103 protein-coding genes and 1 tRNA gene (2 of these 104 cut by a window edge) are annotated in these 111294 nt (G+C 66.4%); 54 read left to right on the forward strand and 50 right to left on the reverse strand.

Annotation, left to right across the window (positions count from 1 at the left end):
* The 3 genes in view from ABT392_RS03950 to fahA are tightly spaced (at most 3 nt apart) and all read left to right on the forward strand, a layout consistent with a single transcriptional unit that may run on beyond the window.
* Positions 1 to 672: the final stretch of an FAD-dependent oxidoreductase gene (locus ABT392_RS03950; protein ID WP_395386538.1), read on the forward strand. Its footprint begins 1005 nt before the window's first position; only the last 672 of its 1677 coding nucleotides appear in the window; its start codon lies beyond the left edge, outside the window; its stop codon occupies positions 670 to 672.
* Between the two features lie 3 nt (positions 673 to 675).
* Positions 676 to 894 (forward strand): DUF2783 domain-containing protein, encoded by a 219-nt coding sequence (locus ABT392_RS03955; protein ID WP_334278814.1) that lies wholly within the window; start codon positions 676 to 678, stop codon positions 892 to 894.
* Positions 891 to 2210 (forward strand): fumarylacetoacetase, encoded by a 1320-nt coding sequence (gene fahA / locus ABT392_RS03960; protein ID WP_395386537.1) that lies wholly within the window; start codon positions 891 to 893, stop codon positions 2208 to 2210. Before ABT392_RS03955 ends, fahA begins: the two co-directional genes overlap by 4 nt.
* A gap of 501 nt (positions 2211 to 2711) precedes the next feature.
* Here the strand turns inward: fahA and ABT392_RS03965 are convergent.
* Together ABT392_RS03965 and ABT392_RS03970 are read right to left on the reverse strand one after the other, a co-directional pair.
* The gene (locus ABT392_RS03965; RefSeq protein ID WP_395386536.1) at positions 2712 to 3596 is read right to left on the reverse strand and encodes a hypothetical protein; all 885 of its coding nucleotides are present in this window, start codon (positions 3594 to 3596) and stop codon (positions 2712 to 2714) included.
* 104 nt (positions 3597 to 3700) lie between these two features.
* Positions 3701 to 4594: a hypothetical protein gene (locus tag ABT392_RS03970; protein ID WP_395386535.1), complete on the reverse strand. Its 894-nt coding sequence runs from the start codon at positions 4592 to 4594 to the stop codon at positions 3701 to 3703.
* A gap of 206 nt (positions 4595 to 4800) precedes the next feature.
* On the opposite strand from ABT392_RS03970, the gene ABT392_RS03975 reads away from it, so the two are divergent.
* Genes ABT392_RS03975 through ABT392_RS03985 form a run of 3 tightly spaced genes read left to right on the forward strand, consistent with a single transcriptional unit; the run spans position 4801 to position 7616 of the window.
* Positions 4801 to 5829, forward strand: coding sequence for a TRAP transporter substrate-binding protein (locus tag ABT392_RS03975; RefSeq protein ID WP_395386534.1), 1029 nt, complete (start codon positions 4801 to 4803; stop codon positions 5827 to 5829).
* 6 nt (positions 5830 to 5835) lie between these two features.
* A complete protein-coding gene (locus ABT392_RS03980; RefSeq protein ID WP_334278819.1) occupies positions 5836 to 6300 on the forward strand; it encodes a TRAP transporter small permease in 465 nt (154 codons plus the stop codon).
* Entirely contained in the window at positions 6297 to 7616 is a 1320-nt protein-coding gene (locus ABT392_RS03985; RefSeq protein ID WP_395386533.1) for a TRAP transporter large permease, read from the forward strand. Before ABT392_RS03980 ends, ABT392_RS03985 begins: the two co-directional genes overlap by 4 nt.
* On the opposite strand, the gene ABT392_RS03990 is transcribed toward ABT392_RS03985, so the two are convergent.
* From ABT392_RS03990 to ABT392_RS04000, 3 genes are read right to left on the reverse strand one after another with little or no spacing between them, the layout of a single operon-like run.
* A complete protein-coding gene (locus tag ABT392_RS03990) occupies positions 7603 to 7950 on the reverse strand; it encodes a VanZ family protein (RefSeq protein ID WP_334278821.1) in 348 nt (115 codons plus the stop codon). The genes ABT392_RS03985 and ABT392_RS03990 overlap by 14 nt on opposite strands.
* Positions 7947 to 8609 (reverse strand): trimeric intracellular cation channel family protein, encoded by a 663-nt coding sequence (locus tag ABT392_RS03995; RefSeq protein WP_334278822.1) that lies wholly within the window; start codon positions 8607 to 8609, stop codon positions 7947 to 7949. Before ABT392_RS03995 ends, ABT392_RS03990 begins: the two co-directional genes overlap by 4 nt.
* Positions 8610 to 8631: 22 nt before the next feature.
* Entirely contained in the window at positions 8632 to 9795 is a 1164-nt protein-coding gene (locus ABT392_RS04000; protein WP_334278823.1) for a GGDEF domain-containing protein, read from the reverse strand.
* Between the two features lie 151 nt (positions 9796 to 9946).
* On the opposite strand from ABT392_RS04000, the gene ABT392_RS04005 reads away from it, so the two are divergent.
* Positions 9947 to 10882 carry a sugar kinase gene (locus ABT392_RS04005; RefSeq protein WP_395386532.1) on the forward strand — a complete coding sequence of 312 codons (936 nt, stop codon included), beginning with the start codon at positions 9947 to 9949 and terminating at the stop codon, positions 10880 to 10882.
* Positions 10883 to 11002: 120 nt separating this feature from the next.
* Here the strand turns inward: ABT392_RS04005 and ABT392_RS04010 are convergent, their stop codons facing one another.
* From ABT392_RS04010 to ABT392_RS04020, 3 genes are all read right to left on the reverse strand, one after another.
* Positions 11003 to 11881: an acyltransferase gene (locus tag ABT392_RS04010; RefSeq protein WP_395386531.1), complete on the reverse strand. Its 879-nt coding sequence runs from the start codon at positions 11879 to 11881 to the stop codon at positions 11003 to 11005.
* A 69-nt stretch (positions 11882 to 11950) separates the two neighbouring features.
* Positions 11951 to 13057 (reverse strand): serine hydrolase domain-containing protein, encoded by a 1107-nt coding sequence (locus tag ABT392_RS04015; RefSeq protein ID WP_395386530.1) that lies wholly within the window; start codon positions 13055 to 13057, stop codon positions 11951 to 11953.
* Positions 13014 to 15806, reverse strand: coding sequence for a TonB-dependent receptor (locus ABT392_RS04020; protein WP_334278828.1), 2793 nt, complete (start codon positions 15804 to 15806; stop codon positions 13014 to 13016). The genes ABT392_RS04015 and ABT392_RS04020 overlap by 44 nt, the downstream gene beginning before the upstream one ends.
* Positions 15807 to 16137: 331 nt before the next feature.
* On the opposite strand from ABT392_RS04020, the gene ABT392_RS04025 reads away from it, so the two are divergent.
* The 4 genes from ABT392_RS04025 to ABT392_RS04040 are packed head-to-tail and all read left to right on the forward strand — an operon-like array spanning position 16138 to position 20319.
* Positions 16138 to 17550, forward strand: a complete 1413-nt coding sequence (locus ABT392_RS04025; RefSeq protein WP_334278829.1) for a cyanophycinase — start codon at positions 16138 to 16140, stop codon at positions 17548 to 17550.
* Between the two features lie 18 nt (positions 17551 to 17568).
* A complete protein-coding gene (locus ABT392_RS04030) occupies positions 17569 to 18582 on the forward strand; it encodes a GlxA family transcriptional regulator (RefSeq protein ID WP_334278830.1) in 1014 nt (337 codons plus the stop codon).
* On the forward strand, positions 18575 to 19639 hold the full coding sequence (locus ABT392_RS04035) for an arginine N-succinyltransferase (RefSeq protein WP_395386529.1): 1065 nt from the start codon (positions 18575 to 18577) through the stop codon (positions 19637 to 19639). Before ABT392_RS04030 ends, ABT392_RS04035 begins: the two co-directional genes overlap by 8 nt.
* Positions 19636 to 20319 (forward strand): arginine N-succinyltransferase, encoded by a 684-nt coding sequence (locus ABT392_RS04040; RefSeq protein WP_334278832.1) that lies wholly within the window; start codon positions 19636 to 19638, stop codon positions 20317 to 20319. Before ABT392_RS04035 ends, ABT392_RS04040 begins: the two co-directional genes overlap by 4 nt.
* A gap of 42 nt (positions 20320 to 20361) precedes the next feature.
* On the opposite strand, the gene ABT392_RS04045 is transcribed toward ABT392_RS04040, so the two are convergent.
* The 3 genes from ABT392_RS04045 to ABT392_RS04055 all read right to left on the reverse strand — a co-directional run bounded on the left by ABT392_RS04045 (position 20362) and on the right by ABT392_RS04055 (position 24687).
* Positions 20362 to 21141: a rhamnogalacturonan acetylesterase gene (locus tag ABT392_RS04045; protein ID WP_464970910.1), complete on the reverse strand. Its 780-nt coding sequence runs from the start codon at positions 21139 to 21141 to the stop codon at positions 20362 to 20364.
* Positions 21142 to 21217: 76 nt separating this feature from the next.
* On the reverse strand, positions 21218 to 24178 hold the full coding sequence (locus tag ABT392_RS04050) for a TonB-dependent receptor (protein WP_395386528.1): 2961 nt from the start codon (positions 24176 to 24178) through the stop codon (positions 21218 to 21220).
* 176 nt (positions 24179 to 24354) lie between these two features.
* Positions 24355 to 24687 carry a cupin domain-containing protein gene (locus ABT392_RS04055; protein ID WP_334278835.1) on the reverse strand — a complete coding sequence of 111 codons (333 nt, stop codon included), beginning with the start codon at positions 24685 to 24687 and terminating at the stop codon, positions 24355 to 24357.
* A gap of 274 nt (positions 24688 to 24961) precedes the next feature.
* Here ABT392_RS04055 and kduD point away from each other — a divergent pair, with 274 nt between their 5' ends.
* The 9 genes from kduD to ABT392_RS04100 all read left to right on the forward strand — a co-directional run bounded on the left by kduD (position 24962) and on the right by ABT392_RS04100 (position 35201).
* Positions 24962 to 25723, forward strand: coding sequence for a 2-dehydro-3-deoxy-D-gluconate 5-dehydrogenase KduD (gene kduD, locus ABT392_RS04060; protein WP_334278836.1), 762 nt, complete (start codon positions 24962 to 24964; stop codon positions 25721 to 25723).
* Positions 25724 to 25792: 69 nt separating this feature from the next.
* Positions 25793 to 26677 carry a carbohydrate ABC transporter permease gene (locus ABT392_RS04065; protein ID WP_334278837.1) on the forward strand — a complete coding sequence of 295 codons (885 nt, stop codon included), beginning with the start codon at positions 25793 to 25795 and terminating at the stop codon, positions 26675 to 26677.
* Positions 26677 to 27534 carry a carbohydrate ABC transporter permease gene (locus ABT392_RS04070; RefSeq protein WP_334278838.1) on the forward strand — a complete coding sequence of 286 codons (858 nt, stop codon included), beginning with the start codon at positions 26677 to 26679 and terminating at the stop codon, positions 27532 to 27534. Before ABT392_RS04065 ends, ABT392_RS04070 begins: the two co-directional genes overlap by 1 nt.
* Before the next feature lie 100 nt (positions 27535 to 27634).
* Positions 27635 to 28774 (forward strand): ABC transporter ATP-binding protein, encoded by a 1140-nt coding sequence (locus ABT392_RS04075; RefSeq protein WP_334278839.1) that lies wholly within the window; start codon positions 27635 to 27637, stop codon positions 28772 to 28774.
* Between the two features lie 3 nt (positions 28775 to 28777).
* Positions 28778 to 30076, forward strand: a complete 1299-nt coding sequence (locus tag ABT392_RS04080; protein ID WP_334278840.1) for an ABC transporter substrate-binding protein — start codon at positions 28778 to 28780, stop codon at positions 30074 to 30076.
* Positions 30077 to 30084: 8 nt separating this feature from the next.
* Positions 30085 to 31260 carry an oligogalacturonate lyase family protein gene (locus ABT392_RS04085; protein WP_395386527.1) on the forward strand — a complete coding sequence of 392 codons (1176 nt, stop codon included), beginning with the start codon at positions 30085 to 30087 and terminating at the stop codon, positions 31258 to 31260.
* Entirely contained in the window at positions 31257 to 33593 is a 2337-nt protein-coding gene (locus ABT392_RS04090; protein ID WP_395386526.1) for a pectinesterase family protein, read from the forward strand. The genes ABT392_RS04085 and ABT392_RS04090 overlap by 4 nt, the downstream gene beginning before the upstream one ends.
* Positions 33594 to 33655: 62 nt before the next feature.
* Positions 33656 to 34468, forward strand: a complete 813-nt coding sequence (gene kdgR, locus ABT392_RS04095) for a DNA-binding transcriptional regulator KdgR (protein WP_395386525.1) — start codon at positions 33656 to 33658, stop codon at positions 34466 to 34468.
* Complete coding sequence (locus tag ABT392_RS04100) at positions 34455 to 35201, forward strand: sulfite exporter TauE/SafE family protein (RefSeq protein ID WP_395386524.1); 747 nt, start codon at positions 34455 to 34457, stop codon at positions 35199 to 35201. Before kdgR ends, ABT392_RS04100 begins: the two co-directional genes overlap by 14 nt.
* A gap of 4 nt (positions 35202 to 35205) precedes the next feature.
* On the opposite strand, the gene ABT392_RS04105 is transcribed toward ABT392_RS04100, so the two are convergent.
* Genes ABT392_RS04105 through ABT392_RS04115 form a run of 3 tightly spaced genes read right to left on the reverse strand, consistent with a single transcriptional unit; the run spans position 35206 to position 38617 of the window.
* Positions 35206 to 36465 (reverse strand): class I SAM-dependent methyltransferase, encoded by a 1260-nt coding sequence (locus ABT392_RS04105; protein ID WP_464970911.1) that lies wholly within the window; start codon positions 36463 to 36465, stop codon positions 35206 to 35208.
* A complete protein-coding gene (locus ABT392_RS04110; RefSeq protein WP_464970912.1) occupies positions 36462 to 37250 on the reverse strand; it encodes a DUF1365 domain-containing protein in 789 nt (262 codons plus the stop codon). The genes ABT392_RS04105 and ABT392_RS04110 overlap by 4 nt, the downstream gene beginning before the upstream one ends.
* A complete protein-coding gene (locus ABT392_RS04115) occupies positions 37247 to 38617 on the reverse strand; it encodes an NAD(P)/FAD-dependent oxidoreductase (protein WP_395386522.1) in 1371 nt (456 codons plus the stop codon). The genes ABT392_RS04110 and ABT392_RS04115 overlap by 4 nt, the downstream gene beginning before the upstream one ends.
* A gap of 162 nt (positions 38618 to 38779) precedes the next feature.
* Between ABT392_RS04115 and ABT392_RS04120 the strand changes: the two genes are divergently transcribed.
* Both ABT392_RS04120 and ABT392_RS04125 read left to right on the forward strand, forming a co-directional pair.
* Positions 38780 to 39364 (forward strand): sigma-70 family RNA polymerase sigma factor, encoded by a 585-nt coding sequence (locus tag ABT392_RS04120; RefSeq protein ID WP_334278937.1) that lies wholly within the window; start codon positions 38780 to 38782, stop codon positions 39362 to 39364.
* Positions 39361 to 40014 carry a ChrR family anti-sigma-E factor gene (locus ABT392_RS04125; RefSeq protein ID WP_334278848.1) on the forward strand — a complete coding sequence of 218 codons (654 nt, stop codon included), beginning with the start codon at positions 39361 to 39363 and terminating at the stop codon, positions 40012 to 40014. The genes ABT392_RS04120 and ABT392_RS04125 overlap by 4 nt, the downstream gene beginning before the upstream one ends.
* On the opposite strand, the gene ABT392_RS04130 is transcribed toward ABT392_RS04125, so the two are convergent.
* The 4 genes from ABT392_RS04130 to ABT392_RS04145 are packed head-to-tail and all read right to left on the reverse strand — an operon-like array spanning position 39997 to position 42875.
* Positions 39997 to 40419, reverse strand: a complete 423-nt coding sequence (locus ABT392_RS04130; RefSeq protein ID WP_334278849.1) for a DUF2177 family protein — start codon at positions 40417 to 40419, stop codon at positions 39997 to 39999. The genes ABT392_RS04125 and ABT392_RS04130 overlap by 18 nt on opposite strands.
* Before the next feature lie 4 nt (positions 40420 to 40423).
* A complete protein-coding gene (locus ABT392_RS04135; RefSeq protein WP_334278850.1) occupies positions 40424 to 41068 on the reverse strand; it encodes a DUF6134 family protein in 645 nt (214 codons plus the stop codon).
* Entirely contained in the window at positions 41065 to 41835 is a 771-nt protein-coding gene (locus ABT392_RS04140) for a DUF1295 domain-containing protein (RefSeq protein ID WP_395386520.1), read from the reverse strand. The genes ABT392_RS04135 and ABT392_RS04140 overlap by 4 nt, the downstream gene beginning before the upstream one ends.
* Positions 41832 to 42875 (reverse strand): SAM-dependent methyltransferase, encoded by a 1044-nt coding sequence (locus ABT392_RS04145; protein ID WP_334278852.1) that lies wholly within the window; start codon positions 42873 to 42875, stop codon positions 41832 to 41834. Before ABT392_RS04145 ends, ABT392_RS04140 begins: the two co-directional genes overlap by 4 nt.
* A gap of 217 nt (positions 42876 to 43092) precedes the next feature.
* Between ABT392_RS04145 and ABT392_RS04150 the strand changes: the two genes are divergently transcribed.
* The 6 genes from ABT392_RS04150 to ABT392_RS04175 all read left to right on the forward strand — a co-directional run bounded on the left by ABT392_RS04150 (position 43093) and on the right by ABT392_RS04175 (position 49310).
* Complete coding sequence (locus ABT392_RS04150) at positions 43093 to 43518, forward strand: c-type cytochrome (RefSeq protein ID WP_334278853.1); 426 nt, start codon at positions 43093 to 43095, stop codon at positions 43516 to 43518.
* A 5-nt stretch (positions 43519 to 43523) separates the two neighbouring features.
* On the forward strand, positions 43524 to 44945 hold the full coding sequence (locus ABT392_RS04155) for a cbb3-type cytochrome c oxidase subunit I (protein ID WP_334278854.1): 1422 nt from the start codon (positions 43524 to 43526) through the stop codon (positions 44943 to 44945).
* An 11-nt stretch (positions 44946 to 44956) separates the two neighbouring features.
* Positions 44957 to 45763 carry a CbbQ/NirQ/NorQ/GpvN family protein gene (locus ABT392_RS04160; protein ID WP_395386519.1) on the forward strand — a complete coding sequence of 269 codons (807 nt, stop codon included), beginning with the start codon at positions 44957 to 44959 and terminating at the stop codon, positions 45761 to 45763.
* Position 45764: 1 nt separating this feature from the next.
* Positions 45765 to 46706, forward strand: coding sequence for a 4Fe-4S binding protein (locus ABT392_RS04165; RefSeq protein WP_395386518.1), 942 nt, complete (start codon positions 45765 to 45767; stop codon positions 46704 to 46706).
* 3 nt (positions 46707 to 46709) lie between these two features.
* Positions 46710 to 48527, forward strand: a complete 1818-nt coding sequence (locus ABT392_RS04170) for a nitric oxide reductase activation protein NorD (RefSeq protein WP_395386517.1) — start codon at positions 46710 to 46712, stop codon at positions 48525 to 48527.
* A gap of 78 nt (positions 48528 to 48605) precedes the next feature.
* Complete coding sequence (locus ABT392_RS04175) at positions 48606 to 49310, forward strand: Crp/Fnr family transcriptional regulator (RefSeq protein ID WP_334278858.1); 705 nt, start codon at positions 48606 to 48608, stop codon at positions 49308 to 49310.
* Between the two features lie 4 nt (positions 49311 to 49314).
* Here the strand turns inward: ABT392_RS04175 and ABT392_RS04180 are convergent, their stop codons facing one another.
* The 3 genes from ABT392_RS04180 to ABT392_RS04190 are packed head-to-tail and all read right to left on the reverse strand — an operon-like array spanning position 49315 to position 51990.
* Positions 49315 to 49941 (reverse strand): hypothetical protein, encoded by a 627-nt coding sequence (locus tag ABT392_RS04180; RefSeq protein ID WP_395386516.1) that lies wholly within the window; start codon positions 49939 to 49941, stop codon positions 49315 to 49317.
* Positions 49938 to 50246, reverse strand: a complete 309-nt coding sequence (locus ABT392_RS04185; protein ID WP_334278860.1) for a c-type cytochrome — start codon at positions 50244 to 50246, stop codon at positions 49938 to 49940. Before ABT392_RS04185 ends, ABT392_RS04180 begins: the two co-directional genes overlap by 4 nt.
* A gap of 16 nt (positions 50247 to 50262) precedes the next feature.
* The gene (locus ABT392_RS04190; protein ID WP_334278861.1) at positions 50263 to 51990 is read right to left on the reverse strand and encodes a cytochrome D1 domain-containing protein; all 1728 of its coding nucleotides are present in this window, start codon (positions 51988 to 51990) and stop codon (positions 50263 to 50265) included.
* Between the two features lie 194 nt (positions 51991 to 52184).
* Here ABT392_RS04190 and ABT392_RS04195 point away from each other — a divergent pair, with 194 nt between their 5' ends.
* From ABT392_RS04195 to ABT392_RS04210, 4 genes are all read left to right on the forward strand, one after another.
* Positions 52185 to 54188 (forward strand): TonB-dependent receptor plug domain-containing protein, encoded by a 2004-nt coding sequence (locus ABT392_RS04195; RefSeq protein ID WP_464970913.1) that lies wholly within the window; start codon positions 52185 to 52187, stop codon positions 54186 to 54188.
* 301 nt (positions 54189 to 54489) lie between these two features.
* Positions 54490 to 54705 (forward strand): hypothetical protein, encoded by a 216-nt coding sequence (locus ABT392_RS04200; RefSeq protein ID WP_395386514.1) that lies wholly within the window; start codon positions 54490 to 54492, stop codon positions 54703 to 54705.
* A gap of 332 nt (positions 54706 to 55037) precedes the next feature.
* Positions 55038 to 56069 (forward strand): replication initiation factor domain-containing protein, encoded by a 1032-nt coding sequence (locus ABT392_RS04205; protein ID WP_395386513.1) that lies wholly within the window; start codon positions 55038 to 55040, stop codon positions 56067 to 56069.
* Positions 56066 to 57076, forward strand: a complete 1011-nt coding sequence (locus tag ABT392_RS04210) for a tyrosine-type recombinase/integrase (RefSeq protein ID WP_395386512.1) — start codon at positions 56066 to 56068, stop codon at positions 57074 to 57076. Before ABT392_RS04205 ends, ABT392_RS04210 begins: the two co-directional genes overlap by 4 nt.
* A gap of 46 nt (positions 57077 to 57122) precedes the next feature.
* On the opposite strand, the gene ABT392_RS04215 is transcribed toward ABT392_RS04210, so the two are convergent.
* The 4 genes from ABT392_RS04215 to prfB all read right to left on the reverse strand — a co-directional run bounded on the left by ABT392_RS04215 (position 57123) and on the right by prfB (position 62210).
* Positions 57123 to 57198, reverse strand: a tRNA-Thr gene (locus ABT392_RS04215).
* A gap of 54 nt (positions 57199 to 57252) precedes the next feature.
* Positions 57253 to 58272 (reverse strand): class 1 fructose-bisphosphatase, encoded by a 1020-nt coding sequence (locus tag ABT392_RS04220; RefSeq protein ID WP_395386511.1) that lies wholly within the window; start codon positions 58270 to 58272, stop codon positions 57253 to 57255.
* The gene (gene pepN, locus ABT392_RS04225; protein ID WP_395386860.1) at positions 58269 to 60968 is read right to left on the reverse strand and encodes an aminopeptidase N; all 2700 of its coding nucleotides are present in this window, start codon (positions 60966 to 60968) and stop codon (positions 58269 to 58271) included. The genes ABT392_RS04220 and pepN overlap by 4 nt, the downstream gene beginning before the upstream one ends.
* Positions 60969 to 61105: 137 nt before the next feature.
* Positions 61106 to 62210 (reverse strand): peptide chain release factor 2 gene (gene prfB, locus ABT392_RS04230; RefSeq protein ID WP_334278864.1). Its coding sequence is split into 2 segments (ribosomal slippage): positions 61106 to 62128 and positions 62130 to 62210, totalling 1104 coding nucleotides; the frame shifts between segments, so codons are not numbered across the junction.
* 125 nt (positions 62211 to 62335) lie between these two features.
* On the opposite strand from prfB, the gene ABT392_RS04235 reads away from it, so the two are divergent.
* Both ABT392_RS04235 and ABT392_RS04240 read left to right on the forward strand, forming a co-directional pair.
* On the forward strand, positions 62336 to 62590 hold the full coding sequence (locus ABT392_RS04235) for a hypothetical protein (RefSeq protein WP_395386510.1): 255 nt from the start codon (positions 62336 to 62338) through the stop codon (positions 62588 to 62590).
* Positions 62581 to 62847 carry a DUF4212 domain-containing protein gene (locus ABT392_RS04240; protein WP_334278866.1) on the forward strand — a complete coding sequence of 89 codons (267 nt, stop codon included), beginning with the start codon at positions 62581 to 62583 and terminating at the stop codon, positions 62845 to 62847. The genes ABT392_RS04235 and ABT392_RS04240 overlap by 10 nt, the downstream gene beginning before the upstream one ends.
* Here the strand turns inward: ABT392_RS04240 and ABT392_RS04245 are convergent.
* Positions 62833 to 63753 (reverse strand): alpha/beta fold hydrolase, encoded by a 921-nt coding sequence (locus ABT392_RS04245; RefSeq protein ID WP_395386508.1) that lies wholly within the window; start codon positions 63751 to 63753, stop codon positions 62833 to 62835. The two genes, ABT392_RS04240 and ABT392_RS04245, sit on opposite strands and share 15 nt — an antisense overlap.
* Before the next feature lie 57 nt (positions 63754 to 63810).
* Between ABT392_RS04245 and ABT392_RS04250 the strand changes: the two genes are divergently transcribed.
* Positions 63811 to 64299: a GNAT family N-acetyltransferase gene (locus tag ABT392_RS04250; protein ID WP_334278868.1), complete on the forward strand. Its 489-nt coding sequence runs from the start codon at positions 63811 to 63813 to the stop codon at positions 64297 to 64299.
* Positions 64300 to 64373: 74 nt separating this feature from the next.
* On the opposite strand, the gene ABT392_RS04255 is transcribed toward ABT392_RS04250, so the two are convergent.
* Together ABT392_RS04255 and arsC are read right to left on the reverse strand one after the other, a co-directional pair.
* Entirely contained in the window at positions 64374 to 66434 is a 2061-nt protein-coding gene (locus ABT392_RS04255; RefSeq protein WP_395386507.1) for a S9 family peptidase, read from the reverse strand.
* Positions 66435 to 66457: 23 nt separating this feature from the next.
* The gene (gene arsC / locus ABT392_RS04260; protein WP_334278870.1) at positions 66458 to 66805 is read right to left on the reverse strand and encodes an arsenate reductase (glutaredoxin); all 348 of its coding nucleotides are present in this window, start codon (positions 66803 to 66805) and stop codon (positions 66458 to 66460) included.
* Between the two features lie 96 nt (positions 66806 to 66901).
* Between arsC and ABT392_RS04265 the strand changes: the two genes are divergently transcribed.
* Entirely contained in the window at positions 66902 to 68779 is a 1878-nt protein-coding gene (locus ABT392_RS04265) for an acyl-CoA synthetase (RefSeq protein ID WP_464970914.1), read from the forward strand.
* Here the strand turns inward: ABT392_RS04265 and ABT392_RS04270 are convergent, their stop codons facing one another.
* Entirely contained in the window at positions 68780 to 70612 is a 1833-nt protein-coding gene (locus ABT392_RS04270; protein ID WP_334278872.1) for a sensor histidine kinase, read from the reverse strand.
* A 75-nt stretch (positions 70613 to 70687) separates the two neighbouring features.
* On the opposite strand from ABT392_RS04270, the gene ybaK reads away from it, so the two are divergent.
* From ybaK to ABT392_RS04285, 3 genes are read left to right on the forward strand one after another with little or no spacing between them, the layout of a single operon-like run.
* Positions 70688 to 71185: a Cys-tRNA(Pro) deacylase gene (ybaK, locus tag ABT392_RS04275; RefSeq protein WP_395386506.1), complete on the forward strand. Its 498-nt coding sequence runs from the start codon at positions 70688 to 70690 to the stop codon at positions 71183 to 71185.
* A gap of 6 nt (positions 71186 to 71191) precedes the next feature.
* Positions 71192 to 71920, forward strand: a complete 729-nt coding sequence (plsY, locus tag ABT392_RS04280; protein ID WP_334278874.1) for a glycerol-3-phosphate 1-O-acyltransferase PlsY — start codon at positions 71192 to 71194, stop codon at positions 71918 to 71920.
* The gene (locus ABT392_RS04285) at positions 71917 to 72267 is read left to right on the forward strand and encodes a RidA family protein (protein WP_395386505.1); all 351 of its coding nucleotides are present in this window, start codon (positions 71917 to 71919) and stop codon (positions 72265 to 72267) included. The genes plsY and ABT392_RS04285 overlap by 4 nt, the downstream gene beginning before the upstream one ends.
* On the opposite strand, the gene ABT392_RS04290 is transcribed toward ABT392_RS04285, so the two are convergent.
* The 12 genes from ABT392_RS04290 to ABT392_RS04345 form a co-directional block, all read right to left on the reverse strand.
* Positions 72264 to 73559, reverse strand: coding sequence for a M56 family metallopeptidase (locus tag ABT392_RS04290; RefSeq protein WP_395386504.1), 1296 nt, complete (start codon positions 73557 to 73559; stop codon positions 72264 to 72266). The two genes, ABT392_RS04285 and ABT392_RS04290, sit on opposite strands and share 4 nt — an antisense overlap.
* The gene (locus ABT392_RS04295; protein WP_334278878.1) at positions 73556 to 73927 is read right to left on the reverse strand and encodes a BlaI/MecI/CopY family transcriptional regulator; all 372 of its coding nucleotides are present in this window, start codon (positions 73925 to 73927) and stop codon (positions 73556 to 73558) included. The genes ABT392_RS04290 and ABT392_RS04295 overlap by 4 nt, the downstream gene beginning before the upstream one ends.
* Positions 73928 to 74072: 145 nt before the next feature.
* Complete coding sequence (locus tag ABT392_RS04300) at positions 74073 to 74417, reverse strand: energy transducer TonB (RefSeq protein ID WP_334278879.1); 345 nt, start codon at positions 74415 to 74417, stop codon at positions 74073 to 74075.
* Positions 74418 to 74484: 67 nt separating this feature from the next.
* Positions 74485 to 76032, reverse strand: a complete 1548-nt coding sequence (locus ABT392_RS04305; protein WP_334278880.1) for a methyl-accepting chemotaxis protein — start codon at positions 76030 to 76032, stop codon at positions 74485 to 74487.
* Positions 76033 to 76230: 198 nt separating this feature from the next.
* Positions 76231 to 76872, reverse strand: coding sequence for an L-threonylcarbamoyladenylate synthase (locus ABT392_RS04310; protein WP_334278881.1), 642 nt, complete (start codon positions 76870 to 76872; stop codon positions 76231 to 76233).
* Positions 76873 to 76905: 33 nt separating this feature from the next.
* Complete coding sequence (locus tag ABT392_RS04315; protein ID WP_334278882.1) at positions 76906 to 77826, reverse strand: DMT family transporter; 921 nt, start codon at positions 77824 to 77826, stop codon at positions 76906 to 76908.
* Positions 77826 to 78710 carry a 3',5'-nucleoside bisphosphate phosphatase gene (locus tag ABT392_RS04320; RefSeq protein WP_395386503.1) on the reverse strand — a complete coding sequence of 295 codons (885 nt, stop codon included), beginning with the start codon at positions 78708 to 78710 and terminating at the stop codon, positions 77826 to 77828. The genes ABT392_RS04315 and ABT392_RS04320 overlap by 1 nt, the downstream gene beginning before the upstream one ends.
* A gap of 36 nt (positions 78711 to 78746) precedes the next feature.
* Positions 78747 to 79601: a c-type cytochrome gene (locus tag ABT392_RS04325; protein ID WP_395386502.1), complete on the reverse strand. Its 855-nt coding sequence runs from the start codon at positions 79599 to 79601 to the stop codon at positions 78747 to 78749.
* A gap of 112 nt (positions 79602 to 79713) precedes the next feature.
* Positions 79714 to 81597, reverse strand: a complete 1884-nt coding sequence (locus ABT392_RS04330; RefSeq protein ID WP_395386501.1) for a methyl-accepting chemotaxis protein — start codon at positions 81595 to 81597, stop codon at positions 79714 to 79716.
* A gap of 13 nt (positions 81598 to 81610) precedes the next feature.
* Complete coding sequence (locus ABT392_RS04335; protein WP_334278886.1) at positions 81611 to 83443, reverse strand: bifunctional diguanylate cyclase/phosphodiesterase; 1833 nt, start codon at positions 83441 to 83443, stop codon at positions 81611 to 81613.
* A 108-nt stretch (positions 83444 to 83551) separates the two neighbouring features.
* On the reverse strand, positions 83552 to 85306 hold the full coding sequence (gene recJ, locus ABT392_RS04340; RefSeq protein WP_395386500.1) for a single-stranded-DNA-specific exonuclease RecJ: 1755 nt from the start codon (positions 85304 to 85306) through the stop codon (positions 83552 to 83554).
* A complete protein-coding gene (locus ABT392_RS04345; RefSeq protein ID WP_395386499.1) occupies positions 85303 to 86223 on the reverse strand; it encodes a hypothetical protein in 921 nt (306 codons plus the stop codon). Before ABT392_RS04345 ends, recJ begins: the two co-directional genes overlap by 4 nt.
* Before the next feature lie 70 nt (positions 86224 to 86293).
* On the opposite strand from ABT392_RS04345, the gene ppk1 reads away from it, so the two are divergent.
* Positions 86294 to 88471, forward strand: coding sequence for a polyphosphate kinase 1 (ppk1, locus tag ABT392_RS04350; RefSeq protein WP_395386498.1), 2178 nt, complete (start codon positions 86294 to 86296; stop codon positions 88469 to 88471).
* Here the strand turns inward: ppk1 and ppx are convergent.
* The gene (gene ppx / locus ABT392_RS04355) at positions 88458 to 89978 is read right to left on the reverse strand and encodes an exopolyphosphatase (RefSeq protein ID WP_334278890.1); all 1521 of its coding nucleotides are present in this window, start codon (positions 89976 to 89978) and stop codon (positions 88458 to 88460) included. The two genes, ppk1 and ppx, sit on opposite strands and share 14 nt — an antisense overlap.
* Positions 89979 to 90063: 85 nt before the next feature.
* Here ppx and ABT392_RS04360 point away from each other — a divergent pair, with 85 nt between their 5' ends.
* Positions 90064 to 90918, forward strand: a complete 855-nt coding sequence (locus ABT392_RS04360; RefSeq protein WP_395386497.1) for a dienelactone hydrolase family protein — start codon at positions 90064 to 90066, stop codon at positions 90916 to 90918.
* 71 nt (positions 90919 to 90989) lie between these two features.
* The gene (locus ABT392_RS04365) at positions 90990 to 91766 is read left to right on the forward strand and encodes a ZIP family metal transporter (protein WP_334278892.1); all 777 of its coding nucleotides are present in this window, start codon (positions 90990 to 90992) and stop codon (positions 91764 to 91766) included.
* Between the two features lie 9 nt (positions 91767 to 91775).
* On the opposite strand, the gene ABT392_RS04370 is transcribed toward ABT392_RS04365, so the two are convergent.
* From ABT392_RS04370 to ABT392_RS04385, 4 genes are all read right to left on the reverse strand, one after another.
* Positions 91776 to 92210, reverse strand: coding sequence for a universal stress protein (locus tag ABT392_RS04370; RefSeq protein WP_334278893.1), 435 nt, complete (start codon positions 92208 to 92210; stop codon positions 91776 to 91778).
* 80 nt (positions 92211 to 92290) lie between these two features.
* Positions 92291 to 93142 (reverse strand): sulfurtransferase, encoded by an 852-nt coding sequence (locus ABT392_RS04375; RefSeq protein ID WP_395386496.1) that lies wholly within the window; start codon positions 93140 to 93142, stop codon positions 92291 to 92293.
* Complete coding sequence (locus ABT392_RS04380) at positions 93139 to 94044, reverse strand: DMT family transporter (RefSeq protein ID WP_334278895.1); 906 nt, start codon at positions 94042 to 94044, stop codon at positions 93139 to 93141. Before ABT392_RS04380 ends, ABT392_RS04375 begins: the two co-directional genes overlap by 4 nt.
* A 60-nt stretch (positions 94045 to 94104) precedes the next feature.
* A complete protein-coding gene (locus ABT392_RS04385) occupies positions 94105 to 95217 on the reverse strand; it encodes an aromatic ring-hydroxylating oxygenase subunit alpha (RefSeq protein ID WP_395386495.1) in 1113 nt (370 codons plus the stop codon).
* A 322-nt stretch (positions 95218 to 95539) separates the two neighbouring features.
* Between ABT392_RS04385 and xseB the strand changes: the two genes are divergently transcribed.
* The 4 genes from xseB (at position 95540) to folE2 (ending at position 99561) form a co-directional block, all read left to right on the forward strand.
* On the forward strand, positions 95540 to 95809 hold the full coding sequence (gene xseB, locus ABT392_RS04390) for an exodeoxyribonuclease VII small subunit (protein ID WP_395386494.1): 270 nt from the start codon (positions 95540 to 95542) through the stop codon (positions 95807 to 95809).
* A gap of 2 nt (positions 95810 to 95811) precedes the next feature.
* A complete protein-coding gene (locus ABT392_RS04395) occupies positions 95812 to 96699 on the forward strand; it encodes a polyprenyl synthetase family protein (RefSeq protein WP_334278898.1) in 888 nt (295 codons plus the stop codon).
* Positions 96700 to 96766: 67 nt separating this feature from the next.
* On the forward strand, positions 96767 to 98653 hold the full coding sequence (gene dxs / locus ABT392_RS04400) for a 1-deoxy-D-xylulose-5-phosphate synthase (RefSeq protein ID WP_395386493.1): 1887 nt from the start codon (positions 96767 to 96769) through the stop codon (positions 98651 to 98653).
* A gap of 107 nt (positions 98654 to 98760) precedes the next feature.
* A complete protein-coding gene (folE2, locus tag ABT392_RS04405; protein WP_395386492.1) occupies positions 98761 to 99561 on the forward strand; it encodes a GTP cyclohydrolase FolE2 in 801 nt (266 codons plus the stop codon).
* 55 nt (positions 99562 to 99616) lie between these two features.
* On the opposite strand, the gene ABT392_RS04410 is transcribed toward folE2, so the two are convergent.
* Positions 99617 to 100531 (reverse strand): LysR family transcriptional regulator, encoded by a 915-nt coding sequence (locus tag ABT392_RS04410; RefSeq protein WP_395386491.1) that lies wholly within the window; start codon positions 100529 to 100531, stop codon positions 99617 to 99619.
* Between the two features lie 116 nt (positions 100532 to 100647).
* Here ABT392_RS04410 and lysA point away from each other — a divergent pair, with 116 nt between their 5' ends.
* From lysA to ahpF, 3 genes are all read left to right on the forward strand, one after another.
* Positions 100648 to 101889, forward strand: coding sequence for a diaminopimelate decarboxylase (lysA, locus tag ABT392_RS04415; RefSeq protein WP_395386490.1), 1242 nt, complete (start codon positions 100648 to 100650; stop codon positions 101887 to 101889).
* A gap of 98 nt (positions 101890 to 101987) precedes the next feature.
* A complete protein-coding gene (ahpC, locus tag ABT392_RS04420; protein WP_334278903.1) occupies positions 101988 to 102551 on the forward strand; it encodes an alkyl hydroperoxide reductase subunit C in 564 nt (187 codons plus the stop codon).
* Positions 102552 to 102735: 184 nt separating this feature from the next.
* Positions 102736 to 104289, forward strand: coding sequence for an alkyl hydroperoxide reductase subunit F (gene ahpF / locus ABT392_RS04425; protein ID WP_395386489.1), 1554 nt, complete (start codon positions 102736 to 102738; stop codon positions 104287 to 104289).
* Between the two features lie 22 nt (positions 104290 to 104311).
* Here ahpF and rarD read toward each other — a convergent pair whose 3' ends face one another.
* Positions 104312 to 105208, reverse strand: a complete 897-nt coding sequence (gene rarD / locus ABT392_RS04430; protein WP_395386488.1) for an EamA family transporter RarD — start codon at positions 105206 to 105208, stop codon at positions 104312 to 104314.
* 90 nt (positions 105209 to 105298) lie between these two features.
* Between rarD and ABT392_RS04435 the strand changes: the two genes are divergently transcribed.
* The 3 genes from ABT392_RS04435 to ABT392_RS04445 are packed head-to-tail and all read left to right on the forward strand — an operon-like array spanning position 105299 to position 108626.
* Positions 105299 to 105568, forward strand: a complete 270-nt coding sequence (locus tag ABT392_RS04435) for a MoaD/ThiS family protein (RefSeq protein WP_395386487.1) — start codon at positions 105299 to 105301, stop codon at positions 105566 to 105568.
* Positions 105569 to 105575: 7 nt separating this feature from the next.
* On the forward strand, positions 105576 to 106649 hold the full coding sequence (locus ABT392_RS04440) for a WD40/YVTN/BNR-like repeat-containing protein (protein ID WP_395386486.1): 1074 nt from the start codon (positions 105576 to 105578) through the stop codon (positions 106647 to 106649).
* Positions 106650 to 106676: 27 nt separating this feature from the next.
* A complete protein-coding gene (locus tag ABT392_RS04445) occupies positions 106677 to 108626 on the forward strand; it encodes a CocE/NonD family hydrolase (RefSeq protein ID WP_395386485.1) in 1950 nt (649 codons plus the stop codon).
* Here the strand turns inward: ABT392_RS04445 and ABT392_RS04450 are convergent.
* A complete protein-coding gene (locus ABT392_RS04450) occupies positions 108590 to 109327 on the reverse strand; it encodes a pseudouridine synthase (protein WP_395386484.1) in 738 nt (245 codons plus the stop codon). The two genes, ABT392_RS04445 and ABT392_RS04450, sit on opposite strands and share 37 nt — an antisense overlap.
* Before the next feature lie 114 nt (positions 109328 to 109441).
* On the opposite strand from ABT392_RS04450, the gene ABT392_RS04455 reads away from it, so the two are divergent.
* Positions 109442 to 109564: a hypothetical protein gene (locus tag ABT392_RS04455; protein ID WP_334278910.1), complete on the forward strand. Its 123-nt coding sequence runs from the start codon at positions 109442 to 109444 to the stop codon at positions 109562 to 109564.
* On the opposite strand, the gene ABT392_RS04460 is transcribed toward ABT392_RS04455, so the two are convergent.
* On the reverse strand, positions 109561 to 109968 hold the full coding sequence (locus ABT392_RS04460) for a YchJ family protein (protein WP_395386483.1): 408 nt from the start codon (positions 109966 to 109968) through the stop codon (positions 109561 to 109563). The two genes, ABT392_RS04455 and ABT392_RS04460, sit on opposite strands and share 4 nt — an antisense overlap.
* Before the next feature lie 35 nt (positions 109969 to 110003).
* Between ABT392_RS04460 and ABT392_RS04465 the strand changes: the two genes are divergently transcribed.
* On the forward strand, positions 110004 to 111294 hold the 5' portion of the coding sequence (locus ABT392_RS04465; protein WP_395386482.1) for a UvrD-helicase domain-containing protein. Its footprint extends 1115 nt past the window's final position; 1291 of the gene's 2406 nt are visible here — the first part of the coding sequence; its start codon is at positions 110004 to 110006; its stop codon lies beyond the right edge, outside the window.

Below are 111294 nucleotides of genomic sequence, written 5' to 3' on the forward strand. Positions count from 1 at the left end.
GATTCGGCGCACCAGGTGTCGCCCTTCGGCGCACGCGGCGCGAACAGCGGTGTGCAGGATGCCGACAACCTTGCCTGGAAGCTGGCTGCCGTGCTGCGCGGCGAAGCGCCTGACGCCCTGCTGGACAGCTATCACGCCGAGCGCTCCGCTGCGGCTGATGACAACCTCCTGAACTCGACCCGCTCGACCGACTTCATCACCCCCAAGACCCGCGCCTCGCTGCGCCTGCGCAATGCGGTGCTGGAACTGGCGCGCAGCGAGCCCTTTGCCCGGCCCCTGGTCAACAGTGGCAGGCTGTCGACGCCGACGCCCTATCTGGATTCGCCCTTGAACACGGCCGATGCCGAAGCCTTCGAAGGCCGCATGAAGCCAGGCTCGGCTTGCGCCGATGCGCCGGTGCAGGTGAATGGGCGTGCCGCCTGGTTGCTGCCCACGCTGGCCCAGGGCTTCACCCTGCTGAGCTTTGGCCCGGCAGACGAGGTGCCCGGCGTGCAGCACCTGGAAGTGGGGCGCGACTTGATCGATGAACAAGGCCTGCTCGCGCAACGCTACGACGCAAGACCTGGCACCTGCTACCTGATCCGCCCCGACCAGCATGTGGCCGCGCGCTGGCGCCGCTTCGATGCAGCAGCCGTGAGCGCTGCGCTGGACCGCGCACTTGCGAGGCAATAGGCCATGGCCCTGACGCGAACACCCAACATCCCCGATGTCGACGGCTTCTACGAGCAGCTGATCGCTGCGCAGCGCGACCTGAGCGACGAGCAGGCCGACATGCTGCTGGCCAAGCTGGTGCTGATCCTGGCCAACCAGGTGGGCGACCGCGCCGTGCTTGGCGAGGCCATCGAGCTGGCCCGCAGCAATACCCTGAACTCCACCGATCCACAGCCCCGATGATCAAGACCGACCACACCCACGACCCCGCCGCACAGAGCTGGGTGGTCAGCGCCAACCAGGCGAGCAGCGAATTCCCGATTCAGAACCTGCCCTTCGGCGCTTTCCGGCGCCGCGGCAGCGATGAAGATGCGCGCATCGGCGTGGCCATTGGTGACCAGATCCTGGACCTCAGGCACGCGGCCGAGCTGGGCCGCTGGAGCGCGGACATCCAGGCGCTGCTGGCGCCGCTCGCGCAAGGCGACCTGAACGCCTTCATGGGCCAGCCACCGGCCGCCCGCCTGGCTCTCCGTCATGCGCTCTTCGAGGCCTTGCTGACCGGCTCCAAGCAAGAGGCCGCCTTGCGCACTGCCTTGCTGGCGCAGAGCGAGGCCGAGATGCTGATGCCGTGCCGGGTCGGCGACTACACCGACTTCTACACCGGCATCCACCATGCCACCACGGTGGGCAAGCTGTTCCGCCCCGACAACCCGCTGCTTCCCAACTACAAGTGGGTGCCCATCGGCTATCACGGCCGCAGCTCGTCGATTGGTGTCAGCGGCATGGCGATCCGCCGGCCCTGGGGCCAGCGCAAGGCGCCGGATGCCGAGGCGCCGGTGTTCGCGCCCAGCCAGCGTCTGGACTATGAGCTGGAGCTGGGTGCCTTCGTGGCCGGCGGCAATGCACTGGGCGAGCCCATCGGCATTGAGAAGGCCGAGCAGCATCTGTTCGGCCTGAGCCTCCTGAACGACTGGTCGGCGCGCGACATCCAGCCCTGGGAATACCAGCCGCTGGGGCCCTTCCTGGCGAAGAATTTCGGCACCACGATCTCGCCCTGGATCGTGACCATGGAAGCGTTGGCGCCATTTCGTTGCACCTTCGAGCGCCCCGCGGAAGACCCGCAGCCCCTGGCCTATCTCGATTCGGCACAGAACCGCGCACAGGGGGCCTTCAATATCGAACTGGAAGTCTGGCTGCAGACCGCTGCGATGCGCGAAGGCGGCCTGCCGGCCCAGCGGCTTTCGCAATCGAACTTCCGCGACGCCTACTGGACGGTCGCGCAGATGCTGACCCACCATGCCAGCGGTGGCTGCAATATGAGCAGTGGCGACCTGTTGGGCAGTGGCACGCAGAGCGGCCCGCTGCCTGAGCAGGGCGGCTCGCTGCTGGAGTTGAGCCAGGGCGGCAAGCAGGCGCTCGTGCTCGCCAACGGCGAGCAGCGGACCTTCCTGCAGGACGGCGACACGCTCAGCCTGCGCGGCCGCGCCACGGCGCCGGGCGCGCGCAGCATCGGCTTCGGCGACTGCTGGGCAACGCTGCTGCCGGCGCGGGCGGCCTGAGAAAAGGGGCTCATCGCCGGCTTCCAGGGATGTCTCTTGGCGGCACGTAGCAGTCGTTCGCTTCGCGTTTGCAGAGGTCGGGCGGTAGGCACAGGCTGGCCCCGCCACCGGGCTCATGGTGCGCGGGTTGGCCTCTCGGCCAACTCCCCTCGGTGCTCGCATCACGGGCCGGCGGCGCGCAACTCGCTGCGCTCACCTTCGGCTCGCTCCGCTCAGACAGGGCGCGCCAAGTCAGTTGTTGAAGCGTGCTGCGCACGCCCGGCCCGTGCTGCTGCGCTCTCGGCCGCGCACAAATCGCCCGGCAGCGGGGCCAGCCTGTGCCCGTGCAGCGTTCGTGGCCTGCGAGCAAACACCCCCACGCGGCGCTGCGTTGCCCGGGCTGCCGTGCAACGCTCTCCCGAAGTGGCTTCGCGAACGACTGCTACGTGCCGGTTGGAGCGTTCGCCGCAGATCGACGAAGGACCAAGAAAAAGGCCGCCCGTGGTGCCGGCCTTGCTGGGCTTACTGTGCCTTGGTCGGCGGTGGCGTGATGGCCTTGGGCGCGCCCACCTCGACCGTGCCGCGCACCGACTTGTAGGCCGACTTCTCGGCCAGGTCGAGCAGCTTGCCGAAGACCTCGGCCGTCGTCAGCTGGCCGCTCACGTCGCGCGCGACCGAGTCGGGATCGTGGTACTTGACGCTGTCCATCTGCGGCTTGCGTGACAGCACCTTCAGTGTCTTCGCATCCAGCGTCACCCGGTCAAAGTAGAAGTAGGGCGCCACATAGGTCGAGTAGTTCGACTTCTCGCCGGTGCGCGGATTGATGGTGTGATAGTCGCCCGCACGCTCTTCGCGCTCCACGACGCCGCCTTCCGTGTCAATGTCGATCGAGTTGCGCGCCAGCGGCTGCACATAGACACCGATGCCGTTGAGCTTGGTGCCCAGACCCTTGACGCCGTGGTAGTTGTAGTGGGGAAGCACGGCCTCGATGCGGTCCCATTGCTTGCGGTCCGGCACAAACTCCAGATGCTTGCGCAGGGCATCGAGCAGTTGCTCGTTGCGGTCCTTGCTGCTGACCTGGTTCAGGGCCTTGGTCAACTCGGCCGGCGGATTCCAGCTGAGCAGCACGCGGCGGGCCCCAGGCTCTTCCAGCTCGATGGCCCGGTCCAGGCCACGCAGCACGGCGTAGTTGAGTTGCTGGCCTTCGAGCTGCAGGGTCTGGCGCGTGAACGGCTCGATGTGGCTGCCGGTGCCCTGGCGCTGGCGCACGAAGCTGAGCTGGTCGCCGACGGCGGCCATCAGGGCCACGGTGCCGGGAGTCTCGGTCTGCACGCGCTGTGCCAACGCGGGGCTCAAGCCGAGCAGGGCCGCAATGGCGACGCCACTCAGCCGACGGTGATGAGTCATCGGAAATCCTCCTTTGCTGGATAGCTGTTGTTTTGTATCTGGCGGCCGGAAAGTTCCCGGCTCCCGGAACCGCCTGCCAGAATTGTCTATGTTATTTTTTCGGCTCAGCGCGGCGCCGATGCAGGCGGCGTGATGGCGCGGGCCGGCCCGACCTCGACCTCGCTCTTGCCGCGCACCGACTGGTAGGCCGAACGCTCGGCCAGTACCAGCAGGCGGCCCAGCATGTCCTTGATCGGGACCTGGTTGCTCACGTCGATGGCGGCCGACGTGGGGTCGTTGTATTTGATGTTGTCGTACTGCGGCTTGCGGGCGAGTACCGCCAACGTCTTCGCATCGAGCGTCACGCGGTCAAAATAGAAGTAGGGCGCGACAAAAGTTGATTCCTTGGCGGTCTCTCCGGTCTTCGGATTGACCGTCTTGTTCGCGCCGTCGTTGGTCATGCTGTTGCTGACCTCACCGTTCTCGTCGAACTCCACCGAGCCCGACTGCAGCGGCTGGACATAGACACCCATGCCGCCCAGCTTGCCCGCCATGCCCTGGCGCTCCAGGTGGGAGTAGCGTGGCAGCACGGCCTCGATGCGGTCCCAGCCTTCGCGCTGGGGCAGCCCGCGCAGATGCTCGCGCAAGGCCTCAAGAAGCAGCTCGTCCCGCTTGGCGCCGTAGCTCTTCTCGATGGCCACGCCCACCTCCGCTGGCGTCGTCCAGCTCAGGAATACGCGCTGCGAGTCGGGCTCGTCCAGCTCGAGGGCCTTGTCCAGGCCGCGCAGCACGGCAAAGTTCAGCGCCTGGCTGTTGATGGCCACGCTGTTGCGTGTGTAGGGTTCGATATGGCTGCCCGTGCCTTGGCGCTGCCGCACAAAGCTCAGCTTGTTGCCCACCGCGGCCACCAGGGCGATGACGGCCGGCTTCTTGGCCGCCGGCGAAGGCGTCTGGGCCTGTGCCTGGGCATTGCAGCCCAGCAGCAGGGCCAGGCCGGCGGCGATCATCGGCATCTTCATTGTTCTGACTCCTGTGACTCCTGGGTGGAGAACCTGCCGCGGGGAAGGATAGCAGTGGCGTGTAAAGATGCCGGAGGGCATGGGCCGACGGCGAGCGCCACGCGTGCTGACTGCGGCCGCCCCTTCGCAAGGGCAAACGCCAGTGCTGGGCGAGCGGCCCGCGCCTACCATCTGCAACCTGGTCGACAAGAGGACGGAGACATGTGATGAACCTCTACAAGAAATCGCTGCTCAGCCTGGCACTGGCGCTGGCTGCGCCACTGGGCATGGCCCAGGAGGTGACGCTCAAGGTCCATCACTTCTGGCCGCCCGGCGCGATGCCTCCGAGCAAGATCCTGCAGCCCTGGTGCGACAAGATCCATGCCGACTCGGGCCACAAGCTGAAGTGCCAGATCTTCCCGGCCATGCAACTGGGCGGATCGCCGGGCCAGTTGATCGACCAGGCCAAGGACGGCGTGGTCGACATCGTCTTCACGCTGCCCGGCTACACGGCCGGGCGTTTCCCGATCATGGAGGTGTTCGAGCTGCCCTTCATGACCAACTCGGCCGAGGCTGCGGCACGCTCGGCCTGGGACTTCTACGTCAAGTACGCCAGCAAGGAGTTCGTCGGCATCAAGCCACTGATGTTCAGCACCCATGACGAAGGCTATCTGCACAGCCGCGACAAGCCGATCAAGACCATGGCCGACCTGCGGGGCATGAAGGTCCGCGCCCCGACCCGGCAGACCAATAAGCTGCTGGCCTCGCTTGGCGCAACGCCGGTGGCCATGCCCTTGCCGGCGGTGGCCGATGCGGTGAGCAAGGGCACGATCGATGGGTTCGCACTGCCCTGGGAAGTGATCCCTTCGGTCAAGCTGCATGAGATGGTCAAGTACCACACCGAGACCGACCCTAGCCGGCCGGCGCTCTACAGCGCGGTCTTCATCCTGGCGATGAATCAGGCGAAGTACGACAGCTTGCCGGCCGATCTGAAAGCGGTGATCGACCGCAACTCGGGGGCCGGCCTTTCACAGCAGGCCGGCAAGGTCTGGGACGAGAGCCAAGCCGTCGGGCGCAAGCCGGCGGTGGACCGCGGCAATGTCTTCCATACGGTGCCTGCTGCCGAGGTCGACCACTGGATCAAGGCCAGCCATCCGCTCTACGACGACTGGGTGGCCGACATGGACAAGCGCGGCCTGCCCGGCAAGCAGATGCTGCAGGATGCGCAGGCGCTGCTGGCCAAGTACAAGAAATAGGCCTTGATGCGCTGGCTGCATCGATTGGCGCTGTGGAGCGCCCTGGCAGGCTGCCTGGCGGCCTGCGCGGTGGCCTTGCTGACGGTGGCCAGCATCGTCGGCCGGCAAGCTGGCAGGCCGATCCAGGGTGACGTGGAACTGAGCCAGTTCGGCATCGCGCTGTGCATCGCGCTGTGCCTGCCCTGGTGCCAATTGCGGCGCGCCAACATCATCGTGGACTTCTTCACCCAGAAGGCGCCGCCGGCGATGAACCGCGCGCTCGATGCCTTGGGCGCTTTCTTGCTGGCGCTGATGGTGGCCCTGCTCGCCTGGCGCTCGACTGTCGGCGCGCAGGCGGTGCGCGAGGCGGGCGAGACGACGATGATTCTGGGCCTGCCGATGTGGCTCAGCTATGCAGCGCTGGCGCCCGGCCTGGCGCTGACGGCGCTCGTGGCTTTTGCTCAGGCCGTCGGCTGGGAGGGCAAGGAGTGAGCGGCGGCACGACAGGCCTGTGGATCTTTGCCGCCATGCTCTTGATGATGGCCTTGCGCGTGCCCATCGCCGCCGCGATGTTCATTCCTGGCGCGGCTGGCTACTTGCTGATGACCAACGACATGGCGCTCCTGAACCTGCTCAAGGGTTCGGCCGTGGCGCGACTCTCGGTCTATGACCTGTCGGTGATTCCGCTGTTCCTCCTGATGGGCCAGTTCTCGACCCAGGGCGGCCTGAGCCGCGCCTTGTTCAAGGCGGCGGCCGCCTTTGTCGGCCACCGGCGCGGTGGCCTGGCCATGGCGGCCATCTTGGCCTCGGCGGCGTTTGGCGCGGTCTGCGGCTCCTCGGTGGCGACCTGCGCCACGATCACGCAAGTGGCCTATGGCGAGATGAAGAAGGGTGGCTATCACGGCCGCCTGTCCACCGCGGTGCTCGCCACCGGCGGCACGCTGGGCATCCTGATTCCGCCTTCGGTGCCGCTGGTGGTCTACGCCATCCTGACCGAACAGAACATCGCCAAGCTGTTTGCAGCGGCCTTCATACCGGGGCTGCTTGCGACGGCCGGCTATCTGATCGTAATCGCCATCTACTGCCGCCTGCGGCCCGAGCTGGCTCAGCCCAGTGCGCGCATCGAGTGGCCCGCGCGCTGGCGCGCACTGCTGGGTGTGTGGCCGCTGGTGGCGATCTTCGTGCTGGTGTTCGGTGGCATCTATGGCGGCCTTTTTTCGCCGACCGAGGGTGCGGCCGTCGGCGCCCTCGGCACCTTCGCTACCGGCGCGCTGGCCGGCGAACTGGGCTGGGCCGGCATCAAGCGCAGCTTCCTGGGCACGGCCGAAACCTCGGCCATGGTGTTCATGATCTTCCTCGGCGCCGACATGATGAATTCGGCCCTGGCGCTCACGCAGATGCCGACGCTGCTCGCCGACTGGGTGGGCCATCTGCAGGTGCCGCCGTTCGCCATCGTCGCCATGATCCTGGCCTTCTACGTGCTGCTGGGCTGCGTAATGGATGAGCTTTCGATGCTGCTCCTGACCATCCCCGTGATCTTCCCGACCGTGATGAGCCTGGACCTCTGGGGCCTGGCCGCCGAGCCCAAGGCGATCTGGTTCGGCATTCTGGTGCTGATGACCGTGGGCATGGGCATGCTGGCGCCGCCTGTGGGGCTGAATGTCTACGTGGTCAACGGCATGGCCAAAGATGTGCCGATGAAGGAGACCTACAAGGGCGTGATGCCCTTCCTGGCCTCGGACGTCTTGCGCATGCTGTTGCTCTTGTGCTTCCCGGTCCTGAGCGTCGGTGTGCTCAAGTGGCTTTGAAGAGGCGCAGCGCCAGTGGCGCGAGCAGATGACCGAGGGCCAGGCCGATGCTGTCGGCCAGCAGGTCGGCCCACTCGCCATCGCGGCCCGGTACCTGCAGCTGCAGCAACTCGACAGTGCCGCCATAGGCGAGCAGGCCAAGAAAAAGGGCGAGCCAGTGCCGCGGCCAGGCCAGGCGGCCGCTCACCATCAGGCTGGCGAAGGCGAGCAGGTGGTTGCTCTTGTCCCAGCCGGTCGTGAGCTCGCGCGGCGGCTGTGGCGTCAGCGCCAGCCAGCCGATGGTCAGCAGCAGCACCAGGAACGCAAGCGCGAAAGGCAGGCGCGAACGCGTCATCGTTCCGGACCGCCCGCTTGCCAGCTGGGCAGCGTGTAGCCTGTCCAGAGCGCGGCGGCGCGCAGCAGCGTGGCGGTGCCGGCCGCCAGCACCAGGCCGATGGAATGACTGAGCTCCAGTTGCTGGGCCGCCACCGTCACCCAGGCGCCGGCGAAGGAGCAGATCGCGTAGGGCCGGTGGTCGCGGAAGGCGCTGGGAATCTCGTTGCAGACGATGTCGCGCAGCACGCCGCCGAACACCGCCGTGATCACGCCCATCAGCACGGCGACGACGGCCGGCTGCTGCATGTCCAATGCGATCTGCGTGCCGCCCGCGGTGAACAGGCCGAGGCCGATGGCATCCGGCCATTGCATCGCTCGCTCGGTGACCGCGAGATGCCGGCTGCGCATGAAGAGCATGGCGCCGATGCACAAGGCCAGCAGGGCCCACAGCCACAGCGCATGCTCGACCCAGAAGAAGGGCCGGCGGTCCAGCAGCACGTCGCGCAAGGTGCCGCCGCCAAAGGCGGCAAGACCTGCCACCACGCAGATGCCCACCGCGTCGAGCCGCTTGCGCGCTGCCTCCAGCAGGCCCGACAGCGCAAATGCGATGGTCGCTACCGCCTCGATCACCACCTGTGCATTGGACAGGGTGAACAGCGTCGTCTTGATTGCACTCATGGGGCCGGATCTTAGGGCCCGTTCAAGCGCTCACCACCCGGTGGCGGCCGGCCCGCTTGGCTTCATACATGGCCGCATCGGCACGCTTGAGCAGTGCTTCGAGTGGCTCCCCCGCGGCGCCCTGGCTGGCCACGCCGACACTGGCACTGACGCGCATGGGGCCGGCGTCGGTCTCGAAAGGCGCCTGCTCCAGCGACTGGCGCAGCCGCTCGGCCATGCCGACGGCGGAATCGTTGCCGACATCGAACCAGAGCACGACGAACTCCTCGCCACCCAGGCGCACCGCCAGGTCGTTAGGCCTGACGTGATTTCGCAGCCGCCGGCCGAGCTCCACCAGCACCTGGTCGCCCACGGCATGGCCGTGGCGGTCGTTGATCTGCTTGAAATGATCGAGGTCCAGCATCGCGGCTGCCAATTGCAGCGGCCGCTCCGAGGTGGCGGCACGCTGGTGCAGGCCGAGCAGGCGCTGGTCCAGGCCGCGACGGTTCAGCAGGCCGGTCAGGGGGTCGATCTCGACCAGGGCGAGGATCTTCTGCTGCAGCCGTTCGTTGACCAGCAGCAGCAGGGCAAAGCCTTGCGTCAGCAGCAGCGCGATGAAGGCCAGCAGCCACAGGGCGTTGGCCTGCTCGGTCTGGTTCGCGCTATCAACCGCGCCGGGCATCACCATGCAGGCGCGGCCCCAATGGGCCAGCATCGACAGCATCTGGTCCGAAGCCATCAGCGACAGCGGGAAGCTGGGCCCGGCCTTGAGTGCTCGTAACAAGGGCCACAACGTCAGCGCGCGCAGCAGGCCGGCGCCGTAGAGCGACAGGCTCAGCGAGACTCCCAGCGGCTGGCCAGCGCTCACCACCGCCAGAGAAACAAGGGACATCACCGCCATGGCCACGCAGATCGGCACCCAGTAAAGGCGCAGGCCCAGGAAGGCGCGCACACCCAGCAGCACCAGGCCCGAGGACAGCACGCCGCCGATATGGCCAATGGTGTGCAAGGGCAGAGGGCTGCCCAGGAACACCAGCAAGTCGCGCGCCGACTGCGCTAGTACGACGGCAGCGAAGGCGCCGGTCCAGAACCACAGGCCATAGCGCCCCTGGGCTTGCCAGGCGCCACCGACAAGCACCAGCAACATCAGAACCGCGGCCATCAGGTAGACCAGCAGCAGGGTATCGATATGCAGGAAGGGCGGCATACGGACGATTTTGCATGCCGCCGGACCCTGCCGGGCGACTGTTGCCGACATTTGCTCAGGCGCTTGAGCGCCGCTCAGGGTGCGCCCGGGTGCTGGTCCCGGGCGGTCTATGGCATTATTTGGAACATTGTTTCAAATTTGAGATTTCCCGATGACGGTCAAGAAAATCGCCCTGGTCGGCGAATGCATGCTGGAGCTGCAAGGCCAGGCCTTCGGCGCCATGCAGCAAGGCTTTGGCGGTGACACGCTGAACACGGCCGTCTATCTGTCCCGTTGTGGTGCGGCCGCCGGCTTGCAGGTGCTCTACGCGACCGGCCTGGGCGAAGACAGCCTGAGCGCCGGCCTGCTGCAGCGCTGGGCGCAGGAGGGAATCGATGTCAGCCTGGTGCGGCGCATCCCCGGGCGGATGCCGGGGCTCTATCTGATCGAGGTCGATGCCCGGGGCGAGCGCAGCTTCAGCTACTGGCGTGACACCAGCGCGGCCAAGGCCTATTTCGAGAGCCTGACCACACCGTTGGAAGCGCGAGCCGAGGAATGGGATGCCTTCTACCTGAGCGGCATCAGCCTCGCGATCCTGCCGCCAGCCGGGCGCGAGCGCCTGTTCGGCCTGATGCGGCGGCTGCGCGAGCGCGGCGCGCTGGTGGTGTTCGACAACAACTACCGCCCGCGGCTGTGGCCCGATCTGCAGGAGGCCCGCCGCGCCTTCATGCAGGCCTTCGAGCTGTCCAGCCTGGCCTTGATCACGGCGGACGATCACCAGGCCTTGCTGGGCCTGGATACGCTCGAATCCGCCGTCGCTGCAGCGCAGGCCCTGCCGGTGCCCGAACTCCTGATCAAGCGCGGCGCCCTGCCGACGCTGGTGCGCGCAGCAGGGGGTGTCTGGCAGGAGGCTGCCACCGAGAAGGTGGCCAAGGTGGTCGACACCACCGCCGCCGGCGACTCATTCGCCGCCGGCTATTTGTCACGCCGCCTGGCCGGCGCCACGGCACTGGACTCGGCGCTGTTCGCCAACCGGCTGGCGGCGCGGGTCATCCAGCATCGTGGTGCCTTGATTCCGCGCGAGGCGATGGCCGACTTGGCTCGGTAGCAGTCATGCGGATGGCAGCACGTCCTGGGCGGGGTGCATGCATGGCCGCTGCATACCAGCGCTAGGGCCAAGGGCACGGGTACGGGCAAGGGCCGGGCGCTAGGCGTCTGCCGCGCCAGCTCAGTCGCGCCTCACCAGCTGCTCGATCAGTTCGTCCTTCTCGACCCACTGGCCTTCGATCCAGCCAGAGATGCGGCTTCGCTGCACCTTGTCGGTCATCGGATTGCCGCCAACCACTTCGGCCGGAATCTCGCGGCGCTGCACCCGCACCACGACGCGTCCGCAATGGCCGCTGAGCAGTTGCCAGAACGTGGGCGTGCCGTCCGGGTAGGCCAGGGTCACGTCCAGCAAGGCCTCAAACTGCTCGCCCATCGTGGCCAGTGCAATGCCCAGGGCGCCGACCTTGGGTCGCAGCAGATGCTTGTAGGGGCTCTTCTGCTGGGCCTTCTTGGCCTCGGTGAAGCGCGTGCCTTCGACGAAGTTGATCACCGTGGTCGGAATGGTCTTGAACTTCTCGCAGGCCTTGCGTGTGGTCTCCAGGTCGCTGGCGTGCGCGCCGGCGCTGCGGCCGCGCTTCATGAACGGGAAGTCCAGCGCCCACCAGGCCAGGCCGATCACAGGCACCCAGATCAGCTCCTGCTTGAGGAAGAACTTCAGGAAAGGAATGCGGCGATGGAAGACGCGCTGCAGCACCAGGATGTCGACCCAGCTGCGGTGGTTGGGCGAAACCAGGTACCAGCCGCGCAGATTCAAGCCTTCCACGCCCTGCACATCCCATTCGGTGGCGCATACGGCGGCGATCCAGGCGTTGTTGCGGCCCACCCAGCTGCCGGCCAGGCCATTCAGCGCGCTGTCGGCAAATGCCCGCGAGCCGGGTATCACCAGCTTGAGCAGGGCGAACGGAATCATCAGGCTGAAAGTCAGCACCGTGTTGACGGCGAGGAAGGTTCCGGTGAGGGCGCCCAGGAGCGGCGCAGGCAGCAGTTTTCTCAGAAGCATGCGGAACTGTAGCCGGCCTGCGAGCCGATTCGACCTTGCGGCAGATCAATACCCCCGTGCAAGCCTGGTTCAGAGGTCGCCGAGCGTGGCCGCCAATCGTCGCCAGAGCTTGCCGCCGCCCAGGCCGTTGCTGAGCATCAGGAGCGCGCTGCCGCGCTGCACCGAGAACTGGCAGTAGCTGCGGTAGCCCGTGCTGTTGCTGCCGCTGTGATAGGCGATGCGGCCCTGTGCTGCTTCGTCCAGCACCCAGCCCAGGCCCCAGTTCACCTCGCGTCCACGAGCCGGCTCGGGCCGGACCAAGGGCTCGCGGTCACCGGCCTTGACTTGCGGTACCAGCATCGCCGAGCCGAAGTCGGGCTTGAGCATGGCGGCGAGGAAGCGGCCGTAGTCATCGAGGCTGCTGTAAAGCGTGTAGGCCGAATTGGCCCGGGCATAGTCTTGCCGCGGCAGGGCGAGGCCGGCATCGTCATGGCCCCAGGCCCTTCGTGCATCCAGGGCCGGACGCCAGACGAAGGTGCTGCTGTCCATGCCCAGCGGCTTGAACAGCTCGCGCTCGGCCAGAGCCTGCAGGGGCAGGCCGGTGACTTTCTCGACGAGCTGCTGCAGCAGGTAGTAGCCCTCGCCGGAATAGATGAAGCGGTCACCCGGCGCGGCCTGCAGCAGCAGCGGCGCATCGTCACCACCGGCGCGCCAGTTGGGCAGGCCGCTCTGGTGCGAGAGCAGCATGCGCGGCGTGATTCTTTCCTGGCCGGCTTGCACCGTCTCAAACGGGCGGGGCAGGATCTCGACGATGGGCCGGTCGAGCTGCAACTGGCCAGACCGCACCAGCTGCATCGCCAGCCAGGCGAACACAGGCTTGCTCATCGAGGCCAGCTCGAACACGGTGCTCGGGCCCACCGGCTTCTTCTCCGCGCCGCCGCCATGGCCCTGGCAGGCGGACCAGGCGGGCTGGCCGTCCTGCAGCAGCAGCAAGGCCAGGCCCGGTACCTTCAGCTCGGTCATCAGTGCCGGCAACTGCTGCTCGAAGGCCCACAAGCGCGCCCGGTGATCCAGCTGCCTGACTGAAGCGCCCGCCGGCAAGGCCAGGCCCAGGCTGCTCAGCAGCAGGGCTCGGCGCTGCAGCGACGAAGACTCAGCGGAAACGGTACTGCGCGCTGACGTAGAAGGCGCGGCCACGCGGGTCCGTGTAGCTGGGGTCATAGCCCGAGATGAAGAAGTAGGCCTGGTTGGAGAAGGGCGGTGAGGTGTCGCCGAGGTTCTTCACGCCGGCCCGCAAGGTGAGCGAATCGCTGGCCTGCCAGGCACCGCTCAGGTCCCACAGCGAATAGGCCTTCACGCGGTTCGCGCCCACCACCGTGCCGGTGTTGGTGTCGATGGCCGAGTTCTGGTCTTCATAGCCGCTCATGTAGTGGTTGGACAGCGCCAGGCTGAACGGGCCGCGTTCCCAGTCCAGCGTCAGGCGATGACGCCAGCGCTGCACCACGCCGCGCGTGACGAACTTGCCCAGGTTGCTGATGTAGGGGTCGCCATAGCCGGTCTGTTCCTTGGACATCAGCGTCAGCGTGCCGGTCAGGCGCACGCCGAAAGTGCCGACGCCGGTCTTGATGCCGCGGATGTCGGCCATCAGATCCAGGCCCGAGGTCTTGAGCCGGCCGCGGTTCTCCTTCTGCAGCTCGATGAAGCAGATCGAGTTGTCGTCCGGGTCATAGTCGCAACCCGCCAGCTGCTCGTCCTCGCTGTAGCGGTGTGTCAGCGGTTCGTACTTGGAGAGGTTGTTGAGGATCACGTCCTCGCCCAGCGTGGAGATCAGGTCGCGCTTGGTCAGGTAGAAGTAGTCGGCGCTCAGCGTCGTGCCCTTGGTCGGTTCGAACACGATGCCGGTCGAGAACTGGCGCGAGCGCTCGGGCTTGAGCTTCGGGTTGCTGTAGGTGCGCGTGGTCCAGTCGAGCGCGCAGATGCCGAGGTCCCAGTCGTTCTCGGCGCAATAGATCGGGTCGGGCAGGATGGCGCTCGAGCCCACGCGCACCGAGCGGTAGAGGTCGTTCAGCGAAGGTGCGCGGAAACCGGTGCTGACCGAGCCTCGCACCAGCAGCGACTTCATGGGCTGGTAGCGCAGGCCCAGCTTCGGATTGGTCGTGCCGCCGATGTTCTGGTAGTGGTCATGCCGCACGGCGGCCTGCAGCTCCAGCTCCTTGGTGACTGGCGCCACCAACTCGCCGTAGGCTGCCCACATGCTGCGCTTGTAGTCGGTGTTCTGTGCGTCGCCAGGCGTCCAGTCGCCGGTGATGTTGTCGGACAGCAGGAGGTCCGAGGCATGGGACTTGGTCTGCTCGCGGCGCGTCTCGGCGCCCCAGGCCATGGAGAGGTCGCCGCCGTCGAGCTTGGCGATGGCCTTGGAGGCCTTGAAGTCGAGCGAGGTCATGGTGCCGCGGGCGCGGCGCACTTCGTCGTTGACCTGGATGCTGTCAAGGTAGGCCTTGCCGGCAGCGCCCGAGGAGGCGAAGGGGTTGAGCTTTCCGCTCAGGAAGCCCTCAAGCACCTTGTCGTAGAGCACATAGCCGCGCACGTCGCGGTCGGAGACGCGGTTGCTGGACAGGTTGAACGCGGTGTCGTAGTCCCAGCCGCCCATGGTGCCCGTGGCGCCGAGCACCACGCGGTTGCCGGTGCTGGTCAGCTCGCTGGTGCGGTTGCCGGCTTCCAGCATGCGGGTGCGCACCACGACGGTGGCATCGGGGTCGCCGCCGCCCAGGCCCGTGGCCGCCAGCACCGGAATGCCCGAGATCAGCACATCGGCGTCAACGCGGTTGCTGGTGCCCACGTACCAGGTCTTGGCGCTGGACAGCGAGACCTCGGCGAAGACCTGGTGGCCGCCGCCGATGTCGGCCACGGCGCGGCCCAGGAAGCTCTTCTTGTCGGACTTGGGGTAGAGCTCCAGGTCGCGCATGAAGTCGTAGGTGCAGGCGTCTTCGCCACCGATGCCGTCGGGCAGGTACAGCGTGTGCGGCGGCTGGCAGTTCGGCGCACTCAGGTTGATCGTGCGGTTGACGATGGACTTGCCGTTGATCTTGAAGTTCTGGTCCTGCAAATAGTTGCGCTGGCTGCTGGTCAGGCGGATGTTGGCCGGGAAGCCGGCCGACGACAGCAGATGGGGCAGCAGCTCGGGAATCTTCAGGTCGGAAATGAACTGGCGCTGCGCCGTGCTGAGGCGGTCGGTCTTCTGCACATCGAGAACGCCGAAGACATTGAAGCCGTCGCGGGCCAGGTCGCCGAAACCGCCAGCGATCGAGCCGCTGCGCCGGCCGGCGCCGCCTTCCTGGGTGCGGCTGGCGTAGGCATCGAGCTGAACGCCCTGGTAGTCCTTGCGGGTGATGAAGTTGACGACGCCGCCAATGGCGTCAGTGCCGTAGATGGCCGAGGCGCCATCGAGCAGAACTTCAACCCGCTGGATCGCCGCGGCCGGGATGTTGTTCAGGTCCACGCCCGAGTCGTCGCCCGGCGAGGCGAAGTTGGCCATGCGCCGGCCATTCAGAAGCACGAGGGTGGACGAGGCGCCGATGCCGCGCAGATTGGCGGAGTTGAAGCCCATCTGGTCCTTGAAGCCGCCGGTGCCGATGCTCACGCCGTCGGTCAGGTTGTTGGCGCCGGCCGTGATGGTGGCCATGATCTCGGCCGCGGTGGTCACGCCGGCCTTTGCGATGTCCTCGCGGGTGATCACCTGCACCGGCAACGCACCTTCGCTCTCCAGCCGCTTGATCGAGGAACCGGTGATTTCGACCCGGCCGAGCTTGGCGTCCGTGGTGGCGGCGGGTGCCGCAGCCGGCGTGGTGCTGGTCTGGGACCAGGCGGGCAGGCCGATCAGCGAAGCCAGCAGGGCCAGGCTGGCCTGGGCGGTGGCGCTCAGCGGCAGGCGCGAGTTCAACGGCATGGGAATACTCCAGGTTGAAAGGATGCAAAAAGGGGGTCAGGTGTTGACCCAGCTTACAGGCTAGTTCCGCGGTCAGTCTAGGGAACTAGGCCCGCGCCGCGTCAGCGGGTGGCCACGCCCGAGGTCGCCTGCTGGCAAGTCGCTGTCGCATCGATGCAAGCTGTGGCGTGGGTGCCGAAACTGCTGCCGAGCCCGCGCGAGCAGCGTGCTTGCAGCGAAGCGACATGGACTTTTGCGAAATGCCTGCGCCACCATCGAAGGGATGGAGGCGGGCCATGGTGGCTGAGATGATCGCCGCAAGCTTCCACCCTTCATGAGGCAAGATCCCGTCATGACACTCAGCTTCCCAGTTCGTCCGGCCCTGCGCCAGATCCTCTTGCTGGCCTGCACCTGCCTGGTGCTGGCCGGCGCACAGGCTGCCACGCCGACCAAGCCTGCGCCACCCGTCTCGGTGCAACGGCAGCAGGCCGCTGCGCCTGCCGCTGTGCCGGTCCCGGCCACGGTCGACCCGAACGCCATCCGTGGGCACGCCGTACCCATCGGCGGCGCCCTCAAATCAGACAACGACGAGGTCTGGGGGCGCCTGGTTGCCCTGGCCGGTGGCAAGGGTGCGCGCTTCGTGGTCTTCGGTACCGCGTCGGAAGATCCGGAATCCAGCGCCAAGCATGTGGTTGAACTGCTGCAGCGCCGCGGCGCGGTGGCCGAGGCCCTGCCGGTGGCGCCCAAGTTCTCCTGGGTGGACCTGAACAAGGTGGTGCGCGACCCCGCGCTGATAGCCAAGGTGCGCAATGCCAAGGGCGTGTTCTTCACCGGCGGCTCGCAGGAGCGCATCGTCGACGTGTTGTACCCGGGTGGCCAGGTCACGCCAATGCTGGAAGCGATCTGGGACGTCTACCGCCGCGGCGGCGTGGTGTCGGGTACCTCGGCCGGTGCGGCCATCATGAGCACGGTGATGTTCCGGGATGCGCCCAGCGTCATCAGCATCATGAAAGGCCGCTGGACCGAGGGCAAGCAGATCGACCGGGGCCTGGGCTTCGTCGGCCCGGACCTCCTGATCGACCAGCATTTCCTCAAGCGTGGCCGCTTCGGCCGCATGATCCCCTTGATGCTGGCCAAGGGCTACAAGCTGGGTCTCGGTGTGGAAGAGAACTCGGCCGCCGTCATCAAGGGCGATGAGGTCGAAGTGATCGGTGGCAAGGGCGCGCTCCTGGTCGACCTGAGCGACGTCAAGACCGACCTGACCCTGGGCGCGCTGAACCTGACCGGCGCTCGCCTGACCTACCTCGATCATGGTGACCGCTACAACCTCAAGACCCGCATCACCACGCCTTCGGCCGTGAAGCTGCGGGGCCAGAAGCTGGATCCGGTCGCCGCGGGCTACAAGCCTTACTACACCGACCCGCTGTTCTATTCCGACATGCTGGGCGACTCGGCCATCTCTAACGGCATGTCCTACCTGATCGACAGCGTGCTGCCCGAGATCCGCGGCCTGGCCTTCGAGGCCGCGCCCAAGCCCGGCGAATCGCTGAACGATCTCGGCTTTGTATTCCGTCTCTACAAGGGCCCGGGTTCGGTGGGCTGGAGCACCGACGAGCTGGGCCCCGAGGATTACACCGTGGTCAACCTCTACCTGGACATCTTGCCGGTGCGCCTGCCGCAACCGCTCTACCAGCCCTGGGGCGGCGACAAGAAGCCGGCCGAGCCGGCCAACACTGAACGCGACGCGGCCGCCGGCAGCAAGTAGCGAGCGCTGAACTCACTGATGCTGCAACGGCGCTGCGCCTTCCTCCTCTTGCCCGGCTTCGGCCTGGGTTCGCTGGCGGGCGCCACCGAGGCGCTGGCAGCGGTGAATGCCCTGCTGGAGGGCGAGCAGTACGAGAGCTGTCTCCTGGGGCTGGAGCGCAGTGTCACTTCAGCCTGCGGCGTGAGCTTGCAGTGCCAGCTGGCCGGCGAGCTCAGTGAGCAGCGTTTCGATGTGCTCTTTGTCGTGGCTGAGGCCTTGCTGCCCGAGCCCGAGGCGCCGCAGCTGGCCTTGCTGAATTGGCTGCGTGGCTGTGCACGTCAGGGCCTGGTGTTGGGTGGCATTGGCAGCGGCGCGGCCTGGCTGGCCGAGGCCGGTCTCTTGAACGGCTATCGCGCCACCTTGAGCTGGCCGCATATTCCGCTGCTGGCTCAGCGCCATCCCGAGGTGCTGTTCAGCCAGCACCTGTTCGAGCTGGACCGCGAGCGCCTCAGCTGTGCTGCGCACTCGGCAAGCCAGGACTTGCTGATCCATTGGCTGGGCCAGCGCCATGGCGAGCGCCTGGCCCAGGAGCTCGCTGCCAGCCTGGGACTGGAGCGCCTGCGTGGCCGCGATGAGCACCAGCGCCAGCCCCTGGCCGGGCGCCTCGGCCTGAGCGGCAGCGCCGGCACGTCGGCCAAGCTTGCCGAGGCGCTGGCGCTGATGGAAGCCAATCTCGGCGAGCCGCTCAGCACCGAGGAAATCTCGGGCCTGGTGGGTGTCTCGCGCCGGCAGCTGGAGCGGCTCTTCAAGCAGCATCTCGATGCCGTGCCGGCGCGCTGGTACCTGAGCCTGCGGCTGGAGCGGGCACGGCGCATGTTGCGCCAGACCAGCCAGTCGGTGCTGCAGATAGGGCTGTCCTGCGGCTTCGCCTCGGCATCGCATTTCTCAAATGCCTACAAGGCCTGCTTCGGCTGCACACCGCGCGACGAGCGCAGCCGTCACGGCGCGCAATGGCGCGCCGGCCGACCCGACAAGGAGGGCACCCATGACTGATCACAAGATGCTCGATCTGCCCGGCCGCTTCCTCCTGCGCCCGGCGGTGCCGGACGACCTCGTGGCACTGGAGCGGCTGGCGCATGAGCGAGCCATCGGCATCTCCTCGCTGCCGACCGACCGCGCGGCCCTGCTCGACAAGCTGGAGCGCTCGGCCCAGGCCTTCGCCAGCGAGGAGGAGGCCAGCGGCGAGGAGATCTATCTCTTCGTGCTGGAAGACCTGCACGAGGGCAGCCGCATCATCGGCACCAGCGGCATCGAGGCCAGCCCCGGCTTCCAGGACCGCTTCTACAACTATCGCAGCGAGTTCATCGTGCAGGTCAGCGAGGAACTGGGGACGCGCAACCGCATCCACACCCTGCACCTGTGCCACGACCTGACCGGCGTCACACTCTTGACCGGCTTTCACATCGCACCGGCTTATGCGCGGAGCCTGGCGCCGCAGCTGCTGTCGCGGGGGCGTCTGATCTTCATGGCGCAGCAGGCCGAGCGTTTCTCCGACCGGGTGGCCGCCGAGAACCCGGGCCCGGCCGATGAGGATGGCGGCTGCCCGTTCTGGGACGGCGTGGGCCGGCGCTTCTTCGACATGGACTATCCGAGTGCCGAAGCGCTCAACCGCGGCCAGGGCCGGGGCTCGATTGCCGAGCTGCTGCCGCAGTCGCCCATCTATGTGCCGCTGCTCGACGAGGCGGCGCAATGGGCGCTGGGCCAGCTGCATCCGGTGGGCGAGCTGCCCTTCGCTATCCTGATGGACGAGGGCTTTGACACCGACACCTACGTCAACATCTACGACGGCGGGCCGACGGTGGAAGAGCGGCTGCAGTCCTTGAAGACGGTGCGCCGGCTGCATGGCCGGCGCTGCGTGGATGGGCCGATGCAAGCGGCCCACGGGCGGCAACTGGTCAGCAATGGTCGGCGAGCCGACTTCCGAGCCACGCTGGCCTGCCATGACGATGAAAGTCAGGAGTTGGCGCTCGACGCGGCAGCCCGTGCGGCGCTGCGGGTCGAGCCTGGCGATCTGGTGCTGGCGGCAACGCTGGACAGGGAGCTCGCATGAGCAAGGCCACCTGGACATTTCGCGAGTCGGCAACCGGCGAGTCCGGCGATATCGAGCTGTGCCTGGAGCAGGGCGCAGACGCGCTCGCTTCGCTGACCCTCGCCTTTGACATCGGCCTGCGGGAGCCGCGGGCCTGGTATCACGTAGGCTGCGTGGTCCATGCCGCGCGGCCATTGCAGCTGTTCCAGCGCCGCCGCACCTTGCAGTTGGGCAACGACCTGACGGGGGCCAGCGAGCTGGCCTCGATCCGATGGCACCGCGCGGGCCTGGACGAGACTGCCCAGCTCGAAATCCTGAGCCTGTTGCTCGCCGAGGCCGTGCGGCGTGCTCGCACGGCCCGCCCGGACAGCCCCTTGATCGTCGAGCTGCCGGGCGTGCGCGATGCGCAGGGCCTGCCGCCGTTCTGGCAAGGCCTGGGCCAATGCTTCTACGGTGGTGATCTGGCTCTGCAAGGTCCGCGCTGGCGCAGCTGGGTGGCCGCGCTGCTGCCACGTCAGCCGGTGTATGCCTGCTTCCTGCCCGAGTCGGCGCAGGCAGTGATCGGCGTGGCGGGCGAGGGCGCGCAGTTGCTGGCCGAGGCTCTGGAGCTGCAGGGCTTTGCGCCCGATGGCCATGTGGACATCGTCGATGGCGGCCCAGTCTACGCGCTGCCTGCCCAGCGTCTGCAACGGCGCGCCTAGTCGGTCATGCGGCGCCGCCTCGTCGGCCCTCGTTGACCCTCGTCAGCGCCGGCCCGCTTGAGCGGGCGCCAGTTCCGGCCGCAGCTTCAGGAGCTCGCGAGCCACGATGCCGGCAAACAGCGCAGCACCTTTGGGGCCGACATGGGTGCGGTCGAACAGGCTCTTGGGCTGGCCCTGCGGCTCGGTCACGGCGGGGTCTGCTGCTGGCGATGCTGGAGTCGACGATGAGGGCGGCTTCGGCGCCAGTGCCAACGTGTCCGCCTCGTCCTCCCCCATGGCCTGCACCGCGGCCGCGCTGAGCGCATTCAGGTCAAGCACTTGCACGCCCTTGTCCGCCGCGACCTTGCGCGTTGCCTCGGCCCAGGCCAGCAAGTCGTTGTTCAGGCGGCCGTCCTTGAACGAGCGGCGCGTCAGCGGCGTGAGCAGGATCGGCGTGCCGCCGGCGGCGCGAACCTCATCGACATAGGCTGCGAGGTTGACCGGGAACTCGGTGGCGAGATCGGTCGAGCGGCCGGGCTTGCCGGGCTGGTCGTTGTGGCCGAACTGGATCAGCACCAGGTCCTTCTGGCCACCTTCGCGCAGCAGCGCCGTCACGCTGTTCCACAGCCCTTCGGCTCGATAGCTCTTGGTGCTGCGACCGCCGCGCGCCAGGTTCAGGCAGGCCAGCAGCGGGAACTGCTCGCACAGCGCATTGCCATAGCCGCTGCGTGGCGCCATCGTCGAGTCGCCGACCAGGATGAGGCGCAGGCCCAGGGTCTGGGCCGAGGCGCCGGAGATCAGCAGCGCGGCCGCAAGGCCTGCCAGGGTTCGGATGCGCATCATGATTGCCGTGAGGAAACTGAAAAAGGCCATGACTCGCGAGAGCCATGGCCTGTGCTTGCTGGCGCGCTGGCGCAGCTCAGAACTTGTAGCGTGCGCCGAGCATGAACTCGCGGCCCGTCACGTTGTTGACCACCACGCTGTCGCGGGCCCGGCTGATGAACTGGTCGTTGGCCTGGTTGGTCAGGTTGACGCCTTCGAACGAGATGTCGAGGTTCTTGTTGACCTTGTAGGACAGCGACAGGTCGACGTTGCGGGTGCCGTTCTTGCCTTCGACGTCGTTGTTGTTCTGGCCTGGCACGCGGGTCACATAGCCCGAACGGCTGGAGGTCGAGATGCGGGCGCTGAAGGTGCCGTCGTCGTAATACAGCGACGCATTCCAGGCGCGCGGCGACATGTTGACCAGGTCATCCACGATGGGCACCGTGCTGGTGGCCGAGGTGAAGTACGAGATCTTCGAGGTCACGTAGGTGTAGTTCAGCACCGTGCCGAAGTTCTTGCCCCAGGCCGGCAGGAAGGTGAAGGGCTGCTGGAAGTTCAGCTCGACGCCCTTGAGCTTGCCGCCTGGCGTGTTGAAGCTGGAGTTGAGCGCGAACTGCTCCTCGCCAGAGAAGTTGCTCGGCAGCAGGCTCTTCGGAAGGCCGGTGTCGTTGAACTTGACCGTCTGAACCGAGGACTGGATGTAGGTGCCGATGTCCTTGTAGAAGGCGCCGATGCCCAGCAGCGAGTTCTTGGCAAAGTACCACTCGAAGCCGGCGTCCAGCGTGTTGGCGCGGAACGGATTCAGGTTCGGGTTGCCGGTGGTGATGGAGAGGGTGCCGGTGGTGCTGATGCTGCCGCCGGGGTTCATCAACTGCAGGGGCGGACGCGACATGACCTGGGCGGCACCGAAACGGAAGTTCATCTCGGGGTTCAGCTCGGCCGTCAGGTTCAGGGAGGGCAGGATGTCCTCGTACTGCTTGTTGACGGTCACGGCCGTGCCACCGCCGGTGGCGAGGTAGCCGGTGGCGATCACCTCGGTACGGACCACGCGGGCACCGATGTTGCCGCGCACCTTCATGTCGGCCACGCGGGTCATGAAGTCGGCCTGCAGGAAGGCGCCACGGTCGTACTCGGTGACGGCGCGGTTGTTGCCGCGGGCATTGCCGTTGGTGATCGAGGTCAGCCTGAAATCGCCGGGGCCACCTGCCGCGCCGCTCTTCAGGCAGTTGCAGTAGATGTCGTACTGAGAGGCGATGGCGTTCAGGTTCGGGATTGCCCAGGACGTGATCGTGCCGGCCGGCAGGTCCTGGCCCTTGCCGAAGCCGCTCACCATCGTCGTCAGGCCAGACAACGAATCCGGTGCGTACATCGTTTCGACGGCGCGGCGCGACTCATAGGACTCGAAGCTGTACTTCTTGAAGCTGGTGCCGCCCTTGATGGTCAGCTTGTTGGGAATCGCTTCCCAGGCCAGGTTCAGGTTCATCACCTCGTTGCGATTGTTCGTGCCTTGCGGACGAATGCGGATCTCGCTGGCCGTGCCGTTGGTGAGCGCGGTGGCGCCGCCCGTGGGCACGCCGATGATGCCGAAGGAGCTGCCGCCGGTGGTGGCCGGGTCGAAGGGATAGGTGATCGAGGGCAGGCGGTCGCTGCCGCGGAAGTCGATGACGTAGCCGTTCACATTGGCCACGTCCAGGGTGGTCGTGGTCTGGATCGGGTTCTTGAACTTCGAGTCGGCGCGACCGAGCACGCCGGTGAACTTCACGCTGTCGCTGAGATCATGTTCCACCGTCAGCGTGGGCTGGGTGTAGACCGTGGAGAGCTCGTCGAAGCGCGATTCGGCGCGCACATCGACGCCGTTGTACTTGCCGTAGAGCAGGCGGCCGCTGGCGTCGTACTGGGTTTCCAGGACGCTGGTTTGCGGCTTGCCGCCTTGACCCAGGTTGCGGCTGAACGAGATCGCTTCCAGGAAGTCTTCCTGGCGCGTCGCATTCATCTTGGAAAACAGCATGTCCAGCGTCACGAGTGTGTTCTCGGACGGGCGCACCTGGATCGAGCCGGTCAGGCCCAGGCGGTCCTGCTCATGGGTCAGGCGGCCATAGCGCGGCAGGCGTGGATGGAAGTTGGTGGCGGTGCTGGCCAGCAGGTAGGCGGCCTGGTTCTCAGGCGTATTGGGCAGGCGGGCCACGCCTTGGGCGGCCGAGCCGCAGGTGGTGGCGGTGGAGCCGGAAGGCAGCGTGGTTCCCGGGGCAATGGTGGCGCCTTGCGGCGGGCACCAGCCACCCGAAGAAACGCCGTTGTCCCAGCGCACGGTGCTGAAGCCTTCTTCCAGGATGCTGCGCTTGGAATAGGCGCCCGAGAGCAGCAGGCCGATCTTGCGGTCCGCGAAGGTGTCGGCCACCAGGAAGGCCACGCGCGGCGTGGTCTTGCCCGACAGGTCGTTGTAGCTGCCCTTGAGCGAACCGGCGGCGGTGAAGCCCTTCAGGTCGAAGGGGCGGGTGGTTTGCAGGTCCACCACGGCGCCGAGCGAGCCTTCGTCCACTTCGGCGGCCGAGCTCTTGCGCAGCGTCACCGAATTGAACAGCTCGGAGGCAAAGACGTTGAAGTCCATCGTCCGGGTCTTGTTGCTGCCGCCGGAGCTGTCGGTGCCGCCGCTGGCGGTCTGGCCTTCGATGCCGTTGATGCGGGTGCGGGTGAAGTCACCGCCCAGGCCGCGCACGGTGATCTGGCGGCCTTCGCCGGCGTCACGGTCGATCACCACGCCGGGCATGCGCTGCAGCGACTCGGCCAGGTTGGTGTCGGGGAACTTGCCAATGTCCTCGGCCTTGATCACGTCCACGATGCCGGTCTCGTCGCGCTTCTTGCGCAGGGCGCTTTCCAGGGCGCCGCGCAGGCCGCTGACGACCACGGTTTCGAGCTGCGCGGTCTTGGCCTCTGGGGCGGACGCGGCGGCGGCGGGCGCCGGGGCAGCGGTCTGGGCGCTCGCGATCAGCGAGGTCGTGCCCAGCAGGCAGGCTGCGAGCTTGCTCAGGCGCGGAGCCTGTCGGTTGAACTTCTGCATTTGCTTGTCTCCTGTGATGTCTTCATACGGGCGCCCACTTGTCTGTTGGCGCGAGGCGGCTAGTCCATCCGTGTCCCGGGTCTGTGCCCGGGTGACGGCTGCGGGGCTGGGGCGCACGCAGGGCGCCGCTCGATTTCATGCACGGGCCGGCTGCAGTGCCGCCCAGCGCTCTTGATTCAGAGGTAGTCCTCCCGCGGCGGGGAGAACTGGTCCAGCAGCACGCTGTTCGCTTCGAGGGCAACCACGCCGTGCTGCGTGTGATGGGGGGCGACAAAGGCGTCGCCCACTCGCAAAACTTTCTTCTCGCCACCGACCTCGGCTTCGAAGGAGCCCGAGATCACGAAGGCGATCTGGTCATGCACATCATGTGCGTGGGGTGTGCCGATGGCGCCCTTGTCGAAGTGCACCAGCACCGACATCAGCTGGCTGGTGTGGCCCACGATCTTGCGGCGGATGCCGTCGCCCAGCTCGGTCCAGGGGGTGTCGTTGTTGTCGTAGTAGTGGGTCATCTGAAATCTCCTGCTTTGCACGGTGGTGCAAGTTCCTCCCGGCGGCCCGGACTGCTCAAGAGCTTGAGCGCCCGGCAAATGGCCTTGGTGGAACATCGATCCGTGGCTACTATAGCTTCGCCGGAAAGATTTGAAACAGCGGTTCACTAAATGGAAACCATTATTCCGGGAAAGCCCGGAGCTGCGTTAGGCTAGCGGCATTCGCGTTTCGAAACGCCTTTTCATTAAACATTCTGCCGCTGGACAAGCAGCGCATACAAGGACGACCACCATCATGATTCTTGACAGCTTCGACCTGAAGGGCCGCGTGGCCATCGTCACCGGCTGCAATACCGGCCTGGGCCAGGGCATGGCCCGCGCGCTGGCGCAAGCCGGCGCCGACATCGTGGGCGTGAACGTGTCCGAGCCGGATGAAACCCGCCAGCAGGTCGAGGCCCTGGGCCGTCGCTTCCTGGACCTGCGCGCCAATCTCTCGGACATCAGCTGCCTGGAAGGCCTCGTGGAGCAGGCCAAGGCCTTTGGCGGCCGGGTCGACATCCTGGTGAACAACGCCGGCATCATCCGCCGGGAGGATGCGATCAAGTTCAGCGAGAAGGACTGGGACGATGTGATCGACCTGAACCTGAAGACGGTGTTCTTCTTCTCGCAAGCCGTGGCTCGGGTGTTCATGGCCCAGGGCTCGGGCGGCAAGATCATCAACGTGGCCTCGATGCTGTCCTACCAGGGCGGCGTGCGCGTGCCCTCCTACACGGCCAGCAAGAGCGGCGTGATGGGCATCACCCGCCTGATGGCCAATGAATGGGCCTCGCACGGCATCAATGTGAACGCCATCGCCCCCGGCTACATGGCCACCAACAACACGGCCGCCCTGCGCGCGGACGAGGGTCGCAACGCCTCCATCCTCGAGCGCATCCCGGCCGGCCGCTGGGGCACGCCGGATGATCTGGCCGGGCCGGTGGTGTTCCTGGCCTCGAAGGCATCCGATTACGTCAACGGCTACACCGTCGCCGTCGACGGCGGCTGGCTCGCTCGCTGAATTCCCTCTTGATTGAACGACCCGGGCCGCAGAGTCCGGGCGCTCTCACACCGCCGGAGACACGGTGACATGTACGAGAACAAAAAGCTGGGCTTCCTGTTCGTCCTGCCGTTCGTGCTGGGCGTGCTGCTGTTCAAGCTCTTTCCCTTCGTGGCCAGCCTGGCCCTGAGCTTCACGCAGTACGACCTGATCGACCCGCCGCAGTTCATCGGTCTGGAGAATTACAAGGAGCTGGTCGCCAGCGACCCGCTGTTCCGCAAGTCGCTGGGTGTCACGCTGACCTTCGCCATCCTGGCCGTGCCCTTCCGGGTCGGCTTTGCGCTTTTCATTGCGCATGTGCTGAATTTCAAGCTGCGTGGCATCAACTTCTTCCGCTCGGCTTTCTACCTGCCGTCCATCCTCGGTGGCTCGATCGCCGTGGCGGTGCTGTGGCGTTTCATCTTTTCGAAGAACGGCCTGGTCAACCTGATCCTCACGCAGCTCGGCATGGACCCGATCCCCTGGCTGGCCGACGAGCATTTCTCGATGTGGACCATCGTGCTGCTCTTCACCTGGCAGTTCGGCTCTGCCATGGTGATCTTCCTGGCAGCGCTGCAGAACGTGCCGGTCTCGCTCTATGAAGCGGCCGAATGCGACGGCGCCAGCAAGCGCCAGCAGTTCTTCAAGATTACGGTGCCCCTGATCACGCCGGTGATCTTCTTCAACATGATCATGCAGATGGTCCAGGCCTTCCAGGAGTTCAACGGCCCCTACCTGATCACCGAAGGCGGGCCGCTCAGCTCGACGTACGTGCTGGCGCTCTACATCTACGACCAGAGCTTCCGCTTCTTCAACCTCGGCTACGGCGCGGCCCTCTCCTGGGTGCTGTTCGCCCTGGTGGCAGGTCTTGCCGGCCTCTCCTTCTGGAGCAGCAAGTACTGGGTCTTCTACTCCGGCGAGAAGGGAGGCAAGTGATGAGCGAGCCCCTCACTCTTGGCCGCGACCAGGGCAACAAGTGGCTGCGCTATCTGGCGCTGGGCGCTGTGGCCATCGTGATGCTGTATCCCTTGATCTGGCTGGTCGGCGCCTCGTTCAAGAGCAATACCGAGATCTTCACCGAGGTGGGCTTCTGGCCCAGCAGGTTTGATTTCTCGGCCTTTGCCAAGGGCTGGAAGACCAGCACCGAGTACACGTTCGCGACCTACTTCCTGAACAGCTTCCTGATCACGATTCCGCGCATCATCGTCACGCTTGTTTCCTGCGTGCTGGTGGCCTATGCCTTCGCGCGCTTCGAGTTCTACGGCAAGAAGCTGCTGTTCTCGATCATGGTCGGCACCATGATGCTGCCGCTGATCGTCTTGCGGCTGCCGCAGTACCTGATGTTCCGCGAGCTGGGCTGGCTGGACAGCTACCTGCCGCTGATCGTGCCTTCGGCCTTCGCCACCGACACCTTCTTTGTCTTCATGCTGGTGCAGTTCCTGCGCGGCATTCCGCGCGATATGGAAGAGGCGGCACAGATCGACGGCTGCAACGCGCTGCAGCTGCTCTGGCACATCATCGTGCCGATGCTCAAGCCGGCCATCATCTCGGTGATCGTTTTCCAGTTCATCTGGACGATGAACGACTTCATGGGCCCGCTGATCTACCTGGCCTCGGTCGAGAAATACCCGGTGTCGCTGGCGCTGAAGATGAGCATCGGCGCCACCGAGGAAGTCGAGTGGGCCAATGTGATTGCGATCTCGGTGGTGGCCCTGATCCCGTCGGTGGCGGTGTTCTTCGCCGCTCAGCGCCACTTCATCGAAGGCGCCACGTCCAGTGGGGTGAAGGGATGAAGCGCCTTGGCCGGCCTGATGTGAGCCGCGGGCGCGCAGGCGGCCTGACAACCGCAGCCGGTGCCGGCGCCGTAGGAAAAGAGAATCCAGGAGACAAGACGTGGCCCATCTGAGCCTGAAGAAAATCGAGAAGGTCTACCCCAACGGCTTCAAGGCCGTGCATGGCGTGGACCTGGAAATCAAGGACGGCGAGTTCATGGTCTTCGTGGGCCCGTCGGGCTGCGCCAAGAGCACCTTGCTGCGCATGATTGCCGGCCTGGAGAGCATCTCCGGCGGCGACCTGCAGATCGGCGCGAAGCGCGTGAACGAGCTGGCGCCAAAACAGCGCGGCATCGCCATGGTGTTCCAGAACTATGCGCTGTACCCGCACATGAAGGTCTACGACAACCTGGCGTTCGGCCTGAAGCTCGCGAACACGCCCAAGGCCGAGGTCGATGCCCGCGTGCGCCATGCCGCCAAGCTGCTGGAGATGGAGCATCTGCTGGACCGCTATCCCAAGCAGCTGAGCGGCGGCCAGGCTCAGCGCGTGGCCGTGGGCCGCGCCATCGTCAAGAAGCCCGAGGTCTTCCTGTTCGACGAGCCGCTGTCCAACCTCGACGCCAAGCTGCGCGCCTCGATGCGCGTGCGCCTGACCGAACTGCACCGCACGCTGCGCGACTCGGGCCAGCCGGCCACCAGCATCTACGTGACGCACGACCAGGTCGAGGCCATGACCATGGGCGAGCGCATCTGCGTGCTGAAGGAAGGCCGTATCCAGCAGGTCGATACGCCGACGGCGCTCTATGAGCATCCGGCCAATGCCTTTGTCGGCGGTTTCATCGGCTCGCCCGAGATGAACATCAACGACGCCGAGCTGATCGCGCAGGGCGACGGCCGAGTGGGTGTGCGTATCGGTGGCCAGATACTGCCGCTGCCCGCATCCAGGTCGCTACGCCTGAACGGCCGCCTGGGGCCGGTGAAATTTGGACTTCGACCGGAACACATTGGCGTGCTGCCGCGCCCTCAAGGCGACACCCTGGTCGTGCCGGCCAAGCTGCGCTTCTGCGAGCACATGGGCTCGGAGGTCTATGTCCACTTCGACCTGGGTGAGGTGGCGATGAGCACGCGCGTGCCGGCCGACCAGATCGGCGACATCGACCGCCGCGAGCGCGGTTCGGCGCTGGAGCTGCATCTGCAGATGGAACGCTGCCACCTGTTCGAGGCCGACGAGGGCGGCGCCACCTTGCTGCCCCGAGGCTGAGCGATGCAGCGCAGAAATTTCACCGCCGCGCTGGCCAGCCTGCCGCTGGCGGCCTGCTCACGCTCCGGGCAGGACTCGGCCGAAACCGTGCTTCGCTTTGCCTGGTGGGGTGGGGCAGGGCGGCATGAGGCCACGCTCAAGGCCATCGCCGCTTTCGAACGCCAGAACCCCGGCCTCAAGATCAAGGCCGAGTACATGGGTTTCAACGGCTATCTGGAGCGCCTGACCACGCAGATTGCCGGCGGCTCCGAGCCGGACATCATGCAGATCAACTGGGCCTGGCTGGCGATGTTCTCCAAGCGCGGCAGCGGCTTTGCGGACCTCGGCCAGTACAGCCGCCACATCGCCTTGAACCAGTTCAGCGCGGAAGACCTCGATTCGGGCCGCGTCGAAGGCAAGCTCAATGCCTTGCCTTCCGCCTTTACGGCGCGCGTGTTCCTGTGGAACGTGGCGGCCTTCCAGCGTGCCGGCCTGGGCCTGCCCAAGACCTGGGACGACCTCTTCAACGCTGGCCGGGTGTTCAAGGAAAAGCTGGGCGACCAGGCCTACCCGCTGGACGGCGAGCTCTACGACATGATTCTGCTGTCGCAGACCTGGGTGCAGCAGAAGTACGGCACGCCCTATGTGGACCCTTCGGCGCCACGCGTTGCAATGAGCCCCGAAGCCGCGCTGGAATGGGTGCGCTTCTACCGCCGCCTGATCGCCGAGCATGTGGCCACGCCGCTGCCGTTGCGCGCCAGCCTGGGCGGCGCCGAAAAGCCCACCGAGCAGCAGCAGGACTGGGTGGTCGGCAACTGGGCCGGCAACTTCACCTGGGACTCGACCATCCCGCTGCGCGCCGCGACGCTGGACAAGAACCAGAAGATGGTGCTTGGCGACTTCCTGGTCCAGCCTGGCGCCAAGGGCACCGGCATGTTCGGCCGGCCGACCGTGATGCTGGCCATGGGCCGCAACACCCGGCACGGCGAGCTGGCCGCGCGCTTCATCAACTTCCTGCTGACCGATCCGGATGCGATCCGCCTCCTGGGCAAGACCCGCGGCGTGCCGGCCGCGAAGGCGCAGTTCGAGGTGCTGGCGCAAGCCAACAAGCTGCCGCCACTGGAGCTGGCCGCGCATCACCAGATCAAACAGCAGCGCGACGCGGGCCAGGTGCCGGTGCCGGCCAAGCTCTTCGAGCATGCGCGGCTGCACAAGTTCATGCGCGAGGTCTTCGAGACCGTCGCCTATGGCAAGACCACCGACGAGGAGGCCGCACGGCGCCTGGTCGAAGAAGGCAATGCCTTGTTGAAACGAATCAAGTGAGTGAAGCCATGAAAGCCACCCAACGCCAGCTGAAGTTCGAAACCAGCGTCGACCCGGATACCGGCGCGCGCGTCACGCGCCTGACGCCGCTGGACGTGACCTGCCATCGCAACTACTTCTATCAGAAGTGCTTCACCAACGACGGCAAGAAGCTGATCTTCGGCGGAGAGTTCGGACCAAACATTGGCAACCCCGCCAGCCCGAACTGGAACTACCACTTGCTGGACCTGGAAACGCAGGTTGCCACGCAGCTGACCGACCAGCCCGGTGAGAACACCTTCGGCGGCTTTCTCTCGCCCGACGACAAGCACCTGTACTTCGTGCGTGCCGAGCGGCAATTGATCCGTCTCTCGCTGGACGATCTCGCGGAAGAGGTCGTCTACACCGTGCCGCAAGGTTGGGTGGGTTACGGCACCTGGGTGAGCAACAGCGCCTGCACAAAAATAGTCGGCATCGAAATCCATGCGGACGACTGGTTCCCCCTGAACACCTGGCAGAAGTTCAATGAGATGTTCCACAAGAAGCCGCGCTGCCGGCTCTTCAGTGTGGACATCGCAACGGGTCAGCAGACGGTGATCCTGGAGCAGCGCGGCTGGCTGGGCCATCCGCAATACCGCCCGTTCGACGACAACACCGTGGCCTATTGCCACGAGGGTCCGCACGACCTGATCGATGCGCGCATGTGGTTCATCAACGAAGACGGCACGAACCGCCGCTGCGGCAAGGAACACAAGGACGGCGAAAGCTGCACGCACGAGTTCTGGGTGCCGGACGGCAGCGCGATGATCTATGTGTCCTACAACCACAGCTCGCCCGAGCGCTGGATCTGCAGCCTCGATCCGGTCACGCTGGAAAACAAGGTGCTGACCGTCATGCCGCAGTGCTCGCACCTGATGAGCAACTTTGATGGCAGCCTGATCGTTGGCGACGGTTGCGGCAAGGTGAGCAACGACAGCTCGGCCAGCAACGAGATGCTGATCGGCGACCCGTACCTGCATCTGTTCGACATCAAGGCCGGCACGACGCGGCCGATCGCGCGGCACGACAGCGGCTGGGACGTCTACAAGCAGAGCCGCCAGGTCACGCATCCGCATCCGAGCTTCACGCCTGACGGCAAGCAAGTGCTGTTCAGCTGCGACAAGGAAGAGGGCGAGCCCGCGCTCTATCTGGTGGATTTGGCATGAAGACGGGCCTGCTCGCACTGGCGCTGTTGAGCGGCCTCTCGATGGCGCAAGAGCGTCCGCAGATGAGCGATGCCGAAGCCTTGCGTTACCGCGTGGCCGACTACCTCGGCGACTGGCAGCCGGCGCCGCTGGGCGACGCGTCGGCCTGGAAGGCAGACTTCGTTGTCGCGGCTGACGGCAGCGGCACGCACCGCACGCTGCAAGCCGCGCTCGATGCATTGCCGGCCAAGGGCACGAGCGCACGGCGCGTCTACATCCAGCTGAAAGATGGCGTCTACCGCGAGCAGATCTGCGTGAAGGCCAAGGTTCCGTTCACGCTCTATGGCAATGCCGCCGACCCGGCGGCGGCGACCATCGTCCAGGGCCACTACGCCAATGAACCCAAGAAGGTCGGCGAGCCCGCCAACCCCTGCACGCCCGACCTGTCGGCGGCCTTCTATGGCACGGCCGGCAGCGCCAGCGTCGCGATCTTCAGCGATGCGGCGCAACTGGCGCACCTGAGCATTGCCAACGACGCGATGGAAGCCGTGCGCGATGGCCAGGGCTATCCGGCCGGCGTGAGCGAAAGCGGCGGCGCGCAGGCCGTGGCGCTGATGACCGAGGGCGACCAGCTTCAGATGGAGAACGTGCGGCTGACCAGCCACCAGGACACACTCTTCGTGCGAGCGCCGAAGGACAGCCTGGCGCGCGTGCTGGTGAGCCGGAGCCTGATCAGCGGCGATGTGGATTTCATCTTCGGCAATGCACAGCTGGTGATCGACGCATCCACCATCGTCAGCCGCGCCGGTCGTCGCGTGCCGGGCAGCGGAGGCCATGTGCTGGCACCGAGCACAGCGCCGGGCCAGCGGCTGGGACTCTTGATCAACGCCAGTCGCCTGGTCGGTGAAGCCGGCTTGAAGCCGGGCAGCATTTCGCTCGGCCGCGCCTGGGACGCCGGCGTCGCCAAGGGCGCCTGGAAAGCTGGCGAATCGCCCAACGGCCAGGCCCTGATACGCGACAGCCTGCTCGGCGCGCATCTCGGCGGCTGGAGCGCTTCGACCTCGCGCCGCCCCTTCGCTGCCACCGGCGAGGCCGCCAACCGCTTCAGCGAATACCGCAACAAGCCGCTGCCGGCGCTGGATCATGAAACGCTCGCGCCAAATGATGGCTGGGGCGCCGCAGAAGGCGTGACCGGCGGCTCGCAGGCCAAGCCGGAGCGCATCGTCGAGGTCCGCAACCGGCTCGAGCTGGTCAACGCTTTGCGGGCCTTCGGCAGCCATCCCAAGATCATCAAGGTCCGCGGCCGCATCGACCTGAATGTCGATGACCAGAACAAGCCGGTGACGGCCGAGTTCTACCGCGACCCCGCTTTCGATCTGTCTGCCTACCTCAAGGCCTACGACCCTGCCGTGTGGGGCCGCAAGCCGCTGGCAGGCCCGCTCGAAGCCGCGCGCATCCGTTCGGTGAAGAACCAGGCGGCGCGCATCCTCATCCAGCTGCCGTCCAACACCACGCTGATCGGCGTCGGCAGCGATGCCGGCTTCGTCAACGGTGGCCTGTTCCTTGGCAAGGTCGAGAACATCATCATCCGCAACCTGAACTTCTCGGACGCCTACGACTTCTTCACCGCCTGGGACCCCAAGGACGGCGAGTTCGGCGAGTGGAACAGCGAGTACGACAACGTGACCCTGCGTGGCGCGCGCCGCGTCTGGGTGGACCATTGCACTTTCGACGACGGCGGCCGGCCCGACCCGGGCGAGCCGGTGCTGCTGGGTCGGCGCGTCCAGCGTCATGACGGGCTGTTGGACATCACGCAGCAATCCGACCTGGTGACAGTGTCCTGGAACCAGTTCCGCAACCACGACAAGACCAACCTGATCGGCAGCAGCGACGGCCAGAAGCTGGACGAAGGCAAGCTGCGCGTGACCTTTCACCACAACCTCTGGGAGCAGGTGAAGGCGCGCACGCCGCGGGTGCGCTGGGGCCAGGTCCACCTCTACAACAACCTCTACGTCGGCCGCCCCGACGGCGACTACGCCTTCGAGTATTCGATCGGCGTGGGCGCGAAGTCGCGCGTGTTCAGCGAGCGCAATGTCTGGGAATTGCCCTCGAGCATCGCCGACCCGCAGCGCCTGGCCAAGCTCTGGAAGGGCGACGCCTTCTTCGACCGCGGCTCGCTGCTGAATGGCCAGCCGGTCGACCTGCTGGCCGCCTTGCGCGCGGCCAACCCGGCTGCCACGGTCAGTGGCGATGTCGGTTGGGCGCCCACTTTGCACCTGCCCTTGGATCCGGCCGAACAGGTCGCGGCCAAGGTCCGGGCCGGCGCGGGCGCGGGGAAACTCCAGCCGGAGTGACCTTGGCAAGGCCTTAGACTAGCCAGATTGTTTGAAACACCAGACCGAAGAAATCAAAACGCATGGACGACGATTCGATTGACGTCAGCAAGCAGCAGCCGGAGTCGGTGGCCGCGGTTCTCAAGGTGTTCGCGATCCTGCAGGCCTTGTCCGAGCAGCGCGACACCGGCATTTCCGAGTTGTCGGTGCGCCTGGCCATGCCCAAGGCCACGGTCTACCGCTTCCTGCAGACCATGATGACCCTGGGCTATGTGCGCCAGGAAGCCGGCAGCGAGCGCTACGGCCTGACCATGCGCGCTTTCGAGCTGGGCGCCAGGGCGCTGCAGTATCCGGAGCTGATCGACCTGGCCAAGCACCACATGCAGATGCTGGCCGACGCCACCGGCGAGACGGTTCACCTGGGCACGCTGATCGACAGCGAGATCATCTATGTGCACAAGGTCGATTCGCGCCACATGCTGGGCATGTACTCGCGCGTCGGCCGCCGGGCGCCCATCCACTGCACGGCCATCGGCAAGGTGCTGATGGCCTGGGAGCACCCGGAGCGCCGCGACCGTGTCTTGAAGGGCGCCGAGTTCAAGCGCTTCCGCGACAAGACCATCGTCGAGCCGGCCGCCTTCCTGGCCGAGCTGCAGCGCGTCAAGGCCCAGGGCTTTGGCGAAGACCGCGAGGAATTCGACGACCACATCCGCTGCCTCGGCGTGCCCATCTTCGACCGCCTGGGCCAGCCGATTGCCGGCATGAGCGTCTCCTTCCCGACCTTCCGCTACGACGAGGCGCGCGAGCCCGAGATCGTCAAGATGCTGCAGGACGCCAGCCGCGACGTCTCGACCCGCCTGGGCTGCACACGCTTCCCGCTGGATGCTGCCGGCTGAAGCCGCGCTGCTCGCCGGCGCTGCCTTTGCTGCCGGCGTGCTCAATGCGATTGCCGGCGGCGGCAGCTTCCTGACCTTCCCGGCCCTGGTCTTCTGCGGCGTGCCGCCGATTTCGGCCAATGCCACCAGTGCGCTGGCCGTCAGCCCGGGCTACTTTGGCAGCACGCTGGGCTTTCGGTCCGAGCTGAACGCAATGCCGCGCCAGCGGCTGTGGCGTGAGGGCCTGATCGCCTCGTTGGGCGGCGTGGCCGGCGCTTTGCTCCTGCTCATCACGCCGGGCAAGCTGTTCTCTGGCCTGGTGCCGTGGCTGCTCCTGTTCGCTACCCTGATGTTCGCTCTGGGGCCCTGGCTCCTGAAGCGGCTGGGGCAGGGGCAAGACCTGGCACGCTGGCGCACGCCGGGCCTCCTGCTGGTGGCCATCTACGGCGGCTACTTCAACGGCGGCCTGGGCATTCTCCTGATGGCGCTCTACCTGCTGACCGGCGAGTCCGATCTGCATCGCGTCAACGCGCTGAAGAACCTCAATTCCCTGGTGCTCTCCTGGCTGTCGGTGGCAGCCTTTGTGCTGGCTGGTGCGATTGCCTGGGAGCCCGGCCTCCTGATGATGGCCGCAGCCACGGCCGGGGGCTTTGCCGGCGCGCGGCTGGCCAAGCGGATGTCCGTCGCCTGGGTGCGCGGCGTCGTCATTGCCACCGGCCTCGTGATGAGCGCCTTGTTCTACGCGCGCGGCTGAGGCCTTATCGCCCGCGCAGCGTCAGAAGGTGGACGTCCACCCGGCCGGTGTTGAAGCCCGCTTCGCAGTAGCAGAGGTAGTAGTGCCACAGGCGCTTGAACTCGGCGTCGAAGCCCAGCGGTTCGATCTCGCTCCATTGCGCGAAGAAGCGCTCGCGCCATGCCTCCAGCGTGCGCGCATAGCTGGAGCCGAAGGCTTCATTGCTGACCAGGCTCATGTCGACCCGCGCCGCCTGCTCGTGCAGCGCCGCCACGCTGGGCAGCATGCCGCCGGGGAAGATGAAGGTCTGGATGAAGTCCGGCGTCAGGCGGTACTGCTTGAACACCTCGTCGTCAATCGTGATCGCCTGCAGCACCGCATGGCCGCCCGGCTTCAGCCGGTTGCGCAAGGTATCGAAGTAGACCGGCCAGTAGCGCTCGCCCACGGCCTCGATCATCTCGATGGAGACGATGCGGTCGAACTGGCCTTGCACGTCGCGATAGTCCTGCAGGCGCAGCTCGATGCGGTCGCTCAAACCGGCGCGCTCCACACGCTCCTGCGCATGCGCGAGCTGTTCCTTGGACAGCGTGAGCGCCGTCACATGCACATCGCTGCGCTGCGCCATCGCCACTGCCAATGCGCCCCAGCCACAGCCGATTTCCAGCACGCGGGCGCCGGGTGGCAGTGATTGCAGGTCGAGCAGGTCGCAGATGCGCTCGAGCTTGGCGGCCTGGGCTTGTTCCAGTGTCTGGGCCTGCTGCTTGTAGAGCGCACTGGAATACAGCATCGACGGATCCAGCCACTGGGCATAGAAGGCGTTGCCGAGGTCGTAGTGCGCGGCGATGTTGCGACGGCTGCCGCGGCGGGTGTTGGCGTTCTTCGCATGCAGAAAGCTCAGGCCCTTGCGCACCAGCGACGTGCCGACCAGCGAATCGCCCCAGCTCGAGTCATTGGCAATGCCCAGTTCGAGCAGGGCGGTGAGGTCGGGGCTCGTCCAGTCGCCGTCGCGGTAGCTGCGGGCCAGGCCCAGGTCGCCCTGCGTGAACAGGCGCAGCAGCGGGCGCCAGCGCGAGAGATGCAGCACCGCGTGAGGGCCGGCTTGCGTGCCATGGGCATCGAGTCGGGTGCCGTCCGGCAGTTCGATGGTGATGGATCCTGCGACCAGCCGCGTCAGCAGCTTGCTCAATGCCTCGCGGGCCCAGCCATGCAGGGGCCGCGCGACCCAGGAGACCGGGCGGCGGCCCGCCACCGGCGCCCGTGCCGAGGTGATCGATGTGTTCATCATGCTTCTTTGCTTTCCACGAGGGTGTAGGCGGCGCCGCTGGCGGCCCGGTGGCGATACAGGGGGGCTTTCTTGAACCAGAGCCGCAGCGCCTCCCAATGGATGGCGGCAACGACCTTGAGTCCGATCAGCGGATGCGTGGCACACAAGCGCAGCAAGGCGCTGTCGGTCAATGGCCGGGCTTGTGCCGCGTAGTGCGCCACCAGCATCGGGCCGTCGGCGTCGCGGGTATTGATGGAGAGGCTCAGGCGGGCCTCATCCGGCGTTTGCGTACGAAACTCGTACTGCATGTCCATGCCGAGAAAGGGCGAGACATGGAATGCCTTGGCGCAGTGCTGGACGATGGTCTCTCCGGGCTGCACGGCTTCGCGCAGCGGGATCAGGTAGCTGTGGCGCTCGCCAAAGGTGTTGTGCACTTCGTAGACCATGGCCTGGAGTGCACCATCCGGCCGATGGCAGAAGTAGACCGAGATCGGATTGAACTGATGGCCCAGCATGCGCGGCGTGCAAAGCAGGTCGATGCGACCGCCCAGCGGCAATCCGGCCTTGGCGAGCTCCTGTTCGATCTGCTCACGCAGCGGCCGGTCGCTGCCGTCACCATGGTCGCGCACATGGAAGCTGAAGAGATTGAAGCGGCCGAGCGAGAACCAGCGCAGCCGCTTGGCCAGGGCGGGTATTTCTTCCAGGTCCAGCAGCAGCGAGAAGACGCGGTAGCTCAGCCGATGGCGCAGCGGCCGCAGCCGCTGATGGCTCACACGGCCGGCGTAGATCGCGCTGCGCACGGTCATGCCGGCACCCTGGACCGCGCCCGCAGCGGGATGCGGCCCGACTCGTTGGCAACCTGCCAGGGCCTGCGCACACCGCCCAACTCTTCCGCCACGGCGAGGCCGGCCTGCAAGCCATCTTCATGAAAGCCCGAGCCGAAGTAGGCGCCGCAGAACCAGGTTCGTTGCTGCCCCTGCAGGCTCCACAGGTCGCGCTGGGCGCGCAGGGCCGCGCTGTCGAACTGCGGATGCTCGTAGACCTCGGTGCGGATCAGGTGCTCGGTACCGGGCTCGCGCGTGGGATTGAGCGTCAGGAACAGCGGGTGGGCCATCGGCAGGTGCTGCAAGGCGTTCATCCAGTAGGTGACGCTGAGCGCATCGGCCTGCGAGCGGCTGGCAGCATAGTTCCAGGCCGACCACACGCGGCGGCGGCGCGGCATCAGGCTGGCATCGCTGTGCAGCACGGCGAGGTTGCGGCTGTAGCGGAAGGCGCCGAGCAGCTGTTGTTCCTCGAACGTGGGCCGGCTCAGCAGCCGCAGCGCCTGGTCGGCGTGTGTGGCGATCACGACATGGTCGAAGCGCCGCGGCTCGGCCGACAGGTCGGTGCCGACCCAGGCACCCTCGCCGTTGCGGTGCACCGAGGTCGCGGCGCAGCCCAGGCGCACGCCGGGGCCGATCGCATCAAGCATGCGGCTCACGTAGTTGCGGCTGCCGCCGACCACGGTGCGCCAGGGTTCGCGCTGACCCAGGGTCAGGAGCTGATGGTTTTCGCAGAAGCGGATGAAGGCTTCGGTCGGATAGTTGCCGATGGCAGCCGGCGAGGCCGACCAGATGGCCGCCGCCATCGGATAGAGATGGTCGTCACGCAGCGCGCGGCTGTAGCCGCGCAGGTCGAGATAGTTGTCCAGCGGCAGGAGGCCGAACTCGGCGGCGTCGGCGGGCGCCTCGCGGTAGAAGCGCACCAGCTCGCGCAGCATGGTCCAGAAGCGCGGGCGCAGGAGATTGGCGGGCTGGGCGAACAGGCCTGACAGGCCGGAGCCGGAGTATTCGAGATCGCCTTCGTCCAGGCTGACCGCGAACGACATGTCGGTCGCCTGTGTCGGCACCTGCAGGTGCTTGAAGAGCGCCGTGAGATTGGGGTAGGCCGCCTCGTTGTAGACGATGAAGCCGGTATCGACCGCGAGGGGTGCGGCGCCGGCCACCGGCACGTCCACGGTATTGCTGTGCCCGCCGGCGCGCGAGTCGGCCTCATAAAGCGTGACTCTATGGCGCTGGGAAAGCAGCCAGGCGGCCGACAGGCCCGAGATGCCACTGCCGATGACCGCCACGTCGAGGCCGCGGCCGGCGGCCGCCTGCATCGCTGGGATCTTGCTCGCCGGAGTCTCGCGCATCGGTTTTCTTTCGTTGGATAGGGAGCGTTGCGGCTTCTACGCAAGCAGCCGGTTTTTGGATCGCTCATGATCTAATCCGGCCGTCTTCGCGTATCAGGGCCCATGATCGCCGTGAGACAGTCTCCTCCACCGCAGCCAGGTCGGCCACATCTGACCGTCGTGATGTCGCCTGCCGAGCCTGCCAATTCCTCGCCTGCCGAAAACTTCGATGCGCTGCTGCTGGCGGTGGCGCAAGGCGAGCGCGCGGCCTTCGCAACGCTGTTCACGCATTTCGCGCCCCGTCTCAAGACCTGGCTGATGCGCTCCGGCAGCAGCGACACCCAGGCCGAGGAGCTGGCGCAGGAAGCCCTGGTCAAGGTCTGGCGCAAGGCCGCGCAGTTCGACCCGGCGCAGGCCGGTGCCTCGACCTGGATCTTCACGATTGCCCGCAACCTGCGGGTTGACCTCTTGCGCCGCCAGGGCCTGCCGACGCAGGAACTGGACGAAGCCGCACTGGCCGAATTGCCCGACCTGGCGCCGCCACCCGACGAGGCCCTGCATGCGCAGCGGCGCGAGCGACGGGTGCGCGCGGCGATGGTGCAGCTCACTGCCGAGCAGGCCCAGGTGATACAGCTCTCCTACTTTGATGATCAGCCGCATGCGCGGATCGCTGAAATGCTTGGCATTCCGCTGGGCACGGTGAAGTCCCGCATCCGCCTGGCCCTGAACCATTTGCGCCGCCTGATCGACGGCGCCGAAGCACCATGATCCGCCACCATCCCGATGATTCCCTGTTGATGGCCCAGGCGGCCGGCCGCCTGGACAGCGGCTCGGCCCTGGTGCTGGCCACCCATGCCGAGCACTGCGAGCAATGCCGTGAGCGGCTGCGCAGTTTCGACGTGCTGGGCGGTGTCTTGCTGGAGCAGCTGGAGCCGACCGCGCTGGCCGAAGACGCGCTGAGCCGCGCGCTGAGCGCCATCGACGCGCCCGAAACGCCGCCGCCGCACCGGCCCACGCCGCTGCGCCGCGCGGCCTTGCCGGAAGGGCGGGCCTGGCCTCGCGCGATGGAAGGCTGTGCCATCGGCCCCTGGCGCTGGATGGCGCCCGGCATGCGCTTCAGCCGCGTCACGCTCCCCTGGGACCTGCAGGCCAATGTGATCCTGCTGCGCATTGGTGCCGGCAAGCTGCTGGCCCGCCACACGCACAGCGACAGCGAATTGACCCAGGTGCTGCACGGCAGCTTCCACGACGGCCGCGCGCTGTTCTCGGCCGGTGACTTCGATGCCACCGACGACAGCATCCTGCATCAGCCGGCCGTGGAGCCGGGTGGTGAATGCGTGTGCCTGGCGGCGGTCAGCGGCCGCCTGGTGTTCGAGAGCCGGGTGGCCCGGACCTTCGGTTCACTGATCGGTATCTGAGGCGCGCGCCACGCGCCAGCCGAGCAGCGCCGCGAGTGCCGTGGCGCTGCTGCCCCAGGCCAGGTCGGCCAGCGTCACATGCCAGGCCCAGCCCACGAGCGTGGCCTGGTTGGTCAGGTCGTAAGTGGCGTAGCAGATGAAGCCGAATGCCGCACCGCGCAGCAGCGCCGTGCGGCCGCTTTTTGCGGCGAGTGCGGGCGCGACGGCAAAGCCGACGATGCCGGCCAGGTAGATCACATAGAACAAGGCCGCTGCCAGCCAGTCGATATCGGTGCGCATCAGGCTGCCTAGCGCGGGCCGGTACAGGCGCTCACCCATCAGCGTCAGCCAGCAGGCGTCGAGCAGCAAAAAACCGCCGGCGCAGGTGGCGTAGGCGGTCAGCAACTGGCGGGGTTTGGTGGTCATGATGTCAGCGCAATCGGTATTGAAGCATGCGACCGCCGCGCACCTGGGAGTCCAGGGCCAGCCAGTCGCCGGTGGGTGAGTACGAAAGTTCGATCGGAGCGTCGACGCCGCTCAGGCGCCAGCGCTGGGCCGACTGCTCCTTGCCGCGCACCTCGACCGCTGCATCCGGCAGGCGCGCGAGCTGCACGGTTTCGAGGCGGCCGTTCTGCGAGTTGAGCAGGCGCGTCGGCGCCAGCGTGCGCAGGGCGGGGTTCCAGTAGGCGAAACTCATCACGCAGCCACTGAGGGCTGGTGCAGGCGGCTTGCCCTGGACCTCGACGCGCAGGCCCTCGGCCTCGCTGCGAGCCTGCACGCGGCTCGGCTTGCCATCATCCTGCGTGCTGGCATCCATGCGGCTCAGGCAGTCGCCGCGCCAGCGCTCGGTGGCCTCGTGCTGGTAGCGGTAGACAACGAGGCCCAGGAAGCGAACCTCGAAGGCCGCGCGGGTGCTGAGCACCTGCTCCTCACCCTGCTGCTTGAGCGTGAAGCGGTGATTGCCTATGGGCTTTCCATCGAGCCGCACCTCGAAGTCCCAGACCTGCTCCTGCGCCTGTGCGGCGGTGCCGAGCAGGGCAGCCAGCAGGATCAATGCGGGTTTCATGGTGCTCATCGCGGCAGCTTTCTCGGCGGACCCGGGAAGAAGGCATTGGTCGTGGCCAGGTAGCGCGCGTACTCGGGACGGCGCTCGGCAATGTCCTGCTCCAGGAGGGCCACGCCGGAGACGCGCAGGAGCAGAAAGCTCATCAGCAGCGGTGAGACCAGCGTCCACCACGTGGGCACCAACAGCCACAGGCCCCACCACACGCAGGCTTCGCCGAAGTAGTTGGGATGGCGCGAGTAGCGCCACAGGCCCTGGTCCATCACGCGGCCCCGGTTGCTCGAGTCGGCGCGGAAGCGGGCCAGTTGGGCGTCGGCCAGGGCCTCGCAGGTGATGCCCGCCAAGGCGAGCACAGCGCCGATGCCATCGAGCCAGGAGAGCGGTCGTGCGTCGTGCAGGCCGGCCAGCAGGGGCAGGGCCACGATGCAGCCCAGCACCGCCTGCAGGCCGAACACCAGGTACAGGCTCTTCAGCGCAAAGCCGGGGTCGTTGCGCTGGCGTATCGCCGCGTAGCGCCGGTCCTCGCCATGGCCCCAGTTGCGCCAGCTGATGAAGAGGCTCAGCCGGGCGGCCCACAGCAGGCCGAGCGCCAGGATGATCAGGCCACGGGCATCGAGCGCGGGTCCACCGAACGCCAGGGCCAGCACCGGCGCCATCACCAGCCAGGACCAGAAGCGGTCCACGAGGCTCGCGTCCCGCTGCCTGACGCTGGCGCCCCAGGCGAGCAGGGCCAGCACGAAGCCGGGCAGCAGGACTTGCAGGGCTTGAGTGATGCTCATGCCTGACTGGACTTGTTCTTCTCGAACAGGTAATGGCTGACCCACCATTGCTGGCCCTGGCGATAGCCGAACAGCTCGGCCACGGCCAGGAAGAACAGGCGCCAGCGGTTCCACCACAGCTTGGCTTCGGCGCCATAGACCTCGTCGAACAGCGGCATCAGCGTGCTGCGCTGCGCGTCCATGCGCTTGAGCCAGGCCTCGGCGGTGCGCTGGTAGTGCGTGCCATCCCAGCGCCAGCGCTGCACGAGGTGCAGGTCATCCTGGCATTGCAGGGCCAGGTCGTCGCTGGGCATCATGCCGCCGGAGAAGAAGTAGCGGCTCATCCAGTCGCTGGCATCCTTCTCGACGAAGGGGTAGGGCGCCTCGCGATGGGCGAACACATGCATGAAGAAGCGCCCCTCGGGCCGCAGCCAGGTCGCGATCTGGGCAAAGGCGCGCGGCCAGTTGCGCAGGTGCTCGAACATCTCGATGGAGACGATGCGGTCGAACTGGGCTTCGGTCGCGAAGGCGTTGAAATCCTGCGTGATCACGCGCACGTTGGTGAGCTTTCGCTCGCGCAGCTGCGCCTCGATGAACTCGCGCTGCGAATGGGAGTTGGACAGGGCGGTGATGCGGCTGTTCGGGTAGCGCTCGGCCATCCACAGCGTCAGCGAACCCCAGCCGCAGCCCAGCTCCAGCACGTCCTGGCCGTCGATCAGGCCGGCCCGCTTGCAGGTTTCGGCCAGGGCGGCGACCTCCGAGGCTTCCAGCGTGTCCACGCCCGAGGGCCACCAGCCGCTGCTGTACTTGCGATGCGGACCCAGCACCGCCGCGAAGAACGCAGCCGGCAGCTCGTAATGCTGTTCGTTCGCCTTCTCGGGCAGCAGGGCCAGCGGGCTTTCGCGCATGCGCTGCAGGAAGGCCTGGGTCTGCTCCGCCACGGCGACGGCATCGCCGCTGGCCACCTCGGCCAGCCGCTCTTTCAGCAGTTGCCGGATGCCCAGCCGTGTGATGCCGTCGGGCAGGCGGCCGTTCTCGATCAGGGTGATGGCGGTTTGCATGCAGGTCTCTCCGGGTAGGCCGTCGGCGGGCGGGATGCCGGCGGGCGAAATGTCAGCGGGCGTCGTCCATCTGATACGCAGGCAGCGTGGCCTTGGATCAGGCCAGCCGGACCAGGGCACGCTCTAAATCTGACTTTCTTATCCAGGTTCAAGGAAATCCCGCGGCCGAATTCCTACGCTGCTGCCATCTGAAACAAGTCTGCTCGAAAGGACTGTCATGGCCCGTGGCTTCACCAGCCAGATGGCACGCAACATCTTCTACGGAGGCTCACTGTTCTTCGTGCTGCTGTTCGCGGTGCTGATCCTGGATACCGAGAGAAAGATTCCTGAACGCAGCAAGGCGGCCGAGATCACGCCGGCCGTGGTGCGCGGCAAGCACATCTGGGAAACCCGCAACTGCATCGGCTGCCACACGCTGCTGGGCGAGGGCGCCTACTTTGCGCCCGAGCTGGGCAATGTCTACAAGCGTCGCGGCCCCGACTTCATCAAGGCCTGGATGCAGGCCCAGCCCACCGGTGCGCCGGGTCGGCGCCAGATGCCGCAGTTCCACCTCAATGAGCAGCAGCTCGAAGACCTGGTCCAGTTCCTCAAGTGGACCAATGGCGTCGACACCGAGCAGTGGCCTCCCAACATCGAGGGCTGAACCAGATGAAACCCGCAACACTCAAGTTCAAGTCGCAGTCGGTCGCCCGGCTGTACTTCACCGGCGCGCTGGCGCTCTTCGTGGGCCAGATCGTGTTCGGCGTGCTGCTCGGCCTGCAGTACCTGATCGGCGATCTCGCCTTCCCATTTGTGCCCTTCAACATCGCCCGCATGGTTCACACGAACCTGCTGATCGTCTGGCTGCTGATGGGCTTCATGGGCTCGGCCTACTACCTGGTGCCCGAAGAGGCCGAGACCGAGCTGTGGAGCCCCAAGCTGGCGGTGGCGCTGTTCTGGATCTTCCTCGCAGCCGGTGCCGCCACCATCCTCGGCTATCTGCTGGTGCCCTATGCCACGCTGGCATCGGCCACCGGCAATGACCTGCTGGCGACCATGGGCCGCGAGTTCCTGGAGCAGCCGCTGCCCACCAAGCTCGGCATCGTGGTCGTGGCCCTGGCCTTCCTGTTCAACATCAGCATGACCGTGCTGAAGGGCCGCAAGACCGCCATCACCCTGGTGCTGCTGATGGGCCTGTGGGGGCTGGCGCTGATGTTCCTGTTCAGCTTCGTCAACCCGAGCAACCTGGTGCGCGACAAGATGTACTGGTGGTTCGTGGTCCACCTCTGGGTGGAAGGCACCTGGGAGCTGATCCTCGGCGGCCTGCTGGCCTTCGTGCTGATCAAGACCACCGGCGTGGACCGCGAGGTGATCGACAAGTGGCTGTACCTGATCATCACCATGGCCCTCGTGACCGGCATTCTCGGCACCGGCCACCACTTCTTCTTCATCGGCCTGCCGGGCTACTGGCAGTGGGTGGGCAGCGTGTTCAGCGCGCTGGAGCCCGTGCCCTTCTTCATGATGACGCTGTTTGCATTCAACATGGTGCAGCGGCGCAAGCGCGAGCATCCCAACCAGGCGGCCGTGCTGTGGGCCGTGGGTTGCGCGGTGATGGGCTTCCTGGGTGCCGGTCTGTGGGGCTTCATCCACACGCTGAGCCCGGTCAACTACTACACGCACGGCACGCAGGTCACGGCGGCGCATGGTCACCTGGCCTTTTACGGCGCCTATGTGCTGGTGGTGATCGCCATGATCAGCTATGCCATGCCCATCCTGCGCGGCCGCGAGGCCAACTCACGCCGGGCCCAGGGCTTCGAGATGTGGAGCTTCTGGATCATGACCATCGGCATGGGCGTGATGGTGCTGGCCCTGACCGGCGCCGGCATCCTCCAGGTCTGGCTGCAGCGCATGCCCAGCGAGGGGGCGATGAGCTTCATGGCCACCCAGGACCAGCTGCGCTTCTTCTACTGGGTGCGCATCGCCGGTGGCGTGATGTTCCTGGCCGGCCTGCTGACCTACCTGGCCAGCTTCTTCATCGGCGCGGGCGCCGATGAAGACGAACTGCCGGCCGGCAGCCTGCAGGCGGCCTGAGGAGCGCAGCGATGGAAATGCAGAGCGCCCGCAGCCTGGCCGCCACCCCCTTCTATGCCGAGCAGGCGGACGAATGCGCGCTGTTTGCCCAGGCCCACGCGGCCCGGCTGCCGCTGCTGATCAAGGGCCCGACCGGTTGCGGCAAGACGCGCCTGGTGGAGCACATGGCGGCCCGCCTCGGCCGGCCGCTGATCACGGTCAGCTGTCATGACGACCTGAGCGCCGCCGACCTGGTGGGCCGCCACCTGATCAGCGGCGGCGACACCCGCTGGTGCGACGGCCCGCTGACCCGCGCGGTGCGCGAAGGCGCGATCTGCTACCTCGACGAGGTGGTCGAGGCGCGCAAGGACACGACCGTGGTTTTGCATCCGCTCGCCGACGACCGGCGCATGCTGCCGCTGGAGCGCACCGGCGAGCTGATCCCGGCCGCACCGGGCTTCATGCTGGTGATCAGCTACAACCCGGGCTACCAGAACCTGCTCAAGGGCCTGAAGCCGAGCACGCGCCAGCGCTTCGTGGCGCTCGGCCTCGCGTACCCGGCGCCCGAGGTCGAGCGCGGCATCGTTGCCGCCGAAAGCGGCTGCACGGCCGAGACCGCGGCGCGCCTGGTGCACCTGGCCGAGGCGCTGCGCCGGCTCACCGAACAGGACCTGGAGGAAATCGCCAGCACCCGGTTGCTGGTGATGGCCGCGCGCCTGGCCGTGGCCGGCATGCCGCTGCAGCGGGCCGCCGAGGCGGCCATCGTCGACGCCCTGACCGACGACCCGGAGACCGTGGCGGCCCTGCACGAGGTGCTGGCCGCCGTGCTGGGCCCTTGAGATGACCCCGCTCCCGATGGCGCGGCTGCAGCAACTGCGCCGCGCCACCCAACTCGGCTTTTTCGCGCTGTTCCTGCTGGCGCCGGCGCTGAACCTGTTCCGCTTCGATCTCAGCGAAACCCAGCTGTGGGTGCTGGGCATGCGCTGGAGCCTGGGCATCACCGCGCTGCAGCAGCACCAGGTCAGCCCCACCGAGGCGGCGCTTTCGCTGATCCTGCGCGGCATCCTGCCTGCGCTCCTGTTCGTGGCCGCCTTCCTGGCCGTGGCCTGGCGCTATGGCCGCGTCTATTGCGGCTGGCTGTGCCCGCATTTCTCTCTGGTCGAAGGCCTGAACGGAATGCTGCACCGGGCCAGTGGCCGCTTCAGCCTGTGGGACCGCCAGACCAGCCTGCGTGCCGGCCAGGCCCCGCAGCGCCGCTGGTGGCCGCTGTTCCTCCTGAGCTGCCTGTTCTTCGGCCTTCTCTGGTCCATCACGCTGCTGACCTACCTGCTGCCGCCGGCGCGCGTGTGGTCGCACCTGCTGAGCGCCAACCTGAGCGCGGGCGAGGCGCGCTTCATCTTCATTGCCGGCGGCGCCTTCACGCTGGAACTGCTGCTGGCGCGCCACCTGTTCTGCCGCTTCGGCTGCGCGGTGGGCCTGTTCCAGAGCCTGGCCTGGATGGCCAACCCGCGGGCCCTGGTCGTGGCCTTCGACCGGCGCCGTGCGCGCGAGTGCCGCGACTGCAGCACCGCGCAGGCGCCCGGAGGCAGCGCCTGCGACACGGCCTGCCCGATGCGCCTGCATCCGCGCAATATCAAGCGGATGATGTTTTCCTGCGTGCAATGCGGCCAGTGCCTGACCGAATGCGAGAGCACGCACGCCGGCAATACCCCCAATCTGCAATGGACCGTGGGCCTGGACGCGGTCCGCGAGACGCTGCGCCAGAAGGCGCACAAGGACTGACACATGGAAGAGTGGGTGGGCGAGCGCTGGCACCGATTCATCACCCGCGTGGCCGACCGCAGCCATGCAGCCGAAGCGGTAGAGCTGGCCGAGGTCGAGCGGGCCGCCGGCCTGCTGTTCCGCGCGGCCGGCGGGCCGCCCGGCGTGCGCCTGGTGCCGGCCTCGGCCTCGCGCAGCGGCGGGCCGCGCGACTGGCTGCAGCGCCTGGCCGGCGCAGGGCAGCGCGTGCAGCGCGCGCAGCTGGACCCCGAGACCCTGGCCCTGCCGCCGCGCATCGCCGTGTTCGACGAGCGCGCGCTGAACCGCGACCTCTATCTCTGGCTGGCTGCGCTGGCGGCCGTGTTCGAGCCGGCCCAGGGCTGGCTGGCTGACAACCAGGCGGCCACGCAGCGCCTGCTGGCGCAATGCCCGGGCCTGCTGCCACGCTGGCAGCGCCTGCTGGCGGCGCAGCTGGCCCTGCGGCCGCGCGGCCTGCACGGCGCCGCAGCGCTCGACGAGGCGACCGTGCAGGCGGCCCTGAGGGGCGAGCCGCCCGGCAGCGGCGCACCGCGCTGCGATGCGGTTGCTCCGGTGTGGGTCTGGCTGGAATCGCTGCCGGCGCGCGCGCCCGGCGCGTCGCGTGCCGAAGGCGAGCGAGCCGCGGGCGGCACCCGTGCCCCTGCAAGCGCCGCCCGGCGCCGCACCCGCGACGCGCAAAAGAGCGGTCAGGAGCGCGCGCCGCTGCTGCTGGCCAGCAAGGTCGAGTCCATCCTGAGCTGGAGCGAGCATGTCTCGCTGGACCGGGGCGAGGATGACGAGGACGACGGCAATGCCCTGGCCGCCGCTGACGACATGGAGGCGCTGACCCTCAGCCGCGATGGCCGCGCCAGCGCCTCGCGCATCAAGTTCGACCTCGACCTGCCCAGCGCCAGCGTCGACGACCAGCCGCTTGGCGCCGCCTTCGGCCTGCCCGAGTGGGACTGGAAGCGCCGCTGCCTGCTGCCGGACCATTGCGCGGTGCAGACCCTGGTGGCAAGACCTGGCACCGCAGCGTATCGCCCGGGTGCGGCCCTGCGCGCCACGGCGCGCCGCACGCGCCGCCAGCTCGAACTGCTGCGTGCCGCGCCACGCTGGCAGCGCGGCTGCGCCGATGGTGAGAGCATCGACCTCGATGCCTGGGTGCGCCATGCGACGGCGGCCCACAGCGAGACCGCGGGCGACCCGCCGGTGTTCGCGCGCCGCCAGCGCGGTGAACGCAGCCTGGCCACCTTGCTGCTGGCCGACCTCTCGCTCTCCACCGACGCGCATGTCAACAACGATGCCCGCGTGATCGATGTGATCCGCGAGGCGCTCTACGTGTTCGGCGAGGCGCTGGACGGCTGCGGCGATGCCTTCGAGATGCTGGGCTTCTCCTCGGTGCGGCGCAAGAACGTGCGCCTGCAGCACCTGAAGGGCTTCGACGAGGCCTGGGATGCACGCAGCCAGGCCCGGGTCGGCGCGGTCAAGCCGGGCTACTACACGCGCATGGGCGCGGCCATCCGCGCTGCCACGCTGCGCCTGGCCGAGCGGCCCGAGCGGCAGCGCCTGCTCTTGATACTGACCGACGGCAAGCCCAACGATCTCGACGTGTACGAGGGCCGCTGGGGCATCGAAGACACGCGGCGCGCCGTGCAGGAGGCGCGCGAGGCGGGCCTGCTGCCGTTCTGCCTCAGCATCGACGAGCAGGCCCACGACTACCTGCCACACCTGTTCGGGCGCCAGGGCTACGGCCAGGTGCAGCGCCCGACCGAACTGCCGCAGCGTCTGGCCGCGGTCTATGCGCAGCTGACACGGGCGGCTTGATCCATATCCATTGACCCGCATCAAGTGCGGCGGACGGCGGGCTCACCACAATGCGGGGTCTTTGCCGAGGAGCACCCCATGGACATGCGAGCGTTCGACGTGCCGCGCTACCTGTCGGTCCTGCCGCTGTTCAGCGACCTGAGCCCCGCCGAGCGGGAGCGTCTGGCGCAGGGTTGCAGCATGCGCCGGCTGAGTCGGGGCGACCTGGTGTTTCGCGTGGGCGAGCCTTGCGAGGAGTTCCACGTCACGGTGCTCGGCCAGATCAAGCTGTTCGCGATCTCGCCCGCCGGGCAGGAGAAAGTGATCGAGCTGGTCGGCCCCGGCCACAGCTTCGCCGAGGCGCTGATGTTCACCGACAAGCCTTACATCATCAATGCGCAGGCGCTCACCGACAGCCTGGTGCTGAGCGTGGGCAAGGCCGCCGTGGTGGCCGAGATCGAGCAAGACCCGCGTTTTGCCATGCGCATGCTGGCCGGCATTTCGCGCCGCCTGCATGGCCTGGTGCACGACGTCCAGGCCTATGCACTGCACAGCGGCATGCAGCGGGTGATCGGCTACCTGCTGCGCGACCAGCAGCCGCAGGACTGCGTCAGCGGTGACATGCTGACGGTCTCGCTGCCGGTCAGCAAGGCCACGGTGGCATCGCGCCTGAGCCTCACGCCGGAGTACTTCTCGCGTGTGCTGCATGAGCTCGAAGCGGCGGGCCTGATCGAGGTCGACCGGCGCGACATCCGCATCCTCGACGTGCGGCGCCTGGAGCGCTACCCCTCGACGCCGGCCTGAGCATTCACGGCAAGGGCTGCCAGCGGCGGATGTCCATGAGGCGCGGCGGCTCGGCGCTGTCGAGCGCCAGCACCAGGCGGCCTCCGCGCTCGATCAGCCGCGCCTGCGCGATATCGACCGCGGGCAGTACGGCAATCGGCCTTCGCACGTTCAGGTGCACGACCACGGCGTCGGGGCCTTGCTGGCCGAGCAGCCAGTCTTCGCGGCCCAGCTGGCGCAACTGGCTCGATGGTCTTGCCAACGGCGTGCGGCGCAGGCCCAGGTAGCCCGGTTCGGCCAGGCCTTCGCCCATGCGGTAGTCATGCACCAGGCCGCGGTAGAGCGGCTCGGCGGCCGGGTCCAGCGAGATTTCCCAGAGCTCGGCCAGACCTTCGAGCAGCACGGCCACGCTGCGACGCGAGGGCAGCGACAGCAGGGCCCGCACCGAGCCTGTGCGGCCCTGAGCGTCCGCCACCGGCCAGCGCTTGAGCAGGCGGCCTTCGCTGTCGCTGAGGCTCAACTGCCCTGGCTGCGCAAGCAAAAGAAAACCGGCCACGCCGAGGCTCGGCGGGCCGGTCGTGGGCTGCGCCTGCAAGGGCAGGGCAGCACAGGCCAGCAGCTGGCAGAGCCGCCGCCGGCCGAGGCTTGTCACTGCTTGAGTATCCAGATGAGCGAGTCCTTCAGGTCGCCATCGGCGATCTTGTCGGCACCGTTGGGCGGCATCGGAATCGGACCGAACACGCCCTTGCCGCCGGAGCGCACCTTCTGGCTCAGCGCGGCCACCGGGTCCTGGCCCTTGTACTTGGCAGCGATGTCCTTGAAGGACGGCCCGACCAGCTTCTTGTCCTTGGCATGGCAGGCCATGCAGCCCCCCTTGGTCAGGGCCTCCTCGGGCGTGGCCGCAGCGGCAGGCATGGCCAGGCCGAGGGCGGTCACCAGCAACAGCATTGCTTTCATCGATGTCTCCTTCCGATCAATACACGTCGTGTTGGGTGTTGTAGACATTGAACTTGCCGGTCGGCGTGATCAGGCGCGGGTCCTTGATCACGGTCTTGAGCTTCAAGGTCTTGTCGTCCACCACCACGATCGCGCTCTGCTTGTCCTTGGCCGACCAGACCGAGAACCAGACTTCGTCGCCCGCCTTGTTGTATTCGGGCTGGACCACGCGCTTGGCGCCGTCGTCCTTCAGGCCCGCCCACTCGGCGATAGGCAGCACCTTGTAGCCCTTGTCGAGCGCGTTGATGTCGAACACGGCCACCGACTGCGAGATCGCTGCATCGGGGTTCAGCGGCGTGTCCGAGTACAGGTGCTTGGACTTCGGGTGCGTCTTGATGAACAGCGCGCCGCCGCCCTGGCCCTTGATCTGCGCCACTTCCTTGAACGCGTACTGCTTGTGCTTGACCGGGTCGGTGGCGACCAGCGAGATGGCTTCGTCACCCAGGTGGCCCGTGCTCCAGACCGGCCCGAACTTCGGGTGGATGAAGTTGGCGCCGCGGCCCGGGTGCGGGATCTTGCTCACTTCCACCAGCTTCACCAGCTTGTCTTCCTTGGCGTCGACCACGGCAATCTTGTTGCTCTGGTTGGCGGCCACCATGAAATAGCGCTTGGAGCTGTCCCAGCCGCCGTCGTGCAGGAAGCGGGCGGTGCCGATCTCGGTGGTCTTGAGCGCATTCAGGTCGGTGTAGTCGACCATCAGCGTCTTGCCGGTCTCCTTCACGTTGACAATGAACTCGGGCCGGAAGTGGCTGGCCACGATGGAGGCCACGCGCGGCTCGGGGTGGTACTCCTGCTTGTCCACGGTGTTGCCGCGGGTGGAGACGATCTTCAGCGGCTCCAGCGTGTCGCCCTTCATGATCACGTACTGCGGCGGCCAGTAGGAGCCGGCGATCACCAGCTTGTCCTCATAGCCCTTGTACTTGCTGGCCTCGACCGAGCGGGCCTCCAGGCCGACGCGGATCTCGGCCACGTTGTCGGGCTTCTCCATCCACAGGTCGATCATGTTGACCTTGGCATCGCGGCCGATCACGAACAGGTAGCGGCCCGAGGCCGAGGTGCGCGAGATGTGCACCGCATAGCCGGTCTTGACGATGCTGATGATCTGCTTGGTGTCGCCGTCGATCAGGGCCACCTCACCGGTGTCGCGCAGCGTGGTCGAGAAGATGTTCTCGATGTTGTAGCTGTTCATCTTCCTGGTCGGGCGTTTCTCGGGCGGCACCAGCACCTTCCAGGTGCCCTTCATGTCGGCCATGCCGAACTCGGGTGGCGTGGGGGCGTCATGCTGGATGTAGCGCGCCATCAGGTCGACCTGCTGCTCGCTCATCTCGCCCGAGGTCTGCCAGTTGGGCATGCCGGCCGGCGAGCCGTAGGCGATGAAGACCTTCAGGTAGTCGGTGCCCTTGCCGACGGTGATGTCGGGCGTCAGCGGCTTGCCCGTGGCGCCCTTGCGCAGCACGCCATGGCAGCCGGCGCAGCGCTCGAAATAGATCTTGCGTGCGGCGTCGAACTCGGCCTGCGTCATCGGCGGTGCCTTGGGGTTGGTGCTTTGCACCATGGGCACGTCGGTGAGAGCGGACGGCGCAGCGTGGTACTTGACGTCGCCTGGGCTGACGTCCTTCTTCTCCTGGGCCAGCGCGGCCAGCGGCAGGGCGGCCAGCAGCAATGCCAGGCGGGTGAGCCGGCGGGTGGTGGGGATGCGCTTCATGACGAACTCCTTGCTCGTGGTTTGTTCTTGGTGCTGGCTGCATGGTCCCGCCATGCGCGAGGTCAAGTCCTTGAACTGGTTCAAGGTCTTGCGCGCTGGCCGGGCTGTGCTGCGGTGAACACGAACTGGATCAAGGCGACGCGCGCCCGACTCCGGGATGCTTGATCTCAGTCACACAGCCATGGAGCAAGCAAGTGAAGAACAAGATGCATCGCGGATTCCCACCGAGCCTGCTGAGCCTGGCGCTGGCCGCCGGCGGCGGCGCCTGGGCCGAGGCCGAACCGGTGCCGGTGCCGGTGCCGGTGCCGGTGCCGGTGCAGTTGCCCGCACCCGCGCCTGAACAACTGCCTCTGGTCGTGGTCTCGGCCACGCGCCACGCCATGCTGCTGGTGGACGCGCCGGCGGCCATCAGCGTGGTCAGCGCCCAGCAGATCGCCGCACGCGGCGCCGACAACGTGCTGGAAGCGGTGCGCGGCGAGACCGGCGTTTCCGTCTTCGGCCGCACCATCAGCGGCCGCAAGACGCTCAGCCTGCGGGGCATGGATGCGCGGCACACGCTGATCCTGGTGGACGGCAAGCGCATCGGCGCGAGCGATGGCGTCATCGGCCACAGCGACTTCCAGATCGACTGGCTGAACATGGGCGACGTGGACCGCATCGAGGTGCTGCGCGGGCCGCTCTCGGTGCTCTATGGCGCCGAGGCCCTGGGTGGCGTGGTGCAGCTGTTCAGCAAGGCACCGGCGCGCCAATGGGAGGGCAGTGCGCTGCTGGAGGGCTCGCAGGCCGCAGGCGACCGGGGTGGCGACGGGCGTCGCGCCGCGGTGCGCCTGTCCGGCCCGCTGAGTGAACAGCTGCGTGGCACGCTGAGTGCGTCGGACAGCCGGCGCGATGCGGTGGTGTCGCCGCTGGATGCCCGCATCTCCGACATCGAGGGCCGGCACAAGAAGGAGGCCAGCCTGCGTTTGCAGTGGGAGCCGCTGCGTGACCAGCTGATCGACCTCGAGCACCGCGCCGGCCGCGAGGACCGCGAGGCCTTCGCCGTCGAGAAGAGCGGCAAGAAGCGCGTCTATGAGTCCGACACCGACATCCGGCGCGAACACACGAGCCTCGGCTGGAGCGCCGATTGGGGCGGGGCGAACGAATGGCGCAGCCTTTTGCGCTACTACCAGAGCCGCTTCGAGATGCAGAACAGCCGCAGCAACGGCGTCACGGCGCTGCGCCCGAACACCCTGCTTGATCGGGTGCTGGAAACGCAGGCTTCGATGCGCTGGGATGCCGCGCAGCTGCTGAGTGCCGGCGCCGAGCTGCGCAGCGAGCGGCTCGACAACGTCGGCCTGCCCGGTGGGAGCAGCAGTGCCAGCCATCGCTCGCTGCATCTGCAGGACGAGATCGAGCTGGCACGCTCGCTGACCCTGACCGCCGGCCTGCGCCATGACCATCACGAACGTTTCGGCAGCCACCTGAGCCCGCGGCTCTATACGGTCTGGCATCCGGCCGAGGGCTGGACGCTCAAGGGTGGCTACTCGACCGGCTTCAAGCCACCGACCCTCAAGCAGATCACGCCGGGCTACCAGGAGGACGAGGGCCCCTACACCTATGTGTCGCAGCCGGCCCTGCGCCCCGAGACCAACCGGGCGCAGGAGCTGGGCCTGGGCTTCGAGCGCGGCGGCCGGTCGGTGCAGCTGATGGTGTTCGACAACCGGCTGCGCGACCTGATCGTGCCGCAGCTCATCGGCATCGTCGCGGGCCGCCAGACCTATCGCTTCGAGAACATCGACCGAGCGCACCTGCGTGGCGCCGAGCTCAGCGGCCGCAGCGAGCTGGGCGGAGGGTTCTCGGCGCAACTCGGCTATCAGTACCTCGATGCCAGGGATGGCAATGGCCAGCGCCTTGAGAAGCGGCCGCGTCACAGCCTGGGTGCGGCGCTGGATTGGGCCAGCGGGCCCTGGCGCGCCGGCCTGCGCGTCGATCGGGTCATGGACCAGACCATCGCCAGCCCGGTCGTCGGCCAGGCGCCATTGCCCCTGCCAGACCTGACCCAGATCAGTGCCCAGCTGTTCCGCAAGCTGAGCCGGCAACTGGACTTGAGCCTGGGCGTCAACAATGCCGGTAACACCATCCTCGCCCAGAAGAGCCCGCTGTTCACCTGGGCCGAAGCGCCGCGCACCTGGCGCCTGAGCCTGCGCGGCCAGTGGTGAACATCGCCGCCAGGCCGGCGGCACTTTGAGGGCATGGCCGCGAGCCAATGAAAAAGGGCCTGACTTGCGTCAGGCCCTTCTTGCTGTTTTGGTGCCGGAGAGATGAATCGAACACCCGACCTTCTCATTACGAAGCCGGGCCCTAAGCAAGCTCTCTAGGCATTGGCTAGCGCGTGACTCCAGTTTGAAGCCTTGTCGCAACAACGGAGCTACGCATGCAACGACCACTTTTCTTGGTGACGGTATTGGGGGATGGGGTGCAACCCCATGGGGACCTGGGCGCTACGAAGCGGGGTGCACCATGAAGCCAAAGCCGACTCACGTTCTCAATCGGACACCGCAGCCTTTCGCTATGCGTGTGGCTGACCTGCTCGCCGACGATCCTGACCTGGTGCGTTTTCTCGGCCCCAGCTTCAAGGTTGTTGTGAGCTTTAACGCTGACATTCGCCGCGTGACGTATTCATTCCGTCGCCAGGACGATACAGATCCCGACGAAGTGGACATTGCTCAGGTCTGACCTGTTGCAAGCAATGAACGGTTCGCAATAGGATCGGCCCAGCAATAGATGGCCTGGTGCTCCAGAGATAACAGCACCGCACGGGCGACCAAGATCCCTGATCCCTTAGTGGCAGGGCGCGTCAAGCTCCCGATCCTGCAAACGACCTGTTGCGAATCCCAATGCCTCGGGTTCGCGTCGTCTGTATTTGCGAACCCCAAACCTTCAGCTTTGGAGTTCGTATGGACTTTGCACCACAAGAGAACAGCAGCGGGCGACTCCGCTGCGGGGGCGCCGACACCGCACCGGAGACGCCCGCGCCTACCCCCCGTGTAGTAACCACGGGGAGAAAGGTGGCAGGCTGGACCACAAACCCGCAAGAGCTGGTGTCCGGTGTGGACCAGGAAACCGGAGAGCCTGTCGCCGTCACCAGTTTGGGAATGGGGCGCCTGCGGGCCACGCGGTTGCTCGAGCGCGATGAGTCGGTTTCTCCTGCTATCGCGTTCATCGACGCCCTTGCCTTCTCGATCACGCCACCGCGTGGCGAAACCTACGCCTGGGTGCTCGCGCAGATGTCGCAGTTCCTGGACTTGGGTCCGATAGAGCCTCGGGGTGGGCTGTTCGGTTTTCAGCGCTCCGCTCGGCTTGGTGATGGTGCTGGAGTGATGGCCTGGGGTGGTGAAAGCCAGAAGGGCGTCGTCTACTTCAGCTTGATGGGTCAGGGTTGCGCCAGGGTGCAGGACTGGCAGCGCTTGGCACTGTGGCTTGAACAGAACAAGGCCACGATCAAGCGTGCCGACGTGGCGCACGATGACTTTGATGGCGCCTATGTCTCGATTGACTGGGCTGTCGGGCAGTACCACTCTGGCGGCTTCAATGCTGGTGGTCGCAAGCCACGAGCTGAGTGTCTCGGCGATTGGCTCGATGGCAACGAATCCACGCATGGGCGAACTCTTGGCATCGGCAATCGTCAGAGCGGCAAGTACGCGAGGTGCTACGAGAAGGGCAAGCAGCTTGGCGATGGCGCAAGTCTCTGGACTCGGATCGAAGTCGAGTGGAGGGCACAAGACCGCTACATCCCCTATGACATTCTTCTTCGGCCTGGCTACTACCTGGCTGGGGCCTATCCTTGCCTGGCGTTTGTCAGTGCCGAGCAGTCGGTGATCAAGACGGTCTCCAAGTCGGTGCAGGTGTCCTTCGAGCGCGCAGTAGAGAACGCCAAGCAGCATTGCGGCAAGCTGGTCAACCTGATGCTTCGGGTCTACGTAGGCGACTGCGGCGAGGTGGTTCACCGCCTGGTGCGCGATGGCCTGCCAGGACGGGTGGCGCCCTACAGCTATCACCTCACTGCGGATCCCTCGGTTTGCATCGGGGAGGCAGCATGAGTCTCTACAGGCGCAAGGACTCGCCGTTCTGGTGGGTCAAGCTGCCGGCCATTGAAGGCGAATTGAAACCTGTGCAGCTCAGCTCCGGCACCGCGAACAGGCGTGACGCTCAGCGCTATCACGACAAGCTGCTGGCCGACCGATGGAAGCAGGACAAGCTCGGCACCAAGCCTCGCTACACCTGGGAAGACGCAACCGAGAAATGGCTGCAAGAGAGTTCGCACAAGCGCACCCTGGCCATGGACGTTGCCATCTTCGCCTGGTTCACCCGCTACCTAGGGGGGAAAGAGCTGTCAGAGATTACGAGGCCGATGATCGACGAGCTGAAGGCGCGCAGGGGCAAGGGCGTGTCTGCGGCGACCGTCAATCGCTACATGGCGCTGTTGCGGGCTGTGCTGCGTAGAGCTTGCTTCGACTGGGAATGGCTGGATCGGGTGCCGAAGATTTCCATGATGCGAGTGACGAACGAGCGCATCAGGTCGCTTTCGCAGGCGGAGTACTTGCGGCTGCTGGATCAGTTGCCAGGGCACTTGCGAGACATGGCGGTCTTCTCAGTTGCGACTGGCTTGCGCAAGAGCAACGTCACGCGCTTGCAGTGGAGTCAGGTGTCACTTGAGCGCATGCACCTCTGGATTCCGGCCGATCAGCACAAGAACGGCAAGGCGCATTCGGTGCCGCTCAATTGCGCGGCCATGGAGGTCTTGCTGCGGCGATCTGGCGACCATCCGACCCATGTGTTCGTCTACGAGGGCAATCCCATCGGCCAGGTCAACACGAAGGCTTGGCGAGCCGCACTGGAGCGCGCAGGCATCAAGAACTTTCGCTGGCATGACCTGCGCCACACCTTCGCGACCTGGCATCGGGAAGCCGGCACGCCGACGCACGAACTGCAGATGCTGGGAGGCTGGAAGTCGGCGTCGATGGTCGAACGCTATGCGCATGTCGCGCCACAAGGCTTGCAAGCGGCGGCGTCCCGCCTTGATAATTTGATGGCAGTTACGCGCTAGCTACGGAAAAAGCCAGTTGACCTTGCGATCAACTGGCTTTCAAGAGTGGTGCCGGAGAGATGAATCGAACACCCGACCTTCTCATTACGAATGAGCTGCTCTACCGACTGAGCTACACCGGCTTTTCGAAGCAGCACTTCTGCGCCGCTGCGAGCCCGCGACTATAGCAGAGATTATCAGCCCTTCGCAAGCGCTTCGAGGTGATAGCTGGTGACGCGCTCGACTTCGTTCTTGGAACCCAGCACCACCGCCACACGCTCATGCAGCAGCGTGGGCTGCAGGTCGAGGATGCGCTCTCGTGCATTGGTGGCCGCGCCGCCGGCCTGCTCGACCAGGAAGGCCATGGGGTTGGCTTCATACATCAGGCGCAGCTTGCCGGCCTTGCTGGGCTCGCGCTTGTCCCAGGGGTAGAGGAACACGCCACCGCGGGTCAGGATGCGATGCACGTCGGCCACCATGGCGGCGATCCAGCGCATGTTGAAGTCTTTGCCGCGCGGGCCGGTGCTGCCGGCCAGGCATTCGTCGATATAGCGCGTGACCGGTTCGTCCCAGTGGCGCATGTTCGACATGTTGATCGCGAACTCCTTGGTGTCCTCCGGGATCTTCACCTCTTCCTGCGTCAGCACGAAGCTGCCTTGCTCGCGGTCCAGCGTGAACATGGCGACGCCGTCGCCCAGGGTCAGCACCAGCGTGGTCTGCGGGCCGTAGATGCAATAGCCGGCCGCCACCTGCTGCTTGCCGGGCTGCAGGAAATCTTCCTCGCCGACGCCGCGGTGGTTCGTGACCTTGCGCAGCACCGAGAAGATGGTGCCGATGGACACATTCACGTCGATGTTGGACGAGCCGTCGAGCGGATCGAACAGCAAGAGGTATTCGCCCTGCGGATAGCGGTTCGGCACCACATAGATGCCTTCCATCTCTTCCGAGGCCATGGCCGCCAGGTGGCCGCCCCATTCATTGGCTTCGATCAGCACCTCGTTGGCGATGATGTCCAGCTTCTTCTGGATCTCGCCCTGCACGTTCTCGCTGTGGGCCGTGCCCAGCACATCACCCAGCGCGCCCTTGTTGACGCTGATGGAGATGCGCTTGCAGGCGCGCGCCACGATCTCGATCAGCAGCCGCAGCTCCTGCGGAATGTGGCCGTGCTGGCGCTGCTGTTCGATCAGGTACTGCGTGAGGCTGACGCGGCGGGTCATGCAGGCTCCTTCTGTTCGGCCTTGTCGGAAGCCAGGGCGCGCTCGATGATCTCGCGCACATCGCTCGACAGCTCGGCCTTGGCGGCCACGCGCACGATGGCTTCGCGGGCGGCGCTGCGGTAAGGCTCGGCCAGCTTGGTCCAGCGGTCCATCACGCGGGCCAGGCGGCCAGCGATCTGCGGGTTGATCGCATCCAGCGCCAGCAACTGGTCGGCCCAGAACACGTAGCCGGCGGCGTCGGTGCGATGGAAGGCAGCCGGGTTGAACATGCACAGCGAGAAGATCAGGCTGCGCGCGCGGTTTGGGTTCTTCAAGCTGAAGTCAGGGTGCTGCAGAAGCTGGCGCACGCGCGCAAAGGTCTTGCCATCACGCTCGGCGGCGCGGCCTTGCAGCGCGAACCATTTGTCCACCACCAGCGCTTCGTCCTTGAACTGCTGATGGAAGCGGGCGAGCGCGGGCTCGGCCAGTTCGGCATGGGCATTCACGAGGGCCGAGAGGGCGCCCAGGCGGTCGGTCATGTTGCCGGCGTCCTTGAAGCGCTGGTAGGCGCGGCCCGGCCACACCGTGTCGCCACTGCGCTTGGCATCGAGCACCAGCATGGCGAGCGCCAGATTGGCCAGCGAGCGCTTGCCGCTTTGCACCGGGTCGGGCTGATAGCCGCCGCTGACCTGGTTGCCCTCGAAGGCCGCAACCCAGTCGTCGCGCAGCGCGTGGGCCAGCTGGTTCTGTGCAGCATCGACGGCAGCGTGGATCGCCTGCGGGTCGATCACTTCCAGCTGTTCGGCGATATAGGCTTCGCCCGGCAATGTGAGCGCCAGTTCCTTGAAGGCTGAATCGAGCTGGGGATGGCGCAGCAAGCTGCGCATCGCCTCGATGTAGGCGCCATCCAGCACCAGCGGCTTGCCCGAGCGCACCGCGGCGAGGATGCGGTTCAGCGCCAGGCGTTGGCCGGCTTCCCAGCGATTGAAGGCATCGGTGTCGTGCTTGAGCAGCACCAGCAGCTCGGCGTCCGTCAGACCGTCGTCCAGCAGTACCGGGGCCGAGAAACCACGCAAGAGCGAGGGCACCGGGTCGGCGGTGACGTTGACGAAGACGAAGGACTGCGCAGACTGGTCCAGCACCAGCACGCGGTCCGTGCCTGCTGGCTCGGTTTCGCCCTGCAGTTGCAAAGGCAAGACCTGGCCCTCGTGGGAGAGCAGCCCCATGGCGACCGGGATCACCTGCGCGAGCTTGCTGTCCTGGCCGGGGCTGGGCGGGTTGGTTTGCGACAGCGTCAGCGTGTAGGTTTGCGCCGTGGCGTCGTAGGTGCCGCGCGCCTTCAGGTGTGGCGTGCCGGCTTGCGAGTACCAGCGCTTGAAGGCTTCCAGGCGGGTCGCCAGGGCCGAGCCGGGGTTGGCGTCGGCAATGGCCTGCGCGAAGTCGTCGCAGGTCACGGCCTGGCCGTCATGGCGCTCGAAGTAGAGCTTCATGCCCGCCTCGAAGCCGGCGCGGCCGACCAGGGTCTGGTACATGCGCACCACTTCCGAGCCCTTGTCGTAGACCGTGGCGGTGTAGAAGTTGTTGATCTCGACGTAGGAATCGGGGCGCACCGGGTGGGCCATGGCGCCCGAGTCTTCCGGGAACTGCATGGCGCGCAGCTGGCGCACATCCTGGATGCGGCAGACGGCGCGGGCACTCGGCGCGGCCGCCATGTCCATCGAGAACTCCTGGTCGCGGAAGACGGTCAGGCCTTCCTTCAAGGAGAGCTGGAACCAGTCGCGGCAGGTCACGCGGTTGCCGGTCCAGTTGTGGAAATACTCGTGGGCCACGATGGCCTCGATGCGCGCGAAGTCGGCATCGGTCGCCGTGGCCGGCGAAGCGAGCAGGGCGCTCGTGTTGAAGATGTTGAGGCCCTTGTTCTCCATCGCGCCCATGTTGAAGTCGGACACGCCGACGATCATGAATCGCTCAAGGTCCAGCGGCAGCTTGAAGCGCGCTTCGTCCCAGACGATCGAGGCGACCAGCGAGTTCATCGCATGCTCGGTCTTCTCCAGGTCGCCGCGGCGCACGAAGACCTGCAGCAGATGGTCGCGGCCGGCGCGGGTCGTGATGCGCTGCTCGCGCGCCACCAGGTCGCCCGCCACCAGGGCGAACAGGTACGAAGGCTTGGGGAAGGGGTCGTGCCAGACGGCGAAGTGGCGGGTCGCGTCGAGCTCGCCGCTGTCTGCCAGGTTGCCGTTGGACAGCAGCACCGGGTACTTGGTCTTGTCGGCGCGCAGCGTCACGGTGTAGACCGCCATCACGTCCGGGCGGTCCAGGAAATAGGTGATGCGGCGGAAGCCCTCGGCCTCGCATTGCGTGAAGAAGCTGCCGCCCGAGGTGTAGAGGCCCGACAGCGCGGTGTTCTTCTCCGGTGCGCAGGTGTTGCGCACTTCGAGCGTGAAGTCGGCGTCCGGCGCGGCTTCGATCACCAGCTCATGGCCCTCCTGGCGGAAGGAGACGCTTTCGCCATTGATCAGCACGCGCAGCAGCTGCAGCTCCTCGCCATGCAGGCGCAGCGGGCCGTGCGGCACCGCGGTATTGCGCTCGACCTTCATCTTGCTGATGACCAGGGTCTTGGCCGGGTCGAGGTCGAAGCTGATGTCGACCGTGCGAATCCAAAATGCGGGGGCGACATAGTCTTCGCGGCGGATCAGTGGGGCATTGCCTTCGCGCATATCCATTCCTATAGATGTCTCGTGTTTTCGCGAACCGTGCCTTCCCCAGCGGCACCCGCGGAACTGGCTTTGCCAGGCCGCTGGGTGCGCCCCCTTGAGGGGGAGCCGCGTGAGCGGCTACGGGGGTGGGCCGAATCCTAGACGCCTTGCTTCAGGCTCTCGGAGATGAACTGGTCGAGGTCGCCGTCCAGCACCTTCTGGGTGGCGGAGGTCTCGTAGTTGGTGCGCAGGTCCTTGATGCGGCTCTGGTCGAGCACATAGCTGCGGATCTGGTGGCCCCAGCCCACATCGGTCTTGGTGTCCTCGAGCTTTTGCTGCTCTTCCTGGCGCTTGCGCATCTCGTGGTCGTACAGGCGCGAGCGCAGGCGCTTCCAGGCCACGTCGCGGTTGCTGTGCTGGCTGCGGCCGTCCTGGCATTGCACGACGATGCCGGTCGGGATGTGCGTGAGGCGCACCGCCGAGTCGGTCTTGTTGATGTGCTGACCGCCGGCGCCCGAGGCGCGGAAGGTGTCGGTACGCACGTCGGCCGGGTTGATGTCGATCTCGATCGAGTCATCGATTTCCGGGTAGACGAACAGCGAGGCAAAGCTGGTGTGGCGGCCGCCGGAGCTGTCGAAGGGGCTCTTGCGGACCAGGCGGTGCACGCCGGTTTCGGTACGCAGCAGGCCGAAGGCATATTCGCCCTCGACCTTGATCGTGGCGCTCTTGATGCCGGCCACGTCGCCGTCGCTCTGGTCTTCCAGCGTCGCCTTGAAGCCCTTGCGTTCGCAGTACTTCAGGTATTGGCGCAAGAGCATGCCGGCCCAGTCGTTCGCCTCGGTACCACCGGCACCGGCCTGGATGTCGACAAAGCAGTTCAAGGGGTCGGCCGGGTTGTTGAACATCCGGCGGAACTCGAGCTGCTCGACCGTCTCGCGCAGCTTGGCGGCATCGGCCTCGATGGCCTCCAGACCGGCGAGGTCGTCGTCGGCCTTGCTCATCTCGAACAGCTCGGTGTTGTCGGCGAGGTTGCTTTGCAGGTGGTCGATGGTCTGAACCACGTTCTCCAGCGTGCGCTTCTCCTTGCCCAGCTCCTGGGCGCGTTTGGGCTCGTTCCAGACGTTCGGGTTCTCGAGGGCGGCGTTGACCTCGTTCAGCCGCAGTGCTTTGCGGTCGTAGTCAAAGATACCCCCTTAGCGCGTCGGTACGCGCTGTCAGATCGGCGAGGGAGGTTCCGATCGCGTTGATGCGTTCGATGTCCATGGTGCGGCTGTTTCTTTTTAACGCGCGCCCAGAACAGGGCGCAATCAGTCGGGCATTTTAGCGGCCCCGCTCCCTGGGGAACTGCCGGGGGCGTATTCAGGGGCCCAGGCCTTAAAGTCTCGGCCATGCTTCTTCTTGTCTCCGCGCTCAAGCTGATTGCCGAAATCGGGCTGCTCGCCTGCCTCGGCCGAGGGCTGCTTGGCCTTTTGATCGGGGCGCGGCGGCAAGGCAATTTCTTCTATGGGCTGCTGGACATCGTGGCCCGGCCATTTGACCTGCCGGCCGGCCAGCGCTGGGCCTTGCCGCTGGCTGCAGGCCTGTGGCTGGCCGTCACCGCCTGGAAGATCCAGCTTTGCCTCGGGGGCGCCGCATGCCAGTGAAATTGCAGCAACGCCAGCGCCGCTATTGGCAGGCCAATCGCAAGCTCACGCTGTGGTTGCTGGCGGCCTGGTCCTTGGTCACCTTTGTCGTGCCCTACTTTGCGCGCGACCTGAACTTCAGCTTCTTCGGCTGGCCTTTCAGCTTCTGGGTCGCCTCGCAAGGCGCCCTGATTGCTTACCTCGCCATCAGCTGGGCCTATGCCGCGTTCATGAACCGCAATGACCGCGAAGACGAAGACGAGTCAGGCGAGGAATGAGGCCAGGTGCTCGGCAAGCGCCTCGGGCTGATCGTGATGAAGCATGTGGCCGGCGTCGCTGAGCCTGGCCTGCTTCAAGTCCTTGACCACGGCCAGCCGTGATTCGAAATCCGCCCGGGGGTAGCGGTCGCCCCACCACTTGGTGATGTCGGTGCTGTCGCCCTCGACCCAGAGCGTGGGTGCCTCAATCGCCGCCCAGGTGGCCAGGATTTCAGCGCGGCGGTAGAGGATGGGATTGGTGCGCTTGTGGGCCGGGTCGCCAAGTATCAGCCACTGGCCGTCGAATTCATGGGCCCAATGCGGCGCCAGCCACTGGGCCTTGGCCGTGCTGAGCCGCGGGTTGGTCTTGATCAGCCGCTCCGCCACGGCTTCGAGGCTCGGGTAGGTCTTGAGCCGCTGCTCTTCCTTCAATTCATCGAGCCAGGCGACCAGGCGGCCGGGCGCCATTTCCGGCTTGGTCTCGGGCAGGCCGAAACCTTCCAGATTGATCAGGCGGCGGATGCGCTGCGGCCGCACGCCGGCATAGCTCATCACCACATTGCCACCCATGCTGTGGCCGAGCAGGTCGACGGGAGCATCGGGGCTGACCGCGTCGAGCAGCGCATCCAGGTCACCCAGATAGTCCGGGAACCAGTAGGCATCGCCGCCGCCATTGTCCGAGAGGCCGAAGCCGCGCCAGTCCATGGCCAGCACCGTGCGCTGATCGCCCAGGGCATCCAGCGCGTCAACCGCGAACTGGAACGAGGCGCCCACATCCATCCAGCCATGCAGCATCACCAAGAGGGGCCTCTCAGGCGTGATGAGCGACGCATCGCCCCAGCGCAGCACATGGTGGCGCAGGCCGCGCAGGGTGATGAATTCGCTGCGCGTCATGCGCCGCTCGACATAGGCTGGTGTGTTGCTCATGACCTCAATGTAGGCCAGCACTCAAAGCCTTGCTGTCGGTCTGGCGACAATGGGGCCATGAGCACCACTGAACATCGCATCCGCAATGCCGCGCCGGCCGACGTGCCGGCCATCGTCGGCTTGATCAAGGAACTGGCTGACTTCGAGAAGCTCGGGCACCTCGCCCAGGCCACGCCGGAGAAGCTGCTGCCGCAGCTGTTCGGCGAAAGGCCGCCGGTGGAGTGCTGGGTCGCAGAAGGAGAGGAGGGCGAGTTGGTCGCCTTCGCGCTCTTCTTCACCAACTTTTCGACCTTCCTGGCCCAGCCTGGCATCTACCTGGAAGACCTCTATGTGCAGCCGGCCCACCGTGGCACGGGCCTGGGCAAGGCAATGCTGAGCCGCCTGGCCGCGCTGGCCGTGGAGCGCGGCTGCGGCCGCTTCGAGTGGAGCGTGCTGGACTGGAATGTGAACGCCATCGACTTCTACAAGAAGATGGGCGCCGTCATGATGGACGACTGGCGCATCTGCCGGCTCACCGGCGAGGCGCTGGCGCAGTACGGCCGCTAGGATTCAGCCCGGCCTCTTGCATCGAGTCCGGGCCTTCACCCGCCACGAGCCCTTGCCAGGCCTCGTGCGCGGGCTCAGTCCTTCTTCGCCTTCGGCAGCTCAGGCACCGCGAAGTTCGGCAGCGGGTCCTTGAAGATCCAGTGGTTGAACCAGTCCAGGTTGTGCTGCATCTGCGCGCGCGCCGATTTGGGCTTGGTGATGCCATGGCCGAAGCCCTTGTAGACGATCATCTCGACCGGCACGTTGCGGTCTTCCAGCGCCTGGCGCAGCTGGTAGGCATTGGCGATGGGCACGCGCCTGTCGAGCTCGCCATGCTGGATCAGCGCTGGCGTGCGGGCTTCCTTCAGGTAGCCGGCCGGTGAGGTCTTGCGATAGATCTCGGGGTCGTCCACGGGGTTGGCGCCGAGGTAATTGATCGTGAACTGCGGAATGTCGGTGTTGTAGTAGTAGGTCGCCCAGTCCGAGATGCCGGCGCCGACCGAGACCGCGACAAAGCGGTTCGTTGCCGTGCCCAGGAAGGCGGAGATGTAGCCGCCCTGGCTCCAGCCCATGCTGCCGACACGGTCCTTGTCGACCCAGCCCTTGGCCACCAGGTGGTCAACGCCCGAGACCACGTCCCACGCGTCGCCCACACCGAGGTTGCGCTCGTTCAGGCGGCGGAACTTCTCGCCGTAGCCGGCACTGCCGCGGTAGTTGACCTTCAGGAGCAGGGCGCCGCGCGCGGCCCAGATATCGGCCGGGTAGTAGCGCGTGTCCAGCAGGGTGGGGCGGTCGATGCCTGTCGGACCGCCGTGGATGATGGTCAGCAGCGGGTACTTCTTGGCCGGGTCGAAGTCTGCCGGCTTGATCAGCACGCCTTCGATCTCGGCGCCGTCCTTGCTCTTCCAGCGGATCAGCTCGCGGCTGGCCATGATGAAGTCGCGGGTCTGCTCGGTGAGCTGGGTCAGCTGTTTCGGCGCAAAACCGGCGGCTTCGCTGACGAAGACCTCGGCCAGCGCGCGCGGCGTGGCTGCGCTGAAGGCGATCTTGCGGCCGTCGCGGCTCAGGGACGCACCAGCGGCCATCAAGTCGTCCGGCGATGTAATGCGCGCCACGCGGCCATTGGCAGGGTCGACGCGGAACAGATGGCCCGCCGTGCGCTGCAGGCCGCTGAAGTAGATGCCATCGGCCTTCCAGCCGATCAGCGAGGGGTTCTCGTCGAAGCTCTCGCTCACCGAGCGCGGCGTGCCGCCGTCAGCCGACACCACGGCCACGCGCTGGTTGCGCGCGAAGAAGGTGGCCTGTCCCATCGCGGAGACGAAGGCGATCTGCTTGCCATCCGGCGACCATTGAGGATTGGAGTCGGGGCCGGCCTGCATCACCAGCGGCTTGACGCTGTCGTCGGCCAGGCCGAGGCGATAGATGTCGCTCGTGCCAAGGTGGCGCGCATCGGGCGACATGCTGGCGCTGAAAGCAAGCTGGCTACCGTCCGGCGACCAGCTGAAACCTTCCACATGCAGCTTGGCATTCTTCGTGCGCTGTTTGCCGGCCTGCGGCGCGGCCAGGGCCTCGGCCACGTTCAGCGTCCAGAGCTGGGCGGCCAGCGTTTCCTTGCGCACCACTTCGTAGTCGGCATAGTGGCTCTTGCGGTCCTTAGCGGCCTGGCTCTGCGCCTCATTGGCCGTGAAGGCGATCTGTCGGCCATCGGGCGACCAGGCATAGCCGCGCACGCCAGTTTCCGATTTGCTCAGTTGCACCGCCTCGCCACCATCGGGCCGGATTGCGAACAGCTGCTCCTTGTCTTCGACGCGGCTGCTGGTGAAGGCCAGCCACGAGCCATCGGGCGACCACTGCGGATTGCCCGCCGACTTGCCGCCCTGCGTCAATGGCAGGTTGCGACCGGTCTGCGTGTCCACCAACCAGATCGAGTTGATGAAGGCGTCCTGCTTGAAGTCTGCCTGGCTGGTCATGTAAGCCACGTAGCGGCCATCCGGCGAGATCTGCGGCGCGCCAGCCAGGGTCCTGAGTTGCAGCAACTCGTCGATGCTGGCCACATGGCGCGCAGCCGGCTCGGCGGCGAATACCGGGCCGAAGGCAAGACTCAGGGCCACGGTCAGCGCGGGAAGGGCAATGTTCAGGCAGGTCGCGTTCTTCATGGACATCCTTGTGAGATTGTTCTTCAGAGGAATTCGAGCAGCAGCTCGGGTGGCCGTGCAATCAAGGCGCGCTGGCCGTTCACCACAATGGGCCGCTGCAGCAGTATCGGATGGGCCGCGATGGCTGCCAGCAAGTCACCCTCGCCGAGCGCCGGGTTGTCGAGCCCGAGCCGGGCATAGGCCTCCTCGCTGCGGCGCATCAGCTCGCGCGCCGGCAGCTTCAGCAAGGCCAGCAGCTCGCGCAATTGCGCAATGCTCGGCGGCGTTTGCTGGTAGTCGATCACCAGAGGCTGCAGGCCTCTGGATTGCAGGAGGGCCAATGCTTCACGCGACTTGGAACAGGCGGGGTTGTGGAAGATCGAGAGACTCATCAGCGCAGTTTATGTGCGGGAAATCCATAGCCCGGCATGACTTCCGGCTCGCTACGCTCTGCCCCTCGCATCCTCGCGCAACAGCAGGAGTTTGGGATGGTTCCAGCCAGAACGGCACAGCAGGACCTCTACGCCGCCCTCCATGGCGCGTTCCGCTGGGCTGTGCCGGAACGCTTCAGCATCGCCGAGGCCTGCTGCACCCGCTGGGCGCATGAAACACCTGACGCGCCGGCCGTGCTGTTCGAGAGCGACGGCGGCTGCAGCGCCCACTACAGCTACGGGCAGTTGCAGCGCGCGGCCAACCGGCTCTCCAATGCCTTGCAGCGCCAGGGCGTGCAGCGCGGCGACCGCGTGGCCATCGTGCTGCCGCAGCGCTTTGAAACCGCCGTGGCGCATATTGCGATCAACCAGCTGGGCGCCGTGGCAATGCCCTTGTCCATGCTGTTCGGTCCTGAGGCGCTGGAGTACCGGCTGCAGGACAGCGCCGCCGTGGTGGCGCTGGTGGAATGCGCAGTCCTTGATGCCCTGCGCTCGGTGCGTGGCGTGTGCCCGGCCTTGCGGCACTTGATCGTCGTTGGCGATTGCATCAGCAGCCAGCCGGGCGAGATTGGCTGGATGGCGGCCTTGCAGGCTGAAGACGCGCGTTTCACGGCCGCTTCGCTGTCTGCCGACGACCCGGCCGTCCTGATCTACACCAGCGGCACCACCGGCCCGGCCAAGGGCGCCCTGATCCCGCAGCGCGCCCTGATCGGCAACCTGAGCGGCTTCATTGCCAGCCAGAACTGGTTTGGTTTTGATCCATTTCCGAACCTCGATCAGGGTGTCGAGCCCTCTTCCCTGGGGAAGAGGGAGGGGGAGATGGGGGGCAACAGTTCAGGGCCTTGGCCCAGCAAGGGGTTCCAGAAATCGCATGCGATTTTCTGGAGCCCTGCAGACTGGGCGTGGACCGGCGGGCTGATGGACGCCTTGCTGCCCACGCTCTATTTCGGCCGGCCCATCGTGGCCTACCAGGGCCGCTTCTCTCCGGAGCGGGCCTTCGAACTGATGGCGCATTACGGCGTCACCCACAGCTTCCTGTTCCCCACGGCGCTGAAGGCGATGATGAAGGCCGTGCCGCATCCGCGGGAGCGCTATGCCCTGAAGCTTGAGGCGGTCATGAGCGCCGGCGAGGCAGTGGGCGACGCGGTCTTCGCCTGGTGCGAACAGGAGCTGGGCCTGACCGTCAACGAGATGTTCGGCCAGACCGAGATCAACTACGTGGTCGGCAACTGCAGCCGGCTCTGGCCCGCGCGCGCCGGCAGCATGGGCCGTGCCTATCCGGGCCATCGCGTCGCGGTGATTGATGACCAAGGCAAGACCTGCCCCCCGGGCGTGCCGGGCGATGTGGCGGTGCACCGCCGCGATGTCCACGGCGACCCGGACCCGGTGTTCTTCCTCGGCTACTGGAACATGCCCGAAGCGACGGCTGCGAAGTTCAGCGGAAATCAGAACCAGGCCCCCAGGCAGCCGCAAGCGGCAGCCACCCCCCAAGGGGGCGCGCAAAGCTTGGGGCGGCCCTGCGCTTTGCCAGACAGCTGGTGCCGCACCGGCGACATGGCCACGATGGATGAGGACGGCTACCTCTGGTACCAGGGCCGCAGCGACGACATGTTCAAGGCTGCGGGCTACCGCATCGGGCCGAGCGAAATCGAGAACTGCCTGGTCAAGCATGCCGCTGTTGCCAATGCTGCCGTCGTGCCCAAGCCTGACGCGGAGCGCGGCGCGCTGGTCAAGGCCTATGTGGTGCTGGCGCCCGGACACACCGGCACGGCCAAGCTGGTGGCGGCCTTGCAGGCCCATGTGAAAGGGCGGCTGGCACCGTATGAATATCCGAAGGAAATCGAGTTCATCGCCAGCCTGCCGATGACCACGAGCGGCAAGGTGCAGCGCCGCGTCCTGCGGCTGCAGGAAGAAGCCCGCGCCCGCGTGGCCTGATCAGCCTTCAGTCGCGGCCAGCCGGCGCGGCAGGTCCAAGGAGAAGCGGCTGCCACGGCCGGGTTCGCTGTCCACCGCAATGCTGCCGCCCAGGCGCTTGCAGACGATGTCTTCGACGATGGGCAGCCCGAGGCCGCTGCCGCCCTGGCCGATGCGCGTGCTGTAGAAGGGCTTGAAAAGCTCGGGCAGGGCCTCAGGCGGGATGCCGCGGCCGTTGTCGGCCACGCTGAGGCAGACCCGGCTTCCATCCGCGCTGGGCGTTGCCGCGATGCGGATCTCCCCCTCGCTGCGGCCTTCGAGGCCGTGGATCAGCGCGTTGTTGATCAGGTTGATCAGCACCTGGCCGAGCGGTCCGGGCAGGCTGTCCATCTCGAGATGCGCTGGCAGCTCCAGCTTCACCTCGTGGCCGGAGCGCCGCAGCACAGGCCCCATCGAGGCCAGCACTTCGCGCACGAGTTCGTCGAGCTCGAAGTGCCGCCGCTGGCCACTCGCCTGGTCGGCTGAGAGCTGCTTGAAATCGCGCATCAGCGCATCGGCACTTGCCAGGTTCTGCTGCATCTGCACCGCACCCTGGCGCAGGTCGGTGAGCAGCCCTGTCAGGCTGGACTTGCGCACCTGCCCCTGTTCCATCTGGGTCTCGAAGTCGCGGATCCAGTGCAAAAAGGTGTCAGCCAACAAACGGCTGTTGCCGACCGGCGATGCCAGCTCGTGAGACATCTTGGCCACCAGCACCGACAGCGTTGCGCGTGACTGCGCCTCCTGCAACTCGCGCTCTGTCTGTTCCAGCCGCTCGTTGGCCTCGGCCAGTTCCGAGCTGCGCCGAACGACCCGTTCTGACAGCCTCTTGTTGAGGGCGAGCACCTCGCGCTCGGCTTCGACCTGGGCGGTCACGTCCACCAGCAAGGCGAAGATGCCGCGCACCTCGGCTCCTTCCACGTCGGGAATCAGGCTCACGTCGAGCCAGGAGACGGCGCCGGTGGCCGGGTCGCGGTTGCTGCGGCGGTAGTGGCCTGCCTGGCCGCGCAGCGCCAGCTCCCAGTGTGGCTGGATCTGCTCAAGCGCCTCGGCGGGCACGAAGTCTTCGACATGCAAGCCCAGCACCTGCGCCGGCTCTCGGCCAAACAGGCTGGCATAGCGCAGATTGCAGCGGCGTACGCGCGATTGGCTGTCGAACGAGGCCACGCTTGCCGGCACGGCATCGACCAGCTTGCTCAACTCGCGCTCCTGATCCTGCAGCTCGGCATGCCGCAGTGCCAGTTCCCTGGAGAGCTGTACGCCCTGGTTGCGGCTGCCGAGCAGGGTTCGATTGACGACGTAAACCATGCCACCGGTGATCAGCAGCACCGACGCCAGCTGCATGCTGACCAAGAGGGGCGAGGCCCGATCGGTGGGCACATGCCAGCCGCTGAGAGTGCCCAGCCCCAACATGGCGACGCTGGCGAGGCTGGCCAGCAGCACCGCGACCAACCAGCGTGAGCCCAGTACCCAGCCCGCCAGTCCGATCAGGAAGGGATAGACGATCAGGCTGCTGCTGTAGATGCCGGCGTACTGCCACATGTTCAGGCTGGCCAGCAGCCACAGCCCGACCACCAGCAGCACCGTGCTGGCCTTGGGGCCGCGCTGGCGCAGCTGCCACTGGCTGGCCCCGATCAGCAGCAGGATGCTGCCGATATGGACATAGCGTGGCCACTCGCGCACGCCGCCCAGGAGGGCGCCCAGCAGCGTGAGGCCGGCCACGGCAAGCATGGCACCGTGGATCCAGGTGACAAAGCGGCGGAACGCCGGGCTGTTGTCAACATAGCTTTGGCTGGACGCTTCGGTGCTGCTTGGCATGGGCCCAACTGTCGCATGGGATGGCCCCATGCGCCCCTACACTGAGGGTCGTTCCCGATACATCCGTCGCGTCCGATGAGCAAGAAGTCCCAGCATGTCAGCGAAACCCCGGCCACCCAGTTCCTGCGCCACCACAAGGTCGAGTTCACGGAGCATGTCTACGACTACGTCGAGCATGGCGGCACAGCGGAGAGCGCACGCCAGCTGGGCGTGGACGAGCATGCCGTGGTCAAGACCCTGGTGATGCAGGACGAGAAGGCCCAGCCCTTGATCGTTCTCATGCATGGCGACTGCCAGGTCAGCCTGAAGGAGCTGGCGCGGCAGATCCCCTGCAAGAAGGTCGAACCCTGCAAGCCCGATGTGGCGCAGCGGCACAGCGGCTACATGGTCGGTGGCACCTCGCCGTTCGGCATCCGCAAGGCCATGCCCATCTATGTGGAGGCTGGCATTCTCGAGCTGCCGAAGGTCTGCATCAATGGCGGCCGGCGCGGCTACCTGGTGGGCATCGCACCCAGGCTCCTGGTCGGTTTGCTCGCCGCCCGGCCGGTGCAGTGCGCCCTTGCCGCAGAATAGCGCCCCATGCAAGACAACCTCTACCCGCTGCTGGCCGCCCTGGCTGGCTATCTCATCGGCTCGCTTTCGTTCGCCGTCATCGTCAGCAAGTTCATGGGTCTGTCAGACCCGCGCAGCTATGGCTCGGGCAACCCCGGTGCCACCAATGTGCTGCGATCAGGCAACAAGCTCGCTGCCATCCTGACGCTGCTGTTTGATGCCTTGAAGGGCTACCTTCCGGTGCTGGCCGTGCTGATCTGGGGCGAGCGCTTCGGCCTCGGCGAGAGCAGCGCCGCCCTGGTGGGCCTGGCCGCTTTCCTGGGCCACCTGTGGCCGGTGTTCTTCCGCTTCAAGGGCGGCAAGGGCGTGGCCACAGCGGCCGGCGTGATCCTGGCGATCAACCCGCTGCTGGGTGCAGCCACGCTGCTGACCTGGGTGATCATTGCCTATTTCTCGCGCTACTCGTCGCTTGCGGCCATCGTCGCCGCAATATTTGCGCCGTTCTACCAAATGCTGATCTGGGGTGCCTCGCCGACCGTGATGGCCCTGCTTGTTCTGAGCCTGCTTCTGATCTGGCGCCACGAGGCCAACATCAAGAAGCTGCTGAACGGTACCGAGAGCAAGCTGGGCCAGAAGGCCACCGCCGCCGCGCCTGCGGGCGCGAGCAAGAAACATCCGCATGGCCAGGGCTATGAGGCCCGCGGCCATTCGCACCACCATGCAAAGAATCAGTCCAAGAAGGGCAAGAAAAAATGAGCTCCATCCAACGTTTTGACGTCGGCGCACGCCTGTCGGAGATGGCCGTGCACAACGGCGTGGCCTACCTGGCCGGCCAGGTGCCGGAAGACCCTACGCAGGACATCACCAGCCAGACGGCCCAGGTGCTGGCCGCCATCGACAAGCTGCTGGCACGCGCCGGCAGCGACAAGAGCAAGATCCTGATGGCCCAGATCTTCATCACCGACCTGGCCGACTTCCCCGGCATGAACAAGGCCTGGGACGCCTGGGTCGCCGCCGGCAATGCGCCGCCGCGAGCCACCGTGGTGGCCCAGCTGGCGCGGCCGGAATGGAAGGTCGAGATTGTGGTGAAGGCCGCGGTCTAAGTCTTCGGCTTGCCCAGCAGGGTAGGGGTGATCGAGATCGAGATCATCTCGCCGCCCTCGCCCGTGCCATATCCGACCTTGTTGCCCCGCTCGATCAAGGCCTTCATGCCGTCCTTGGTGATGACGCGCGGCTTGGCGACGCTCACCAAGGGGTCGCCCTTCTTCAGGTCCAGCGAGATGTCCACCTTGCCGTCGCCGATGTCCTTGGCGACGACCTCGATCGACACCTGATCGGGCGAGGGCTTGCCCGGCGCGCCATGGAACATCACCGTGGCCGGTGTGCTGCCGTTCACTCTGACCGTGGGCTGGCTGCGCAGCGTGCGGCTTGAGCCGTTCGCGGTGTCTCTGATCTCGATCTCCATGCGCAGCTCGATCTCGCCGGATGCTGGAGCAGAAGAATCTGCATGCAGCGCATGAACCGTGCCTGTGCCGGCCACGGCCAACAATCCCAGCAGGGCCAGTCCGAGCTTGCGACGCGCGGCCGGGCCGCTGTGTTGCTTGAGCATTTCGATCCTCTCGATCAGTGGGTGGGTGGATTGCCAACTGGCCCATGGCAGGCCGGTGGCGAATTGGGAACCTTGTGCGAGCAGCAAGGCTCGGCCGTAGGCGGCCTGGCTGCCAGGATGGCGGGCCAGCACGGCGGCATCGCAGGCCAGCTCCTGGTCGGCACGCATGCGCCGTAGCGCCAGCCAGGCCAGCGGGTTGAACCAGTGCAGCACGCACAGCAGGGCGGCCATGGCATTCCAGTGGTTGTCGCGCCGCTGGCGGTGCACTTCCTCATGAGCGAGCACCAGGGACTGCTGCTGTGTGTCGAAGCGCTGGCCGAAGTCGGCCGGCAAGGCCAGGCGAGGCCGCAGCAAACCGACCAGGGCCGGGCCGCTGCCGGCCGGCGAATGCCATTGCCTGCCATCGCCGCTCGGGGTCAGGTCTTGCATGAAGCGGCGTTGCAACCAGACCAGTCGACCAGCAAAGAGCAGGGCGCCGAAGGCCCAGGCAAATGCCAGTGCTGCTGGCCACCACAAGTTGGGGTCTGCCGGCAGCGCCGTGCCCGGCATGCCGATCAGCGGCTCGATGCGGGCAACGACGGTGGCGCGCAGCGCCTGCGCCGGAGCGCTGGCCGGCAGCCAGCTTGCCAGCATCAGAAGCGGCAGCAGGAGCCAGCTGGCATAGGCAACCGGGGCGCCAAAGCGGCGGAGCAGCGGCCGGCGCAGGCACAGCAGCAGCGGCAGCGCCAGGCTCAGTACCAGCGTCTGTCGACCCAGTGCCAGGAGGAGGGGCGTGGGCTCGGTCATTGCTCGTTGTCCTTCAGGAGCTTCTTCAAGGCGGCAAGTTCTTCGGCTGTCAGCTTGCGCTGGCTGCTGAATTGCGCGACCAGGGGCGCCAGGCTGCCGCCGAACAAGCGGTCCAGCAGGCCGCTGGCCTGGTCGCCAATCCAGTCTTCGCGCTTCAGCACGGGCGTGTAGAGATAGCGGCGGCCGTCCTTCTCGGCGCTGAGCGCACCCTTGTTGAGAAGGCGGTTGAGCAGGGTCTTGATCGTGGCCAACTGCCACTCCTGCCGGCCCTCCAGCGCGGCGACGACGTCTTCGGTGCTCAGCGGGCCTGTGGCGGCCCACAGCACCTCCATGACCTGGGCTTCAGCCTCGGAAATCGGTGTTGGCATCTTTTTCGATTACGAATGTAAACATAAGCGAATGTTTACGTGCGTAATCGAAACTGTCAAGAGGAGAGACGCGAAAAATGAAATTGGCCGCACGAGGCGGCCAATTGGTGGATCGAGGGGCGGACGCCGGGCGTCTGCTCGTCAATCAGTCTTCATTTCGGAACACCAGCTTGACTTCGGCGGTCTGCTTTTCACCAGTGCCTTCGTACTTCCATTCCTTCAGCGCGGCGATCACGGCCTTGTCGAAGACGCGCTTGGGTTCGGCTTCGACCACCTTGACGTCGGTGACCGTGCCATCGGGCCCGATGGTCAGCTCGGCCTTGACGCTGCCGTTGGCGATGCCCTTGTTGGCGGCTTCACGCGGGAATTCCGGCGGCACCTTCTTGATGACCTTGGGCGCAGCCAGGGCCGAGGTGACCAACAGGGCGCCGATCAGCGCGAGGGCGCAGCGCTTGGCCAGGGTGGGGCGCTTGTTGACGACGGCTTGCATGAACGGTTCTCCTAGTCCTGAACGGTATGTGGAAACAATGGGCGCAATCATGAGGCCTTTATCGGCCTCAGGCGACCCGGAAGAAGCCAACAGCCTCCAGCAGTCGTGAAGAACTGCTGGTCAATGCCTCGGTCGAGCGGTTCAGTTCGCTGACCAGGCTGGCATTTTGCTGTGTGCTCCTGTCGAGTTCGTTCATCGCCTGGTTCACCACGCCGACGCCCGAAGCCTGCTCCTGGGCCGAGTGCGAGATCTCCTCGATCAGCTGGCCCATGTTGTTGACCTCGTCGACAACGCTGGTGATCGTCTTGCCGGCGTTGTTCACGAGGCCGGTGCCGCTGTCGACCTTCTCAGAGCTCTCCTGGATCAGCACCTTGATTTCCTTGGCCGCGGCTGCCGCACGCGAGGCCAACGCGCGAACCTCGGTGGCCACCACGGCGAAGCCCTTGCCGTGCTCGCCGGCACGGGCCGCTTCAACGGCGGCGTTCAAGGCCAGGATATTGGTCTGGAAGGCGATGCCGTCGATCACGCCGATGATGTCGCCGATCTTCTTGGAGCTGGCGCTGATGTCTTCCATGGTCGAGACGACCTGGGACACCACGCGGCCGCCGGTCGAGGCCGATTGACGCGCCGTGTTGGCGATGGCAGCCGCCTTGCGGGTCAGCTCACTGGCGCCGCTCAGGTTGGCAGCGATCTGCTCCACCGAGGCGGCCGTGTTTTGCAGGCTGGCAGCAGAGCGGGCAGTGCGGTCCGACAGGTCGTTGTTGCTGTTGGCGATGACGCTGGAGCTGTCGGCCACCTCGCTGGCGGCCGAGCCCACGCTGCGCACCACGCCCACCAGCGCGTCCTGCATCTCGCGCATTGCTTGCAGCATCTGCGCCAGTTCGTCGCGGCCTTCGCTGTTGATCTCGCGGGTCAGGTCGCCCTGAGCGATGGCTTCGGCCGCTGCCTGGGCCGCACGCGCCGGCACGACGATAGAACGCGAGATAGCCAGGCCACCGACGATGCCTATCGCCACCGCGGCGATCACGAGCACCACGGTCACGGTGGTGGAGTTGCGAGCCAGCTCGCCGCCGGCCACGGCCAGGTCGCGCGCATTCTCGAACTGCAGATCGACCAGGGCCTTCAGCGCGGCCTGGTAGTCCTGCTGGGCCGGGCGCACCACGGTGATCAGGCTTTCCCGTGCTTCGTCCGGGCTGCCGTCCTGCTGCACCTTGCGGAACTTGGCAATCGAATCGAGGAACTTGTCCTGCGTGCTCTTGGCCTGGTCGATCAGCTGGGCTTCCTTGCCCGCTTCGGCGTCGGCCTTGAGCTTGGCCAACTGGTCGACGCTGGCCTGCTGCGCTTCATCCATGGCGGCCTTCTGCTTCTTGATCTGGCGGGCTTCATCAAGCAGGAGCAGGTCGCGCGATGCGCGCGCGAACACATTGACGTTTTCCGACAGCGCATTGGCCGCCGCGATCTTCACCAGGCTCTGATTGGCCGTGCGGTCCAGGTCCTTGGCCAGGCGGCTGGCGCTGTAGCCACCATAGGTCCCGATCACGATCAGCAGAATGATCAGGAGGCCGTAGCTCAGCGCCAGGCGATGGCCAATTCGAAGTTGCGTCAGCAGTCCCATAGTCGGTCCTTTTGCTGCGGCCTTCCAGCCGCATGTCTTGTTCGAGAGATCCCGGGACTTCGCCCGGTCGATACCTGCTCCCCACGGGGCCTGCGAACGGCTGCCGAACCCGCCCCCAACGCTAGCATGGCTGGGCTGTGAAATGAACCAGCAAATCCGCTCTGGCGGGCGGCCTGGCCAGCAGTCCGGTTCACCAACTCAGGGTGGGAGGCCAAGCTTGGCCGGGTCGCCGCGGCCCAGGCGCACCACGGTGGGTTCCTCGCCGCTCATGTCGATCACCGTGGTGGGCTGCATGGTGCAGGCGCCCGACTGGATGATCAGTTGCAACTGGTGGTCGTAGCGCTCGGCAATCTCGTCCGGATCGTTGAGCGGCTCGGTCTCACCGGGCGGTATCAGGGTGGTCGCCAGCAGCGGCTGACCAAAGATCGCCAGCAGTTCCTGGGTCACGCGATGGTCGGGCACGCGCAGGCCAATGGTGCGCCGCGAGGGATGGTGCAGCCGGCGCGGCACCTCCTTGGTGGCTTCGAGGATGAAGGTGAAGGGCCCTGGCGTAGCCGCCTTCAGCAGCCGGTATTGCTTGTTGTCAACCCGGGCATAGCTGGCCAGCTCGCTCAGGTCGCGGCATAGAAGCGTCAGGTGGTGCTTGTCGCTGGTCTTTTCGCTGAAGCCGCGCAGGCGCCACAGGCTCTCCGCCGCCGCCTTGTCGTCCAGATGACAGACCAGGGCGTAGCTGGAGTCGGTCGGAATCGCGGCGATGCCGCCCTTGTCGAGGATCTGCGCCGCCTGCTTGAGGAAGCGTGCCTGCGGATTGTCCGGATGAACTTCGAAGCTTTGTGCCATGGCGGGAGATTCTGCTCCGCCTGGCGACGGACTTCAGTCTGCAATCGTGTCCATCGTCACTACCGACAGTGACGCCCGTTGCTTCTCCCTGACATTGAGCCAGGCTGTTGCTGCGCCACAGGCGGAAAGCACCGCCATGCCCAGCCAGGCATAGCTGTCCGGCGCATGGTCGAAAGCCAGCCAGCCGATGCCGGCGGCAAAGGCAATTTGCACATAGACGAAGGGCATCAGCGTGGCCGTGGAGGCCAGCCCGAGTGCCAGGATCAGGAGCAGGTGACCTGTGGTGCCGAGAATACCGACCACCAGAAGCAAGCCCCATTGCCAGGCCGGTGCCGCGAGCAGCGCTGGCCAGACCTGCCAGGGCCCCAGTGCCAGCAGCAGGCTCAGCAGCAGCATGCCGCACAAGCCGGTGTAGAAATGCGTGGTCAAGGGATGTTCCAGCGAGGACAGCTTGCTGGTCAGCACCTGGAAGGCCGCGTAGCAAAGGGCGCCGGCCAGCGGAAACATCACCGCCCATCCGAACAGGCCGCTGCCAGGCCGGATCACGATCAGGGCGCCGCCGAAACCGCCCAGCACCAGTGCCCAGCGCAGCCGTGACACCGGCTCATGCAGCAGCAGGGCAGCCAGGAGCGTGACGACAACGGGCGTCAGCATGGTGATCGAGGTGAACTCGGCCACCGGCATCAGCTGAACGCCGAAGAAGCTCATCGCACTGGTGGCCAGTAGCAGAAGCCCGCGCAGCAGCTGAAAGCGTGGATGGGCGGCCCGAAAGCTGCCCTTGACGGCGAGCCACACGCCCATCGAAACCGCCTGAACGCTGTAGCGCGCCCAAAGGATCAAGAGCACCGGCAGGGCCAGCGAGCCGAGGTGGCGGATCAGGCTGTCCATGCTGGCAAAGCAGGCCGCCATCAGGAACACGAGGGTGATACCCAGGGCGGGGCGTTGCTGCGCCATCAAGCGCCCGGGTACTGGATGCGGTGCTGCAATTCCAGCCAGACCGGGTTCAGCTTGCCCGGCAGATTGGGCAGCGAGCCGAGCTCGGTGTGGCTCTCGTCCGGGCTGTGGAAGTCCGAGCCACGCGAGGCGAGGAAATTGAACTCGAGCGCCATGTCGCCATACTTCACGGCCTCGGCCGCGGTGTGGCTGCCGGTCACCACTTCGAGCCCGCGGCCGCCATGGGCCTGGAATTCGATGAAGAGTGCGTATTCTTCGGTGGGCGTGAAGCCATAGCGGGCGGGGTGGGCGATCACCGTCATGCCACCGGCATCATGGACCCAGCGCAAGGCATCGCGCAGCGTGGCCCAGCGGTGCGGCACGAAGCCCGGCTTGCCTTCGGTCAGGAAGCGGCGGAACACCTCGGGCACATCGCTGCAATGGCCGGCATCGACCAGCCAGCGCGCGAAGTGGGTGCGCGAGATCAGCTCTGGGTTGCCCACGTAGTGCAGGGCGCCCTCAAAGGCACCCTCGATGCCGACCTTGGCCAGGCCTTCAGCCATCTCGCGGGCACGCGGTTCGCGGCCGCCGCGCGTGGCCTTGAGGCCCGCCTTCAGCGCTTCGTTGGTGTGATCGAAACCGAGCCCGACGATGTGCACGACCTTGTTGGCGAACGTCACCGAGATCTCGGTGCCGGTCAGGTAGGGCAGGCCCTGGGCGAGAGCCGCCTCCAGAGCTCTTTGCTGACCGGCGACCTCGTCATGGTCGGTCAGCGCCCACAGCTCGACGCCCTGGGCCTTGGCCCGGGCCGCCAGGGCCTCGGGCTCCAGCGTGCCATCGGAGACCTTGGAGTGGCAATGCAGGTCGGCATTGCTGAGCGCATGGATGAGGGTGCTGGATTTCACCGCTGCATTTTATCGGCCGGCCCGCGCCGCCGCGCTTCAGGGCTTTTGCGGCTTCAGTGTGCGCAGGTAGGCGATCATTGCCGCCATGTCGGCATCGCTGATCTTGGCGTAGAAGCCGAAGCCCATGGGCGGCTTGAGCTGCTGGCCGTCCGGGCGCACACCAGTGCGTATGGCCTGGGCGATCTGGACATCGGTCCAGTCCTTGAGGCCGGAGGCGTCGGGGGTCAGATTGCGCGACACGCTCACGCCCCAGGGGCCCTTGAAGCTCTCGCCACCGGCACCCAGGCGCGACATGATCAGCTGGCCCTTCTCGTCGCGTGGCGTGTGGCATTCCATGCAATGCGCGATCTCGACCAGGTACTGGCCATAGCGGCGCAGGTCCTTGGTGGGCGGTGCCGTGACCTTGCCCACGGGTGGCCCGTAGGTGGGCGGAAGCGGCATGCGGTAGACCGACTTGGGCACGGCATTGGCAACCGCCGGTTGGGCCAGCATGTAGGCCACCAGGGCTGCGACGTCGGCGTCAGACAGGTGACGGTAGAACTCGATGGGCATCGGTGGCCCGATCAGGCTGCCGTCGGGGCGTATGCCCTCACGGATGGCCTTGATCAGCTGCGCTTCGGTCCAGCGCCCGATGCCGGTCTGGGCATCCGGCGTGATGTTGGAGGCGTAGGAAGTGAAGGGCGGCACGTCGAACTTGAAGCCGCCGGAAAGCCCGCGCTCGAACAGGGGCTGGCCTTGCGGCCCGCGTTGCATATGGCAGTTGCCACAGGCCACCACCGAGTCCATCAGGTATTTGCCGCGGGCCAGACGGTCCGCCGTGGCGTCCGACCAGGAAAGCTGCGGCAGGCAGGCCAGCAGGCCTGCAACAACCAAGCGCCAGAATCTGTGCATGACAACCTCGCACGAAACAGGGCCAAGGGGCGCACGAGCGTAGTCCTGATCGCGGCGCGATGGAAGCGCGCGCCCTCATGGATTGCCCTAGGCTCGCGCCAAGGCGCCGGCCCTAGAGGCTGAATGCCTGAACGGTCTGGTCCATGGTCTGCGCGCGGCCGCGCAAGCTAGCGGCCGAGGCAGCCGATTGCTCGACCAGGGCCGCGTTCTGCTGCGTCATCGCGTCGATTCTTTGCATGGCCTGGCCCAGTTCGCGGGTCTGGCCGGCCTGCTCGCTGGCTTGGCCGGCCAGGCCTCGCACCACGGCGCTGACTTCGCCCACGTGATGCACGATCCGGCGCATGGCCACGCCGGCCTCGGCGGCCAGGGCCGTACCGCCCTCGACCTGTTCGACCGACTGGCGCAGCAAGCCCCTGATGTCGCGCGCAGCCTCGGCGCTGCGCTGCGAGAGTTGCCGCACCTCGCTGGCCACCACCGCAAAGCCGCGCCCCTGCTCGCCGGCGCGGGCCGCTTCCACGGCTGCATTGAGCGCCAGCAGGTTGGTCTGAAAGGCAATGCCATCGATCAGCCCGGTGATGTCGGCGATTCGGCTCGAGCTCTGCTGGATCGCGCCCATCGTGGCCACCACGCGCTCGACCACCTGGCCGCCGTTCAGGGCCATGGTGCTGGCCTCGGCGCTCAGCTGCGTGGCCTGCAGGGCGGCCGCGCTGCTGTGGCCCACGGTCTGGTCCAGCAGGGCCACGCTGGCAGCCGTCTGCTGCAGTTGCGCGGCGGCCTGCTCGGTGCGGCGCGACAGGTCAAGGTTGCCGGTGGCGATCTCGTCGGCGGCGCTGCGAATGCTGCCCGCCCCTTCGTTGATCTGACGCACCAGGCTGCGCAGACCGCGCTGCATGTGGGCCAGCGCCTGCAGCACGCGGCCCAGCTCGTCGGAGCGGCCCTCCGGCACGGGCTGGCTGAGGTCACCGGCGGCGATGCGCTCGGTCACGTCCACCATGGCCTGCAATGGGCGCAGCACCTGGCTCATGGTGCGCAGCATCAGCCAGCCGAGCGCGGCCAGCAGCAGCGGCAGGGCGATGAGCAGCAGGTTGCGGCGCTGGCGGGTCTGGTCGGCGCGGGCCTGCAGGCTCTGGTCCAGCGTCTTGAGCACCTGGCTTGAGAGCCGGGCCTGGACCTGGGCCGCCGCGGCAAAGCCCTGCGCCAGTTGCTCGAGCGGGTAGCTGGGGTCCAGCGTGGCTGCCCGCACGACCTGCTCCAGCTGCTCGCGCTGCTGGGCGGTCTGCTCGGCGACGCTCGCAAGTGCTGCAGTCAGGCTGCCCCCAGCACGCAGGGAGCGCTGCAAGGCCTCCTGCATCGCATTGGCATGTTCGCGGTAGCGGGTCATGGCGGCGGTCAGGGCGGCCAGGTCGTCCACCGCGGCGGCGCGGGCGATGGCGCCGAGCTCGGACAGCGCTTCCTCCACGCGCGGCGCAGCCTGCAATCCAGCCAGCAGGGCCTGCTGGCTGGCCGGGTCGGGGTCGCGCGGCAGGCCGGCTTCCTCGTTCAGGTCGTCCATGGCGCGCCAGGCCGAGAGGGCAAGGTCTTGCTGGGCAGCGAGCAGGCGGCTCAGGTCCAGCGGGCCGTCGGCGAGGGACTTCTCCAGCCGGGCCAGCGCAGCGGCCTGCGCTTCGACGGCCTCACGATGGCGCGGCGTTGCCGAGACCTCGCGCAGCGCGGCGAGCGCTGGCGCCATGGCCTGCTGCACGGCGGCCAGTTCCTGGCGCGCGGCCGAGCGGCTGCCCTGCGCCTCGGCGGCCAGCTCGCGCTGCTGCCTTTGCAGGCGCAGCAGCGCTTGCCACGCCTGGTTGGCAGGCAGGGCGGCCTGCTCGCGTTGCAGGCTGGCCAGTTGCAGGCCGTCCTGGCGCAGCAACAGGGCCGTCGGCACCAGGCTCAGCACCAGGGCCATCAGGGCAGCGAGCAGCAGCCGGGTCTTCAGGGTGGGGGACAGCAGGTGACGCATGACACTCAGCTCATCAGGCGGCGGCAGGCAAGGGCTGTTCGACGGCTTCCGGGCCGCGCCGGTCCACGAAGTAGCGGCTGCCGCCGCTTCGGCTCTTGGCCACGCGCTTGGGTTCTATCAAGGCGGCCGACAGTGCCTGCGAGTTTTCGAAACAGCCGTCTCCGCGCACCGTCACCACGCCGGCACTGAACGTGGGCAGTGGATTGAAGGTGGGCTGGTTCTGGCGATTCAGCGTGGTGTAGCCGCCGCGCATGAGGTGCTCCTCGGTGAAGAAGCCGCGCACGCCTGCGTCGAAGGCATTGCAGACGTCTTGCAGCCGCTCCTGCCAGTTGGCCGATCCCAGCACCATCAGGAAGTCGTCGCCGCCGATATGGCCGACGAAGTCGAGTTCGGCATCGGCCGCCTGGGTCAGCGTGGCCGCGGTGAACTTGATCATCTCGTCGCCGGCGCGGTAGCCATAGCTGTCGTTGAAGGGCTTGAAGTTGTCGATGTCCCACATCGCCACCACGAAGGGCCGGCCCTCGGCGAGCAGGCTGTCGAGCTGGTTGTCGATGGGCACGTTGCCCGGCAAGAGCGTCAGCGGATTCGCATAGCGGGCCGAATGCACTTGCAGGTCTGAGACCGCCTTGAGCAGATCGGAGGTGCGGCCGCTGCCGAAGTACTGGCCGTTCTTGGTGACGATGAAGCCGTCCACCATCAGGCGGTCGTCCAGGTTGGCAATCGTCTCGCTCATCGCGCGCAGGGAGGTCGAGACATCGAAGAGCAGCGGCTGCGGGTCCATCAGCACCGTGCAGCTGTGCTTGCGATGGATGTCCATGAAGAAGCGCTCGGCACTTCGCTTGAGCACCTGCAGCGAGCGCAGGATGCCGATCGGCCGGTTGTCGGCGTCGAGCACGGGCAGCGAATAGAGCTGCTCGTCGCTGGTGAACATCTCGACGACCGATTGGCAGTCGATGCGGCCCGAGACCGTGTGGCCGCGCTGCGAGAGCTGGGCTGCCTGGGTGATGGCACCGGCGGGCAGGTTCAAGAGGCTGCGGGCCGTGCTGCCGTCTCGCAGCAGGCTGCTGATCTCGGCGCGCAGGGTGGCCCGGGGCGTGGCCGTGGGCCGCGCCAGCAGGTAGCCCTGGCAGACCGGCACGCCCAGCTCGCGCAGCACGCTCAGGTCGCCGTTCTGTTCCAGCCCTTCGGCGATCACCGTGCAGCCGCTGGACGCAGCCATCTCGAGGATGGAGCGCACGAACTGCTGCTTCAAGGGCTCCTGGGCGATGCCGTCGATGAAATGGCGGTCGATCTTGACGAAGTCGGGTCGGATGTCCATCCAGCGCTTGAGGCTGGCGAAGCCTTCGCCGAGATCGTCCAGCGCGACGACGAAACCGAGCGCGCGCAGGCCTTCCAGCGAGGCGCTCAGCCGCTCGGGTTCGAGGATGGGGCGGGTCTCGGTCAGCTCGATGACGATGCGCGAGGGCGGCATGTCCAGCTCGGCGAATTCATGCGCAATCTGCTCGACGCGGCCTTCCGCGGCCAGCAAGGTATCGGCCGTGAGGTTCAGGAAGATCTGGCCTGGCAGTGCCAGCTCGCGGAAGCGCCGCAAGGCCTTGCGCACCACCAGCCGCTCCAGTTCCACCAGGCGGCCTTGGCGGGCGGCCACGTCGAACAGCACGAGGGGTGAATGCAGCGAGGAATCTGCCGGGCCGCGGGTCAGCGCCTCGTAGCCGAGGATGCCGGCGCGATTCACATCGACCAGCGGCTGGAAATGGATGTCAAAACTCTGCTGGCTGATCAGGTTGGACAGCTGCAGGGCCAGCAGGTCGTGGCGGGGTGAAACGGGCGTGGTCTGGTCGGGCATGGAGGAACCGGTTGCGTCAGCGTTGCAACCGATTCTTCAGGCCCACTGTGGCAGTGATTTGACAGTTCGCCCGCGGTGCTGCCTGACGTGCATTCGTTCACGCTGAGTTCATACCAGCGGCTCGGCCGCCTCCACAACCATCTGCACCCGTTCCTGGCCGTTCCAGCTGTCCAGGCTCAGGCGGTACGCGAGTCGCACGCGCTCGGGCAGGCCTTCGGTGTGGCCGAACCAGATGGCGTCGCGCAAGACCTGGCTCTGGCCCTGACCCTGGCGGATGCGCAGCTTCAGGTGCTTCTCGCCCACGATGCGTTGCTGCATCACCTCGACCTGGTCGCAGAACAGCGGCGCCTCGAAGGCCTGGCCCCAGACCTGCGCCTCCAGCTCGCGCACCGTGGTCGGCGTGTAGGCTTCGGGCGGCAGGGCGCCATCGGTGCGCAGCGTTCGGGTCAGTGCGGCCTCGTCCAGCCATTCGCTGGCGACTTGCTGAAGTGCGCTGTCGAAGGCTGCAAACGCATCAGGGTCGACCAGCGTGCAGCCAGCCGCCATCGCGTGGCCCCCGAACTTCTTCAACAGGTCGGGCGCTCTCTTGCTGACCAGGTCCAGCGCGTCGCGCAGATGGAAACCGGGAATGGAGCGGCCCGAGCCTTTCAATTGACCATCGGCGCCCAGCGCAAAGACGAAGGTCGGTCGGTGCACCCGCTCCTTCAGGCGCGAGGCGACGATGCCGACCACGCCTTCGTGGAACTCGGGCTCGTAGATGCACAAGGCCGCTGGTGGTGTTCCTCGCAGCTGCGGGTTCTGCATCAAGGCTTCGAGCTTCTCTTCGGCCAGCTCGCGCATGCCTGCCTCGATCTCGCGGCGCTCGCGGTTGATCGCATCGAGCTGCTTGGCCAGCTCGGTGGCGCGCGTGCCGTCGTCGGTCAGCAGGCATTCGATGCCCAGCGTCATGTCGGAGAGCCGGCCCGCCGCATTGATGCGAGGGCCCAGCGCAAACCCGAGGTCGAAGGCATTGGCCTGCGTTGCATCGCGGCCGGCGGCCGTGAACAGTGCGGCCAGCCCGGGCTGCATGCGGCCGGCGCGCATGCGGCGCAGGCCCTGCGCCACGAGGCGGCGGTTGTTGGCATCGAGCTTGACCACGTCAGCCACGGTGCCCAGCGCGACCAAGTCCAGCAGGCCGTCCAGCTTGGGTTGAGGCGCAGATTCGTACGCTCCGCGCTTGCGCAACTCGCCGCGCAAGGCCATCAGCAGGTAGAACACCACGCCGACGCCGGCCAGGTTCTTGCTCTCGAACGTGCAGCCCGGCTGGTTGGGGTTCACCAGGCCATTCGCCTCGGGCAGCACGACCGCATCGCCGACCAGGGCCGGCAGATGGTGGTCGGTCACCAGCACCTGCATGCCCAGCTCGCGTGCATGGGCGACACCGGCCAGGCTGGCGATGCCGTTGTCCACCGTCATCAGCAGGTGAGGGCGCTTGGCCAGGGCCAGCTCGGCAATCGCGGGGGTCAGGCCGTAGCCGTGGATGGCGCGGTCGGGCACCACATAGTCCAGCGTGCCGGCTCTTGCGCCCAGCAGCGAGAGGCCGCGCAGCGCAACGGCGCAGGCGGTGGCGCCGTCGCAGTCGTAGTCGGCCACGATGCAGATGCGCGAGCCGGCGGCCAGCGTGTCGGCCAGCAGCGCGGCTGCCTCGGCCATGCCCTTCATGCCTTCGGGCGGCAGCAGCCTGGCCAGGCCATCGTCCAGCTCGTCCGGGCTCTTGACGCCACGTGCGGCCAGCAGCCGGGCCAGCAAGGGCGAGACACCGGCCTGCTCCAGCGTCCAGGCGGCACGCGGGGGCACTTCGCGAGTGATGATTTGCGGGTTCATAGGGCGCCCAGGATCTTTGCTGCATCTGCGCTCGGCGGGCTGATGAACTGCCACAGCCGCTGCCAGCCCGAGCGTTGCTGCACCTTGTAGCGGCGCGCCTCGCGGTCGCCGCACAGCGTCAGGCTCAAGCCCGCTTGACCTTGCCTGGCGCGGGTCAGCATGTCATTGATGAGTCCCGCATCAAGCGAGCGCCAGGCGTCGCACCATGCCGCCCAGTCGCCAGCCAGCAAGGGGCCGCGCAGGCTGCGTTCGATCTGCAAGCCGGGCTCCGTCTGGGCGGGCTCAAAGCGGCCGCAGCCGCTGATCCAGACCGAGTTCACCATCAGCTCGCCGCGCGCCTCGCGCTGTGCATTGAGCGGGTGGCGATGCAGGAGCATCTGGCATTCGTTCTGCAGCGTGCGCAGGCGCCGGGCCTCGGGCATCCAGGCGTCGACCGGGCGGTTGATCACGCGCTCCAGGCTGACACTCGCCATGCCTTGCAGGTCTTCGTGGGCGACGTACCAGCGGTCAGCCGCGCCCCAGGCCTGGCGCCAGCCCTCGCTGGCCGGGAACAGCTCGGCTGCGAGATCAGCCAGCAGGCGGCGGGAATCGGCGTCGCCCAGTTGCAGGGCCTGCGGGTCCAGCGCCAGCACCTGGTCGCTGCTGACCGAGAGATGCATTGGGCTCACGAGCGCCCAGCAGTGCTTGTCGACTTGAATGCCATCGGCGGCTGCCATCGTGGCCGCATTGACGGGCTGGCCGGCTGCACGCAGGGCCAGCTCGAAAGGCGTGTCCGGGCTCAGTTCGTCGCCGCCGAGCGGCGCGCCGTCGGGCTGCATCAGGCCGAGCAAGGCCGAGAGCTGGGGCAGGGCCAGCGTCTGCAGGGCGGCCGCGCCGGTCTCGCCGGCGGCGCTGGCATAAGGGATCATCAGGTGCATGGCGGCATTATCGAGGTCGCCTTCCACGCTACTCATACGCCTGTCATATTTGCTTCATATGCTTGCCGGCATGACCGTTCCCGCTCAGCCCACGCCACCCCTGCTCAACCGCGAGCAAGCGATCCTCGAGTTCAACCGTCGGGTGCTCGCCCAGGCGCAGCGCGAGGATGTGCCGCTGCTGGAGCGGCTGCGCTACATCTGCATCGTCTCCAGCAATCTGGACGAGTTCTTCGAGGTGCGCTTTGCCGACATGCTGGATGCGGCGCGCGACCCCGATTCGCAGGTCAGCAACCGCGACATCGAGCGCGTGGCGCGCGAGGCGCATCTCTTGATCGACGAGCAGTACGCCATCTTCAACGAGCACGTGATGACGCGGCTGCGCGATCAGCGGATCGTGGTGCTGAACCATGCCGACCGCAACGATGCGCAGCGCCTGTGGGTGGCCAAGTTCTTCGAGCGCGAGGTGCGGCCGCTGCTGGTGCCGGTGGGGCTGGACCCGGCGCACCCCTTTCCGCAGGTGGCCAACAAGTCGCTGCATTTCATCGCCCGCCTCTCGGGCAAGGATGCCTTCGGCCGCGACAACCGCATCGCCATCGTCAAGGTGCCGCGCGTGCTGCCGCGAGTCATCAAGCTGCCCGCGGTGATCAGCGAAGGCCGGCAGGCGTTTGTTCTCCTGACCAGCGTGATCCGCGCGCACCTGGAGGAGCTGTTTCCGGGGCGCACGGTCGAGGCCTTCTCGCAGTTCCGCGTCACGCGCGACTCAGACCTCGAAGTGGACGAGGAAGAGATCGCCAACCTGCGCCACGCCTTGCGCTCGGGCCTGACCACGCGCCACTTCGGCCGTGCGGTGCGCCTGGAAGTGGTCAACACCTGCCCGGAAGAGCTGTCACGCTTTCTGCTGGAGCAGTTCGACCTGCCGCCGGCCGCGTTGTACCGCGTCAATGGCCCGGTGAACCTGGTCCGCCTCAATGAGCTGATCGACCAGACCGAGGCCGACGAGCTGCGCTTCCTGCCGCACGAGCCGGTCTGGCCGCAGGGGCGGCTGCCGCGCGGCAAATCGATGTTCGATCGCCTGGCCAAGGGCGATGTGATGCTGCATCACCCGTTTGAGAGCTTCGAGCCGGTGGTGCAATTGCTGCGCGAAGCGGTTGAAGACCCGGACGTGCTGGCGATCAAGCAGACGGTCTATCGCACCGGCAGCAAGTCCGAGCTGATGGACCTCCTGATCGAGGCAGCGCGGCGCGGCAAGGAAGTGATGGTGGTCGTCGAGCTGAAGGCTCGCTTTGACGAAGAAGCGAACATCAACTGGGCGGAGCGGCTGGAGGCTGTGGGCGCGCAGGTGGTGTACGGCATCGTCGGCTACAAGACGCATGCCAAGCTGCTCCTGATCACGCGCCGCGAGGGCAAGCCCGGCGGCAAGACCACGCTGCGCCGCTACGCCCACCTTTCGACCGGCAACTACAACCCCAAGACCGCGCGGCTCTATACCGACATCGGCTACATGAGTGCCGACCCGGACCTGACGGCGGACGCTGACATGGTGTTCCGTCAATTGGCATCGCTGGGCAAGTTCAAGACGCCCAAGCGCCTGCTGGTCGCGCCGTTCAACATGCATTCACGGATGGTCGAGCACCTCGCCCAGGTTGAGGCAGCTGCGCGGGCTGGTCAGACGGCGCGCGTGGTGGTGAAGATCAATGCGCTGACCGACGCCGAACTCATCGCTGCGCTGTTGAAGACGGCCCAGGCTGGCGCCAGGATCGACCTGATCGTGCGTGGCGCCTGCATGCTGCCGCCCGGGCTGCCGGGTATCAGCGACAACATCGTGATCCGCTCGGTGGTCGGCCGCTTCCTGGAGCATTCGCGCATCGCCTATTTCCGCTGGGGGTCGAGCGAAAGCGATGAAGCCTTGTACCTGTCAAGCGCCGACTGGATGAGCCGCAATATGTTTCGCCGCATCGAGGTGGCCTGGCCGGTGCTGGACGCCAAGCTGCGCCAGCGCGTCATCGACGAGGGCCTGGTGCCCTATCTGCACGACAGCCTGGATGCCTGGCAGCTCGGGCCCGACGGGCATTCGACGCTGGTCAGTGGCGCGGGCCACAGCGGCCAGCAGGCGGAGGTCAGGCACGGCGGCCAGCAGGTGGAGATCAGACACAGCGGCCAGCAGGCGGAGGTCAGACACAGCGCCCAGCAGGCGGAGGTCAGACACAGCGCCCAGCAGGCGCTGATGCGCCTGTTCAGTCCGTCCTGAAGTCGACCGTCAGGAGCTTGCTGCGCGACCAGGCGTCGACCTCGCCGCGCAGCAGGTAGTCGGCCAGCGGGTTGGCGAGCAGCCAACCGGGCTTGGTCTCGATGCGCAGGCGGCGCTCGCTGCGCTGCAAGCTCAGGGCGTCCAATTGAACCGGCCCGCGGGCGTGGCACTGCACCACGGCCAGACGCAGCGCCAGCAATTGCCACAGCAGGTTCTCATCCGCCTGCAACTGGTCCTGCAGCTTGCGCAGGCCGCCGCGCTGGCCCAGTGCCAGGTCGCCCAGGCGCTGCAACTGGTTCTGTGAGAAGCCGGCGGCGTCCACATGGGAGAGCAGGTAGGCGCTGTGCCGGTGGTGGTCGTGATGCGAAACCATCATGCCGATCTCGTGCAGGGCGGCCGCCCAGCCAAGTTCGCGCCTGAGTTCGGGCGTGGCTTGCGGCTGCAGTTGGCGGTAGAAGGCCTGGGCCTGCGCCTGCACACGTTTGGCTTGCGCTGTATCGATCAGGAAGCGCTGCTGCAACATGCGTACCGATTGCTCGCGCAGGTCCAGTGTGGCGCGCACACCCGGGTTGATGCGTTCGGCCAGGTCGAACACCACGCCCTGGCGCAGCGCGCCCTTGGCCGGCTTCAAGGACTCGATGCCGAACTGAGTGAGCAAGGTGTAGAGGATGCACAGGCCGCCGGCCACCACGGCGCGGCGGTCTTCCTTCAGTCCGGGCAGGTCCAGCTTGTCCATGTGGCCGGCCGCCAGGCATTGCTCGATGCACCAGCGCAGCGCTTCGGTCGTGACCGTACCGTCGGTGATGCCGCTGCCGGCCAGCAATTGCGAAACGGCGCCCACGGTGCCCGATGAGCCCAGCGCCTCGGTCCAGGCCGGCTTGCTGTGCTGCCTGGAGAACTGCTTGAAGGCCTCTTCCAGCTCGGCCCCTGCGGCGATCTGTGCGGCGCGGAAGGCCTCGGGCGTGAACTCGCCGCTCGGGAAGAAGCGCATCGACAGGCTGACGCTGCCGATCTGGAACGACTCGGCCTTCAAGGGCTTGCGGCCGCGGCCGAGAATCATCTCGGTCGAGCGGCCACCGATGTCGATCACCAGTCGCGTGGCTTCCGAGGGTTGCAGGCGTGCCACGCCAGCGAAGATCAGGCGGGCTTCCTCGCGACCCGAGATCACCTCGATCGGAAAGCCCAGCGCCTTCTCGGCCCGGGCCAGGAAGTCATCGCGGTTGCGGGCTTCGCGCAGCGTCTGCGTTGCCACGGCACGCACCTGCTCGGGTGAAAACCCCTGCAGCGCCGCAGCGAAACGAGCCAGGCAGGCCAGGCCACGCTGTATCGCTTCTTCGCTGAGCGTGCCGTCGGCGTCGAGGCCGCCGCCCAGTCGCACCGTTTCCTTCAGGTATTGCTGGCGCTTGTACTGGTTGCCTTCGAGACGGGCGATCTCCAGCCGGAAGCTGTTGGAGCCCATGTCGATGGCGGCCAGGGTCTGGGATGCAGGAACGGCGGCGAGATTCATGGGGCGCGATTGTCGCGGCATTCGATGACGGCGCCGCCCGCGCGCGTCCCTAGAATCCGCGCAATCCCAGTCTGGAGTGCCAACGATGCCCGCTTTTGATGCGAAAGATCCCAGCCGCCGAGATTTTGTCCGCGCGACGGTGGGCGGCAGCTTTGCCGCAGCCGTGATGCCGGTCACGGCCGAGACGATCAAGACCGACGCCAAGGACCTGCTGGTCGGCGAGGTGACGATCCCGGTCGGCAAGTTCCAGATGCCGGCCTACCGTGCGGCCCCGGCCAATGCCAGGGGCAAGCTGCCCGTGGTGCTGGTGATCAGCGAGATTTTTGGTGTGCATGAGCACATTGCCGATGTGGCCCGGCGTTTTGCCAAGCAGGGCTATCTGGCGATTGCGCCTGAGTTGTTTGTGCGCCAAGGCGACGCTGGCGAGTACGGAGAGATCACCAAGCTGATCGCCGAGGTGATCTCCAAGGTGCCAGATGCGCAGGTGCTGGGTGACCTGGACGCAACGGTTGCCTGGGCGGATGCGAATGGCGGCGACACGAAGCGCCTCGCCATCACCGGCTTTTGCTGGGGCGGCCGCATCACCTGGCTCTATGCGGCGCATCAGCCCCAACTGAAGGCGGCGGTGGCCTGGTACGGCAAGCTGCAGGGCGAGCGGCACAGCATCTATCCTCGTCATCCGCTGGACCTGACGGCCGACCTGAAAGCGCCGGTGCTGGGCCTGTATGGCGGCGCGGATGCGGGCATTCCGAACGAGGATGTCGCCAGCATGCAAGAGGCATTGAAGGCGGGCAGCGTGGCCGCGCGCGCCAGTGAGATCGTGCTGTACCCGGACACGCCGCATGCCTTCAATGCCGACTACCGCCCCAGCTACCGCGAGAAGGAGGCGAAGGACGGCTGGGTGCGCTGCCTGGCCTGGTTCAAGTCGCATGGCGTCTGAACGGTGCTTGACAGCTCTGAGACAATGCCCGATCAGCGCACCTCCCGGTGCGCTTTGATTTTTGACTGCCCATGACCCTGTTCTATATCGTGCTCGCAACGCTGATCGGCGGACTTCTGTCCGTGCTGATCGCGGCCAGCCTGACCGTGAGCCTGCTCGGTCGGGTGGTCAAGCACCTGGTCAGTCTGTCCACCGGCGTGTTGCTGGGCACGGCCTTGCTGCAGGTGCTGCCCGAGGCTTTTGAGCGCGATGCCAAGCCACAGGCGCTGTTCCTGACGCTGCTGGGCGGTCTCCTGTTCTTCTTTCTCCTGGAGAAGGCCGAGCTGTACCGCCACACCCATCATCACGAGGGGGATGGGCATCACCATCATCATCACTTCGATGCGGACCAGGCAGGCCGCGGCGGGATCTCGGTGCTGGTGGGTGACAGCATCCACAACTTCTGCGACGGCGTGATCATCGCTGCCGCCTTCCTGGCCGACCATCACCTGGGCTGGGCCACGGCGCTGGCCATCATCGCCCACGAGATTCCGCAAGAGGTGGGCGACTACATCGTGCTCCTGAACGCCGGTTTGTCACGCGGCAAGGCCTTGTTCTACAACGCGGTGTCAGGTCTTGCCGCCGTGGGCGGCGGCGTGCTGGGCTACTTCGTTGTCGGGCCCTGGCAGGAGCTGTTTCCCTTCCTGCTCGTGGCGGCCTCGAGCAGCTTCATCTACGTGGCCGTGGCCGACCTGATTCCGCAACTGCAGCGCCGCCTGCCCTGGCGCGAGACCATGGCGCAACTCGGCTGGCTGGCCGCTGGCTTGGCGCTGGTGACCCTGGTGGTCAGCTTCTCCGGCCACCACTGAGTTGCCAAGCTAGCGAACGATCAGGACAGGCGTCGTGCAGTGCGTGAGCACCTTCTGGGTTTCACTGCCCAGCAAGAGCGCCTGAACGCCGCGCCGGCCGTGCGAGGCCATCACCAGCAGGTCGACCTTGTTTTGCTGGGCGTGCTCGATGATCGCCTCCCAGGGATGCAGGGCCTCGACCGTGTGTCCCTCGGCCGACACGTTGGCAGCCTCGGCCGCGGCGATCACGGCCTTCACTCTGGCGCTGGCGATGCGCTCCTGCGCGTCGAAGAATTCCTGTGGCGGCGTCGGTTGCATTTCCGACACCGCGCTGTAGGGGAAGGGTTCCTTCACGCTGATCGTGTACAGCTTGGCGCCATGGGTCTTGGCCATGGCGATGGCGGTATCGATGGCCTTGCTGGTGATCTCGGAACCGTCGGTGGGTACCAGGATGCGTTTGAACATGGCGAACCTCCTTGCTGGATTTCAGGGCCAGTGTGGCGCTCACGCGCACGGCCCATCTTGCGCCATGTCAAGGAGGCTTGCTAGCCCTTGGCGACCGGCCGCGCCGGGTCGCAGGACCATTCGCTCCAGGAGCCGGGGTAGAGCGCCGAGCCCGCCAGGCCGGCATGCTCCATTGCCAGCAGGTTGTGGCAGGCGGTCACACCCGAGCCGCATTGATGAACCACGGCCGATGGCGCATGCGGCGGCAGCAGGCGTTCGAACTCGGCACGCAACTCGGCGGCAGGCCTGAAGCGACCATCCGGCCCCAGGTTGTCCTTGAAGAAGCGGTTGCTGGCGCCGGGAATGTGGCCGGCCTGCTTGTCCAGCGGCTCAACCTCGCCACGGAAGCGCTCGGCAGCGCGCGCGTCAATCAGGCGCAAGGTGCCAAGTCTTGCCAGCAGCGCATCGGCTTCGATGGTTGGGGAGAGCGAAGGGCCGGTGACGAAATCGCCGGCGTGCGGCGTTGGCGTCTCGTGATTGCTCAATGGCCCGCCAGCAGCCGTCCATGCGGCGAGACCACCATCCAGCACCGCGACTGCCTCATGGCCCAGCCAGCGCAGCATCCACCACAGATGGGCGCCGTAAGGACCGCCTTGGCGGTCGTAGGCCACGACCTGGGTTTCCTTGCGCAGGCCGAGTGCGCGCATGCGCGCCGCAAATGTCTCCCGGTCCGGCAACGGATGGCGGCCGTTCCTGCCGGTCATCGGGCCGCAAGTGTCGCGGTCCAGATGCAGGTAGTGGGCGCCGGGCAGGTGCTGATCGCGGTAGACGCGCTCCCCCGCATCGGTATCGGCGAGGTCGAAGCTGCATTCGATCAGCAGCAGCGCCTGAGGCTGCTTTTCGAGGGCGAGCAGTTCGGTGGCAGAAATCAGGGTGCGGTAGGTCGTGGTCATGATTCGCTCACGGCATGGGGTGAAGGCTCGACGCGGCTGCGCAAGAGGGTGGCGGCCAGGCCGGCGCCGATGATCAGGGCGATGCCGGCCAGGGCGCTGAGGCTCATCCGGTCATGGAACAGCCAGGCGCCATAGATGCTGGAGAAGACGATGCCCAGGTACTGCAGGCTGGCGTTCACCAGCGTGCGGCCGCGGCCGTAGGCGCGAGTCATCATCAGCTGGGCCACGGTGGCCAGCACGCCGACGGCAAAGAGCAGGCCGAGCCCTCGTGCATCGTGGCCATGGAACTCGGTCGTGTGCCGGGCGAAGTGCAGCACGGCCGTGGTCAGGCCGCCAGCAATCGCACCGCCGAGCGAGAAGTAGAAGACGATCCGGTACTCCGGCTCACCGGCCCGGCCGAGCGCCGTGATCTGCAGATAGGCGAGGGCGGAAAGCATGCCCGAAAGCAGGCCGGCGAGGCCGTGCCAGGCTTGCTGCTGGTCAATCGTCGGCCGCAGCACCAGGGCCACGCCGACAAAGCCCAGGAGCACCGCAGCCACCAGCCGCGAATCGACCTTGGCTGTGCCCAGCATCACTGCGCCGCCGATCAGGAACAGCGCCATCCAGACGGACGACATGTAATTGAGCGTCATGGCCGTGGCGAGCGGCAACTGGCTGATCGAATAGAACCACAGCGACAGCGCACAGACGCCCGAGAGGCTGCGCCAGAAGTGCATGCCTGGCACCGAGGTGCGCAGCGAAAGGCCGTGCGCGCGCGCCATCAGGCCGATCATCAGGACGCCCACGATGCCGCGGTACATCACGATTTCGCCCGCGTCGTACTGGCTGGACGCCAGCTTCACGCACACCCCCATCGTGGCGAACAGAAAGGTGGCGGCGATCATCAAGGCGGAGGCGGGCATGGCAGGGATTCTGCCCGTCAAGCGGGCGTTAAAAAGCCGCCTCGCGGGCGGCCTTCTCTTTCAAGGGGCAATCTGCATCAGTTGCCGGTACCACTCATGGAAATGCTGCATGCCATCTTCCATCGGGCTCTGGTAGGGGCCGACCTCGTTGTCGCCGCGCTGCATCAGCGCCTTGCGGCCCGCGTCCATGCGCAGGGCAATCTCGTCGTCTTCCACGCAGGTTTCCATGTAGGCGGCCTGGTGGGCCTCGACGAAGTCGCGCTCGAAGGCGACGATTTCCTCGGGGTAGTAGAACTCGACGATATTGGTAGTCTTCTGCGGGCCCTGCGGAAACAGGGTGGACACCACCAGCACATGCGGGTACCACTCGACCATGATGTGCGGGTAATAGGTCAGCCAGATCGCGCCATGCTTGGGCGCCTCGCCGCCGCGGAAGGCGAGCACCTGCTGATGCCACTTGCTGTAGACGTCCGAGCCCGGCCGCTCCAGGTCCTTGTGGATGCCCACGGTCTGCACTGAATGGTGACGACCGAACTCCCAGCTCAGGTCTTCGCAGGTCACGAAGTTGCCCAGGCCCGGATGGAAGGGGCCGACGTGGTAGTCCTCCAGATAGACCTCGATGAAGGTCTTCCAGTTGTAGTCGCACTCGTGGACATGAACCTTGTCCAGCACATAGCCCGAGAAGTCCAGCTCTGCCGCTGGCCCGATGCGGGCCAGGTTGGCGGCCACGTCATGGCCGTTGTCCTCGAACAGGAGGCCGTTCCATTCGCGCAGCTTGTAGCGGTTCAGGTTCAGGCAGGGGTCTTCGGCGAAATGAGGTGCGCCGACCAGCTCGCCCTTCAGGTCGTAGGTCCAGCGGTGCAGCGGGCAGACGATATTGCTGCGCGTGTTGCCACGTCCCTTGAGCATGACGGCCTGGCGGTGGCGGCAGACATTGGACAGCAGCTCGATGCCCTGCGGCGTGCGCACCAAGGCGCGGCCCTCGCCCTCCTGGGGCAGTGCGTAGTAGTCACCAACTTCGGGCACCGCGAGCGCATGCCCGAGGTAGCGCGGCCCAGGTTGGAACAACAAAGCCTGTTCCTTGCGGAACAGGGCCTCATCGAAATACGAGGTGACTTGCAGCTGTGTCTTGCTGCGCTCAAGCGCCGAGACTGGGATGCTCAGGTCGGACATGATCCAAAGGGGTCTCCAGGAAACCAATGTCAACCCCCCGGCACGGTCGCTGCAGGCTGCACCGCTGTACCGGGTTTGTGAAGAAGAGGGCAAAAAAGCCCGACGACAGCCGGGCCCGTGCGCTGTCTGAGCCGGTCGAACCGCTCGTGACCTGGCTCAGGGAATGCGCGAGGGAGGGATTGTACCCGGGGGGCGGCGCTTGGGGGCCTCACTGCACTGACAGCTACAGCACTGTCAACTGTTGCTTCCTGAAACCTCCCCCCAGCGAGTGACGCGGATTGGCGCATGGCGCTGACTACAATGTCACGTTTCGCTTATTGAAATGAGTAAGGCTCCAGATTCCTCCGCCAAAACCGCGCCAGTAGCGCGCGGCCAAGCCCTGCCCGTGCCGGCCAGCTATGAGCTGGCCCTGTCCGAGCTGGAGCAATTGGTGGCGGCCATGGAAGGCGGGCAGCTCCCTTTGGATCAATTGCTTGACAACTACCGGCGCGGCGCCGAGTTGCTGGGTTTTTGCCGGGAGCGCCTGGTCGCGGTGGAGCAGCAGGTCAAACTGCTGGACGCGGGCGAGCTGAAGCTCTGGGAGGATTCTTGACAGTGGACGCCGCAAGATTTGACGCCTGGGCCCAGGATGCCCTGGACCAGGTAGAGACAGCGCTGGAGCGCTGGGTTCCCGAAGATTCGCCTGCCGGTCTCGGTGAAGCCATGCGCTATGCCGTGCTGGGTGGCGGCAAGCGTTTGCGCCCGCTCCTGGTGCTCGCGGCTTGCGAAGCCGTTCATGGCCATCGCGAGGCGGCGCTGCGCGCGGCTTGCTCGGTCGAGCTGATCCATGCCTATTCGCTGGTGCATGACGACATGCCCTGCATGGACGACGACGTGCTGCGCCGCGGCAAGCCCACGGTCCATGTGGCCTTCGGTGAAGCCCAGGCCATGCTGGCGGGCGACGCGATGCAGGCCCTGGCATTTGAGGTTCTGACGCCGGAAGAGGGTGTTGATGCTTCCTTGCAGGCGCGCCTGTGCGCGCTGCTGGCGCGCTCGGCCGGCCACGCAGGCATGGCGGGCGGCCAGGCCATCGACCTGGCCAGCGTCGGCCAGCAGCTGGACGAGGCAGCCTTGTGCGATATGCATCGCCGCAAGACAGGCGTACTCTTGCAGGCCAGCGTGCTGATGGGTGCTGCCTGCGGCGAGCTGGACGAGCGTGCCTGGAATGCCCTGGCCGAGTACGGTGCGGCCATCGGCCTGGCTTTCCAGGTGGTGGACGACATTCTCGACGTGACCCAGGACTCTGAAGTGTTGGGCAAGACGGCGGGCAAGGACCAGGATGCAAACAAGCCGACCTATGTGAGCGTGCTCGGGCTGGAGCCGGCGCGCCGCTACGCGCAGGCACTGCGCGGGCAGGCGCATGCCGCCCTGGCGGCCAGCGGCCTGGTGGATACCAGCCGGCTGGCACAGTTGGCCGACAAGGTCGTGGAGCGCGAGAGCTGAGCGGCGCCTCCTTGGCCTGCAATGAACGCCGCGAACTCGCGCTACAACCCATAAGAACAGGATCGTCATGAATTACGCCCTGCTGAGAACCGTCAACAGCCCGGCAGACCTGCGCCGCCTGCCGCGCGCCGATCTGCCGAAGCTGGCCGATGAGTTGCGGGCCTACCTGCTCGAGTCGGTTGCCAAGACCGGCGGCCACCTGTCGTCCAATCTGGGCACGGTCGAGCTGACGATCGCGCTGCACTACGTGTTCAACACGCCTGAAGACCGCCTGGTCTGGGACGTGGGCCACCAGACCTATCCGCACAAGATCCTGACCGGTCGTCGCGACCAGATGCCTGGCCTGCGTCAGCTGGGCGGCATCAGCGGCTTCCCGCGCCGTGACGAAAGCGAGTACGACACCTTCGGTACCGCGCATTCGTCCACCTCCATCTCGGCCGCGCATGGCATGGCCATGGCCGCCAAGCTCAAGGGCGAAGACCGCAAGGCCGTGGCCATCATCGGCGATGGCGCCATGACAGCCGGCATGGCCTTCGAAGCGCTGAACAACGCAGGTATTCCGCATGCGGGCGTGCTCGGCGACGTGCTGGTGATCCTGAACGACAACGACATGTCGATCAGCCCGCCGGTGGGCGCGCTGAACAAGTACCTGGCCCGCCTGATGAGCGGCAAGTTCTACGCCGCGGCCCGCGAAGGTGCCAAGTCGGTGCTCAAGAACACACCGCTCTATGAATTTGCCCGTCGCTTCGAGGAGCACACCAAGGGCATGGTCGTGCCGGGCACGATCTTCGAGGAATTCGGCTTCAACTACGTGGGCCCGATCGATGGTCACGACCTCGACGCGCTGATCCCGACGCTGGAGAACCTGCGCGACCGCGGCGGCGCCCAGTTCCTGCATGTGGTGACCAAGAAGGGCCAGGGCTACAAGCTGGCCGAGGCCGACCCGATCAAGTACCACGGCCCGTCGCCATTCAATCCGAGCGAGGGTATCAAGCCCGCGACCAAGCCGGCCAAGACCACCTTCACGCAAGTGTTCGGCGAGTGGCTGTGCGACATGGCCGACCAGGACAAGCGCCTTGTCGGTGTCACGCCCGCGATGCGAGAGGGCTCGGGCATGGTGGAGTTCCACCAGCGCTTCCCGACCCGCTACTTCGACGTCGGCATCGCCGAGCAGCATGCGGTCACCTATGCCGCAGGCCTGGCCTGCGAAGGCCTGAAGCCGGTGGTGGCGATCTACTCGACCTTCCTGCAGCGTGCCTACGACCAGCTGATTCACGACGTGGCGATCCAGAATCTGCCGGTCCTGTTCGCGCTGGACCGGGCGGGCCTGGTCGGTGCCGACGGCGCCACGCACGCCGGCAACTACGACATCGCCTTCACGCGCTGCATTCCGAACATGAGCCTCTTGACGCCGGCCGACGAGAACGAGTGCCGCCAGGCCTTGTTCACCGGCTTCGACCATGCAGGCCCGGTGACCGTGCGCTATCCGCGTGGTGCCGGTGCTGGGGTGGCTGCTGTCAAGCAGATGACGGCCATGCCCTGGGGCAAGGGCGAGGTGCGACGCCGCGGCTCGCGCATCGCCATCCTGGCCTTTGGTACGGTGCTTTATCCGGCCCTGGGCGCTGGCGAGAAGCTGGACGCCACGGTGGCGAATATGCGCTTCGTGAAGCCGCTGGACCATGAACTGGTGGCCGAGCTGGCCCGTACCCACGAGGCCCTGGTGACCATTGAGGAAGGCTGCATCATGGGCGGCGCTGGCAGTGCCGTGCTCGAGAGCCTGCAGGCCGCCGGCATCTCGGTGCCGGTGCTGCAGCTGGGACTGCCCGACCAGTTCGTCGAGCATGGCGATCCGGTCAAGCTGATGGCGCAATGCGGCCTGGATGCCGTGGGCATCGAGCAGGCCATCGTCGAGCGCTTTGGCGCCCGCCCGGCTCTGCGGGCAGCCAACGGCTGAGCACGGTACCCAAAGCCCTTGGCCGGCAAGGCTGCTTGCAAGCTGTCATGCTCTGGGCTCAGTATTAACCCGAGGCGTCGCTTTTGCGCCGCCGGCCTGCGATTCGCATGAACCAAGTCACCAGCGCCCACCTGCATCACATCCCCGACACCCAGAGCGAGCGCGATGAGCGCCATCTGGTGATCCAGCGCGTGGGCGTCAAGGACGTGCGCTACCCGCTGCAGGTGCTGGTGGCCGGCAAGGCCCAGCCCACCGTGGGCAACTGGACGCTGGACGTGCTGCTGCCGGCAGAGAAGAAGGGCACGCACATGTCCCGCTTCGTGGCCTGGCTCGATGCGCTGCAGGCACCGCTGGACGCCGTGTCGCTGCGCGAGTTGCACGGCCAGATGCTGACGAAGCTGGAAGCCGTGGAAGGCCGCATCGAAGTGCGCTTCACCTTCTTCCTGCGCAAGCGTGCGCCTGTGTCCGGCATCGAGAGCATGCTGGACTATCAAGGTGCCCTGATCTCCGAGACCCGCGCCGGCATCACCACCGTGTGGGCCGAGGTGGGCGTGGCCGTCAAGAGCCTGTGCCCCTGCTCCAAGGAAATCTCCGACTATGGCGCGCACAACCAGCGCTCCTTGGTGACGATACGCGCCGAGGTCAAGGACGCTTCTCTGAGCTGGCAGGAGCTGGTGCGCTTCGCGGAAGAGAGCGCCTCCAGCGAAATCTGGCCACTGCTCAAGCGCAGCGACGAGAAGTGGATCACCGAGCATGCCTACGAGAACCCCAAGTTCGTCGAGGACCTGGTGCGCGATGTGGCGCTGCGCTTGAATGCTGAAGCGCGGGTCGGCCGCTATTCGGTCGATGTTGAGAACTTCGAATCCATACACAACCACTCGGCCTACGCGCGCATCGAGCGCGCCTGAAAAGCCGCGCTGACGATTGCATGAGAAGAGGCCGCATCGAGCGGCCTCTTTGCATTCAGTGCTTCAACCGTTGTTGCAGCGCTGCTGCCTCAAGCCGCAGCGCATTGCATAGTGGCTCAACGCGCGGATGCGTGGGCCTGTGCAGGGGCCGGGCCAGCCAGACCTCGTAAGGGATCGAATGGCTGAAGCGCCGCCACTGCAGCCGCGCTCCGGCGCAGGCCAGGGCAGTGAGCGGATTGACGATGGCCAACCCCAGGCCCTGCTCGACCATCGCGCATATGGCGACCGCGCTGTGTGTTTGCAAGCGCATCTGGCGCTGCACACCCTGGGCCTCGAAGACGGCGTCGATCAGGCGCCGGTAGGGGTCGTCGCTGGCCAGGCTGACGAAGGTCTGGCCGGCAAAGTCGGCCGGGTGGAGCACCGACTTGGACAGCAAGGCATGGCCGGCCGGCAGCACGCAGACCTCGTCCAGGCTCAGGAGCCGCTCGAAACCGACACCCTCGCTGCCCTGACCCTGCTCGGTGAGGCCGAGGTCAAAGCGCTGGGCGCTCAGCCAGTCGTCCAGCAAGGGCGGTTCCTGCGGCGTGATGTCGATGGCGCCGCTGTCTCCATCAGCCTGGCCCAGGCGCGCACAGGCGGCCGGCAGCAGGGCATGAGCCAGGGCTGGCAGGCTCAGCAGCTGCAGGGCGCCGGGCTCGTCTCGCGCCAGGGCGCGGGCGCGATGGGCCACGCGCTCCAGCCCTTCGAAGGAACGCTGCACCTCGTCGAACAGGGCCAGCGCCCGGGCCGTCGCCTTGAGCCGGCCACGCTGGCGTTCGAACAAGGCATAGCCGAGTAGGAATTCCAGCCGAGCCAGTTCCCGGCTGATGGTGGGCTGCGATGTGTGCAATTGCCGCGCAGCCTCGCTGACGCCGCCGGCCAGCATCACGGCGCGGAAGACTTCTATGTGGCGGTGGCTGATCGCAGACATGATCAAACCATATCAGATACGGATTGATGATCGAAATGAAAGCATTTGATTGGATGGGTAGGGGCGGGCATGCTGCTGGCATTCATTGAATCCTTTGCCTTCAAGAAGAGACCCACATGCCCCAGCCCATTTCCGCCCCCTTGCTGCACTCGCTGGCCGAGCGTTTCGGCAGCCCGCTGTGGGTCTACGACGCCGCTGTCATCCGCCAGCGCATTGCCGCGCTCAAGGCCTTCGACACGGTGCGTTTCGCGCAGAAGGCCTGCTCCAACATCCACATCCTCAGGCTGATGCGGGAGCAGGGCGTCAAGGTCGATTCGGTCTCGCGCGGCGAGATCCTGCGGGCACTGGCCGCGGGCTATCAGGCCGGCGGTGACGAGATCGTCTTCACGGCTGACCTGCTGGACCGAGAGACCTTGTCCACGGTGATCGAACACCGCGTGCCGGTGAACGCCGGTTCCATCGACATGCTGCGCCAGCTCGGCACGTCGTCGAAGGGCCACAAGGTCTGGCTGCGCATCAATCCCGGCTTCGGCCACGGCCACAGCAACAAGACCAACACCGGCGGCGAGCACAGCAAGCACGGCATCTGGCACACGGCGCTGGGCGAGGCGCTGGCCGTCATCAAGGCCCAGGGCCTGCAGCTCGTCGGCCTGCACATGCACATCGGCTCCGGCGTGGACTACGGCCACCTGAGCCAGGTTTGCGGCGCGATGGTCGATCTGGTGCGCCAGACGCTGGCGGCCGGCCATGACCTGCAGGCGATCTCGGCCGGTGGCGGCCTGTCGATTCCCTACCAAGAGGGCGGTGCGGTCATCGACACCGCGCACTACTTCGGCCTCTGGGACGCCGCCCGCAAGGAAGCCGAGGCGCTGCTGGGTCACAAGCTGCATCTTGAGATCGAACCGGGCCGCTTCCTGGTGGCCGAGTCGGGCGTGCTCCTGACCGAGGTGCGCGCCACCAAGAACGCCGGCAACAACCACTTCGTGCTGGTCGACGCCGGCTTCAACGAGCTGATGCGCCCAGCCATGTACGGTGCCTTCCATGCGATGACCCTGCTGCCGCGCGATGGCAGCCGGCGCGCCAGCAGCCCCACCGTGGTGGCCGGCCCGCTGTGCGAATCGGGCGACGTGTTCACGCAGGAAGATGGCGGCGTGGTCGTGCCCCGCGAGCTGATGGCGGCCGAGGTCGGCGACCTGCTGGTGATCCACGACACCGGCGCCTATGGCGCTTCCATGTCCAGCAACTACAACAGCCGGCCCTTGATCGCCGAAGTGCTGGTTGACGGCACCGATGCTGGCAGCGCCCGCCTGATCCGGCGCCGTCAGACCGTCGAAGAGTTGCTGGCCCTGGAAGCCTGATTGGATTTGCCTATGAGCTTGATTTGAGCAATCAACCCAGCCAAGGGGTTGGCGTCGATATCATTCCGTCATCCTTTCAACCCCACAGGAACTGAGTCATGTCTCTGATCAACACCCAAGTCCAGCCTTTCAAGACCGAAGCCTTCCACAACGGCAAGTTCATCACCGTCAGCGACGAGACGATGAAGGGCAAGTGGTCCGTGCTGATCTTCATGCCGGCCGCCTTCACCTTCAACTGCCCGACCGAAGTCGAAGACGCGGCCGACAACTACGCCGAATTCCAGAAGATGGGCGCCGAGGTCTACATCGTCACGACCGACACGCATTTCTCGCACAAGGTCTGGCACGAAACCTCGCCGGCCGTCGGCAAGGCCAAGTTCCCGCTGGTGGGCGACCCGACCCACACGCTGACCAACGCCTTCGGCGTGCACATCCCTGAAGAAGGCCTGGCGCTGCGCGGCACCTTCGTGATCAACCCGGACGGCGTGATCAAGACGGCTGAAATCCACTCGAACGAAATCGCCCGTGACGTCAAGGAAACGCTGCGCAAGCTGAAGGCTGCCCAGTACACCGCCGCTCACCCGGGTGAAGTCTGCCCGGCCAAGTGGAACGAAGGCGCCAAGACCATCGCTCCGTCGCTGGACCTGGTCGGCAAGATCTAAAGGGATGACCCACCCCCGGAGCGCCCTTGGCGCTCCCCCTCAAGGGGGCGAGCCCAGTGGCCCGGCAAAGCCGGTTCCACGGGCTCCGCTCGGTCAATACAGCCGAGCCACGCTGAAAGCGTCCTGATTGCGCGGGCGTTTTCAGAGTGGCTGATATCGCCACGCCTGAACCAGGAGCCCCACCATGTTGGACGACACCCTCAAATCGCAGCTCAAGTCCTACCTCGAGCGCGTGACAAAGCCCTTCGAGATCGAAGCCTCGCTGGACGATTTCGCCAGTGCGCGTGAACTGCAGGAACTGCTGGTCGAGATCGCCGGCATGTCCGACAAGATCACGCTGAAGACTGGTGGCCAGGATGCTCGCCGCCCCTCGTTCAGCCTGAAGCGCATCGGCAGCGACCAGAGCCTGCGCTTTGCTGCGATCCCGCTGGGTCATGAATTCACGTCGCTGGTGCTCGCGCTCTTGTGGACCGGCGGCCATCCGCCCAAGGTCGAGGCTGACGTGATCGAGCAGATCAAGGGCCTGGACGGTGACTTCAATTTCGAGGTCTACATGAGCCTGAGCTGCCACAACTGCCCGGACGTGGTGCAGGCGCTGAGCCTGATGTCGGTCTTGAACCCCAAGGTCAAGACGGTGGTGGTGGACGGCGCGCTGTTCCAGGACGAGGTCAATGCCCGCGAGGTCATGGCCGTGCCCAGCGTCTACTTGAACGGCAGCCATTTCGGTTCCGGCCGCATGACGGTGGAAGAGATCGTCGCCAAGCTCGACACCGGCGCTGCAACCAAGGATGCAGCCAAGCTCTCGGCCAGGGAGGCGTTCGACGTGCTCGTGGTTGGCGGTGGCCCCGCCGGCGCGGCCGCGGCCGTCTACGCCGCTCGCAAGGGCATCCGCACCGGCATTGCGGCCGAGCGCTTTGGCGGCCAGGTCAACGACACCATGGCGATCGAGAACTTCATCTCGGTGCTGGAAACCGACGGCCCCAAATTCGCGATGGGCCTTGACGCCCACGTGAAGGCGTATGGCGTGGACGTGATGAACCTGCAGCGAGGCGAGAAGCTGATTCCGCCGTCAACGCCCGGTGGCCTCGTGGAAGTGCAACTCGCCAACGGCGGCACGCTGAAGAGCAAGACCGTGATCCTCTCCACCGGCGCGCGCTGGAGGAATGTGAACGTGCCCGGCGAGCAGGAATACAAGAACAAGGGCGTGGCCTATTGCCCGCATTGCGACGGCCCGTTGTTCAAGGGCAAGCGCGTGGCGGTGATCGGTGGCGGCAACTCCGGCGTCGAGGCGGCCATCGACCTCGCGGGCATCGTGGCCCATGTGACCTTAATCGAGTTCGGCGATGCGCTGCGGGCGGATGCGGTGCTGGTCAACAAGCTCAAGAGCCTGCCGAACGTGGTGATCCACACACAGGCGCAGACCACCGAGCTGACCGGCGACGGCAGCAAGCTCAACGGCCTGACCTACACCGACCGTGCCAGCGGCCAGAGCCATCACATCGAGCTGGAAGGCGTGTTCGTGCAGATCGGCCTGGTGCCCAACACCGAATGGTTGAAGGGCGTGGTCGAACTGAGCAAGCACGGCGAGATCGTGGTCGATGCCAAGGGCCAGACCTCGGTCCCGGGCGTGTTCGCTGCCGGTGACGCGACGACCGTGCCGTTCAAGCAGATCATCATCGCGGCCGGCGATGGTGCGAAGGCAGCGCTGGCGGCCTTCGATCACCTGATGCGCAACTGATCGATCAGTTCGATCATCCCGATCAGGCGGGCTGCGCAGCCGTCATCCGGCTGCGCAGCAGACTCTCCAGGCTGTAGACCGCCAGCGCAGCCCAGATCAGCGCGAACCCGACCAGTCGGCTCGGCTGGAAGGGCTCGTGATAGAGCCAGACCCCCAGCACGAACTGCGTGGTCGGTGCGATGTATTGAAGGAGACCGAGCGTCGTCATCGGGATGCGGCGGGCGCCGGAAGCGAACAGCAGCAGGGTGATGGCGGTCAGCGGGCCGGAGAGCAGGAGCATGAAAAGGGTGAAGCTGTCGCCACTCACGAAAGCGCTATGGCCTTGCAGGCTCCACCACGCCAAGGCACCAATGGCGATGGGCGCGAGCACCAGGGTCTCGACGGTCAATCCTTCCAGCGCGCCCAGCGGGGCAATCTTGCGCAGCAGGCCATAGAAGCCGAAGCTGAAAGCCAGGCTCAGGGCCACCCAGGGCAGGCGGCCGGCCTGGACGGTCAGCCACACGACGCCTGTCGCGGCCAGGCCCACGGCCAGCCATTGCAGCTTGCGCGGCCGTTCATGCAGCACGGCAAAACCCAGCGCCACATTGACCAGCGGGTTGATGAAGTAGCCCAGGCTCGCGTCCAGCACATGGTCGTTCTGCACCGCCCAGACATAGATCAGCCAGTTCGTCGCCAGCAGCACGGCTGACAAGGCGAACGCGGCTAGCACCTTGGGCTGGCCCAGCACGGCGCGCATCCAGCTGAAATGTTTCTTGACCAGCAGCAGCGCCATCACGAACAGCAAGGACCAGACCGTGCGGTGCGCCACCACCTCCTGCGCGCCCACATGCCCCAACTGCTTGAAAAACAAGGGAAACAAGCCCCAGGCGGCATAGGCAGCGGCTGCGTACAGCACGCCCTTGGAAGATTCATTCGTCATGTGGCGATTGTGGTGGCCCGGCCCAGACCTTGCCCGCCGCGGGACTTCCACTGATGCGGACCCGGCAGGGCAGGCGCCTAATGCGCAGCCATGCCCCGTATCGTCTTCACGCCGCAATTGCGCCGTTTCGTCGACGCGCCTGAATTCGAGACAGGCGCCTTGCAGCTGCGTGCGGCGCTGGAGGAATGCTTCGCGGCACATCCCAGGCTGCGTGGCTATGTGCTGGACGACCAGTCTCACCTGCGCGCCAACGTCGTGATCTTCATCGACGGCCGGCGCCAGCGCGACCCTGTGGGCCTCAGCGATATTCTTCAAGCCGGCAGCCAGGTCCATGTGCTGCAAGCCTTGTCTGGAGGATGACAGCGTCATGAGTCAAACCGCCTGGGTCGCCACCCGCAAGGGCCTGTTCGAGCTGCGCCATGAAGGTGGCCGGGGCTGGCAGATCGCTCAACTGAATTTCATTGCCGAGCCGGTCACGATGGTGCTGCCAGCTCCTCCGGGGCAGCGCATGCTCGCCGCCTTGAACCTGGGGCACTTCGGCGTCAAGCTGCATGGCTCGGACGATGGCGGCCAGACCTGGCGAGAGCTGGCAACGCCCGGCTTCCCGGTGCAGCCCGAGGGCGCACCGGGGCCCGCCTGGAAGCTGGTGCAGATCTGGTCGCTGGAGCGCGACGCGGCGGGCCATATCTGGGCGGGCACCATTCCCGGCGGCCTGTTCCGCAGCAGCGATGGTGGCGAAAGCTGGGAGCTGATCGAATCGCTCTGGCACCGCGAGGAGCGACTGGAATGGTTTGGCGGCGGCTACGACGCGCCAGGCATCCATTCGATCTGCCCGCATCCGCAGTCGGCCGGCGAGATGCTGATCGGCATCAGCTGCGGCGGTGCCTGGCGCACGACCGATGGCGGCGCGACCTGGAGCACGCGCGCCACGGGCATGAAGGCGCTCTTCATGCCGCCGGAGCGCCAGGACGACCCCAATATCCAGGATCCGCACCGCGTCGAGCGCTGCACGGCCGCGCCCGATGTTCTGTGGACCCAGCATCACTGCGGCATCTGGCGCTCCACAGACAACGGCGCGAACTGGCAGGAGCTCAAGGCCGAGCCTTCGAGCTTCGGATTCGCGGTCGCTGCCCACCCGCTGGACCCGCAGACCGCCTGGTTTGTGCCGGCGGTGAAGGATGAGCGCCGCGTGCCCGTGGATGCCGCCCTGTGCGTGCTGCGCACCCGTGACGGCGGCAAGACTTTCGAGACATTGCGAGAAGGGCTGCCGCAGCTACATTGCTACGACCTCGTGTACCGCCACGGGTTGGCGGTTGACGGCACGGGTCGGCGGCTTTTGATGGGCAGCACCACCGGCGGCCTCTGGGCCAGCGATGATGGTGGCGACCACTGGCAGACCCTGTCGTTGAACCTGCCGCCGGTCTACGCCGTCCGCTTCTGATTCCAAACCCTGAACCTCAAGGCAAGCATGCGCACTCCGCTTCTCGCCCTGGCGACGCTGGCTTCGGCCGCCGCCCAGGCACAACCCGCACCCGCACCCGCGCCGGCTTCGGCACCGGCCTACGACACGGCGGCCAACTACACCAAGTACGAATACAAGGTCCCGGTGCGTGACGGCAAGAAGCTGTTCACCGTCGTCTACGTGCCCAAGGACGTGGCGCGCGACGCGAGCAAGACCTACCCCTTCCTGATGGTGCGCACGCCCTACAGCTGCGGCCCCTATGGCGTGGACCGTGACGGCGTGCGCCGCCTGGCGCCCAGCGAAGCCTTCCTGAAGGCCGGCTACATCTTCGTCTGCCAGGACGTGCGCGGCCGCTACATGTCCGAAGGCAAGTTCATCGAGATGACGCCGCACATCGCCAACAAGAAGAGCAAGAACGATGTGGACGAGAGCAGCGACACGCACGACAGCGTGCAATGGCTGCTCGACAACGTGAAGGGGCATAACGGCAAGCTCGGCCTGTGGGGTATTTCCTACCCAGGCTTCTATGCTGCGGCTTCGATCATCGATTCCCATCCGGCCATCAAGGCCGCCTCGCCGCAGGCACCGATTGCCGACTACTTCATGCGTGACGACGGCTACCACGGCGGCGGCCTGATGCTGGTGCACAACTACGGCTTCTTCACCAGCTACAAGCCGCTGGAGAACCCCACCACCGGCCCCCGAGGCTCGATCCCGTTCGACTACAAGGGCCGCGATGCCTACGACTACTTCCTGAAGCTCGGCAACCTGGCCAATATCCAGAAGAGCTTCGAGGTGGAAGGCAAGAAGGGCGCGCGCAACCCCTACTTCGACGAGCTGGTCGACAACGACACCTACAACGAGCACTGGAAGGCACGCGCCATTCCGCAGCACCTGAAGGGCATCAAGGCGGCCGTGCTGACGGTGGGCGGCTGGTTCGATGCCGAAGACCTGGCCGGCCCGCTGTCGGTCTACAAGCACATCAAGGCGCAGAACCCGGGCGTGAGCAACCAGCTGGTGATGGGCCCTTGGGTGCACGGCGGCTGGGTGCGTTCGGTCGGCAAGGCCCTCGGCCAGATCAGCTTCGCGCAGAACAACACCGAGTTCTTCCAGAAGAACATCGTCTTCCCGTTCTTCGAACAGCACCTGCGCGGTGCCACGGATGCCAAGCTGCCCGAGGCCTATGTGTTCGAGACCGGTACCAATGTCTGGCGCCAGTATTCGGCCTGGCCGCCTGAGCAGGCCAAGGCCAAGACGCTGTACTTCCACGCGGGTGGCAAGCTGAGCTTCACGGCGCCGGCTGCCGGGCAGGGCGGCTTCGACCAGTACATCAGCGATCCGAACAAGCCGGTGCCCTTCGTTGCCTACACGACACTGAGCATGCCGCAGGAGTACATGGTCAGCGACCAGCGCTTTGCCGCCACGCGGCCCGACGTGCTGGTCTATGAGAGCGATGTGCTGGAAGAGGACGTGACGGTGGCCGGGCCGGTGGCTGCCCGGCTCTTTGTCTCGACCACGGGGACCGACTCGGATTGGGTGGTCAAGCTGATCGACGTGCATCCGCCCGAAGCGGGCGAGCCGCCCGCGGGGCGCATGGCCGGCGGCGCGCCAACCGACGTCGAAACGCCCAAGAGCAATTTCGGCGGCTTCCAGCAACTGGTGCGTGGCGACCCGCTGCGCGGCCGTTTCCGCAACAGCTTCGAGAAGCCAGAGGCCATGGTGCCGGGCAAGGTCGAGCAGATCGCCTACGACCTGCCGGACGTGAACCACACCTTCCGCCGCGGCCACAAGATCATGGTGCAGGTGCAGAGCAGCTGGTTCCCGCTGATCGACCGCAATCCGCAGACCTATGTGCGCATCCGTGATGCCAAGCCGGAAGACTTCAAGGCAGCCACGCAGAAGGTCTTCCGCGGCGGTGCTCAGGCTTCGGGGCTGGTGCTGCGCGTGATCGACTGAAGCTCGGTCTGAATCCCGGGCAGGCCTGACCATTCAGGCCCAGGCGAAGCGCTCATCACGAGCGCTTCGCCGTTTCCGGGGTGCCAGATCCGCAGCTCCAAGGCATGCAGCCACAAGCGCTGAACGCCCAGATGGGCGGCCACGGCGCGGTTCAGCGGGCCCTTGCCATGGGTGGCATCGCCGACTATCGGATGGGCCATGTGCTTCAGGTGCCGGCGGATCTGGTGGCGGCGGCCGGTCTCGGGGCGCAGCTCCATCAGGGCGAAGCGGCTGGTGGGGAAGCGCGCATCCGTCGCCAGTGACCATTCGGCCCGGGCCAGGCAGCGCCAATGGGTGAGCGCTTCCAGCATGGGCTGGCCGGTGGATGGCTGCTCGGGATCTCGGGAGAGCGGATGATCGATCGCGCCGGTGTCTTCTGCCGGCCAGCCGCGCACCAGGGCCAGGTAGCGCTTGCTTGGCTCGCCCCGCTCGAAGGACTGGCCGACGGCCGAAGCGGTGTCGGCGTCGAGCGCAAACAGCAGGACGCCCGAGGTGCCCTTGTCCAGCCGATGAACCGGCCAGACCGGCCGACCAAGCTGGTCGCGCAGCTTCTGCAGCGCCGCCTCTTCCTCATGCGCATCGAGCTGCGTGCGATGGACCAGCAGGCCCGGCGGCTTGTCTATTGCTACCAGGGCGTCGTCAAGGTGGAGGATGTTGAGCATTTGTTGCATTTCCTTGCAGCTCCACCCACTTGGGGGGCTCGGCAAAGAGGGGCTCTGTCCGAAAGAATGTTGTCACACACCGCAGAGATGATTGCGGCAGCTCGGGAGACAAAGATGCCTCAAACCTACACCGTCGGACACCGCTCGACTCTGGCTTCGGCCTGGACCTGGACGCGCAAGCTTTTCGGACTGCGCGAACCCCAGGCCTGGCCGCCGCGTCAGCGCCTGGCCCGCTAAGACATATCCCCATCGACGTAAAACCAGGCGCCGTCCTCGTGGACGAAGCGGCTGGTTTCATGCAGCCGCTGGGCGCGACCGCCCAGTTTGCTGCGAGCGACGAATTCGACCGTCGCATGGCTTTCGTCCTGTCGCAGGTGCTTTTTCACCTCCAGGCCCAGCCATCTGAGCCCCGCCTCATTGGGCTCCAGCGCTGCCGGCCTTCGGCTTGCGTGCCAGGTTGCCAGCAGGTAGGCCAGCTCATTCAAGACGAAAGCGCTGTAGCGCGAGCGCATCAGGGTCTCGGCGTCCGGCGCGCTCAAGCCGCCTGATTCCGCAAAGGCTTGATGCAGGGCGCCGCAGCAATCCTGGTAGGAACGCTGGTGGCCGCAGGGGCAAGGGAAGGGGCGAGAGCGGGACTTCACGGGTCGGCATGATGCCACTGCCTACAATCCTCTCGATGAGTTCGCATTCCCAAGATGACCTGTTTGCCGCCCCTCCCAGCAGCGGACTGTTGAAGAACCTGAATCCAGAGCAGTACGCCGCCGTCACCGCGCCGGCGGAGGCCACGCTGATCCTGGCCGGCGCCGGCTCGGGCAAGACACGCGTGCTGACCACCCGCATCGCCTGGCTGATGCAGACCGGCCAGGTCTCGCCGGGCGGGGTGATGGCCGTGACCTTCACCAACAAGGCTTCCAAGGAGATGGTGACCCGCCTCACCACCATGCTGCCGGTGAACGTGCGAGGCATGTGGATCGGCACCTTCCACGGCCTGTGCAACCGCTTCTTGCGCGCGCACTGGAAACTGGCCGGCTTGCCGCAAGGCTTCCAGATCCTCGATTCGACCGACACGGTCTCGGCCATCAAGCGCGTCATCAAGGGCATGAAGCTGGACGAAGAGCGCTACATCGCCAAGCAGGTCAGCTGGTTCATCGCCGGCGCCAAGGAAGACGGCCTGCGCCCCGGCGATGTGGAGCAGCATGATGAACAGACCCGCACCCTGGCCCTGATCTACCAGGCCTATGAAGACCAGTGCCAGCGCGAAGGTGTGGTCGACTTCGCCGAGCTTATGCTGCGCTCCTTCGAGCTGATGCGCGACAACCAGGCCGTGCGCGAGCATTACCAGCGCCGCTTCCAGCATCTGCTGGTGGATGAGTTCCAGGACACCAACAAGCTGCAGTACGCCTGGTTGAAGATGTTTGCGCCTCCTGCGAATTCTGGAAGGGGCCAGGCCGTGTTCGCCGTGGGCGACGACGACCAGAGCATCTATGCCTTCCGCGGCGCGCGGGTCGGCAATATGTCGGACTTCGAGCGCGAGTACCGCGTCAAGCAGGTGATCAAGCTGGAGCAGAACTACCGCAGCTTCGGCAACATCCTGGACAGCGCCAACGCCCTGATCGGCCACAACAGCCGCCGTCTGGGCAAGAACCTGCGCACCGAGGCCGGCCCCGGCGAGCTGGTGCGGGTCTTTGAGGCCACCAGCGACTTCGCCGAGGCGCAGTGGCTGATCGAGGAAGCGCAAGCCCTGCATCGCGGCGGCATTGACCGCAAGGAGATCGCCATCCTCTACCGCAGCAATGCGCAGTCGCGGGTGATCGAGTCGGGCCTGTTCAACGCGGGCATCCCGTATCGCGTCTATGGTGGCCTGCGCTTCTTCGAGCGGGCCGAGGTGAAGCATGCGCTGTCCTATCTGCGCCTGATCGAGAACGCCAACGACGACACCAGCTTCCTGCGGGTGGTCAATTTCCCGA

The organism is Paucibacter sp. JuS9, from assembly GCF_044043925.2.
Taxonomy (GTDB): domain Bacteria; phylum Pseudomonadota; class Gammaproteobacteria; order Burkholderiales; family Burkholderiaceae_C; genus JAUASW01.

Excerpts from the sequence above, each read along its gene's own strand:
- ABT392_RS03955 (WP_334278814.1), top strand. The coding sequence starts at position 676 with ATGGCCCTGACGCGAACACCCAACATCCCCGATGTCGACGGCTTCTAC.
- fahA (WP_395386537.1), top strand. The coding sequence starts at position 891 with ATGATCAAGACCGACCACACCCACGACCCCGCCGCACAGAGCTGGGTG.
- ABT392_RS03965 (WP_395386536.1), bottom strand. The coding sequence starts at position 3,596 with ATGACTCATCACCGTCGGCTGAGTGGCGTCGCCATTGCGGCCCTGCTC.
- ABT392_RS03970 (WP_395386535.1), bottom strand. The coding sequence starts at position 4,594 with ATGAAGATGCCGATGATCGCCGCCGGCCTGGCCCTGCTGCTGGGCTGC.
- ABT392_RS03975 (WP_395386534.1), top strand. The coding sequence starts at position 4,801 with ATGAACCTCTACAAGAAATCGCTGCTCAGCCTGGCACTGGCGCTGGCT.
- ABT392_RS03980 (WP_334278819.1), top strand. The coding sequence starts at position 5,836 with ATGCGCTGGCTGCATCGATTGGCGCTGTGGAGCGCCCTGGCAGGCTGC.
- ABT392_RS03990 (WP_334278821.1), bottom strand. The coding sequence starts at position 7,950 with ATGACGCGTTCGCGCCTGCCTTTCGCGCTTGCGTTCCTGGTGCTGCTG.
- ABT392_RS03995 (WP_334278822.1), bottom strand. The coding sequence starts at position 8,609 with ATGAGTGCAATCAAGACGACGCTGTTCACCCTGTCCAATGCACAGGTG.
- ABT392_RS04000 (WP_334278823.1), bottom strand. The coding sequence starts at position 9,795 with ATGCCGCCCTTCCTGCATATCGATACCCTGCTGCTGGTCTACCTGATG.
- ABT392_RS04005 (WP_395386532.1), top strand. The coding sequence starts at position 9,947 with ATGACGGTCAAGAAAATCGCCCTGGTCGGCGAATGCATGCTGGAGCTG.
- ABT392_RS04010 (WP_395386531.1), bottom strand. The coding sequence starts at position 11,881 with ATGCTTCTGAGAAAACTGCTGCCTGCGCCGCTCCTGGGCGCCCTCACC.
- ABT392_RS04020 (WP_334278828.1), bottom strand. The coding sequence starts at position 15,806 with ATGCCGTTGAACTCGCGCCTGCCGCTGAGCGCCACCGCCCAGGCCAGC.
- ABT392_RS04025 (WP_334278829.1), top strand. The coding sequence starts at position 16,138 with ATGACACTCAGCTTCCCAGTTCGTCCGGCCCTGCGCCAGATCCTCTTG.
- ABT392_RS04030 (WP_334278830.1), top strand. The coding sequence starts at position 17,569 with ATGCTGCAACGGCGCTGCGCCTTCCTCCTCTTGCCCGGCTTCGGCCTG.
- ABT392_RS04035 (WP_395386529.1), top strand. The coding sequence starts at position 18,575 with ATGACTGATCACAAGATGCTCGATCTGCCCGGCCGCTTCCTCCTGCGC.
- ABT392_RS04040 (WP_334278832.1), top strand. The coding sequence starts at position 19,636 with ATGAGCAAGGCCACCTGGACATTTCGCGAGTCGGCAACCGGCGAGTCC.
- ABT392_RS04045 (WP_464970910.1), bottom strand. The coding sequence starts at position 21,141 with ATGATGCGCATCCGAACCCTGGCAGGCCTTGCGGCCGCGCTGCTGATC.
- ABT392_RS04050 (WP_395386528.1), bottom strand. The coding sequence starts at position 24,178 with ATGCAGAAGTTCAACCGACAGGCTCCGCGCCTGAGCAAGCTCGCAGCC.
- ABT392_RS04055 (WP_334278835.1), bottom strand. The coding sequence starts at position 24,687 with ATGACCCACTACTACGACAACAACGACACCCCCTGGACCGAGCTGGGC.
- kduD (WP_334278836.1), top strand. The coding sequence starts at position 24,962 with ATGATTCTTGACAGCTTCGACCTGAAGGGCCGCGTGGCCATCGTCACC.
- ABT392_RS04065 (WP_334278837.1), top strand. The coding sequence starts at position 25,793 with ATGTACGAGAACAAAAAGCTGGGCTTCCTGTTCGTCCTGCCGTTCGTG.
- ABT392_RS04070 (WP_334278838.1), top strand. The coding sequence starts at position 26,677 with ATGAGCGAGCCCCTCACTCTTGGCCGCGACCAGGGCAACAAGTGGCTG.
- ABT392_RS04080 (WP_334278840.1), top strand. The coding sequence starts at position 28,778 with ATGCAGCGCAGAAATTTCACCGCCGCGCTGGCCAGCCTGCCGCTGGCG.
- ABT392_RS04085 (WP_395386527.1), top strand. The coding sequence starts at position 30,085 with ATGAAAGCCACCCAACGCCAGCTGAAGTTCGAAACCAGCGTCGACCCG.
- ABT392_RS04090 (WP_395386526.1), top strand. The coding sequence starts at position 31,257 with ATGAAGACGGGCCTGCTCGCACTGGCGCTGTTGAGCGGCCTCTCGATG.
- kdgR (WP_395386525.1), top strand. The coding sequence starts at position 33,656 with ATGGACGACGATTCGATTGACGTCAGCAAGCAGCAGCCGGAGTCGGTG.
- ABT392_RS04100 (WP_395386524.1), top strand. The coding sequence starts at position 34,455 with ATGCTGCCGGCTGAAGCCGCGCTGCTCGCCGGCGCTGCCTTTGCTGCC.
- ABT392_RS04105 (WP_464970911.1), bottom strand. The coding sequence starts at position 36,465 with ATGATGAACACATCGATCACCTCGGCACGGGCGCCGGTGGCGGGCCGC.
- ABT392_RS04110 (WP_464970912.1), bottom strand. The coding sequence starts at position 37,250 with ATGACCGTGCGCAGCGCGATCTACGCCGGCCGTGTGAGCCATCAGCGG.
- ABT392_RS04115 (WP_395386522.1), bottom strand. The coding sequence starts at position 38,617 with ATGCGCGAGACTCCGGCGAGCAAGATCCCAGCGATGCAGGCGGCCGCC.
- ABT392_RS04120 (WP_334278937.1), top strand. The coding sequence starts at position 38,780 with ATGTCGCCTGCCGAGCCTGCCAATTCCTCGCCTGCCGAAAACTTCGAT.
- ABT392_RS04125 (WP_334278848.1), top strand. The coding sequence starts at position 39,361 with ATGATCCGCCACCATCCCGATGATTCCCTGTTGATGGCCCAGGCGGCC.
- ABT392_RS04130 (WP_334278849.1), bottom strand. The coding sequence starts at position 40,419 with ATGACCACCAAACCCCGCCAGTTGCTGACCGCCTACGCCACCTGCGCC.
- ABT392_RS04135 (WP_334278850.1), bottom strand. The coding sequence starts at position 41,068 with ATGAGCACCATGAAACCCGCATTGATCCTGCTGGCTGCCCTGCTCGGC.
- ABT392_RS04140 (WP_395386520.1), bottom strand. The coding sequence starts at position 41,835 with ATGAGCATCACTCAAGCCCTGCAAGTCCTGCTGCCCGGCTTCGTGCTG.
- ABT392_RS04145 (WP_334278852.1), bottom strand. The coding sequence starts at position 42,875 with ATGCAAACCGCCATCACCCTGATCGAGAACGGCCGCCTGCCCGACGGC.
- ABT392_RS04150 (WP_334278853.1), top strand. The coding sequence starts at position 43,093 with ATGGCCCGTGGCTTCACCAGCCAGATGGCACGCAACATCTTCTACGGA.
- ABT392_RS04155 (WP_334278854.1), top strand. The coding sequence starts at position 43,524 with ATGAAACCCGCAACACTCAAGTTCAAGTCGCAGTCGGTCGCCCGGCTG.
- ABT392_RS04160 (WP_395386519.1), top strand. The coding sequence starts at position 44,957 with ATGGAAATGCAGAGCGCCCGCAGCCTGGCCGCCACCCCCTTCTATGCC.
- ABT392_RS04165 (WP_395386518.1), top strand. The coding sequence starts at position 45,765 with ATGACCCCGCTCCCGATGGCGCGGCTGCAGCAACTGCGCCGCGCCACC.
- ABT392_RS04170 (WP_395386517.1), top strand. The coding sequence starts at position 46,710 with ATGGAAGAGTGGGTGGGCGAGCGCTGGCACCGATTCATCACCCGCGTG.
- ABT392_RS04175 (WP_334278858.1), top strand. The coding sequence starts at position 48,606 with ATGGACATGCGAGCGTTCGACGTGCCGCGCTACCTGTCGGTCCTGCCG.
- ABT392_RS04185 (WP_334278860.1), bottom strand. The coding sequence starts at position 50,246 with ATGAAAGCAATGCTGTTGCTGGTGACCGCCCTCGGCCTGGCCATGCCT.
- ABT392_RS04190 (WP_334278861.1), bottom strand. The coding sequence starts at position 51,990 with ATGAAGCGCATCCCCACCACCCGCCGGCTCACCCGCCTGGCATTGCTG.
- ABT392_RS04200 (WP_395386514.1), top strand. The coding sequence starts at position 54,490 with ATGAAGCCAAAGCCGACTCACGTTCTCAATCGGACACCGCAGCCTTTC.
- ABT392_RS04210 (WP_395386512.1), top strand. The coding sequence starts at position 56,066 with ATGAGTCTCTACAGGCGCAAGGACTCGCCGTTCTGGTGGGTCAAGCTG.
- ABT392_RS04220 (WP_395386511.1), bottom strand. The coding sequence starts at position 58,272 with ATGACCCGCCGCGTCAGCCTCACGCAGTACCTGATCGAACAGCAGCGC.
- pepN (WP_395386860.1), bottom strand. The coding sequence starts at position 60,968 with ATGCGCGAAGGCAATGCCCCACTGATCCGCCGCGAAGACTATGTCGCC.
- ABT392_RS04235 (WP_395386510.1), top strand. The coding sequence starts at position 62,336 with ATGCTTCTTCTTGTCTCCGCGCTCAAGCTGATTGCCGAAATCGGGCTG.
- ABT392_RS04240 (WP_334278866.1), top strand. The coding sequence starts at position 62,581 with ATGCCAGTGAAATTGCAGCAACGCCAGCGCCGCTATTGGCAGGCCAAT.
- ABT392_RS04245 (WP_395386508.1), bottom strand. The coding sequence starts at position 63,753 with ATGAGCAACACACCAGCCTATGTCGAGCGGCGCATGACGCGCAGCGAA.
- ABT392_RS04250 (WP_334278868.1), top strand. The coding sequence starts at position 63,811 with ATGAGCACCACTGAACATCGCATCCGCAATGCCGCGCCGGCCGACGTG.
- ABT392_RS04255 (WP_395386507.1), bottom strand. The coding sequence starts at position 66,434 with ATGAAGAACGCGACCTGCCTGAACATTGCCCTTCCCGCGCTGACCGTG.
- arsC (WP_334278870.1), bottom strand. The coding sequence starts at position 66,805 with ATGAGTCTCTCGATCTTCCACAACCCCGCCTGTTCCAAGTCGCGTGAA.
- ABT392_RS04265 (WP_464970914.1), top strand. The coding sequence starts at position 66,902 with ATGGTTCCAGCCAGAACGGCACAGCAGGACCTCTACGCCGCCCTCCAT.
- ABT392_RS04270 (WP_334278872.1), bottom strand. The coding sequence starts at position 70,612 with ATGCCAAGCAGCACCGAAGCGTCCAGCCAAAGCTATGTTGACAACAGC.
- ybaK (WP_395386506.1), top strand. The coding sequence starts at position 70,688 with ATGAGCAAGAAGTCCCAGCATGTCAGCGAAACCCCGGCCACCCAGTTC.
- plsY (WP_334278874.1), top strand. The coding sequence starts at position 71,192 with ATGCAAGACAACCTCTACCCGCTGCTGGCCGCCCTGGCTGGCTATCTC.
- ABT392_RS04285 (WP_395386505.1), top strand. The coding sequence starts at position 71,917 with ATGAGCTCCATCCAACGTTTTGACGTCGGCGCACGCCTGTCGGAGATG.
- ABT392_RS04290 (WP_395386504.1), bottom strand. The coding sequence starts at position 73,559 with ATGACCGAGCCCACGCCCCTCCTCCTGGCACTGGGTCGACAGACGCTG.
- ABT392_RS04295 (WP_334278878.1), bottom strand. The coding sequence starts at position 73,927 with ATGCCAACACCGATTTCCGAGGCTGAAGCCCAGGTCATGGAGGTGCTG.
- ABT392_RS04300 (WP_334278879.1), bottom strand. The coding sequence starts at position 74,417 with ATGCAAGCCGTCGTCAACAAGCGCCCCACCCTGGCCAAGCGCTGCGCC.
- ABT392_RS04305 (WP_334278880.1), bottom strand. The coding sequence starts at position 76,032 with ATGGGACTGCTGACGCAACTTCGAATTGGCCATCGCCTGGCGCTGAGC.
- ABT392_RS04310 (WP_334278881.1), bottom strand. The coding sequence starts at position 76,872 with ATGGCACAAAGCTTCGAAGTTCATCCGGACAATCCGCAGGCACGCTTC.
- ABT392_RS04315 (WP_334278882.1), bottom strand. The coding sequence starts at position 77,826 with ATGGCGCAGCAACGCCCCGCCCTGGGTATCACCCTCGTGTTCCTGATG.
- ABT392_RS04325 (WP_395386502.1), bottom strand. The coding sequence starts at position 79,601 with ATGCACAGATTCTGGCGCTTGGTTGTTGCAGGCCTGCTGGCCTGCCTG.
- ABT392_RS04330 (WP_395386501.1), bottom strand. The coding sequence starts at position 81,597 with ATGCGTCACCTGCTGTCCCCCACCCTGAAGACCCGGCTGCTGCTCGCT.
- ABT392_RS04335 (WP_334278886.1), bottom strand. The coding sequence starts at position 83,443 with ATGCCCGACCAGACCACGCCCGTTTCACCCCGCCACGACCTGCTGGCC.
- recJ (WP_395386500.1), bottom strand. The coding sequence starts at position 85,306 with ATGAACCCGCAAATCATCACTCGCGAAGTGCCCCCGCGTGCCGCCTGG.
- ABT392_RS04345 (WP_395386499.1), bottom strand. The coding sequence starts at position 86,223 with ATGCACCTGATGATCCCTTATGCCAGCGCCGCCGGCGAGACCGGCGCG.
- ppk1 (WP_395386498.1), top strand. The coding sequence starts at position 86,294 with ATGACCGTTCCCGCTCAGCCCACGCCACCCCTGCTCAACCGCGAGCAA.
- ppx (WP_334278890.1), bottom strand. The coding sequence starts at position 89,978 with ATGAATCTCGCCGCCGTTCCTGCATCCCAGACCCTGGCCGCCATCGAC.
- ABT392_RS04360 (WP_395386497.1), top strand. The coding sequence starts at position 90,064 with ATGCCCGCTTTTGATGCGAAAGATCCCAGCCGCCGAGATTTTGTCCGC.
- ABT392_RS04365 (WP_334278892.1), top strand. The coding sequence starts at position 90,990 with ATGACCCTGTTCTATATCGTGCTCGCAACGCTGATCGGCGGACTTCTG.
- ABT392_RS04370 (WP_334278893.1), bottom strand. The coding sequence starts at position 92,210 with ATGTTCAAACGCATCCTGGTACCCACCGACGGTTCCGAGATCACCAGC.
- ABT392_RS04375 (WP_395386496.1), bottom strand. The coding sequence starts at position 93,142 with ATGACCACGACCTACCGCACCCTGATTTCTGCCACCGAACTGCTCGCC.
- ABT392_RS04380 (WP_334278895.1), bottom strand. The coding sequence starts at position 94,044 with ATGCCCGCCTCCGCCTTGATGATCGCCGCCACCTTTCTGTTCGCCACG.
- ABT392_RS04385 (WP_395386495.1), bottom strand. The coding sequence starts at position 95,217 with ATGTCCGACCTGAGCATCCCAGTCTCGGCGCTTGAGCGCAGCAAGACA.
- xseB (WP_395386494.1), top strand. The coding sequence starts at position 95,540 with ATGAGTAAGGCTCCAGATTCCTCCGCCAAAACCGCGCCAGTAGCGCGC.
- dxs (WP_395386493.1), top strand. The coding sequence starts at position 96,767 with ATGAATTACGCCCTGCTGAGAACCGTCAACAGCCCGGCAGACCTGCGC.
- folE2 (WP_395386492.1), top strand. The coding sequence starts at position 98,761 with ATGAACCAAGTCACCAGCGCCCACCTGCATCACATCCCCGACACCCAG.
- ABT392_RS04410 (WP_395386491.1), bottom strand. The coding sequence starts at position 100,531 with ATGTCTGCGATCAGCCACCGCCACATAGAAGTCTTCCGCGCCGTGATG.
- lysA (WP_395386490.1), top strand. The coding sequence starts at position 100,648 with ATGCCCCAGCCCATTTCCGCCCCCTTGCTGCACTCGCTGGCCGAGCGT.
- ahpC (WP_334278903.1), top strand. The coding sequence starts at position 101,988 with ATGTCTCTGATCAACACCCAAGTCCAGCCTTTCAAGACCGAAGCCTTC.
- ahpF (WP_395386489.1), top strand. The coding sequence starts at position 102,736 with ATGTTGGACGACACCCTCAAATCGCAGCTCAAGTCCTACCTCGAGCGC.
- rarD (WP_395386488.1), bottom strand. The coding sequence starts at position 105,208 with ATGACGAATGAATCTTCCAAGGGCGTGCTGTACGCAGCCGCTGCCTAT.
- ABT392_RS04435 (WP_395386487.1), top strand. The coding sequence starts at position 105,299 with ATGCCCCGTATCGTCTTCACGCCGCAATTGCGCCGTTTCGTCGACGCG.
- ABT392_RS04440 (WP_395386486.1), top strand. The coding sequence starts at position 105,576 with ATGAGTCAAACCGCCTGGGTCGCCACCCGCAAGGGCCTGTTCGAGCTG.
- ABT392_RS04445 (WP_395386485.1), top strand. The coding sequence starts at position 106,677 with ATGCGCACTCCGCTTCTCGCCCTGGCGACGCTGGCTTCGGCCGCCGCC.
- ABT392_RS04450 (WP_395386484.1), bottom strand. The coding sequence starts at position 109,327 with ATGCTCAACATCCTCCACCTTGACGACGCCCTGGTAGCAATAGACAAG.
- ABT392_RS04455 (WP_334278910.1), top strand. The coding sequence starts at position 109,442 with ATGCCTCAAACCTACACCGTCGGACACCGCTCGACTCTGGCTTCGGCC.